We start from the raw sequence: 112,364 nt of genomic DNA on the forward strand, positions 1-112,364 counted from the left end.
GTCCAGATCCGCAAGGCCGACGGGCACACCCTCGTCGTGCCGGCCGACGCGGCACGGCTGATAGCCGACGGCAGACTCGACCAGCGGCTCTTCGACGTCACCGAGCTCAACAAGTCGGCCAACCGCAAGGCCCAGAAGCAGGGCCTCAAGCTGATCGTCGGCTACAGCGGCACGGCCGCCGCGGCGAAGGCGGACGTCCGGGAGGCCGGCGACACCAAGGTCCGCAGGACCCTGAAGTCGCTGAACGCGGACGCGGTGCTGACGCCCAAGGGCGACGCGCCCGACCTGTGGGCCGCGGTCACCGACACGCCGTCCGGCGGCGCGAGGACCGCCTCCGGCATCGCCCACGTGTGGCTCGACGGGGTCCGCAAGGCCAGCCTCGACAAGTCCGTTCCGCAGATCGGCGCCGACAAGGCGTGGGCCGCCGGGTACAACGGCAAGGGCGTCAAGATCGCCGTCCTCGACACCGGTGTCGACGCGACCCACCCGGACCTCAAGGAGCAGGTGGTCGGGGAGAAGAACTTCTCCACGTCCCCCGACGCGACCGACAAGTACGGCCACGGCACGCACGTCGCGTCCATCGCGGCCGGTACGGGAGCCAAGTCGGCGGGCAAGTACAAGGGCGTCGCACCGGGCGCCAAGCTGCTCAACGGCAAGGTGCTCGGCGACGACGGCTCCGGCGACGACTCCGGCATCCTCGCCGGCATGGAGTGGGCGGTCGAGCAGGGCGCCGACGTCGTGAACCTCAGCCTCGGCGGCGGGGACACCCCCGACATCGACCCGCTTGAGGCCCAGGTCAACAAGCTGTCCAAGGAGAAGGGCGTCCTCTTCGCCATCGCCGCGGGCAACGACGGCGACTCCGGCGAGCAGACGATCGGCTCCCCGGGCAGCGCGGAGGCCGCGCTCACCGTGGGCGCCGTCGACGACACCGACAAGCTGGCCTCGTTCTCCAGCACGGGCCCCGGCCTCGACGGGCAGATCAAGCCCGACGTGACCGCACCCGGCGTGGACACCACGGCCGCCTCGGCCCCGGGCAGCGTCATAGCCCAGGAGGTCGGCGAGAAGCCGCCCGGCTACGTGAGCATCTCGGGTACGTCGATGGCCACCCCGCATGTCGCGGGCGCCGCGGCGATCCTGAAGCAGCAGCACCCCGACTGGACGTACACCCAGCTCAAGGGTGCGCTGACCGGCTCCGCGAAGGGCGGCAAGTACACGCCGTTCCAGCAGGGTTCGGGCCGGATCCAGGTCGACAAGGCCATCAAGCAGACCGTGGTCGCCGACCCGACGTCGGTGAGCTTCGGCCTCCAGCAGTGGCCGCACACCGACGACAAGCCGGTCACCGACAAGGTCACGTACAAGAACCTCGGGAAGACCGATGTCACGCTGACCCTCGCGGTGACGGCCACCGACCCGAAGGGGCAGGCCGCACCGGCCGGCTTCTTCACGCTCGGCACCAAGACGCTGACCGTCCCGGCGGGCGGCTCGGCCTCCGCCGACCTCACGGTCAACACGAAGCAGGGCGGCACGCTCGACGGCGCCTACTCCGCGTACGTGACCGCCACCGGCGGCGGCCAGAGCGTACGCACGGCGGCGACGGTGCAGCGCGAGGTGGAGTCGTACGACGTCACGCTCAAGTTCATCGACCGTGACGGCAACCCGGCGAAGTACTACAACGCCGAACTGGACGGTGTCACCGGGCTCGCACAGGGCAAGTGGTACTCGCCCTACGACGAGTCCGGCACCGTCAAGGTCCGCTTTCCCAAGGGCGGTTACATCTTCAACTCGGCCGTCCACGTCGACCCGGATGACCCCGCCAAGGGCTTCGACTGGGTGACGCAGCCGAAGCTGAGCATCACCAAGAAGGCCACGATCACGGTGGACGCGCGGACCGCGAAGCCGGTGGACATCACCGTGCCCGACGCGGCGGCGAAGTCGGAGGTCGCTACGCCGTTGTACACCGTCGGCGTGCCGGACGGCAGCAACTCGTACGGCTGGTGGCTGGACTCGTACGCCAACTTCCGTACCGCGCACGCCGGCCCGCAGATCACCGACGGCAGCCTGTACCAGCAGTGGGGCGGTCACTGGGTCAAGCCCGCCGAGGAGTACGACACCCTCGCCGGCGGCAAGGTCAAGCAACTCGCCACCGGTTACACCAAGCGCTACAAGGCGAGTGAACTGGCCACGGTGAAGACCGGTCTGGGCGCCTCGTCGAGCGGTAAGAAGGGCGTGATCTACGCCTGGGGCGAGCTGCCCGGCAGTACAAGCACCTTTGCACCCGGGGTCCAGCAGAAACTGCCCGGCACGCGCACGCTGCGCCTGTCCACCGCGGGCGGGGCGAAGTGGAAACTCGACTTCGAGCAGCACGGCGGGGTCGACGAGTCCGGCTTCCCGATCGTCGAGGCCTTCTACACGCTCGGCACCCCGCAGACCCTGAAGGCGGGCAAGAGCTACGGGAAGACCTTCAACACGGCCGTCTTCGGCCCGCGTGTCGGCTCAAGTCTCGGTATCTACCGCGAGGGCAACGGCATTTACGGCTACCTGCCGGTGTTCACCGACGGCAAGACCCACTCCGGTTCCTCGCTCTACTCGTCGGTCACCACGACCCTCTATCGCAACGGCGCCAAGGTCGGCTCGAACAGCGACCCACTGGAAGGGGCGGGCATCTTCACGGTTCCGGCCGGTGACGCCGCTTACAAACTGACCACCTCGGTCAAGCGCAGCGTCAAGGTCGCCGCGGCCTCCACCCGCGTCGACGCCAGCTGGACCTTCCGCTCCAAGAAGGCCGACCTGGCCAAGCTGCCCGCGTCCTCGATCCGCTTCGACGCGGCCGTCGGCCTGGACAGCAGGGCTCCGGCCGACAAGAAGGTCTCCGTCCCGGTGACCGTCCAGGGCTCGGCAGCGGGCTCGAACCTGAAGTCCCTGTCGGTGTACGTGTCGTACGACTACGGCCAGACCTGGAAGAAGGTCACCGTCAAGAACGGCAAGATTGCGGTCACGAACCCGGCCAAGGGCAAGGGGATCTCGTTCCACGCCAAGATCGCCGACAAGAAGGGCAACAAGTCGACGATCTCGCTTTACAACGCGTACTACGGGAAGTGACCTGATCCGGTGGATCACCGACAGGTTCGCTGAACGCACTCATACACGGACGGCCCGCCGGAAGCTCTGCTTCCGGCGGGCCGTCCGTGTATGAGTGCGTTGCGGCAAAGGGAGTCTCTGTTCGATGAGCAGGGGCCTCTTCGTGTGCGGGGCGTGATCGCGACGGGGTAGGGGCCAGGGTCCCTTGCATGATCGCTTTCTGTCCGGGTTCATCCGGTGAGGCCGAGGGCGGTCAGGGGTCTGCGGCAGTCGCGGGCGGTGTGGCGTAGGGCGGCGGCGATGTTGGTGTGATCGCCCTGGCGGTGGACGCCGATGGCGAGGTTGCGCAGGCTGGCCATGGTACGCGGGAGACGGCCGATATGGATCTTGGAGTCGTCCTCGCGGAACGTTCGGTCGCGGACGTGGTGCAGAAGATTTTCGATCTTCCAATGTCCTCTGATCCAGGCGGCGAGCTGGACGTCGGTCGCCACGCCGGGCGGCAGGCTGGTGATCAGGTAGACCCGTTCGATGGTGAGTTTGCCGGTGGTGAAGTCCTTTCTCCAGCGGACGACTTGGAGGCCTGGCGGGCGTCGGGGTAGTCGAGGTGGGCGAAGGCGGTGGTCTTCAGACGCCGGATCTCCGTGCGGTGGTGGGCACGGGTGCGCTCGTGGTGGTCGAGCGTGATCTCCCGCCAGGGCAGGTGGCGGACGCGGTCGAACAGGCCGGGGTGGTTGGCCTTGACATGGGCGATGTAGTGGGCGCCGCGTTCACGGAGGTAGGCGCCGTGGGCGTGCTGGGTGTGCAGGGCGTCGGCGGTGATGACCGTGTCGGTCAGGTCGATGGTGTCCAGCAGGGGCTTGAAGGCGGGGATCTCGTTGCTCTTGTCGGCGACCTGCCGCTGGGCGAGGACGTGGCCGGTGTGGTCCATCGCGGCGAGCAGTCTGACGTGCGGGGTCGTGGCGGTGCGCGAGCCGCGCAGGGCCTTGCCGTCGACGGCGATCGCCCGCAGTCCGGCGGGCGAGGGAGTGGCGCGGGCGGTGAGGAAGGCTCCAATCGCTTGGTCCAGGGCGTCGCCGTCGAGCTGGACGAGAAGACGGCGCACGGTGTGGGGGTGCGGAACGGACACCGTGCCGGTCAGCGGGTCGACGGGGAAGCCGAGGGCCCGGCAGGCCCAGGATGGGGCGTCCGTGATCCATTCCGTGATCGCGGTGAGTGAGCGGGCGCCGGCCAGGACGCTCGCCGCAGCGGCGGCCACCAGCGCGGTCAGCCGATAGCGACGGCCCCGGACGCCGCGTGGGTCGGGGACCAGGTCCAGGAAGCCGGACAGGCAGACCGCGTCCGTCAGTGGGGCCGGCGCGGAAGTCTGGGCCAGTTGGCCCAGCGCGGTGAGCATGGGGGAAGATGCAGGAGCAGGCACGGACTCGCCAAGTGTTCATGGGACTTCGACACTCACATGATCACCGAGACCGTGCCTGCACTGCGTTCGACCCCTGCCCGAACCGGGACGTCCACCCCGACTCCGGACCAGCCCGGTCTTCCGGACAGATGGCGATCATGCAACAGCCCCTGCCACCAAGGCAGAGCCCGTTTGTTCGGCAGTGCCGTTGCTTCCCCAGACAACCCAGTGACTGCTTGAAGCTTGCTTCTTCGCTGGTCCGAGGACAGCCTGCGCCGACTAAGAACCCGGGATGAGCCGAGAGAGACCTCTAGACCTTAGGTGTGTGTTGCTATCCTGTGGGGCCGACGCGACAGTACGGCGGGGGCATGAATTCTGGAACCTGGACGACCGAGGCAGCGCGACAGGACCTGGATCGCAGGGGGGCTACTCACCGCGTTTGTGCTTTTTCTGGCTGCAGAGATTGGAGCTGGACTCCTACCGGATATCTACAAGGCTGTTTTCGGTGAAAAGCCTCGTAATCTGGCAGTGGGAGCTGGTGTCACCTTAATTCTGGCCGCACTTTTCATTTATATCCGGTACCTTCGTTCACAGGCGCCCCTCTCGCAGCCTGAGATCAGTCCAGAGCACCTTGAACGTGTCCGGTCCGCCCTCCTGCACCGCGTGCACCACGCATGGACCCGAGACATTGACCATCGATGGGAGGACGCCGTCCGGATTGAACTCGGTCTTGAGGATTCGCCAGCAGCGGTCCACGACCCGTGGGGTTCTCGACGGCTCACCTCAGCTTCGGATACCTCGCTGCCGCAAGGAACTAAGATGCGAGATGTTTTTGAGCAGCACGGTCGGCAGCTACTGGTTCTGGGTTCGCCGGGTGCACGTAAGACGGTGCATATGCTGGAATTGGCAGCAGCGTTGATCGATGAGGCGCAGGCAGATGAAGGCGCCCCTGTTCCCGTGTTCTTGCTGCTGACCAACTGGCGCGGTGAGACCATGAAAGATTGGATCATAGAGGAGGCCCAGCGGCGCTACCGAGTATCGCCCGATGCGACGGGTACGCTATTATCTCAAGCTGGCATCTACTTGATCCTCGACGCTCTGGATGAGGTGAACCCAGAACGCCATGAGGAGTGTGTTGCCCAGATCAACAGGTTCCTTTCTGTTGACGGATACCCTCAGTGCGGAATTGCCGTATCATGTCGAGCCGCAGATTACGATCGCCTTACTGAGCGGTTGACTGTTAACGGGGCGGTAACCGTCCAGTCCATTCCTGTTCGGGTGGTACATGCTTTCCTTGACGCGGCGGGGACCAGGTTGCAGGGACTGCGAGCTGCTGCCGCAGCAGATCCAGAGCTCGCCCGCCTGCTCACGACGCCCCTCATGATGGGGGTGGCCGCTATGGCATATTCCGGCGTGGGGGAGATGGATGTTTATAGCTCCGGCACGTTGGATGAACGTCGGGGGCTCATCTATGAGGCGTTTCTGGAAAAGATGATCAGTCGCGACCGCTCTCTTCGAGGCGATGGCATTCCTAGTCCATATAGCCTTGCTCAAGTTTCCGGTCGTCTGATCATGATGGCCCGCATGATGAATACGTTTCACGCCACAGTCCTTTATCCGGCAGATCCGACTCGTATGATGCGGCAAGCCCCATCTGAAGTCCTGGATGACGTGTACACCGGAATCAGTGGGAGGGTGCTAACTGTGCTCATTTCCCGTTGTAGTGCTCCGCGTACGTGGTAAGGACCATGCGCAGGTGTCGTTCGCCGGTGATGAGGAGGCGGTCGGTGCATTCGGCTCGGGCTGTGCGTATCCATCGTTCGGCGACTGCGTTTGAACGGGGGTTTTGCGGCGGGGTCGGGATGACGGCTGTGCCGTTGCTGGCGAAGACGGCGTCGAACGCGGTGGTGAACTTACTGTCCCGGTCCCGGATGAGGAACCGGAAGCACTCAGCCCTCTCCTCGAGATCCATCAGCAGGTTGCGGGCGAGCTGGGTGACCCATGCGCCGGTCGGGTGGGCGGTGACACCCAGGACGTGAACGCGCCGGGTGGCGATCTCCATGACGAAGAAGACATACAGACGTCTGAGGAAGACGGTCTCCACGTGCATGAAATCGCAAGCCAGCAGGTGTGGGCCTGTGAACGGAGGAAGGAACCCCAGGTCTGCTGGGATGCGCGCTGCGGTGCGGGCGGTAGACCGGAGCGGCGCAGAACGCGTCGGATAGTCGCAGCGGCGACCCGATGACCAAGCCGACGCAACTCACCTTGGATCCTGACGTACCCCCAGGTCGGGTTCTCTCTCGCCAGGCGCTGGATGAGCGCGACCGTCTCTTCCGGCAATGGTGGACGACCGGGTCTGACCGGTGCTTGGCGCCACTTCCAGCGCACCAGACGGCGGTGCCAGGTCAGCAGTGTGCCCGGGGTGACCAGTCGATGGCGACGTAAGACGGGTGGCAGATGCCGTGCGCGAGCGGAGAGCACGGCACGATCAGCCCATGAGAGCCGCGGCCGCTGGACCTGTCGGCGAAGCACGGCGACCTCGTGACGAAGGGCAAGGATCTCGGCGTTGTTCGCGGCGGTCGAGCGGCCCAGCAACAGGAAGCAGCCCAGTAGTCGACAGAAGATCAGGTAAAGCAGTCGCAGACCCACGATCACTGATCACGCCCACACGTGGGCGATCGCAAAGCTCCAGGTCAACCACCATACGGCAATAAAGACACCCTTCAGGCGCCTCGGGTAGGTCTGCGGGCACCTCGATGCCCGCGCGCCGGGCGACGTCCAAGCGGTGGTCGACCGGCCAGCTGAAGGGGCAGTCGGTCACGGGCAGCCGCTCGTGCAGGGCCCGGAGCGCGGTCCCCAGCGCACGGACGGCTGTGCCGGGGTCCGCCTTCCACCGTGGGCTGACGGCGCTCTCGCCGGGCGGCCCCCGGGTGACCATCCACGCCAGTGCAGGAGATCGTGGCCCCGCCGGTCTGTCCCGCGCTTAAGTCTCCCAGACGTGAAGGCGCCGGAAGACGGATCGCACCGACGGGTACGACGCGCTGACGTCACGCGACGCACAACCACTGTGCGAAGCCGAGAGCTGAAGACCAACTGCCGGATCCTTGGCGCCGGTGTGCGTTGCGATGTTCTTCAACTCCAAGTCCGGCCCGATGGACCGGAGTCCGCCGGGTAGGACTCAGCCGGCCGGTGCCGGTTTCCTCGGCCAGCTGGGGGTGGCGCCTTTCCGGGCCAGGCGCCTGGTCATGAGGGTGATCGCGGCCCAGGTGATCAGGGTATCGACCCCGACATTGCTCCCTGACCCAGCCGAACCTGCGGCGCTCATTCTCGTGACCTCAAGCCGGGGTCGCCGCCCGGCCGGACTCAGTGGGACATCCACTCCGAGCTGGGCAGGCAGTCCCACGAGTTCTCCAACCACTCGCCCAGCAGGACGAGCGGTCGGGTAAGCAGGATGTCGCCCGCCCGCTGCACGCGGAGGAGGAGGCCGAGTTCTGCTGAACCCGGGGTGCCCTCGTGGGTGTACCGCAGGTCCAGCCCGTGCTCCTCGACGTAGCCGCAGAGCCATGCCTCCGTCTCCGAGGGGACCCGTCCGGTCAGCGCAACGCCCGCCAGGACGATCTGCGGGCCGACCCGCGCGTCGACGGCGACGCACGCCAGCTTCCCGGAGGCGTAGTACACGCTCACGCCCACGTCGGAGAAGTTCTCCTGCCCTGGAGGGAACCCGTCGATCTGGGAACGGGGGTCATTGAGCGCGGCGGCAACCTCGGCCGGGCTCATTCCAAGCCGGAGCGGACCGATGCTCTCTGGCGGCGTGAACGTCCACCGCGTACGCGCTTCGTCCCTCTTCACGTCCCAGATCCCCCACGCCTACGTCCTCCCGCCTCCACGCCCGCCCTGAGACTGGCATCCCGCCCAGTCCACGTCAGGTCTGCCGCGGTGACTCTACGGGCAGGCTGGCGTGCCCGGCGTCACTGGGGCGAGTCGCTGGTATCGGCCGTCCTGTCGTGGCGGCCGGCGCGGGTGGCGGGTGATGTCCGGGGGCTGGCGGGGGTGGCTGCCAGGCTGGCGAGGAGCTTGAGTCGGTCTTCGTCGGGGGAGCCGGGTTCGGCGGAGTAGATGGTCAGGGAGTGGGCCTCGCGAGAGGAGAGGGGCAGGTCCAGCGGCTGGTAGGTGAGTTCCAGGGGGCCGGCGGCGGGGTGGTGGAAGGCTTTGACGCCGCCGTGGTGGATGCGGACATCGTGGGCGGCCCATCGGGTGCGGAACTCCGTGCTCACGGTGGACAGCTCTCCGATGAGTTCGCGCAGGGCCTTGTCGTTCGGGTAGCGGCCGGCTTCGGCGCGTAGCAGGGCGGCGGTAGTGGTGGCGGCCTGGTCCCAGTCGGCGACGAAGTGGTGTGAGCCGGGGTCGAGGAAGTAGTAGCGGGCGAAGCTGGGGCGGCCGCGGTCGTCCACGGTCTGGCTGTCGAACATGGGCGAGAAGAGGGCGCGGGCGAGTGCGTTGGTGGCGACGATGTCGAGGCGGCCGTTGGTGACGAGGGCTGCGGACAGGGTCATGGAGTCGAGCAGCCACTGGACGCGGGGCGGGACGTCGACGGCTTTGCGGCGGCGGGGTGTGCGGCTGGGCGGTTGGGCGGCTCGGGCGAGGTCGAAGAGGTAGGTGCGTTCGTCCTCGTCGAGGTGGAGTGCGCGGGCGACGGCGTCGAGGACGTCTTCGGAGACGCCGTTGATGTTGCCTTTCTCCAGCCGTGTGTACCACTCGGTGCTGACTCCGGCGAGGACGGCGACTTCCTCGCGCCGCAGGCCGGGGACGCGGCGTCGGCCGCTGGTGGGCAGCCCGGCCTGCTCCGGGGTGATCCTGGCGCGTCGGCCGGCGAGGAAGTCCCGGATGTCGGAGCGGTTGTCGGGTCGCTTGTCCATGTCCTCCACGGTAGGCGCGGTGCGTCAGGAAGGGAGGTGGAGCTTGTCCCCCCTATAAACGGGACCTTCCTGACCTGCGCGGATGCCAGTTCTCTGGAATCCACACCCCGCAGTCACGACTCTTGGAGCATCACGATGCGAGGAGCGACCCTCCACGCCCCCGGCGCCGTACGCGTCGAAGATCCACCGTCTTCGTCGTGCCGGCTTCCCTTCGTCGTCTATGTGCTGGCCCTGGGCACGTTCCTGATGGGCACGAGCGAGTTCGTGGTGGCGGGTCTGCTGCCGGAGATCGCGGGTGACCTTGAGGTGAGCGTGGCCCGGGCAGGGCTGGCGATCACGGTGTTCGCGGTCGGGATGATCGTCGGCGCGCCGCTGATGTCGATGCTGACGCTGCGGCTGCCCGCCCGGTGGACGCTGGTGCTGGCCTTGGGTGTCTTCGCCGCGGGGCACGTGATCGCCGCGGTCGGTGACAGCTTCGGGCTGCTGCTCGCGGCGCGGTTCCTCACCGCGCTGGCGACCGGGGCGTTCTGGGCGGTGGCCAACGTGGTGGCCACCCGCGCCGCCGGCCCGGCCGCGAGCTCGCGCGCCGTGGGGGTGGTCGGTTCCGGCGCCATGCTCGCCAACGTCGTCGGCGTTCCGCTCGGCGCGTTCGCCGGACAGCTGATGGGCTGGCGCGGACCCTTCTGGGCCCTGGCGAGTCTCGGAGCAGGCGCGGTGGCGCTGATCATCCGCTGGGTCCCGGATGAGACCCGCGGCGGGCAGGCGGTGTCGATCCGGTCCGAGCTGTCCGCGCTGCGGTCCGGCCGGCTCTGGCTGGTGCTGGCGGCCTGCGCCACCACGAACGCCGGCGTGCTGGGCACGTACACCTACATCGCCCCGCTGCTGACCGACCGGGCGGGCATCGCCGCCGGGCTTGTGCCGCTGGTGCTCGTCGGATTCGGCGCCGGTGCCCTGGCGGGCTTCCTCGTCGGCGGCCGTCTGGGCGACATCCGCCCGTACGCAACAACGATCATGGCGGCGGCGTCAGCCACGGTGGTCCTGCCGGCGCTCGGCCTGCTGTCGGGCTTCGCCGTGCCCACGGTGGTGCTGGTCGCCCTGCTCGGGCTCTTCGGGTTCACCGGTACCCCGGTCCTGATCGCCTTGGGCGTCCGCTTCGCGGGCCGGGCCCCCACGCTGGGCTCCGCTCTGACCGTGTCGGCGTTCAACCTCGGCACCGCGGCCGGTTCGTGGATCGCCGGGCTAGCCCTTGACTCCACCCTCCAGGCCGCCGGTCCCGCCACGGTCGGTGCCGCCGTCGCCGCGCTGACCCTCATCCCCACGATCACCATTGCACTCGTCCAGCGCCGCCGCATCAAGCCAGCCCTCGGCTAGGGCACCGGCGGCGGCCAGGACGCAGGCGTTGCCATGACGCCACAGCGGAGCATTTCCGCCCATGCCGCAGGAAGCCATGCTTCCTGATCACACACCGGCGCCCGAGGCGGCAGGAACACGAAACAAGGAGAACCACCATGCGTGGAGTAGTGATGCACACGGCCGGCGACGTCCGGGTCGAGGACCGCGAGGACCCGAAGATCATCGAGCCCACCGACGCGATCGTCCGCCTGACCGCGACCTGCATCTGCGGCTCCGACCTCTGGCCGTACCGTGGGATCGAGCCCGCAGACCACACGGCCATGGGCCACGAGTACATCGGCGTCGTGGAAGAGGTCGGCTCCGAGGTGAAGACCGTCAAGGTCGGCGACTTCATCGTCGGGTCATTCGTCATCTCCGACAACACCTGCGAGATCTGCCAGGCGGGCTACCAGTCCGGCTGCGTGCACCGCGAGTTCGTGGCAGGGACGATAGGAACCCAGGCCGAGAAGGCGCGCATCCCGTACGCGGACGGCACCCTCGTGGCCACCCCGGGACAGCCCGACCCCGAGCTGATCCCCTCGCTGCTGGCCGCCTCCGACGTGCTCGGCACCGGCTGGTACGGCGCCGTCGCCGCCGAAGCCGGCCCCGGCAAGACCGTCGCGGTCGTCGGCGACGGCGCGGTCGGCCTGATGGCGATCCTGGCCGCCAAGCAGCTCGGCGCCGAGCGGATCATCGCGATGTCCCGCCACCCCCAGCGGCAGAAGCTGGCCCGCTACTACGGCGCCACCGACATCGTTGAAGAGCGCGGCGAGGCGGGCGTGGCAAAGATCAAGGAGCTCACGGGCGGGCTGGGCGCGCACTCGGTCGTCGAGGCCGTCGGCACCCACGAGTCGACCATGCAGGCGATCGGCGCCACCCGCCCCGGCGGCCACATGGGCTTCGTCGGCGTCAACTACGACGTCCACATCCCCGGCTTCGAGCTGTTCCTCGCCGGCATCCACATGGAAGGAGGCCCAGCCCCCGTCCGCCGGTTCCTGCCCGAGCTGATCCAGCTCATCTGGGACCGCAAGATCGACCCCGGCAAGGTCTTCGACCTCACCCTGCCCCTGGAGCAGGCCGCCGAAGGCTACAAGGCCATGGACGAGCGACGCGCCACCAAGGTCCTCCTCACCCTCTGACACCTGCCTCCCCGCCCGTGCACGCGGGGCAGGCCGATCCGAGGGCGTGTGCGGCGGGTGTCCGGGAGCTGGTCCCGGCCACCCGCCGCGCCCTCATCTCCTGCAAGCTGTGGGTCCACCCTCGCCCTGGCGCTCGCCTCCTGGTGGGAGGGAACCTCCAGCCACGCGGTCGACCCCGGGTGGGTGCCCACCCGCATGGGCGGCGCCGGCGCCCCGGACGATCTGGTGGCCGGGCACCGGACACAGGTGTGGCTCGCCACCCACCACCACATCACCCCGCACACCGGCGGCTACTGGTACCACCGGGCATGGCTGTTCGGGCGGTGCGGACACGCTGCGGAGCGTGCCGTCACGGACGGACCAGTACGGCGTGAGGGCCCCAGGGTCGTCACGCCGAAGTGATCAGGGAGGATCACCGTCTCGGTGCCTGGGTCGGCGGGGCAAGGGCAGCGGTACGGTCGGTCCCAGGAAGCGCTCGCTGTATCCCTTGCGGTCCACCAGGGATTCGCTGCTCACGGTCTCGGAGTTCGGCAGGGGATCGGGATGAGTGGCCATACTCGGCGCCGCCGAGCGCATCACGGCATCGCAAGCGGCGGTGAATTTCGCGTCCCGGTCGCGGATGAGGTGAGTGAATTCCGAGGCTCGATCTCCGAGTTGCCTCAGAAACTGCCGGGCCTGCTGGGCGGCCCAGGCGGCGGTTGGGTGGGCGGTGACGCCGAGGATGTGGACGGTGTGGGTGCGTACCTCCATGACGAATAGCGCGTAGAGGCGCTGGAGGCTGATGGTGTGGGGGAGCAGTCGGGCCAGGGCGGCGAGCAGTGCACGGTCCGGCCAGCCGGGCTTGGGCGAGGCGACCTGCCGACGCAGAACCGCGAGCTCGTGCCGCAGGATCAGTATCTCCGCATTCTTGGCCGCAGAGGATCGAGTCATCAGGAACAGCCACGCGAAGATTCGCGTGACGATCAGGTAGACAAGTCGTACCAGCACGAGGACTGATCATGCTGGGCACTTGGCGGTCACGTACGGGTCCCACCACCAGCTCTGGACCAGATCAGAAACCGGCGGTGGGCGGTTGACTTCGAGACGCCGAAGCACGGCGGCAGGGCCCGCCAGGCGCACCCGCTGACCAGTACGTAGATGATGGCCGCGAACAGCGTCTCATCGGGTCCCACAAGCCGTCCGGTACGATCCAGCTCCACGTTCCCCGCCCCATACCGGATCAACGTCCGCCTCACCACGTAGGACACGGCCTAAAGAAGGCTGTCGTGTGGCGGTACCCATCGCCGTGAGCGTCCTCGCCGCGCACAACTACGGACTGCGCACCTGGCTGCGTTCGGGCGCCGACGGAGATGTCGCGTCCGCCGTGGACCACGCGCTTGACCTCGTGCGCCGCACTTGGGGTGAGACCGGTGAGACGCTCGTGGTCGTGGCCAGGACCACCACCCCGATGTGGCAGATCGTCCAACGCATCGAGAGCCTGCAGACCGAGCGCGGCCGGGCCGATACCGAGTGGCGGCCAAGAGGATACTCAGTGCCCTGGCGGGGGCCTCAGTCGCTATGGGCGACCGGCTCGGGATCGGCGTCGAGCGCATCGAGCACTGCGTCGCCGTTCACCCTCGCCCACTCGGTCAGCATGTGGATCGGATCGATCAGCGTCGCCCCGAGCGGGGTGAGCTCGTACTCGACGCGGGGCGGCGCCTCGGCGTAGGCGTGGCGGCGGATGAGTCCGTGCGCCTCGAGCCGTCGGAGCGTCTGGGTGAGCATCTTGCGGGAGATGCCGCCGATCAGCTCGATCAGCTCGCCATGGCGCACCGGGCCCTCGCTGAGGCCGTAGAGCACGACCACCGTCCACTTGTCGGCGATCAGCTCGACCGCCAGACGCGCCGGACAGTCGGCGAGAAAGGGATCACCGGGACCGAAACCGCTCATGGCGCCAAAGGTACCTGCGCCAAAGGTACCTGCTGGTTCCTATCGGAAACCTAGCCTGGGTTCTCTCCCCCTCCAAAGCCAGGAGAGTCATGCGAGTCATCACCCAGCAGACGCTCGGCGGTCCCGAGGTGCTCACCATCGTGGACGCGCCCGAGCCCCGGCCCCTCCCGACCGAGGTTCTCGTCCGCGTCAAGGCGATCGGGCTGAACCCGCTGGAGGCGCGCCTGCGCGCCGGCGAGTTCCCGCTGATCGGCCATCCGCCGTTCATCCTCGGCTGGGACATCAGCGGCGTGGTCGAGGAGGCGCCGGGGACGTGGCGGTTCAGGCCCGGCGACGAGGTGTTCGGGATGCCGCTGTTCCCGCGGGCGGCGAGCGCGTACGCCGAGGTCGTGTCGGCGCCGGCGTTGCACCTGGCACGCAAGCCGGCGTCGCTCTCGCACGTCGAGGCGTCGGCGCTGCCGGTCGTCGGGCTGACGGCGTGGCAGGGCCTCGTCGACCTCGGCGGCGTGAGCGAGGGCGACCGCGTCCTGGTCCACGGTGGTGGTGGCGGGGTCGGCCACGTTGCGATCCAGATCGCGAAAGCGCTCGGCGCGCATGTGATCGCGACCGCCGGCGGGAGCAAGCGGAAGTTCGTCGAGGGGTTTGGCGCCGACGAGGTGATCGACTACACGGCGGTCGACTTCACCGAGGCGGTCCGCGACATCGACGTCGTGCTCGACACGATCGGCGGCGACACCGTCGAGCGGTCGCTCGACGTGCTCCGCCCAGGCGGTCACCTGGTGACGGCGGTTGCCGAGGAGGATTCGGAGCTCGCCGCCAAGTACGAGGCGGCCGGTATGCGCTTCAGCGGCATTGCGGTCGACCCCGATCCGGTCGCCCTGCGAGGTCTCGTCGAACTCATCGAACAGGGCAGGCTCCGGGTCCACGTGCAGGAGACGTTCCCGTTCGAGCGCGTCGCCGACGCGCACCGGCTGCTCGACGCCGGTCACCTCCAGGGCAAGCTCGTCCTCACCGTCTGATCCCGTCGTGGGGCCTCGCGTGAGCGAGGCCCCACTGATGAACGGCTGGTAAGACCATGTCCTACGCGGTGAGGCGGACGTTGATCCGGCATGGGGCGGGGAACGTGGAGCTGGATCGTACCGGACGGCTTGTGGGAGATCGCCGAGCCGCTGATCCCGCAGCAACGGGCACGGCCGCAGGGTGGCGGAACAGCGAACACCGCTGATGAGACGCTGTTCGCGGCCTGAACGGTGTCTTTATTGCCATAGGGTGGTTGACCTGGGGTTTTGTGATCGCCCAAGTATGGGCACGATCGTTGATCGTGGGTCTGCGACTGGTCTACCTGATCTTCTGCCGACTACTGGGCTGCCTCCTCTTGCTGGGCTGATCGACCGCCGCGAACAACGTCGAGATCCTCGCTCTCCGCCATGAGGTCGCTGTGCTGCGTCGGCAGGTCGAGCGCCCGCGGCTCTCGTGGGCCGATCGTGCCGTGCTCTCCGCTCACGCACGGCAGCTGCCGTGCGCTTTGCGTCGTCATCGGCTGGTCACCCTGGGCACGCTGCTTGTCTAATCCCGGTGTTTCGCTCCCGAGCCCCAGGTGACCGGCAACGCGTGCACGCCGACGAGGTTTTCGTCGAACTTGAACGGCACCTTCGCGAAGTCGACGGCGAGCCGCAGATCGGGCAGGCGGCGGAACAGCGTGGTGTAGGCGACGTTCAGTTCGATGTCGGCCAGCGCATGGCCGGTGCAGTGGTGCGCGCCCAGCCCGAGCGCGACATGCCTGAAGGGTGTCTTTATTGCCGTACGGTCGTTGACCTGGGGCTTTGTGATCGTCCATGTATGGGAATGATCATTGATTGTGGGTCTGCGACTGCTCTACTTGATCTTCTGTCGGCTCCTGGGCTGTCTTCTTTTGCTGGGCCGGTCGACCGCCGCGAACAACGCCGAGATCCACGCGCTTCGTCATGAGGTCGCTGTGCTTCGCCGGCAAGTAGTGCGGCCGCGGCTTGGCCCAGATCTGGGCGGGTACGGACATCGGCAAGACGCACCACCATTGCGTGGTCCTGGACGCGGAGGGCAAACGGGTGCTGTCGCGCCGCGTCCCTTCCGGACGACCTTGCCAGCGTGGTCCTACTCAGCGATGTACGACGAGGTACTCGCGTCTCCTAATCAGCAGTCAGGCCGTCGTGAGACACCGGGCGGCCAGGTTGGCTGAACCATCGCGGGCAACCCTACGAAAGCCATACCCGGCGTCTCTGGGCCTCCAGACCCTACAAGTGGCCTTGATCATCCCGATCAAGAAGGTAGGGACGACTGACCGGGGGCGCCGCCCGGTAGGGGCAGCGTCGCTTCGGGGCCGGGCCCGGTTACGGGCCCGGCCCCTCGCTGGCAGTTGCCCCGCGGGTCTGTGCCGGTCAGCGCGCCTTGTACGCGGCGGTGACCTCGACCTCCACCATCCAGCCCTTGACGGCCAGCGACGCGACCTCCATCGTGGCGCGCGCGGGACGGGCCTTGTTGGCGACCAGCGGTGCCTTGGGGGCGGAGATGCCCATCGGGACCGGGACGACCTCCTTCGAGGTGAGGTCGATGTTGGCGAAGTACTGGCGGTACGCGCGGTTCCATCCCGCGTAGTCGGCGGTCTCGACGCCGGGCGGTTTCATCAGGTAGCACTTCATGGTGATGACGTCGGCCAGGGTCAGGCCCGCCGCTTCGAGGTTGGTCTTGATGTTGCGCAGGACGACCAGTGCCTGGGCCTCGGTGACCGTAACTCCCGTGGCGCCCTGAGTGAGGGCCGGGTCGGTGTAGAGCTCGGGTGAGCCGACCGGCGCGGACGGGTTGAGCGCGGTCGGGCCGAGGCCGCTGCTCTGGTAGATCGCTACCTCACCGCCGGTCGCCACTCCGGTGGCGATGGCCGGGTTGGACTGGCTCTCGGGCAGCATGACGCGGACCTCTTTGGGCCCGGGCCACCAGCCTTTGCCCTCGGCGAGCGCGGTGCCGCCGGTGAGGAGCGAGGCGGTCAGGGCTGTACCGATCACAACCTTCGTACGTCGCTTCATACGGCCATCACCCTTTCGTGGATGTCGGTCACGACCTTGCGGGCCGAGGTGAACGCGCCGTGCTGCCAGGCGATGACATGGCTGAGCCAGTCGCCAGCGAAGTAGACGTGCCCGGCGGGCTGGTTGAGCAGCTTGTACTCGGGACCGGTCTGCGAGGGCCAGCCCACCCAGCCGGCCTCGATATGAGGCGTGCGGTGCCAGGCCACGCTGAAGGAGTGATCGAGTTCGGTGCGGTACTTGTCGCCGTGGATCTTCACGCCCCGGCTCACCGCCCGCGCAAGGCGCTGGGCGTGAGGCAGATCGCTGTACGCGACGGCGTTGGCACCGAAGTTGTAGTAGCCGATGAGCGTGCCGCGGCGGCCTTGGTAGCCGTAGGAGGGGTACCAGATGGTGGCCAGGTCGGTGTCGGTCGGCGTGATGCCACCGTAGATGTGCTCGTCCGTCTCCCACCATCGGCTGCGGTATTCGAGCCCGATCTTGCCGACGGGGGTCGGGATGGCGTCCTTCAGCGCCGCGGTGATGTCGGTCCCCAGGTTGTGCTTGAGGCGGGCCATGACCATGGGCGGCATGGCCGCGACAACGAAGTCGGCGCGCTGGGTGCGGGTACGGCCGCCGACGCCCTTGTACGTGACCTCGGCACCGTCCGGCAGGTCCTTGACCTCCAGCACCTTGGCGCCATAGGTGATGCGGTTCTGGCCGATCGCCTTGGCCAGGGCGTACGGGATCGCGTCCATGCCGCCCACCGGCTGGAACATCAGCATGGCCTGGTCGTAGCCGAGTTCGAAGGCGAAGCGCTGCCCCACGCCGCTGGCGATGACGTCCGACAGCGTCGGCACCGGGCCAAGGACCGTGCCGTCCTCGAAGGCCGCGCCCGGCTCGATGGAGTAGCCTCGCCGGTCGGTGCCGGTGTAGGCGTATCCGTCGGCTTTGCCCTTGATGGCGCCGAAGCTCTGCAGAAACGCGATCAGTCGTTCCTTGTCCTGCGCGGTGAGCTGTGCGTCCAGGGCGCCTTGGTCGGTGGCCTTGGCGAGCAGCTCGGAGAGGTAGCCGTAGACGTCGGCCTTCGCCGTGCGCCAGCGCATGGGCTTGCCCGCGAGGGCGGCACTGCTCTCGTGGTAGATGTACGCGTTGGCGTTCTGGTTGGTGAACACCTGGAGTTCGACGCCGAGTTCGCGACAGTACTCAAGAGTGACGTGGGACTGCGGCAGCCGGGCCGGGCCCGCGTTCATGTACTGGCCCTTGGTGAACGACGCCGTCTGCGTACGCCCGTCGAGGTCGGTCAGCATCGTGCCGCCGCGGACCGTCCAGTTGCGGCCCCCGGGGCGGTCCTTCGCCTCCAGGATCCGGCAGTCGTAACCGGCTTTGCCCAGCTCGTACGCCGTCGCCAGGCCGGCTATGCCGCCGCCGAGCACGAGCACCTTCTTGCCGCCGCGCCCGGTGAGCGCGAAGTCGCTTCGCTGGGGCGCCCGGTACTCATCCGCCCGCACGTCTGGCACCGGGGCGAGCCCGAGTGCGCCCATCGCCGAGTACAGCACTCCGGCGCCACCCGCGACGCCGACGGATCTCAGGAAGTTACGGCGGGATGCCGGGGACTGCTCTGCAGCCATCAATTCCTCCTCATCCGCACCCCGGGGCGCGCGCCGGCCGGGGAGCGGTCGTTCGGTCAACCCGGTCACGTGGGGGGTGCGAGTTACTGAGGAGACCGGAGGTGCGCCATGAGCCTCCGCCGAGACTGTTACAACGCCATACCACTGACGTAACCGGTTTCGAGCCGTGTGCTACGAACCAGGAGGAAGGAGCGGGTGCGGTCCCGTCTTGGGTCGGGGGCAGCCCTCCCCGCTGGGCAAGGGGGATTAGCCCTTGATCGTGGACACCCTGATCATTGGATCGTGATGATCCATAGGACAGGAGTTCCCGTTGGGGGACGTCGAAGTATTCGCCTGAGTTCCGGGCCGATGCCGTCGCGTTGTACCGGGTCACCCCGGGCGGGACGTACGCGTCGGTAGCCAAGGACCTGGGTGTCAACCACGAGACGCTGCGCACGTGGGTGCGGGATGCCGAACAGGCTGCCCGGCCTGGGGCCGGTGAGGCCAGCGCGATGGAGAAAGGAGAATAGGCAGCTGCGGGCGCGGGTGAAGGAACTCGAGCTCGAGCGGGAGATCCTGCGGCGGGCCGCGAAGTATGGCGTGTGTGGGTGCCGGAAATCGTGTCACCCTATGCGACCTGCGTGTATTCGTGGATGAGGCCGCCGAGTCGATCGTGTCGATGGACGCGAGTGTTGTCGGTGGTGGTGGGTGGTCCGGGCTCGGTGAGTAGGTCCGGCGCCCGTTGTCCGAGGGATCGGTGTGGCCGGTGTTGGTTGTAGTGCTTCGCGTACTCACTGACGACGAGGCGTAGGTGGCGCTCTCCCGTGATCAGGATGCGGTCGGTCGCCTCGCGTCGGCATGATCCGATCCAGCGTTCCGCGATGGCGTTCATCCGCGGTACCCGGGGCAGTGTGGGGAGGACGTGCACGCCGATCGCCTGGAAGACAGCGTCGAAGCTGTCGGTGAAGTAGGCCCCGCGGTCCCGGATGAGGAACTTGATCGACTTGGCGTGGTCGCCGAGGTCCATGAGGTAGTTGCGGGTGCTGGGTGATCCAAAGGCTGGTCGGGTGTCGGGTGATGCCGGCGATGTGCACACGGCGGGTGCCGTGGTTGATGAAGAACAGCACGAACCAACGCCGCAGGAAGACCGTGTCGATGTGGAACAGATCGGTGGCTACGATCGCGGAGGACTGGGCTTTGAGGAAAGCGGCCCAGGAGCGGTCGACGCGCTGCGGCGACGGGTTGATCCCTGCTTGCTTCAGAATGGACCAGACGGTGGAGGCGGCGACGTTGTGCCCCAGGCCGAGGAGCTCTCCGTGGACGCGGCGGTATCCCCATCCAGGGTTCTCCCGCGCCAAGCGCACGACCAGTTGCCGCAGGGCCTCTGGTTTGGGTGGTCGGCCGGGGCGACGGGATGGGTAGGTCCACTTCTATGCGATGAGCCGTGCGTGCCAGCGAAGGACCGACCGCGGAGAGACCAGCAAGGCCTGCGCTTGCCGAAAATATCATCCGCCCTGGTGGGATGCGGTGCGCGCGGTGTACCGAAGGTCGACCGTTGAGGTCGCCCGAGCGCGCGCTCTCGCGAGGCTGGAGCTCACTGCGGCAAGATGATCGACCGCGCTGTTGCGACTGGCCTGCTTGGGCGTGGCGAATGCGTTCGCCATGCTGCGCCTGCTGCCGGTGGGCGATCGAGACAAGACTGTCGAGATACTCGCCTTGCGCCACCAGATCATGGTGCTGGAACGCCAACTCGGCAAGGAACGGGTGCGGTTCGCGCCGAGCGACCGGGCATTTCTGGCGGCGCTGCTGCACCGGCTCCCCATGGACGTGCTTCGCGGAGTGCGGCTGCTGGTGCGTCCCGACACGGTCCCTCAGGGGTGCACGTGGGGCCGACGGGCGGCCGCGGTCTGCGATCGACGGGGAACGCATCCGAAGGTCAGGTCACCAGGGCACGACCCCGTTGTCGTCGAAGAGCTGGCCGGTCGGACCGTCGTCCGGCAGGGTCGCCAGTCGGATGGCGATCGCCGCGCCCTGTTCGGGGGTCTGGGTCCCGCTGAATCCGTTGAGGTCGGTGGCCACGTAACCGGGGCAGGCGTTGTTGATCAGGATGTTGGTGCCGCTCAGCTCCTTGGCGTACTGGATGGTGACGGCGTTGAGGTAGGTCTTTGTCGGCGCGTAGGCCCCGCTGATCCCCCCGAGGTCGACGCCGGGTGTGGTCTGCAGTGTCAGGGAGCCGACGTGGCTGGACTGGTTGATGATCCGCGGGTGCGCCGAACGGCGCAGCAACGGCAGCATCGCGTTGGTGACCCTGATGACGCCGATGACGTTGGTCTCCACCAGTCGCCGTACGGTCTCGAGGTCGATGGTGGTGGGTTCCTCCGGCCAGCCGCCGGCAATGCCGGCGTTGTTGACCAGTACGTCGAGCCGTCCTGCACGCTCCTCGATCAGTTGGACTGAGGCGGTCACGCTCGCGCTGTCGGTCACGTCCAGGGGTACGCCGAACGCGTCGGCACCAGCCGCGCGCAACTTCGCCACGGCGTCCTCCAGGCGCTGCTCGTCCCGGGCGCCGACACCGACACTCCAGCCCCGCGCACCCAGCCCGGCCGCGATCTCATACCCGATTCCCTTGTTCGCGCCGGTGACCAGCGCGATCGTCTTCTCGCTCATGACAGCGAGCATGCCTGCGCCGCAGCCGGGCACCAACACCATCTCGGTAGTGCAGCCATACCCGAGCGATATCGATCAGCCGTCTGCCCGTCATTAGCCTGGGCTCATGGAAATACGCGAGCTGCGGTACTTCGTCGCCGTCGCCGAGGAGCTGCACTTCGGCAAGGCTGCCCAGCGCCTGGGGATAGCCCAGCCGCCGCTGTCGCGCACGATCACCCAGCTCGAACGGCGGCTCGGAATCGCACTGCTGGAACGCAACAGCCGCAACGTCACGCTCACCGAGGCCGGAGCCGTGCTGCTGGCCGAAGGACGAGCGATCCTCAGCGCAGTGACCGCAGCTGAGCGGCGTACCCAACGGGCCGCGACAGCACATCCCAGCCTCGTCCTCGCCGTCAAATCCGGCACCGTCGGCGAGCTGCTGACAAAGTTGCTCGACGCCTACGCCGCGGAACCCGGCGCAGCCACCGTCGATCTGCTGCTCTGCGAGGCACACCAGCACCAGCGGCTGCTGCAGGACGGGCAAGCCGACGTGGCTCTGCTCCACCTGCCCTTCGACTCAGCAGTCGGGCTCGACACCGAAACCCTGTACACCGAGGGGCAGGTCGCGATCCTGCCGGCCTCACACCCGCTCGCCAGCCGCTCCCAGGTCCGGATGGACGAGGTCACCACACTGCCAAAGCTCCCGATGGCCCGCTGGCCCGGCCCCGGCGGCAGCTACCCAGAAGGACCTGGCGCAGAGGTACGGAACCTGACACAGCTCTTCCAGCTGATCGCGCTCGGCCGCAGCACCGCGGTCATCCCCGAGTCAGCCGGCGCCGACCTGCGCCGAGACCTCGCCGCCGTGCCGGTCCTGGACGCTCCGCCCGTGACAACGGTGATCGCCTGGCCGCCGCACAGCCGCCTTCGTCCAGTTGCCGACCTCATCCGCGTTGCAACACGTCTCTGAACCCGGATGAGGAGTGCAGCCGCCCAACGACGGCCCCGACCAAGCAACTGGTAACTCAACGCTCCTGCATCAGCGAGGTAGTGTCCTTGGCCGTCTGGTCCTGGGCGGACATCAGCACCACGATCGCCCACCGCAGCCGCACCGGGTCCTTCGCCGTCCGGCTGATCCGCTGCAAGCGGCGGCCTTCCTCCATGCTGATCCGCGGGCGAACACATTCGATCGTGTGCCGTTCAGAAATCCATTGCTGGTGTTGCGCTTGCCGAGAATGTCATCCGCCCTGGTCGGAAGCCTGCACCTGGACTGGCGGTCGTCGGTCTCGTCGCTCGAGTAGGCGCTCTCGCGTAGCCGGTAGTCGACGCGTCATGATGATCGACCGTGCTGCTGCGACTGTGCGGGTGCCGATAAATCATCCACGCAGGTCGGGAGCCTGATCACGGATCTTCGGCTCTCCTTGTCATTCGCCCCATGCGCTTCACCCGCACGGGTCCCGGCGGCATCATGATCTGTCGTGCTCCTGCGCCTCACCTACCTCGCCACGACCAACGCCCTGGCGTTCCTACGCCTCCTGCCGATGAGCGACCGAGACAAGGACATCGAGATCCTCGTCCTCCGGCACCAACTGCTGGTCCTGCAGCGTCAGGTCGGCAAGCTGAGCTTCACCGACAGCGACCGTGCCATCCTTGTCGGCCTTCTACACCACCTGCCCAAAGACAGACTGCGGCACCTTCTGCTGCTGGTCCGCCCCGAGACGGTGTTGCGCTGGCATCGTGAGCTGCTGAGGCGGCGCCATGCCGCGACCTGCGTACCCAGGCGACGCGGACGCCCCCGCACCATCCGCTCGATCCGTGCCCTGGTCCTGCGTCTGGCCAGGGAGAATGCCTCGTGGGGGTATCGCAGGATCCACGGCGAACTCGCGGTGCTGGGGATCAAGGTCGCCGCCTCCACGGTCTGGGAGATACTCCGCGAGCACGGCATCTCACCCGTACCCGAACGGCAGAGCACCACCTGGGCCGACTTTCTCCGCAGCCAGGCCGAGGCTCTTCTCTCCTGCGATCTGTTCGAAGTCCGCACGCTGACGGGGGCGCGCCTGTACGTCTTCGCCGTCATCGAGCACACCACCAGGCGCATCCGGGTCCTCGGCGCCACGGCACACCCCACCGCGGACTGGATCGTGCAGCTCGGACGCAACCTCCTCATGGACCTCGAGGACACGGGCAGCAAGGTGAAGTTCCTCATCCGCGACCGCGATTCCAAGTTCACAGCCGCCTTCGACGCCCTGATGACCGATGCTGGTCTCACGGTCGTCACCACCGGCATTCGGATACCCCGGATGAACTCGCTCATGGAGCGCTGGATAAAGACCTGCCGCACCGAACTCCTGGACCGGACCCTGATCTGGAACCAGAGCCACCTCCTCCACGCCCTGCGCGAGTACGAATCCTTCTACAACGAGCACCGCCCGCACAGAGCCCTGGAGCAGGCCGCGCCCTGCCGCCCACTACCCGAACCCATCACCCAACAAGCCCAACTCGCCCACCTGGAAGTCAGCCGACGAGACCGACTCGGCGGGACCCTCCACGCATACCAGCACGCCGCCTGAGCTGCGCGGATGATGTATCGGCACCCGCAGTGTCCACATCCGGGGCGCGGGCTGCGACCGCGATCACGTGAGCGTCGTGGGCGTCGGCCTTGGCCTCGCCGGGGTAGAGGTCGGCGATCCGCCGCACCGTCAGCCCTGGCAGACAGGCCACCTGGCAGCGTGTGTCACGGGCGACCGCGAGGGGCAGGGCGCCGATGGAGGCGGGCTGGTCGACCACCACGAGCACGGTGCCGTGGTTGGACTGGAGCTTGTCGAAGAGCTCGCGGAGCTTGGGTTCGCTGTTGGGCAGTCGCTTGTCGAAGACTTTCCTTGCCTTATGAAGAGCCTGCCGACGAATCTGCGGTCCTGCCCTTATCAGCGGCTTACCGGTGCCTCCGGCGCCCGGTGACGCCACCCCTCAGATCATGATCAACAGAGGGGAGAAGCCATGCCGGGCCCGCAGGTCGGGGGCTGCATTGCGGAGCCGTGGAGAAGACAACGGGGCGCGGCTCTGCGGCCGGTGACACCAGCGCGCTCGCCGATGTGGCCCGAGCGCTGGCGGATGCCAGGGTCGGAGATCTGGCCGTGCGCGCACCCGTGCGGGCCAGTGGCCGTTGACGCCCAGGTGAGTCAGGCCTTCCACGGACGGTTTGCGCCAGAGCCTTGCCGCCCACCGACGTCTACCAGCGATTCGGCTGCTCCCGGCCGACCGGCTACCGCTCCGTCGGAGGGCACGTGTCGTGGCCGCGTTCACACTGTCCCGGAGGCTCGTGACGTTCGACCACTTCGGCGAGCCGACTGAGCATGCTGCGGTGGCGTAGTTGCATCAGAGCGTCCACCACCGCGTTGTGTAGCTTCCCGGCGATCCCGCGCAGCGGATGCTCGTCGCAGATCACCATGGTGTTCTCGCCCCACGGGCGCAGTTCGAGGGCGATCCTGGCAGTGCCGAGCCATCCGCTGATGGCCTCCAGTTCCAGGATGTGCGGTGGCTCGCTGCGCCGGGCGATGGTCTCTCCGCTGCCCTTCCACGGGCCGAGTTCCACTGTATAGGCGATGCGTGATCCGGTCCGGGGCCATGTTGCGTCGGTGGGATGGGTCTGCGAGGTACCGACGGCCCAGTCACCGTAGCGGGTACCGTCCGCCAGCACCGCCCACACCGCTTCGGGACTGCGGCGGATCAGCTGGTGCCGTACAGCCATGTGTCAACTCCCTGCCGGGTCCGGAAAGGGGGCAGTGCACATCCGCGCGGGCCCGGCATTCCCGCTCCCGCTCGTGCCGCAGCTGCCACCAGCGTCACCCGCAGCGGCGTCAAGTGCGTCAGATGGGGCAGAGACTCGACGGCCGCCCTGCCCGCCATTCGGCGAAAGATGCAGTGAGTCCCCTGCCCGGCTGTCCGGGTTGGCGTATCGACACAAGCTCAAGTCGCGGCAACACTTGGCTTTTTCCCGCGGCGGGGCACTCCCACAACGCTAGCGCCGTACCCAGCCGTACCGCGCGGCAGCGTGCCCGTTCGCCAGCCGGTCAAGGCAGCGCGTCCTTGTGAGTCCGAGGTCGCCGGTTCGAGTCGGCCACACATGGCGCCGCGGCGACCGGCCCCCTACCGCCTCGGTTTTGGTGTGGCCGAGGGGGCCTGCTACGCAGTGCCTGTCATCTGCTGCCTTCGCTCTCCATCCGTGTGAGCCTTCCCCATCAGCGAGCCTTCTTCCTGCTCGTAGTGTGACAGGGCGAGGCCGAGGCCGAAGAATGTGGGCGCCCACTCACCGACGTAGATGCCCCAGCGGTCGGCACGGTCGAGTCCTGCGCCGGGTTCGGCGCGCAGGGAGGCGGCCCAGGTGAGCACGGAGAGTCCGATGGAGGCGACGGCGGCGGTGTAGGCGTGCTCGCTGCGCAGGCCCACGTCGTGCAGCTTCTTGATCATGACGGTAGTTCCTCAGGGAGTTCCCCCCTCAGGGCTCATCTCCGGGTTCCCCCTCCGTGGCGAGTGACGCGGGGCGAGCGAGACGACCAGGGGCGCCCTCGAGAAGGAAACGAACGATTTCCCGGGTCGTGTGCCGGCCTAGGGGCAGGGCCGGGACGTCACGGGGATGCCCAGTTCTCAGTCGGAAACCCTTCCAGCAGGTCCCCGCTGCGGGAGCCCGCTAGCGCGCGAGCGGCGCCGGCCAGGGCTGACGTGCCCGCGGGTCGGTCTTCGTCGAGGACGGGGGGAGGAGCCGACTCATGCGGCGACTGGTCGCAACGATCCCTCGGCTTCATTACCAGCCTGGCCACCACGACCTCGCCTTGGGCCGTGCCCTGCGTTGGGCGCGCTTGCGCACTCGACGCACGGTTTCATGATCTGTCGTGTAGCGGTTGCTGTTCTCCCTGCTGACGGTTACACCCCACCACCGGAGCCGACAGCTCCAGTCAGCGAACGGGGCTTTGGCCGCGTGGGTGCGCGTCATATTTTCGAGGCCCCTCGACCGCCACTGTCCGACTCGTTGTCAGTCTGGTCGCGGAATGGGTCCTTTGGGGGCATGGTGGAAACGTTCATTGTTTCGCTGTGGCACGGATCTTGGTTCCCGTGCCGACGGCTTGCTTGCTGACAGACGTCGCCGCTTCCACTTCGCGGTGCGCCACGCGAACGTCAGCTGCCGGTAGCTGGCCCAGCCAGGGCGATGAGTTCGAGACCGAACTCATGCGGCCGACATCTTCCCGGTCACCCAGCACGATTGTGAGCGTGTGACCCAGTCATGAGGAGGCCGCGATCGTCGGCACGGTGCAATCACTCGGAATTGCTGCGGTGCCAGAGCTGTATGTGCCCTCCGGTCCCGAACTCCGCTGAGAGGCGTACTGCTGACGCTCCGGACGTAGCAACGCGGTGGTGCCGTCCTTGACGCTTGCGGCCTGAGCGTGACGGCCTCGGATCCGGCAGCGGCGTGGTGCATCCATAGCTCCCGAGGCATGGCCACATGACGCGATCGAGCGATATGCGCCATACTTACTTGTATGATCTGATTTACGGCTTCGTCTTTGTGGCGGGAGGAGGAGCGAGCATGAAGAAGGTCCAGGCCGCTCTGGTTTTCATCGGCGGTTATCTCGTCGGACGCACGCACAAGATGCGCTGGGCTATCACCCTCGCAGGACTGACGGCCGGGAGACGCCTCCTGTCCGGCGGCGATGTGGCCGATGGGGGGCAGGCGAATTCCCCTGGGCTCGGCCGACTCGGCCAGGAGCTTCGCAGCGAGTTGATGACTGCGGGGCGCTCGGCAGCCGTATCGACAATAAGCAATCGAATGAATTCCATGAGTGACGCCATGGGGGAGTGGGCCTTGGCGTTGCGTCCCGGCCCGAATGGTCAGGAGCCGGGTGAGCCGTCGTCACAGGGGGACCGCGCACGGGGGGATGAAGCTAAATCGCAGAAGGGACCCGGGGACGAGGAGCGGTCCCGAGCCGGCAAATCGAAGACGTCAGCTGACCGTCCGGCCGAGCACGAAAAGAAGACCGAGGCCGGAGGGTCCGGACGGAGCCGAGGGTGATGGGGCATGGCTGAGAAACCGGACAACCAGCACACGGGCGGGGTCGGCACCCTCGCCAAGCAGCTGCCCACTGACCGTCTGAAGCAGGAAGCACAGAATCTCCTCACCGCACTGGGTGAGAAAGCCCTGTCATCGGTGAGCAGTATCGGCGGGGACGGCAGCTCCGGAGGCGGGCTCGGTGCCGTGGTGAAACCCTTGGTGAAGGCCGGATTGGGCAAGGCCAAGGACAAGGTCATGGACAAAGCCAAGGAGGCTATACCGGGCCTCGGCGGCGGTGGTGGTGGCAAGGACAAGAAGCTGAAGGTTACCAACATCGTCGAACAGATTGACGTCGGTGCCCCCGTGTCCCTCACCTACGACCTGTGGACCCAGTTCGAGGACTTTCCCAGCTACATGAAGAAGGTCGAGGACGTCCAACAGGAGTCCGAAACAGAAATGGAGTGGAAGGCCCAGGTTTTCTGGTCCCATCGCAAGTGGCGCTCCGAGATCCTCGAACAGGTGCCGGACAAGCGGATCATCTGGAAGTCGCGGGCCGAGAAGGGCCATGTGAACGGGGCGGTCACCTTCCATGAGATAGCTCCAGATCTCACCCGGATCCTGCTGGTCCTCCAGTACTACCCCCAGGGCTTCTTCGAGCGCACCGGAAACATCTGGCGGGCCCAGGGCCGCCGCGCGCGTCTCGAACTCAAACACTTCCGTCGCCATCTCATGACCGAGGTGCTGCTTGAACCCGACGAGATCGAGGGCTGGCGGGGCACGGTGCACGAGGGTGAGGTCGTGGAGGAGGAAGAAGAGCCCGAAGGCGAGGAAGAAGAGGAGGATGAGGAGGAAGAGGGCGAGGACGAGGAAGAAGAAGCCGAGGAAGCCGAGGAGGAAGAGGAGCCTGAGGACGTGGAGGATGAGGACGAAGAGAAGGAGAAACCGCGGCGGCGCTCGCGCCGTTGACGGCCGCCTCCTCCTCAACAAGGATCGCAGGAAGCCGCAGGTACGGCATCGGGGCCCGTCGGGTCCGCCGGCCGCCACCGGGCCTGATTCCACCGCACGGGTGCGGACGCCGATTCCGCCACCGGCACCCCGTGAGTGGCTGCCCTCGGATGGCGGGGAACTTCCCGTCCCGGTCCCGGATCAGGAACCGTGCCCGGCAGCCCGCGTCCTCAAGGTCCATGACCAGGTTCTTAGCGGCTGCGCCACCCACGAGGTAGTCGGGTGCGCAGTCGCACCCAGGATCCGAACGCGTCGGCCGGCGTGCTCGATCACCGCCAATACGTACAGTCGCATCCCGGACAAGGTGGCTTCCGAAAAGTCGCAGGCCAGCAGGGCATCGGCCTGGGAGCGCAGGAAGTCGGCCCACGTGCTGCAGGCCCGCTCGGGTGCCGGGTCGATCCCGGCCTGACGGAGTGCGTGGCCTTCCCTGACGCTTGGGGCGGGAGGTGGCTGCGTGGCGGCGTGCGACCAGGCTGCGGTGCGGGCGCCATACTGTATCGGGACGGACGACCAGGCGCATTCCGCGCAGTACGTCCCGTGGCGGCCGGTGCAGCAGTGCGGCCAGGATCGCTCGGTCGCTCGGAGTGAACAGCGCCCTTGCCGAGTTGCCGCTCCAGCACCATCAGCTGGTGGCGCAGGGCCAGGATCTCGGCGTCCTTGTGGTGGTCGCTCGTCGGTAGCAGGCGCAGCAGTACGGTCGACCATCATTCCGCGACGATCGACAGCCGCGCGAGGGTACGGGTTCGAGCGACCTCCGACGAGGCTGCCTACACGACCGCACACCACCTCCCACCAGGGCGGATGGGTTCGGCAGACCAGGTCCCGCCGGCCGTGGACCCTGGTCGGGAACACGGTCGTCGCCATGACGCCGACGGTGCCCGCGACTGCGTTGTTCGTCACGTAGGCGCGAGCCCCATCCGGGGTGAGCGCGATACCGGTCGGGCCGTCTCCGAAGCCGATGTTCTCGACGATAGTGTGCGTGGCGGCGTCGATCACACCCACCGTGTCAGGGTCGGCGTTCGCCACATACGCATGGGAGCCGTCCGGGCTCACGGCCACGAAGCGCGAGTGGGCGCTGACGCCGATGGTGGCGGTGACGGCGCCGGCGGCGGTGTCGATCACACTTACCGTGTTCGAGCCACGGTTGACCACATACGCGCGGGCCCCATCGGGCGTGAGAGCGATTCCCTGGGGTGTGTTACCACGGAAATGATGGCTCCTGCCGCGAACGCGGCACTGGACATCGAGCCGCGCGCCAGGGCCGACCATGCGAAATTGGTGGCTCGGCGCCATCTCTGGGTACTCATGGCGCATGGTGCTGATGACCCCTCAAGGGGTGCACGCGCCGCAGCACGACACGTGGCTGCTGACCGAAGCGCTGCACCGGGAGAACATCACCGAGGACACCGCCGTCCTGGACGTCGGGACCGGTAGCGGTGCCCTGGCCATCGCTGCGGCCCGGCGCGGTGCTGGGCGGGTGACCGCGGTCGATGTCTCGGCCCTGGCCGTGGCGACGGCGTGGCTCCACTCCCGGGTGGAGGGGCTGCGGATCCAAGTGATGCGCGGGGATCTTTTGACCCCGGTGGCTGACCGCTGCTTCGATCTCATCGTCGCCAATCCCCCCTATGTGCCCTCTCCGGGCGCCTGCCGCGGCCGCGCTGTGGCGTGGAACGCCGGTGTCGACGGCCGGGCACTGGTCGACCGGATCTGCCGGGACGCGCCACCGCTGCTGCGCCCCGGAGGTGTGCTCCTTCTGGTTCACTCCGCGCTGTGCGGCATCGAAAGAACCGTGAGGCGGCTGGGGCAGGCGGCTATGCGGACGGCCGTGGTCGACCGCCGCCTCATCCCGTTCGGACCGGTGCTGCGCGAGCGGGCCGCGTGGCTGGAGGGCCGCGGGCTGATCGAACCGGGCGAAGAAACCGAAGAGCTGGTGGTGATCCGTGCCGAACGAGCGCAACGACAGCGACGGGACGCATCCGGAGCGGTGGAGGTACGACAGGCCTGAGTCTGTCGTGCGGGTGACGTTTGGGACGGACGGCCCGATGCTGATCGAAGGTCCCGTCGAGGTGGCCCTGCCGGACGGCCGCGTGGTCCGCTCCGATCGCTTCACGGCCGCGGTGTGTCTGTGCGGCCGCAGTGCGCGTTATCCGTGGTGCGACACCAGCCACCGCCGCCGTCCGCCGAGGTCACAGCGGAATACGCAGTGAGGAGCGGCCGTCGCGCCAAGCGCCCAGAAGCTGACTCTCGAGCCGGTCCTCCAGGAAGACGGTGGCGTCGACTCCGAAGGCGACATCGGGGGCCAGCCCTGGTTCGTCCCGCAGCAGGCCGTCGACCACGCCATGGCGCACGACCTGTTCGTGCACCGCGTCGGCCTCGACATGCTCGGTGTAGAAGAACGCGACCGCCTCCTCCGCTCCCATGCGGCGCAGCGCCTGGGCCAGCCGGTCGGAGGAGGGCGATGAGGTGATCTCGACCGTGGCGAAGTGCCCCACCAGGGCGCCGCGCAACGCGCGGTGCAGCCCCAGCAGCGACATCAAATTGACCACGGCCAGCATCTGCGCCGACGCGGCGTCCAGGTAGTCGTTGTACGTCGGGTCCAGACCCAGGCCCGCCATCAAGTCGGCGAACAGCTCCGCGTGCACGCGCTCCCCGCGTCCGGCGCCGAACTCGTCGTACTCCACCGCAGCCATGGCCGCCTTGGCCTCACCTCGCAGCCGCGGAATCACCCACACATGCGGATCAGCCTCCTTGAGCTGGTAGAGCGAACGCTGGGCGATGTACTCACGCAGCTGCCAGGGCTCCCCCTCGTCCCTGAGGTAGTGAGACACTCCCGCGCCATCGCCCGACTCCACCAGCAGCCCCTCCAGAGCGGTTGCCACCTCGTCGTGTTTGGTGGCGTCGGCGCGCAGCGCAGCGAGAAAACGCTGCTCCAGCGCTTGGCGCAGCCGTAGCAGGTCTGGATTCCACTCCCAGCCGTCGTCCACCCCGGCGAAACCCTGGTAGTGGAGCTCGTAGCAGAGATAGAGCCCGAGCTGCAGGTCGTCCCCGTACGGATCCGCCTCCCGCAGCGGGCGGCCCGCGGGCAGCGTCGCCTCCCCGGGCGCGCCCAGGAGGGCGTCGACGAGCGCGGTGGAGAGCTCTCCCCGCCCTGCTGGCAATGGCATCCGGTGCTCCTTTGGGCCTGTGGGCCGTCGAGGTGATGAGGGACCGGTCACCCGGATGGGTACCCCGGTGCCACGAGATCTCTCGGTTGCGCGCCGGGCGTGCTCCACGCAGGGTATGGCCCTGACACTCTGGGGCTGCAGTCGACCCTGCATATACGCGGACGTACACCTGAGACACGTTCGCCATGGGCGTCATGCGACTACGTAGCTGTGCGAGCCGAGGCCGGGGCGATCGCCGACGCGGCGGCGGGCCAAGGGGTCAGCGCGGGTGTGATGGTGCAGTAGCGAAGACCGCTGCACAACCGGCAAACCCTCCCCGGGGGCCGGTGGCCTTCACGCCTCGTCGGCAATCCACCGGGATCGTGCAGAAGCACTTCGTGGATGGTCCTGACCGGGCCGTGGGCGAGGCGGACCAGCTCGTGACCACGCTGATGGCGAGCGCGGCTACCCGACCGAGGGATACGAGCAACAGAAGCGCGATCTCTCGGTTGAACACGCCGAAACGCTGCAGCACTACCGCATTGCCCACGAGATCAACCGTCGCGCCGGAGGCAGGAACACCTCAACCGAGGAACTGCGGAGCGCCATGGTCCACTACCGCGCCTTGTTCGACGAACTGCTGAAAGATGACACCGCTCCGTCGGGCGGGAGCCGCTGAGCGCCCAGCGGACGGCCGCCACAGACCACACGCCGCCACAGACCACACAATGGAGGTGAAGAGACATTGGGCGAGAAAGCGGATTCGGACGCGGTGAGGAAGCGACGCCCGTCCAAGAGGGCCTGTCCACCGAGGACCTGCGCATAGCCCTCCAGCAATATCGGTCCTCCTTCGACCGCCTGCTCAACGCCTGACCGCCGGCCCCGCCGCGCACTCCGAAGTCGCAGCCCCGGGTACGCTGTGGCCGCCGCCCGCGCAGACTTCCAGCGCGAGCGGCGGCCACCAGCAGGCCCGCCGGGCCAGAGGCCGGTCCGGCATCCCCCTCCGGCAGACTCTGGCCGACCGGGGATCCGGAGTGCTCGGTCAGCGCTTGAAAGCGCCCTTGATGTTCTGCCCGGCCTGCTTGAGACCGCCCTTGGCCTGCTCACCCTTCCCCTTGGCCTCCAGGGAACGGTCGCCGGCGGCCTTTCCGGTCTTTTTCTTCAGCTTTCCTCTTTCCTTTTCCGCGGAATGCGCGGTCTTCTTGCCCAGCCTCATGACCAGTCCTCTCAGTGGCTCTCGCTGGCACCGTATCTAGCGTCTTTTGTTCATATATGTTCCCTCCTGGGTAGCGATCGAACCGTGTAAGGACCGAGCAGGGGCGCCAGGAGGTCAGCTGATCCGGGAGCGGTTGCCGTGGGGACAGCCGAGGGAAGAGGGCATTCGTGCGAGATCGGAGGACGCCATGATCGTCCTGGGGGTCATTCTTCTCGTCATTGGGTTCCTGGCCGGGATCTCCATTTTGTGGACCATTGGAATCGCATTGAGAGGTTTTCAACCTGAAGTTGCAGGTCGCGGGGCTGGCGTGGGTCGTGGGTGGGTGCTCGTGCAGGTGAGGGACGTGATCACTGGCAGGTGATCGTCCGTCAGCGGCTGACTTCCGCGTTCGTCAGCACGAGCAGGGCGCGCAGGAGTGTGGTGGCGTGGCGGGCCCTCATGCGGACCTTGGTGAGGATCCGCCAGTTCTTCAGGTCGGCGAAGCCGTGCTCGTTCGCCGCGCGTTCGCGGCTGATCAGTGGGTTCGCCTCCTTCTGGGCGGCGGTGAGCGGATGACCGTGGGTCGCCCGGCGGCCGGTGGTGATCACTGGGTCGTCGGGGTCGTCGTCCAGGCCGATGAAGCCGAGGTCGGCCAGGGCGCCCAGGCCGGCCTCCCGCAGGCGGGTGGTGATCTTGTTGTGGCGGGCGGTGGTGATCTCGCTGGAGCGTCCCGGCTTCGCCGCGGAGATCCACAGCAGGTTGCCACGCTCGTCGGTGAGGGCGAGGAACAGCAGGGCGTGGGCTTTGTGTTTGCCCGAATAGTTCGGCCGGTTCTCGTCCCCGGTGCGTCGGCGGGTGCGTACGAGGGTGCCGTCGATCAGCACAACGACGCCACCCTTGCGGGCGATTTTCTTCAGGGCGCGGTTCAGGCGCGGAGCACGCGCCGACAGCAGCTCGATCACTTCCAGCAGCCAGCGGCGCACGGTGGAAGCGGAGACGCCGTTGCCGCCCGCCATATCGGAAAGCCGCTGGTCGTGGCGGAGGACAGCGAGGGCGATCAGGGCAATCCGGCCGGGCGGGAGCTTGCGCCAGCGGGAGCGGATCTTCTTCAGGTGGCCGCGGACCAGGCCGGAGACGAGGTCCAGGGTGGCGCTCGACAGTGGCCGGCGGCACTGGTAGACAAGGCCGTCAGTGCCCTCGGCGGGGCTGGTGTTCTTTCGCATGGAATCCCCAACACCCGTCGGGGGCATGCGCGTTACGCCGACATTCGGCTGATGCCGGTCATGCAGGCGGCTGCGGCAGGGCGGTGAAGCGGCCGGCGGGGGTGCGGTGCAGCCAGCCCCGGTCGGCCAGGCGCCTGAGCTTGTCACGCACCGGCTCCACCTGCCCAGGCGCGGTGCCCTTGCCGAGCTGGACGCTGATGTCCTTGGCCGGACCGGATCCGAGGCCGTGGCCACAATCTTCATGATCGCCTGGTAGTCAGCGGGCAGCACGCTCTCATCCATGCCCGGCTTGCGGTGCGGGACCAGGAGCATCCCGCCTGCACCCGGAGCAGTCGTGACCCGCTCCAACTCGGCGGCCATGGCCGGCTCGTCGGCGTCACCAGCGCGTTCGGCCTCGATGAACTGCCCGATCACCACCTCTGCGGCCTCCAGCCGGGCCACCTCGGCATCGATCTCGGCGAGCTCCTCACGCAGCCGCTCGGCGCGATCGGCCAGCACCACCCGTCGCTGCATCACCCACACCAGTACATCCGCCACCAGCAGCCCTCCCGCGCCCGCTCCCTCGGGAGCCTACGAAGGAGCCAGAACCCAGCACCACAATTCCAGCGAATCACCAACGCGCCCGATGATCACCTGCTAGAGATCAGGCACCCGACCAGCAGGAGCACCCCATCCACGACCCACGCCAGCCCGGCGACCTGCAACTTCAGATTGAAAACCTCTCAATGGTGGCGCGTCCTGCAACGCTTCACCGGCCGCCGCGAACTCCTCCCCGAGACCATCAACGCCATCGCCGGCCTGGTCTCCGACAAGTCCGCCGGACTCACCTGGTAACCCCAGGTCACGCACCATCAACTACTGCGCACAAGGTCGTAAGGGTGGAGGGCTTTTCGTTGGCCTGTGGCGGCGGACCGTACGATCGCGTCAAGGAGTCGGTGGCGCTTGACGGCGTGGGTGAAGTCCGGGGCGACAGCCGTTCCGTGGACGAGGTCGTCCCGAATCGCGGCGTAGGCGTGCACCAGCGTGTGGATCACTGATCCGGCCAGGGCGGGGTAGTCGTCGTAGCCGCTGGGCAGCGTGACCTTCGTAGGCCGACCGCCGCTGCGTGTGCCACACACGGTGACCGGACCGACGTGCGGGAACTCGGCGGCGGTAATCTCGAGTCTCCCCTCCGTGCCGTCGATGATCAGAGAGAACCCTGCACCCGATGCCGCGCCTCCACGGTGGTGGACGGATAGGATCGCCCCGCCCGCCACGGTGCCCGAGATCGCGATCTGGTCCTCGGCGGTCATCGGAACGACCTGCCCGGTGCGCCCGAGGGGAACCTGGCGGCGCCGGGTCGTGGTCGTAGCAACCACTTCCTGAAGCTCGCCGACGACCATCGACACCAGGTCGATCGCGTGTCCGAACGCGATGGTCAGCATCGTGGCCCCGAGCTTGCGGTCGAGCGTGTAGACCATGTTCGGAGACACCGGAGTGCCCCATTCGGTCGAAGACGCCACGACGGTGGCGGAGAGCACTTCCCCCACGAATCCTTCGGACACGAGGTCGGCCAGCCAGCGGAAGGTAGGCGAGGAGCGTCCCTGAAGACCGACGAAGGTGCGCGTCGTCCCGGCGGCACGCTCCATCTCCTCGGCCTCGCGCAGGTCGACGGCGAGCGGCCACTCGGAGAGCACCGGCACTCCCGCCTTCAGCACGGGCAACACGAGTTCGCGATGCTGGGGCACTTTGACGGCGACAACAACGAGGTCGACGTTCTCGTCGCTGGCGAGCTGCTTGACCGACGTGTACGCGGGGACGCCATACGCCGCTCCCGCGGCCTGGGCCGAGGCTTCGGAGCTCGCCGCCAGCGCGCGAAGCTCGATCCCGTCGACGGCTCTCAGCGCGGGCAGGTGAGCCCCGGCCGCCCAGCCTCCCGTGGCGCTCAGGCCGACGATGCCGACGCCGATCGGCTTACGGGGGTCAGGCACCGAGCTGCCGCCTCAGGGTCTCGGCGTCGTGCAGGGCCGTCATGTGCACGAACCGCCCGTCACGAACCTGGTAGATGGCGTACTCGACGATCTCGAACGAGGCGCCGGTGGGAGCCACGCCGAGCCACTCCTTGGCGGGCGTGCCCGTGTTGGTCAGACGGGCGGCCAGGCGATCACCATCGACCGCGATCTCCCGGGGCTCCCAGTGGAAGTCCGGGACCGCGTCGATGTCGCCGTTCAGCACAGCGATGACCTGGTCCCGCGTGCCCGGCTCGCCGTTCAGGGTGGTCTCGTCGTTGATGAACTCGTCCATGCGGGAGATCTCGTGTGCGTTGAGCGCCCCGATGTAGCGCAGGTAGAACTCGCGCAGGTCGGTGTCGGACATGATCTCCTTCTTCGGCCCCCGGAGCGGAGGTCATGCTCGGTGTTTCGCGACGGCTCTCGACGGTTTCGTCGCGGTGATCGTCGGCAGGGGGAGGAACCACTGCTCGAAACTTCTGTCCCGGACGGTACCGAAGTTTTGCCGCACCGTCACGACCCTCATGCGAGGAGAATGTCTCACCGGGGCGAGCGAAGGGGTGCAGCCGCTATGCAGGCCAGCCGAGCAACGCCGTGTCGACGATCTCATCGAGCTCAGCAGGACCGAGGCCGTTGGCGGCCTGCACTGCGATGCCGAAACCCATCGTCATGATGAACCGGGCAAGACGCCGAGGGTCGGCGTTGCGCGGAAGATCACCCTCGTTGACGGCGCGCCGGAAGCGCTCCTCAAGGCGGCCCCCCGCGTCGTTGCGCCAGTCGACAAGCAGGTCGTGGACGGCCCGGCTCTCGTCGCTCGACGCCAGCGCACCCTGCACGGTCAGGCACCCGGAGGGGCCGCCGGGAGGGGTCGTGGTGCAGACCGCTCCGCGGAGGAACGCCAAGGCCACAGCCCGTGCGGTGGGCTCCTCCAGGGCACGCGTGGCGTAGGCGGCCGGCCCCGCGCCGTAGCGCTGGAGGGCCTTGCGGAACAACTGCTCCTTGTTGCCGAAGGCCGCATACATGCTCGTCTTGGTGATCCCCATGGCGCCGGTCAGTTCAGCGAGGCTTGCACCTTCGTAACCTCGCGCCCAGAACACCCGCATCGCGCGTTCCAGCGCCTGGTCGATGTCGAATCCTCGAGGCCGACCCATGACGGCCCTACGTGAGTCACCCATGCCACAAGCGTACCCCTCGGTACAGATCTACGCTGACCAGCAGTTTCATCCTACCCGGGCGGCGAACGCAGTTCAGTACCGGCCGGTCTTGATGTGCTACAGTTCTGCACCGACCGGTACTTAACTAATGGGAAGGGAAGTCCGCGCCATGAAAACCATTTCGCTCGGCAGCCTCAAGGTCTCGCGCATCGGTCTCGGAGCCATGGGAATGTCGGCGTTCTACACCGGCGCCGGCCAGCTCGACGACGAGTCGATCCGTACGATCCACCGCGCTCTGGACCTCGGGGTCACCCATATCGACACCGCTGAGGGGTACGGCCCCTTCATCAACGAGGAGCTGGTCGGCCGGGCCGTGCAGGGGCACCGAGACGAGGTCGTGCTGGCGACCAAGTTCGGACTGATCTCCCACACCGGTGGCTCGGCTCCGGACAGCACTCCGGCCAACATCCGCCTGGCCGTGGAGGGATCACTGAAGCGCCTGGGTACCGACTACATCGACCTCTACTACCAGCACCGGGTGGACCCCGGCACGCCCATCGAGGAGACCGTTGGCGCGCTGGCCGAACTGGTGGCCGAAGGCAAGATCCGCCACATCGGCCTGTCGGAGGCCGGCCCCGCCACGATCCGCCGCGCTCACGCCGTGCATCCGGTCACCGCGGTCCAGTCCGAATACTCGCTGTGGACCCGCGACCCGGAGGCCGAGATCCTGCCCGTCCTGCGCGAACTGGGTATCGGCTTCGTGCCGTACTCCCCGCTTGGCCGCGGCTTCCTGACCGGCAACATCCGCTCCCTGAACGATCTTGACGCCGACGACTGGCGCCGCACCAACCACCGCTTCGCCGACGGCAACCTGGAACGCAACCTGCGAATCGTCGACGAGGTCCGGGCCGTGGCCGCCGAGATCGACACCACGCCCGCACAGGTCGCCTTGGCCTGGCTGCTCGCCCAGGGTGACGACATCGCGCCCATCCCCGGCACCAAGCGAGTCGCCCGGCTGGAGGAGAACGCCGCCGCCGACCACATCGAGCTCACTGCCAGCCACGTCGCCCGCCTGAACGACCTGCCCCCGGCCTCCGGCGAGCGCTACGACGCGGACAACATGGCCGCCATCGACCGCTAATCGAAGACGTACCATCACGCACGCCGCGGGTCGGCATCCGGGCGAAGAGTGCCGCATTCCCAATGAGAGGTTTTCAACCTGAAGTCGCAGGTCGCCATCCGCTCCCGCTGGCGCAAGCTCCCGCCCGGCCGGATTGCCCTGATCGCCCTCGCTGTCCTCCGCCACGACCAGCGGCTTTCCGATATGGCGGGCGGCAACGGCGTCTCCGCTTCCACCGTGCGCCGCTGGCTGCTGGAAGTGATCGAGCTGCTGTCGGCGCGTGCTCCGCGCCTGAACCGCGCCCTGAAGAAAATCGCCCGCAAGGGTGGCGTCGTTGTGCTGATCGACGGCACCCTCGTACGCACCCGCCGACGCACCGGGGACGAGAACCGGCCGAACTATTCGGGCAAACACAAAGCCCACGGCCTGCTGTTCCTCGCCCTCACCGACGAGCGTGGCAACCTGCTGTGGATCTCCGCGGCGAAGCCGGGACGCTCCAGCGAGATCACCACCGCCCGCCACAACAAGATCACCACCCGCCTGCGGGAGGCCGGCCTGGGCGCCCTGGCCGACCTCGGCTTCATCGGCCTGGACGACGACCCCGACGACCCAGTGATCATCACCGGCCGCCGGGCGACCCACGGTCAGCCGCTCACCGCCGCCCAGAAGGAGGCGAACCGACTGATCACCGCGAACGCGCGGCGAACGAGCACGGCTTCGCCGACCTGAAGAACTGGCGGATCCTCACCAAGGTCCGCATGAGGGCCCGCCACGCCACCACACTCCTGCGCGCCCTGCTCGTGCTGACGAACGCGGAAGTCAGCCGCTGACGGACGATCACCTGCCAGTGATCACGTCCCTCACCTGCACGAGCACCCACCCACGACCCACGCCAGCCCTGCGACCTGCAACTTCAGGTTGAAAACCTCTCATTGGTCGTGATTGGAGCGATCTTGTGGGTCCTGGGCTCTGTGGGGCATGCGGTCGGCGGGCGACGGCACTACTGGTAGCCGAGAATGTGGCCAGGTGCCTCGCACGACCGTTGGGCACCCGCGTGGCTCCCGGCGGGCCCCGACCTGTTACCCGCCTCTCGCGGTTTTCGGGAGTTCGCCTCGTTCGCCCTGAGGCGACGGTGAAGGACGGTGCCAACGCTCGGGAACTGCCTCAGAGGTGGAGGACGGGCCGGTGGGCGGACATTCATTTCTGCGACTGACGGCAGCTCCGGCTCTCGTGGATGTCCTCACCGCGCTGTTCTCGCAGGCGCCGATGGTGCGGCATCGCGCCAAGGACATCCTGCGTGCGGCCCGACTGCAACTGCTTCCCGCAAATGACCCCGAGGTCGCAAAGGATCTGGAACATGCCAGGAAGGGCAAGCCACTCTCACCGATCCTCCTGGTACGCGGCGAGCTGAACCTCGACGGCGAGCGGCCTGGGTCATGCTGAAGGAGCCCATCCCGCTGGACACGTTGACGATGACGGGGTTCGGCGACTTGCGCAGCAGCGGGAGGAAGGCGTGCGTGACGCGCACGATCCCGACGACGTTCACGTCGAGTACGGCGCTCACGTCGGCCGCGGTGTACTCCTCGACGGGGCCGACCTTGCCGAGGACGCCGGCGCTGTTGACCAGGGCGTCGATCGTTCCCTCATGCGCGGCGACATCCGCGGCCGCGGCCTGGACCGAGGCGTCGTCGGTCACGTCGATCTGAACGAACCGGGCGCCGAGCGACTCGGCCGCGGCCCGACCGCGCTCACGGTGGCGGGCACCGAGGAGGACGGTGTGCCCCGCCTCGACGAGGCGACGAGCGGTTTCAAGACCGAGGGACTTGTTGGCCCCGGTGATGAATGTGGTGGTCATGCTGGCTCCTCCTGGTCCGAACAGCAGGTCGTGCGCTGTTCACGCACTCCATGCTGGGTCCCCGGGAGGGTTGGCGGGAGCTACGGGACTTCCTGGTACCGCGCGCACCACCCAGTAGCCTGGTCCACCGGATGAGGCAGAACGCGGGCCTTCATCCCTGAGGAGACATCCTCTGGACCCCAATGGCCGCAAGGAATTCGAGTTTGCTGCGGGCGTCGGTGCCTGGCTGCGGCGTGTACACCACGAGGCGGAGGTTCGTGTCCTGGGTGTTGAGGATGTCGGAGTTCATGGCGATGTCTCCGACATCCGGGTGCTGGACGAGTTTGTGCGCACTCTGGTGACCGCCCACCGCTCGGCGGCTCCACAACTCGCAGAACCGTGGGCTGAGGTTCAGCCTCGATACCAACGCCGCGAGGTCGGGATCGTCGGGGTACCGGCTCGTCGTCGCGCGCAGGTCGGCGACGAGGGATTCCTCGAACGCCACCCGCTCGGCCGCCGTCTGCCGGACCCGGGGCAGCTCACCCAGGAACTTCCAGACCAGGACGTTGCGGTCTCCCAGACCGCGGACCGTGGGATCGCCGAACGTGGCCGCGAACAGCGGATTCCAGTGCAGCAACTGCCAGGTGGCGTCGTAGATCGCCAACGGGTTGCCGGCGAGCTGGTCCGCGATGCGGTACAGGCTCCCTGGGATCATTCGTGGAACCCGACTCGGATCCGCTGCGTGACCGGCCATGCGCAAAAGGTGAGCATGCTCGTCGTCGGACAGGTGCAGGGCGCGAGCCAGGGCCGAGCAGACCTGCGCCGAGGGTGTCGCCACCCGTCCCTGCTCCAGCCGGACCACGTACTCGACCGAGATGCCGGCCAGCGTCGCCAGCTCCGCGCGTCGCAGACCGGGGACCCGACGGGGTGAGCCGTGTGCGAAGCCCACCGTCGATGGGTCCAGCCGGTCCCGCCACGCCCGCAGCGCGGCACCGAGTTGATCCATGCACACCATCCTCCCGCACACCCCGCCCCGCTGGGTGGTACGCGCTGTACCACGAAGTCCCGTAGCTCCCGCCAACGCTCCCCGGGGGCTCAGTGTCGAGTCGTGAACGGCGCACAACGATGCTGTTCGGAGTCAGGAGGAGCAAGCGTGACCACCACGTCGAACCACTACGTCACCGTGGTGTGGGAAGCCCGGGCCAAATCCGGGAAGGAAGCCGCGATGAAGGCGTTCATGACAGCCGCCGTCACCGCATCGCGCTACGACGCGGGCAACATCGACTACGAGGCTCACCAGGTCGAGGGACAACCGGGCGCGTTCGTCATCTTCGAGCGCTGGGAGAGCCGCGAGGCCCTCGAAGGCCACCTGCAGGCACCCCGCATGCAGGACCTGGTGCCCCAACTGCTGGAACTGATGGACGGCAGCGTCGAGGACGGGATGCGCTTCCTGCAGCCGTTCCGCCCGGCACAGTAGGCCGACCCGGAGCACGGCGGTCATGATCGTCGTCCTCCGACGCTGAGCGGTTTCGAGCAGCAAGACGGCAGCGCGGGCACGGCCGTCCTTCGTGATCACTGAGCGTAGAGACTCCATGATCACGAGGACCCGTGCCTGCTCTGCATCCTCCCCCACACCCGATGCCCATTGCCGGTCGTTCTTACCGCATCCAGCCCACCTGCGGCGATGACTTTTCGAGCGGCACAGGATGTCCAGGGGGATGCTCAAGCGGTTGGCGGAGTCGGCCGCGGCTTCTGCCCACGCGGCGCCTCCGGGATCGGACGCGTCGACGATCAGGACGAATCTGCCGCGTCCGGTGAGGTCGTAGGTGGACCGCTGCCGGTCGCCCCGGCTGATCCAGGCGTGCGGGATGCGGTGGCCCGGCCGGGTCTGGGAGTGGAAGTCCAGTACCGGATCGGCGTAGACATGCGGTGCCGTGCCGTCATGCACGATGGCCGACGAGGTGTAGGTGTAACCGATCTCGATGTTGTGAGCGCGGAACTCGTGGCGCTTGTCGGCGATCGCGGCCGCGACCCGCTCGCGCAGCGCGGCTGTTTCCGCCGTACCGGAGAACAGGTCGGTGAACCGGGCCCAGGCGTGCTCAGGGGACGTGTCCGGCGTCAGCGGGCTCCTGAGCGCGGGGCGTGGACGCGGTCATCAGGGCGGCGGGACCCTCGGGAGGGAGGAACGACGACGGGGCAGCGGCCCCCAGCTGTAGAGGCCCTTGGCTCTTCGAAGACGCTCGGTTCCCAGAGCCGGTCGTCCAGGATGCAGTCGAGCTCGCTGTGGTACTCGAAGAAGCCACCCGCCAGGTCCTTGAGGTACCAGAAGAAGTTCGAGCCGATGTGATGGCGGCCCACTCCCCTGATGTCGTCGCTGATCTTGAAGCGGAGCCCCTCGGTGAAGAACCGCTGAGTGGCGTCCGTGTCGACCGAGCCGATCACGTCGCAGCAGCCGTGGCGGCGGCAGACACGTCCGCGGTCGGCAGAGGAGCGCATGGTGATCGCTTCCTGAAGGTGGCGTGATGTATCGGTAAGCCCATTCTCCGTCCGGGCGGACACGCCGGGCGATCACCGAGGGGCGCGCTCTGCTGTGGCCTGGGCTTTTGCCTTGTCGTGGCGACAAGTGCAGGGGTGCGGTAGTCGGCGAATTATCCCAAGGCGACCGTCAGCGGTCGGCCGCGGACTCACCCGGCACACCTTACGTACTATCGTCGACATCAACGTTCTGGACCAGCAGTTGGAGGAGATCCGCCGCAGCGGCTTCTCAGCGACCGGACCTGTCGGCGGCCACCCTCAGTTGATCGCATCGCAGCTCACACAGAACGGTGACGGGCAAAGCGGCGTCGGACAGGGCCGCCAGGGCGCCTTGGCGACGATCTTTGATCTGCTGGAGCCGACCGGGACCGCCGACATGGGTGGTGGTCTCAGGCGGTTCGGGGAGATGACGTACTGCGGCGGATCACAAGGCGAGGGGTCATCGTGGTCTGCATGGCACGATCCCGCTGTCCTTCCACCCGCTCGATGAGCATCTTCGCGGCGGCGGCGCCCATGGTGTGGCCGGCCTGGTCGACACTGGTGAGCTGCACGGGGGTGAGGGCTGCGATGGCGGTGTTGTTGTAGCCGACGAGGGACAGTTCCTGCGGGACGCGCATGCCCAGCTCATGGGCCGCGCGGTAGACGCCGAGGGCGGCGACATCCGCACCGGTCATGATGGCTGTGGGAGGTTCCGTGCCGGTGAGCAGTTGCATCCCGGCCTTGTAGCCGCCGTCGTCGGAGTACCTGGCCTGGAAGACGCAGGCGTGGTCCTGTAGGCCGTGGCGCTCCATCGCTTCCAGGTATCCGCTGGTCAGCACGATTTCCGGTGTGCGTTTCCACATACTCGACTTGGTGCCGGGCGCCGACAGCAGGGCAATGTTGCGGTGGCCGAGGGATACAAGGTGGTCCACCACGAGCCCCGCTCCGGCGTCGTCCGCGTCCACGACCGAGTCATGGACGTCGGCGGGGTCGTGGTGGCCGATGACGACCGTGGGAGTGGTGGCGGCCGTGGCGAGGACTTCGGTGCGCGGCGTTCCGGGCGCGATCAGGATCAGCCCGTCCATCTGGCGGTCGACCATGGAGCGGATGGTCTTGGCCTGGTTCTCCGCGCCGAATCCGGCGGCCCCGATCAGGACGCTGTACTCACTGTCGAGCAGTTGGTCCCGGATCCCGTCCAGGATGTCGGCGAAGAAGGCGTTGCGGATGTTGTCCAGCAGGACACCGATCGTGTAGGTCCGTCCTCGCATGCCGCGCGCGGCCGCGTGTGGCCGGTAGTCGAGCTCGGCCATGGCGGCGCGGACCCGTTCCTGCATGGTGGCGCTCACTCCGTAGGCGTTGCGCAGCACCTTGGAGACCGCGGTGGTGGACACGCCGGCGTGCCGCGCCACGTCGGTGATCGTCACGCGCTTCTTCTGCTTCGGCGCCGAGTCCATGCGTGGCGCACCCCCGAGTCCTTGTGCTTTGGGCAACGATTTACATGACGGTCCGTGCAGAGGGAACTGGCGCGGACTGCTTTCCTCGATGTTACGGCCTGATGTCTTGACGCGACAGTGGACGGAGTGCACTGTAGTCCCACTTCGTCGTGGGTAACGTTACCCATTCTTCCGGTCCAGACCTCCATCTCGACCGCCCCCCCAATGTCTTCCCGCTGCAACGATGACAGGGAGCCAGCTGTGATCATCGACTTGTCCCGTGCCCGAAGGGCGCGGATCACCGGCCTGACGGCGAGCGCCGCCGCGGTGGTCGTTCTCGCGTCCGGCTGCGGAGGCTCGGGCTCGGGCTCCTCCTCCGCGCCGAAGGAGTTCAGCTACTTGACGAACGCGGAGAACACCACCGTCAAGACGGCGCTGGACACCCTGTCGAAGAACGCGTGCAAGGCACAGAACCAGGCGCTGCCGCTGAAGGTGGACACGGTGCCGCAGACCAGCCTGGACCAGAAGCTTCAGCTGCTCGGCGGGCAGAACGCGCTGCCCGTGCAGTTCGCAGCCGGCAACGCCCCTGCCTTGACCGACCAGCTCTACAAGTCCGGCAAGGTGGCCGACCTCGAGAAGAAGCTGAACGAGCTGGGTGTCTACGACCAGATCGAGCCGGCGGCGATCTCCACCATCAAGGCGCTGTACGGCGGCAAGGTCGAGGTCCTGCCGTACGAGTACAACATCGAGGGCATCTTCTACAACAAGAAGCTGTTCAGCGAGAACGGCCTGTCCGTGCCCACCACCTGGGACCAGCTGGTGTCGAACGCGGCGAAGCTGGAGGCGAAGGGGATACAGCCGTTCTCCGCCTCCGGGCAGCAGGGCTGGCCGATCACGCGGCTGGTCAGCGGCTACCTGTACCGCAGCCTGGGGCCGGACGCGCTGAAGGACGTGGCTGACGGCAAGGCCAAGCTGACCGACCCGAAGTACGTCGAGGCGGCCCAGAAGGTGGCCGACCTCGGCAAGAAGGGCTACTTCGGCAAGGGGGTCGGGTCGATCGACTACGATACCTCGTTCAACCAGTTCCTCACCGGCAAGGCCGCCATGTTCTACATGGGCAGCTGGGCGCTGACGAACATCGCCGACCCCAAGCAGAACAAGGTGGGCGCCGAGAACATCGGCTTCATGCCCTTCCCCGCGGTCGCCGGCGGCAAGGGCTCGATCGACCAGTACCCGTCCAACGTCGGCCTGGCGATGACGCTGGGGGCCAAGACCTTCGATCGCAAGGTCGGCGACTGGGTCACCTGCATCGCGAAGAACTACGGCAGCGCCGCGCTGAACGGCCAGGGCTCCATCTCGGGCTTCAAGACCAACACCCCCGTCAAGGACCCGAACGAGATCACCACACAGGTCAGGAAGACCATCGGCGAGTCGAAGCAGAACGTCCTGTGGTTCGAGGCCCTGTTCAGCACCAAGGCCACCACTGTCAGCCAGACGAACGCGGCTTCCCTGGCGACCGGGAGCATAAGCCCGCAGAAGTTCATGCAGACCGTTCAGGACGCGCTGTCCAGCAGCTGAGGTCCGGTGCTGACGGCTCAGGACCCGCCGCAGTGCCGCTCCTGAGCCGCACGTCCGGAACCCTCCCTCCACGGGCCCGCCCGCATCCCCTCCAACGAAGTGGACACCACCCATGCACCGTGTACTCGGTGACCGCAGGGCCATCCTGATCCTGGTAGGCCCCGCCCTGCTCGTCTACTCCCTCATCATGCTGGTCCCCATGGTGTGGTCACTGGGCTACTCGTTCACCAAGGGCAACACCATCGAGGGCTTCACCGGCAATGGCCTGGACAACTTCCAGCGCCTGTTCAGCGACCCGGCCGTCCGCCAGGCACTCTGGTTCACCCTCAAGTACGCCGTGGCCGTGACCGTCGGGCAGGTCCTCGCCGGCTACCTTCTCGCCCTGCTGTACGTCTTCTTCCTCAAGCGCGCCTCGGCGCTCATCCGCACACTGGTGTTCTTCCCGGTCGTCCTCCCCACGGTGGCGGTCGGCCTGCTCTTCCAGAAGCTCTTCCAGGTCGCCCCGCAGACCGGCCCCGTCAACTCGCTGCTCAACATGGTGGGCCTGGAGTCGGTCGACTGGTTCGGCAGCAGCGGCAATGCGTTCTGGGTCCTGATCCTCATGGACGTCTGGCGCTCCATGGGCTTCTACGCCGTCCTGCTGTTCGCGGGGCTGGTCGACATCCCCGACGAGGTGCTGGAGTCGGCCCGCCTGGACGGGGCCTCGGGCCTGCGGCTCGTACGCCACATCGTGCTGCCCCTGTCGTTCCCGGTCCTGATGTCGTCGCTGATCTTCAGCATCAACGGCACGCTGAAGGCCTTCGACTCCATCCTCGCCCTCACCAACGGCGGTCCCGGCAACGCCACCACACCGCTGACCCTCTACATGTTCCAGACGTCGTTCACCTACAGCGACTACGGCTACGGAAGCACCATCGCGCTGCTGCTGACCGTGGTGTGCCTGCTGGTGACCCTGGTCGTCTTCCGCCTCTCGCGGCGCGACCTCACGAAGGGCTGAAGCCATGGCAGTCGACACGCCCATCAAGACGAAGGCCCCGCGCATCAGCCACCGGCCCGGCACCATCCGCACCGCAGGGCGGCGCCGCCGCGCCGGACGACTCTGGGTGAAGGCGGTCGTCGGTCTGCTGCTGGTCGTCGAGGTCTATCCCTTGCTGTGGATGTTCCTGACCTCGCTGAAATCCAACAGCGACTACCTGAACAACTCCACCTGGAGTCTGCCGACGTCCTGGGAGTGGGGGAACTACAGCGAGGCATGGACCACCGGCCACATCGGCCTGTACGTCAAGAACAGTCTGCTGGCGGTTGTTCCGTCGCTCGCGCTGATCCTCCTGCTCGGCACCGCCGCCGGCTTCGCGCTGCAGATCATGGTGTGGAAGGGGCGCAGTCTGACCCTGCTGCTGTTCCTCGCGGGCATGATGGTCCCGTCCCAGATGATCCTGCTGCCGCTGTTCACGGTGTACTTCCAGACGGGCCTGTCGGGCACCTTGTGGCCGCTGATCCTCACCTACACCGGCACCGGTCTGCCGCTGACGGTGTTCATGATGGCCACGTACTACAAGGCCGTGCCCCGGGAGCTGTTCGAGGCGGCCACCATCGACGGGGCCGGGATCCTGCGGTCCTTTTGGACCATCAGTGTGCCCATGGTCCGCAACGCCGTCCTGACCGTCGGCCTGGTGCAGTTCTTCTTCCTCTGGAACGACCTGCTCATCGCGCTGACCTTCACCAACAACCAGGACCTGCGCACCATCCAGGTCGGCCTGCTCAACTTCAGCGGGGAGTTCGGCGCCACCCAGTACGGACCGCTGTTCGCGGCCATCTGCATCAACGTCTTCGGCACGCTGATGGTCTATCTCTTCCTCAACCAGAAGGTCATGAAGGGCCTGACCGGAGGAGCAGTCAAGGGCTGACGCCCGCTCCCACCTCCCCATCCCGGCGCAACACGGGTTGCCGCACCGCCCACTTCACGGAAGGTCCCCCCTTTGATGCTCCTCCAGCCTGCCCCGGTGTCGTTCGAGCACCTGCTTGACGGCCTCGGCACCGGCGTCGCCGCACCGCGCCTGTCGTGGTCGCTGCCGGCCGGCGCCGGTGCCCAGGATGGGTACGAGATCGAGCTCGACCGCGAGGACCATGTCCACCGCACCGGCCGCATCGACAGCACCGACCAGGTCCTCGTGTCGTGGCCGGGGGAGCCCCTCACCTCCCGGGAACGAGTCACCGTCCGGGTCCGGGTCTGGGCCGGCGGGAATACCCCGTCCGCCTGGAGCCCGCCCAGCGTTGTCGAGGCGGGCCTGCTGGAGGCATCGGACTGGAGCGCCGTCCCCGTCGGCGCCGACTGGCCTGAGGACCCCGACAGCGACCGGCGTCCGGCCCGTGTACGACGTGACTTCACCCTGCGCCGTCCGGTGGCGCGCGCCCGCCTGTACGTCACCGCGCACGGACTGTACGAAGCGGAGATCAACGGCAGGCGCGTAGGAGACGACGCCCTGTCACCCGGCTGGACGGTCTACCACGAGCGGCTGCGCTACCGCACCTACGACGTGACCGACCACCTCACCCAAGGCGCCAACACCATCGGCGCATGGCTCGGCGACGGCTGGTACCGCGGCCGCCTCGGCTTCGACGGCGGCACCCGCGACATCTACGGCACCGACCTGTCCCTGATCGCCCAGCTCGAAGTGGTCCACGACGATGGCACCACCACCGTCATCGCCACCGACCACTCCTGGACCGCGGCGCCGGGGCCGATCCTCGTGAGCGGCCTGTACGAGGGCGAGACCTTCGACGCCCGCCTGGACGACCCCCACTGGACAATGCCACATGCCAAGCGCACGGCCGAGTGGACACCTGTCGCCACCGGCGTCCGCGACATGCACACGCTCGTCGCTCCCCAGGGTCCGCCGGTGCGCTGTACCCAGGAGGTCAGTCCGGTCGCGGTGATCCGCAAGGAAGACGGCCGCTACCTGCTCGACTTCGGCCAGAACCTCGTCGGCCGGCTGCGCATCACCGCCGACGGACCGGCGGGGACCACGATCACCCTGCGCCATGCGGAAGTCCTGGAGGACGGCGAGCCGGCCACCCGCCCGCTGCGCGAAGCCCACGCCACCGACACCTACATCCTGGCCGACGACGGTCCCCGCACCTGGCAACCGCGGTTCACCCTGCACGGCTTCCGCTACGCCGAGATCGGCGGATGGCCCGGCGACCTGTCGGACGGCGCTGTCACCGCACTGGTGCACCACACCGACATGCGCCGCACCGGCTGGTTCGAGTGCAGCGACACGCTCGTCAACCGCCTCCACGAGAACGTCGTGTGGAGCATGCGCGGCAACTTCGTCGACATCCCCACCGACTGCCCGGCCCGCGACGAACGTCTCGGCTGGACCGGAGACCTGCAGATCTTCGCCCCCACGGCGAGCTTCCTGTACGACTGTGCGGGCCTGCTCGACTCCTGGCTCACCGACGTCGCCATCGAACAGCTCCCCGACGGCACCATCCCCTGGTATGTGCCCGTCATCCCCGGCGGCCCCATATGGACCCCCATCCAGCCGGGTGCCGCCTGGGGCGACGTCGCCGCCCTCACACCGTGGGTGCTCTACCAGCGGTTCGGCGACCTCGAGCTGCTCCGCCGTCACTTTCCCGCCGGTCGCGCCTGGGTCGATCTGATAGAACGGCTCGCCGGCCCGAGCCGACTGTGGGACACCGGCTTCCAGCTGGGCGACTGGCTCGACCCCATCGCACCGCCCGACGACCCGGCGGCCTCCCGCACCGACCGCTACCTCGTCGCCACCGCCTACTTCGCCTGGTCGGCCAGGCACCTGGCCTGGTCCGCCGAGGCACTCGGTGAGACGCACGCCGCCCGGCACTACGGCACACTGGCCGATGAGGTCACCCAGGCCTTCCGCGGCCGCTACGTGCTGCCGACCGGCCGCATGACCAGCGACAGCCCCACCGCGTACTCCATGGCCCTCGTCTTCGGCCTGCTCGACGATCCCGCGCAGCGCCAATACGCCGGAGACCGGCTCGCCGCCCTCGTCCTGGAGGACAACGCCCGCATCGCCACCGGCTTCGTCGGCACCCCGCTCATCTGCGACGCCCTCACCGACACCGGACACCTCGACGTCGCCTACCAGCTGCTGACGCAGACCGAATGCCCCTCCTGGCTCTACCCGGTCACCCAGGGAGCGACGACCATCTGGGAACGCTGGGACAGCCTGCGCCCCGACGGCAGCCTCAACCCCGGCGGCATGACCTCCTTCAACCACTACGCCCTCGGCGCTGTCGCCGACTGGCTGCACCGCGTCGTCGGCGGCATCGCCCCCACCGCACCCGGCTACCGCACCATCGCCTACAAGCCACGCCCCGGAGGAGGAATCACCTGGGCCAACACCCGCCATGAGACGCCATACGGCACGGCGGCCCTGTCCTGGGAGCTGACCGCGGACGGGTTGACCGCCCGCATCACCGTGCCCGAGGGGTGCCTCGGGACGGTGGAACTCCCCGGCTGCGAGCCGCTGACCCTCGGACCCGGCGACCACACCATCGACACCGCCGACCTCCGACGGGACGCCGCGTAAGCGACGCCACAACCCCAGGGAAAGCAGGTCACTTCGCCCGGGGCACCCGCTCCTCTCCGATTCGAGCGGCGGTCCAGGACGTCCTCCCCGGCCCTGGACGAGGCCCGTCCGGAGGGGTGAGTCCGGTGCCGGGCCGCCCTGACACGGCCCGGCACCGCTCCACAGTCCACCGCACCCCGGCGGTACGACCGCACCAGCCCGACGCCGGTGTGCACCTTCCGGGGCGAGTTCGCAAGGTAGCACCCCTGATCAGCATCACTTCCCGTCCGAAGGAGTACGGAAGAATGAATCGTTTCAGTGGTATGACCCGACGTCAGGCCGTGGCCGCGGCCGTGCTGGGCACCGCCGGTGCCGTGATCACCAGCCTTCCCGCCTCGGCCGCCACCCGGGCCGCGCAGGGCGCGCAGCCGTGGCGCGACACCGCCAAGCCCTCGTCCTGGCGGGCCGAGGCCCTGCTGAAGGCGATGACGCACGAGGAGAGGGTCACGCTCGTCACCGCTGTGGAGGTGGCGGACTTCAAGCCCTTGGAGTATCTGGGCATCCCGGCGATGACGCGGGTGGATGCCTCCGACGGGCTGCGAGGGGACACGGGCGTGACCGCCTTCCCCGCGCCGAACGCGCTCGCCGCCACGTTCGACACCGGGCTGGCGGAGAAGTACGGCCAGGCCATCGGCGCCGAGGCCCGCGCCAAGGGCTGGAACGTCCTGCTCGGTCCGACCGTCGACATCGACCGCAACCCGCGCGGCGGCCGGGAGGTCGAGTCGTACGGGGAGGACCCCCTGGTCAACGGGGCGATGGGCGCCGCCGTCACCAAGGGCTTCCAGAAGAACGACGTCATCGCCCAGGTCAAGCACTTCACTGTCTACAACCAGGAGGAGGGTCGTAACTCCCTGGACGTGAGGGTCTCCGAACGGGCGCTGCGCGAGCTGTACTACCCGGCCTTCGAGCACGCGATCCGCGAGGGTGGCGCGCTCTCGATCATGGGCTCGTACCCCAAGGTCAACGGCGTCTACGCCTGTCAGAACGAGCACATCATCACCGCGCTGAAGAAGGACCTCGGACTCAAGGGCTATCTGGGCACCGACTTCCAGCCGTCGGCGGACCCGGTCGAGATCTTCACGGCCGGTGTCGATTCCAGCGCGCTCGAGCCGGACACCCCCAAGGAGGCCTTCTCCGACGGGCGTATTCCGCGAGAGCGTACGAACGACGCGGCTCGCCGCATCCTGTTCGCGCTCTTCGACTCGGGCGCCTTCGACCATCCGCTGCCGGCCGCGCCCGCCGACGTCGTGACCACGCCCGAGCATCAGACCCTGGCCCGGGTCACGGGCGAGCAGGCCACCGTGCTGCTCAAGAACGCCGGCGGTGTCCTCCCGCTGTCCAAGAAGAAGACAATCGCCGTGATCGGCCCCGCGGGCAAGGACGCCATCACGGGTGTCGAGGGCTCCTCGTACGTCGATCCGGGCGACTTCACCACGGCCGCCGATGCGATCAAGGCGAAGGCGGGCACCGGTCGCGTGTTCGTCGCACAGGGCTCGTTCGGCGATGTGGCGCTGCCGGTCGTCCCAGCCGATGTCTTCGCCACCGCGGACGGGAAGCAGGGCCTGCACGCCGTGTTCTTCGGCAACGAGGAGTTCACGGGCGACCCGGTCGCCACCACGACCACCCCCAACGTCGACTTCCGCTGGGGCAACCCGGTCGGCGGCCTGCCGAGCAAGTGGTCCGCCCGCTGGACCGGCACGATCACCCCGCCCACCACCGGCTGGGTGCGCTTCTCGACCCTGCTGTCCGGCGCCGCCAAGGTCGTCGTCGACGGCGAGACGGTTTTCAACGACTCCCGCTTCGTCTGGGACTTCTTCCACGCGCCGCAGGAATACACCCTCGGCGGCGTTACCCGGCTCACGGCCGGCAAGCCCGTCGAGATCACCGTCGAGTACTCCACGAAGGACGTCGGCTTCAACGGCCCCAGCATGAAGCTGTGCTGGCAGCCCGACTCCCTCATCCCCGAGGCCGTCGAGACGGCGAAGAAGGCCGACATCGCCGTGGTGTTCGTCAACAACTTCACCGGCGAGGCGATGGACCGCGACGACCTGAGTCTGCCCGGCGACCAGAACCAGCTCATCGAAGCCGTGGCCGCCGCCAACCCCAACACCGTGGTGGTCCTCAACACCTCCGGCCCGATGCTGATGCCGTGGCTGGACGACGTGAGGGGAGTCCTTCAGGCTTGGTACCAAGGCGCCGCGACCGGCACCAGCATCGCCAACGTGCTGTACGGCGACGCCGAGCCCGGCGGCCGCCTCCCGGTCACTTTCCCCGCCCGCGAGGACCAGGGTCCGTCCACGTACACGGGAGGCAAGAACGACACGGCCAACGGCATCATCTCCTACGATGAGGGCATCTACGTCGGCTACAAGTGGTACGACAAGAACCGCCAGAAGCCGCTCTTCCCCTTCGGCCACGGCCTGTCGTACACCTCCTTCGCCTACGACAGGCTGCGTGTCCAGGACCTCGACCTGGGCAGCGCGCGAGACACCGCCACCGTCCGGGTCGAGGTGAGGAACACCGGCCGACGCGCAGGCTCGGACGTGGTTCAGATCTATATCGGTCACCTGCCGACCAGGACGGACACACCGGAGAAGCAGCTGGCCGGGTTCGCCAGGGTGTCGCTGAAGCCGGGTGAGCGGGAGACCGTCACGGTCGAGATCGACCGCCGCAAGCTCTCGTACTGGGACGAGTCCAGGAACCGCTGGGTGACCCCCACCGGCAAGGTCCCCGTCTACGTCGGCCGGTCCGCCGCCGACATCAAGCTCGCGGGCAGCATCCCGGTCACGTAGCTCCGTATCCCCCACATACCGGGGTCGGCCCGCGTCCGCCGCCGTGTACGGCGGAGCGGGCCGTCCCGAATCCCCCTCACTCAAGGGAGACCAATGAACCCCCAGCGCCGCACATGAGTGAAGCTCAAGCGCCGTACTGTCATGACCGCTTCACTTCTCGGTGTCGCCGGCATCGCTCTGCCGACCGCGGCCGCGACGACCGTCTCCAGGAAGGCTCGAAACTCCAAGGAAAACCCGCGCTCGAACACCTCCGTCGCGATCAACGCCAACGAGAAGCTGGCCACCGTGACGATGGCCCAGGCTGCGGGCGCCCGGCCGGTCATTACCGTCAACTACGGCTCCGGCACCGCCCAGGAGGCCGCCGACTGGGTCCGCTACGCCAACATCACCAAGGGCTATGGCATCACCCACTGGGAGATCGGCAACGAGGTCTTCGACAATGGCCACTACGGGACCGGATGGGAGTACGACACCCAAGAGCCCGCACGCCTACGCGAACGCCGCCATGGAGTACATCACCGCGATGAAGGCGGTCGACCCGTCGATCAGGGTCGGCGTCGTGCTCACCACCCCCGGCTTCTGGCCGGACGGCGAAGTCGGCTCCGAGGACTCCGGCGACTGGAACGACGTGGTCCTGTCGACCGTCGGCGGCCGCGCGGACTTCGGCATCTTTCACTGGTACCCGTACACGGACAGCACCACGGAAGCCGAGATGCTCACCAGACCGCCTACCGCTGCCTCGGTCGTCGAGGCGTTCCGCGCCGACCTCGACCGCCACGACGCGACCAACACCGAGATCTTCGTGACCGAGCTGAACGGCGGCAAGCCCCGCAACACCCAGGCGCAGGCGCTGTGGGCCGCCGACGCGTACCTGTCCCTGGCAGCCGCCGGAGTACACAACGCGACCTGGTGGAACGTGCACAACGGATCCGGCGGCACCGCCACCGATGTCACCGGCGCCACCGATTACAACGACGAGGGCCTCCTGTCCAACGGCAGTGGCAACGAACCGGCCGCACAGACTCCGTTCCGCGCCTACTACGGCATCCAGATGCTCTCTCGTGTCGCCCAGGCCGGAGACATCTTGGTCCGCGCCTCCTCCAGCACCACAACGGTCAGCGCGCACGCAGCGCGCCGGGCGAACGGCGCACTGAGCGTCCTGCTCGTCAACAAGGACCCGGCCAACTCCGTCACGGTGACCCTCTCCTACACCGGCTACCGGCGCACGGCGCGGCGCCGCCCCGGTGTCGAAGTGGAAGAAGTCTGCGGCGATGATGCCCTCGGCCTGGGCCCACTCGGTTCCCTCGGGCGTAGCAGTCGGCAACGGACGTGTTGCGGCTGCCGTCGCCATGCGGGGTGGCCCCCCATCGCCACAGCGAGGCTGTGGCGCAGCAGCACGGCAGACCATAATGGCGCGCGACCGGCGGGCACGTGAACTGCGCACGTGCGGGGCGGGGATCAGGGCGGGCCCCCCAGCGGGCGAAGGCCGTCGGCTGCTGTGGATCCTGGCCCCGGCGCGCGCGGGCCCGGCACGGTGGAGCGGCCCCTCCCTCCCGTGCCTGGCCCCTGCCCCGTCCGTCAGCCGTTGACCGGCTGCGGGACGGAGCCGTGGAGGGTACCGGTGTCCGCACCGAGCCGAGGTGCCGGAGCGGCCGCCGGCGCCGGGTCATCGGAGAACATCAGCGGTGAACCGTGCAGCAATAAAGACACCCTTCAGGCGTGCGTGTGCGGAGCGTGTACCGGCCCGGTGCCGCCCGCCGTCGCGGCCGCGGTGAGCGTCGCGGCCACCGCCACCAGCCCCGCCGCGGCCCGCGGCGGCCGGCCGCGGCCGGGCCCGGCTCATTCGCAGCAGTGGTCCGGCGCCCCGGACCCGTGGCCGGCCGCCGCGGGCCGCGGCGCATGGCAGGAGACGGGTGGGGGCACGTCGAGGGCCGGATTGCGGTCGAAGAACCCGTCGGGCTCCAGCCGCAGCCGCGCCCTGGCCACCGGCATCACCGGCCACTCCTCGGGGCGCGGGAAGTGGTGCGAGCCGACGGTGGCCCACAGCACCAAATCCGTGCCGTCCAGCGAGCGGTCCTCCTCCTGCCACTTGTGCACGCCGTCCGCGCCCGGCTCGGCCTGGTTGGGGTACTCACCGGCGACGAACCGTCGGTCCGGGTCGTAGGCGGTCGCCCACAGCTGCCGGCCCACGAACGGAGCGCGGCGGGCGCACACACTGTCCTCCCGCACCGGCAGGACCGCGGTGTTCTCCAGGTGCACCCGGTACGCCGTCGGTTCGCCCATCCGGTTGCGGGCCTCGGCGCTCTCCACCCGCCAGTGCAGCGCACGCGACGGATCGGTGCGCCGGGCTCCCTCCGCCTCGCTGAGGATGGGGCGCAGCACGGTCCGGGCGGCGTTGCCGTACGGGTCCAGCTCCGGGTCGGTCTCGTGCTCGGCGGTGACCTCCACCAGCCGGTTGCGGGGGCCGTCCACGGCCATGTCGAGGCGGACGCTGAAGAAGTGCTGGTGGTTGGTGACCGCGACGTTCGGGGCGACCCGCCGGGCGTAGGGGGTCTCTTCGCTCTCCGCCACGCCGGTGGCGGAGAGGATGCCGGTCATCTTGATCTCCAGCATCACCGAGCCGTCCTGGTACAGCGACCAGTAGAAGCCGTAGTCGTAATTGGCCACCGTGGCGAACGCGGAGATGATCAGACGGCGGGACCGGCGCACCTCCGTGCGGCCGCTGCGGCCGTCGTGGTGCTTCCACAGGATGCCATCGTCCTCCTCATGCAGGCAGACGGCGTTGGGAATGACCCGGGGGACGCCGTCGCCGCCGAGCACCGCGGCGTCGAAGTAGTGGATGACGCCCAGGCAGTCGCAGCCCAGGGCCAGGGAGTTGGTGAGCGGGCCCGCGCCGTACTCGCCCCAGTCGAAGAAGTTCTTGCGGTACTGGGTGGAGGCGGTGTCGAAGTAGGGGACGTACATCTCGTTGACGGCCGCGCGCCGGATCACCTGCCGCGGGCCCTTGCCACCCGCGTCGAAGGTCAGGTCGTGCAGCACCAGGCCCTCGCGGTGGGTGAAGCCGACCCGTACCGACCAACCCTGCCAGTCGATCCGCTGACCGGTGACGGTGAAACTGGGGCCTTCGGGCTGGACCACCTCCAGGGGCCGCAGGCCCGGCCGGGGCGGCACCACTCCGGTGGAGAACACCCCGGACTCCTGTGACAGCGGAACCACACCGTGGTCCTCGATGTGAAGGATCTCCATGGACTCCATGTCGATGATCGGCACCACGCCCTGCACGGGGCGCGCGTAGCCGTTGTCGTCCTCGGAGGTGCGGTGCCACACGCTGCCCCAGGTCAGCCGGCGGCCCTTGTACTCGGGCGGTTCGAAGCCGCCGATCGACTCCGGGTCCACCATCACCAGCGACACGTCGTGGATGCCGCGCAGCGCCAGCGCCCGCTGGAAGCGCGGGTCCGCCCGGCAAGCGGCAGCGGCCTGCCGCGCCTCCTCGGAGGAACAGCCCGGACTGCGCACATCCAGCTCCCGCCAGGCGGTGCTCCGCGGCGCGTCGCCGAGTTCGAGGCCGACCTCGTACGCGAGGTGCGCGGAGGGGCAGATCACGACCGCGCGGGCTCTCCGCGTCTCGCCGGGGGCGGCACGGCGGGCGTGGTCCTCGTCCAGTGTCACGCCCCAGAAGCGCGCGTCCTCGGTGACCCGGGCGTCGCCCCGCAGGACCTTGGCGGCGGTGGCCAGTTCGGCCGCGGTGAGGGGGTCCAGCGGATGTGGCGCGTCCGCCGGTACGGGCTCGGGGGCGAGGGTGCTCATCGGGGGTTTCCTTCCAAAAATCCGGCGAGGTCTGCCGCGGCGCCGCCGTGGGGCGGGCCGTGGAACACGGTTGCGCCGTCGGCGCGTGGATCGGAGGCGCCGTCCAGTCGGCCGTCGGCGGCCAGCCGCACCACTTGGGTGTGACCGGCCAGGTCGGTGCGGCCGGGAGCGGCGACGACCGGTACGTCCGACGGGAAGCCGGGCGTGGCGGCGGGGACGGACCCGGGCTCGGCCAGCAGGGTCTGTGTTGCGTGGCCGATGTCGCGGGCGCCGACCACCCAGCGCGGCCGGTCCAGCACGGCGGCCGGGTCGGTGGCCGGGTCCATAAGATCCGGCGCCGTCTGGGCGAGGATCTGCGGCTGGGCCCGGCCGCCCTGGCAGCCGGCCGCCAGCAGCAAGTCGGCGGACCGGCCGAGCACGGGGCACAGGGTGTGCGGGGGCCGCAGCCCGGGTCCGATGAGGGCCGGGTGGCCGGGCAGCAGACTGAAAGCCGAGCCGCGGTTGTGCAGCACGATGCCGGTGTCCGGCTCGCAGATGCCGGAGCCGAAGGTCTGGTAGACGCTCTGGATCAGGGAGACCGCCAGCCCCGAGGAGTCCACGGCGGTGACCGCGACCGTGTCCCCGGCGGGCCGGAACGGCGGCTTCGGCGGCTGCGCACCGGCGAGCGGCGCCGGCCGCAGCAGTCCGTCCAGATCCACCTCCGTGCCGCGTGGATCGCCCAGCAGCCGGTCACGGGCCGCCGAGGCGTCCTGGCAGCGGGCCGCCAGGAGGCCGGTCCGCCGTGGCTCGGGGAGTGTCGCGGCCGCGGCGGCGGCCTCCAGGACGGCCAGCAGGCTCGCGCCCTGACTCGGTGGCGGCGCGGTCCACCAGCGGGTGCCGGACACGTCCAGCGCCAGTGCCTCGACGCTCTCCGCGCGGTGGGCCGCGAGGTCGCTCGCGGTCAGTGGGCTGCCGGCCCGGCGCAGCCCGTCCGCCAGTGCCTCGGCAACCGCCCCCCGGTAGAAGGACGACGGATCGTCCGCCAGCGCACGCAGTACGGCGGCCAGCCGCGGCTGCGGCAGTGGGTCGCCCTCGTCGAGCGGCGCCCCGCCGGGCCCGGCCAGCAGCGCGCTGAGCCCGGGATCCGCGGCGATCCGCGCGGACTGTTCGCGCACGGCGCGCGCCAGCCCCGCCGATACGGTGGCACCCTCCTCCGCCAGCGCGGCGGCGTTCCGCAGGGTGGCGGCCAGGGTCCCCGGTGTGCCATGGGTTTCGGCGAGCTCGGCCCAGCCGGCCACCGCGCCGGGTACGGTCACGGTCAGCGGCCCCTGCGCGGGCATCCGCGGGTCCGCGGCGCGCAGCGTGTCGACATCGACGTCGTGTGCGGCCGCGCCGGCCGACAGCACCGCGCGCACCGTGCCGTCGGGGGAGTGGACGAGTGCGATCAAGTCGCCGCCGAGAGAGCATTGGTGGGGGTAGACGACGGTGAGGACGACCGCCGCCGCCAGTGCGGCGTCCACCGCGTTGCCGCCCCGCTCCGCCGCCTGCCGGGCGGCCGCCAGCGCCGCCGGGTGCGGCGCGGCCAGGATCAGCGGGGACGCGGCGGTCACGCCTCGTCCCGCGGCAGGAGCACGGTGCGCGAGGGGGCAGCCTCGGCACCCTGCAACGGCACCGGGAGGGAGAGCATGTCGTACACCCCGGCCGGCGTGTGCAGCAGGTCGACCACCTCAAGAATCAACACGTCTGCGGCGCACAGCAGTTGGTGGGTCGGCCAGTCGGTGGTGTGGGCGACGGCCTCGATGCTCAGGTAATCGATGCCCGCGGTGCGTACCCCGGCCTCGATGAGGCGTTCCGCGCCGTCCGGGGCCAGTCCGACCCACTGCCGGGCCTTCCACGGGCTGCGCAGTACGCCCTCCGAGTTGCTGGTGCGCAGCAGCACGCGCTCTTCGGAGCCGAGGCCGGCCGCGTCGAGGTCGGCGGCGGTGATCTGCTCTTTCACATGCGTCAGGTCCAGTACCCGCGCGGCGCCGTTGAGAGCGGACAAGTCGAGCCGGTCGACCGTCTTTCCGCCGTCGATGAAGTGGGCGGGAGCGTCGATGTGCGTGCCGGTGTGGGTACCGATGCGCCAGCGGCTCACATTGGAGGCGTCGCCGGCGGTGCGGGATTCGACGATCTCCACCTCGGGGCGGCGGCCCCAGTGCAGCATTCCGGGGTGGATCGGCACCGACACGTCGATGGCCTTGCCGAAATCCAGATTCATGCACTTACCCCTTATTGGATTCGAATATGATGGAAGTGGATCCAAAAGATCTACCGACCACGAGAAGGGCTTGACCGACTCCGATGACGCCCCAGACTGATGAGGGCCCCCTCGTCGACGACATCGCGGCCCGCATTCGCGCGCGGATCATGAACGGCGAGCTGGCGATCGGCAAACCGTTGCGCCAAGCGGCGCTGGCCGCCGAGTTCGGGGTCAGCCGCACACCGGTACGCGAGGCGCTGCGCCAGTTGCAGAACGGCGGGCTGATCGAGGTGCAGCCCAACCGCGGCGCGGTGGTCCGAGTGCCCACGCCCTGGGAGGTGCGCCAGGCCTACGAGGTGCGCGCCGAGCTGGAGGGGCTGGCCGCCCGGCGTGCCGCCTCGCGTATCACGGAGCGTCAGCTCACCGCACTGCGGGAGCACAACGCCGTCCTGCGCGAGGCCGCGGAGCGGGCCGCCGGTGAGGAGGCGGCCGCCGGCAGCCCCGCGACCACGGCGGCCAACGACTGCTTCCACACCGTCGTCTGCGAGGCGGCCGACAACCCTTGGCTGAGCCGGATGATCGACCGGATCAACGAGAGCTTCCCGCGCAACGTCTCCTCGCTCGCCCTCGCCGGTGACGAGCGCCACCGGCAGCAGAACATCCGGCAGCACGAGCTCATCGTCGGAGCGCTGACCGCCCGGGACGCGGACCGCGCCGACGAGGTCATGCGCGACCACGTCATCAGCTCCGGCGAGCTTCTGACCGCCTGGTACGAGCGCCGCTCCCAGACCGTCTTCCACGGCTGAGACGGCCCCCGGCCATTCGGGCCGCCCGGTGGCGCCCCTCACCCGGCACCACCGGGAAACAGCCGGGACGGGGACAGGAAGTCCAGGTCCGGGCGGGCGGTCCCGCACACGAGATCGGCCAGTGCCTCGCCGATCGCCGGGCCGAACTTGAAACCGTGTCCCGAGCACGCCGACGCCACCAGCGCCCGCTCCACTCCCGGTACCTCGCCGACCACGAAACGCCGGTCGGCCGTCATGGTGTAGAGGCAGGTCAGGCTCTCGGTCACCGGGCCGGCACCGGGCAGCACCTGGGCCACCGCCTCGGCGAGCAGGGCGAGTTCCGCCGCGGTCGCCGCGGGGCGGGGCGCGTCCGGATCCCAGGCCGGGCCGCTGTCAAGACCCACTTTGAGGCCGCGGCCACCGGTCGCGGGGAACCCGTACAGCAGCCCCTGCGGCAGATCCACGGAGAAGCTGCCCAGGCCGGACGGGCCCAGCGGTCCCGCCGGGTCGGCGGCGAAGTAGGCGTTGACGATGCGGGTGACCGTCAGCCGCCCCGCCAGCGAGGGGACCTGGGCCGCCGTCCAGGGACCGGTGCACAGCACCAGGTGCCGGGTGCGCAGTACGCTGTCTGCGGTGCGCACCACGACCTGGTCGCCGTCCGGTTCCCAGCCGATGACCGGGGTACGGTCCGCGACGGCCGCGCCCGACCGTTCGGCCAGCGTCAGCTGGGCCCGCAACGTCTCCTCCGCGTCGATGATCCCGGCCCGCGGGTCGTGTACGGCGCCGAACCCGGCGGGCAGCCGGAGCCCCGGGAAGATCCGCGCCGCCTCCTCGGGGCCGACCTGCCGGCAGCCGGGGCCGCGCAGCGGATCCGGCCGGTCCACCGGCGCCGCGTACAGCCCGCCGGTGATGTCGACCAGACGGGTCTTCGCGGCGTCCTCCAGCTCCTCCCAGGCCCGGTAGGCGGTGTCCACCAGACCGTCCCAGTCGGGATGGGGATAGGCGCGCCGGATCATCCGGGTCGCACCGTGCGAGGACCCGAGGTCATGGCCCAGGGCGTACTGCTCCAGGCCCAGGACGTCGAGTCCGCGCGCGGCCAGCCGGCGCAGGGCGGCACTGCCGTGCACGCCGAGGCCGACCACGATCGCGTCCCGGCACCGGGTGCCACGGCGGGCCGCAGCGGGCGCGGGTGCGGGTGCGGGGGCAGCGGCGCCGGACCGACGTGCCGGCTCCCGCGGCGGTGTGGGCGTGCCGTGCGGGCTGACGATCTCCCGCACCGCCTCGACCAGGGCGTCCAGGTCGGCCCGGTCGTTGTAGACGTGCACCGAGGCCCGCACCACCTTGGTCAGGCCCCGGGGATCCATGTCCCAGCGGCCGTGCCCCGCCGGCACCGCGATCAGATGGATCCGGCGGCGGGCGAGTTCTCGCTGCACCGCGCCGGCGTCCAGTCCGTCGACCACGAAGGTGACGATGGCGCCGCCCGCGGCCGGCGGGTCGGTGACGCGTACGCCCGGCAGTTCGGCGAGGTGTTCCCGCAGTGTGGTGGCGAGCGTCGCCAGATGCCGGGAGACGGTGTCCACGCCCAGGGCGGTCAGGTCCGCCAGCGCGGCACCCAGACCGAGGCGCAGGGCGTGTGCGGCCTCCCACAGCTCGAACCGCTTGGCGTCCGGCACCAGTTCCCAGCTCCGCTCGGCGGTCCAATGGGCACCCCGGACATCGGGCGCCTCGGGGGCCAGTCGGTCCAGGAGGGGGCGGCGGACCGCGAGCAGCCCGGTGCCGCGCGGCCCGCGCAGGAACTTGCGGCCGGTCCCGATGAGCAGGTCGCAGCCGATGGCGCCGATGTCGACCGGGAGCTGGCCGAGCGACTGTGTGGCGTCCAACAGGAAGGGAACCCGGTGCGCCTGGGTCAACGCGCCGATATCGGCGGCGGGTTCGACCAGACCCGAGGAGGTCGGCACATGCGCCGCGGTGACCAGGGCGGCGGGACCGGTGCGCAGCGCCGTCTCCAGTGCCTCCAGCGCCACCGCCCCGTCGGGGCCGTTGGGCAGCAGCTCGACCCGGACACCGTGGTCGCGTTCGGCCGACAGCAGGTGCAGGGCGCTGCTGACGTAACTGGAACGAGCGGCCAGCACACGGTCGCCGGGGCGCAGCCGCAGCGCCGACACGGCGCGATGCCAGCCGGCCGTCGCGCTCTCGACGAGGGCGACTTCCTCCGGCCGGGCGCCGAGGAGCTCAGCGGTACGTGCGTAGACGGCCTCCAGCGCGGGGGCGGCGTCCTTGGCGGCCTCGTAGCCGCCGGAAAGGCTCTCGGCGCGCAAGTGGCCGATGACCGTGTCCACGGTGACGGAGGCGGGCAGGGCCGCACCGGCGGCGTTGAAGTGGTGGCCGGTGGCGGAGCCCGGCGTGCGGGCGCGCTCGGCCGCGACCTCCAGCGCGCGGGCGGCGGGGAGCAGGGGTGGCGATGCCGGGTGCGAGGCGGCGGTCCCGGTCGTGGTGGGGGCGCTCACAGGGCGATCGTGACGCTCTTGAGCTCGGTGAACCCGTCGACGGCGGCGTCGCCGAGGTCCCTGCCGAGGCCGGACTGCTTCATCCCGCCGAAGGCCACGGCGGGGTCGAACTCGTTGTAGGTGTTGACCCACACGGTGCCGGCCTCCAGCGCCGCGACCGTGCGGTGGGCGCGTGCCAGACTGCCGGTCCACACACCGGCGGCAAGCCCGTAGTCGCTGTCGTTGGCCAGGGCGATCGCCTCATCCTCCGTGTCGAACGGGATGACCGTGGCGACCGGGCCGAAGATCTCCTCCCTGGCGATCCGCATGCCGGGGCTGACGCCGGTGAACACCGTCGGCCGCACGAACCAGCCCGGTCCGGGCAGCGGTTCGCCGCCCGCTGCCACCTCGGCGCCCTCGGCGCGGCCCAGGTCGAGGTAGCCGCTGACGCGGTCGTACTGCTCCTGGGACACCAGGGGACCGATGTTGATGCCGCCCGCCAGCCCGGGGCCGATCCGCAGCGCCTCCACCGCCGGCAGCAGCCGATCGAGCAGCTCCTTGACGACCGGTCTCTCCACCAGCAGCCTGCTTCCGGCGGTGCACATCTGTCCGGAGTGGCCGAACACCGCACGCACGGCGGCCGGGGCCGCAGCGTCCAGATCGGCGTCCGCGAAGACGATGTTGGGCGACTTGCCGCCCAGTTCGAGGGTGAGCCGCTTGACCGAGGGTGCCGCCGCGGCCATGATCAGCCGCCCCACCTCGGTGGACCCGGTGAAGGACACCTTGGCGACATCGGGATGGCCGACCAGTTCCGCACCCGTACGCCCGTCACCGGTCACCACGTTGACCACGCCCTCCGGTACGCCCGCCTCCAGGCAGAGCGCGGCCAGCCGCAGCGCGGTGAGCGGGGTCTGCTCGGCCGGCTTGACCACGACCGTGCAGCCGGCGGCCAGAGCGGGGGCGATCTTCCACGCCGCGATCATGAAGGGGAAGTTCCACGGCAGTACGGCGGCGACCACGCCGACCGGCTCGCGCACGCTGTAGACATGCCGGTCGGGGCCGGACGCGTGCACGGTGCCCGACAGCCGGGTCGGGGCGCCCGCGAAGTGGCGGATGGCCTGCAGGCCGAGGTCCACATCGCCGCGCGCCCGCTCGATGGCCTTGCCGTTGTCCAGGGTGTCCAGCACCGCCAGCTCCTCGGCGTCGCGTGCCACCAGCTCGGCGAGGCGCAGCAGCACGTCGCGGCGGAGTCGGGGCGGCAGTCCGCGCCACCGCCGGTCACGGTGTGCGTCGGCGGCGGCCGCCACCGCGGCGGACACCTCCTTGGGACCGGCCTGGGCGATGGTGGTGAGCTGCTCCTGAGTGGCGGGGTCGAGCACCGGGATCCGCTCCCGCGCGGTGCCCGTGGTCCACTCCCCGCCGATGAGCATGGGCTCGCGGTCCGGCAGCCGGGGGAGCACGATGCTGGGGTCCAAGGTGTTCTCCTTCTGGGTCGGGCCGCCGCCCCGCGGTCCGTTGTCCTGGGTTCCCGATCCCGGCGTCACGCGCGTCGTCCGGGGCGGTGGGTCGGATCGGGCCAGGGCTCGCGGACCGCGGCGGAGACCGCCCGGGCGGTGGTCGCGACGCAGCGGTCGAACTCCGCCGCGCCGTGGGTCGGGTCCGCGTCGGTCACGTCCCTGCCCCACACCCCCGTCTCGCTGACCTGGTCCATGCGGTAGTCCCAGAAGGAGTCGAGGTCGACATGGGAGGTGGCCAGTTCCATCCGGACCAGCTCCGGCGCCAGATGCAGCATGACGGAGGTCTCGAAGAAGTTGGCGTGCATCAGCGCCCGGCCGTAGGTGACATGTCCGTCGACCTCGGGTCCCGGGTACATCGTCACGTATCCCAATGCCCGCACCCGGGCGTCACGATGGCGGACCCTCAGCTTCTCGGCGGACACATCGAGCGCGCCGTTGTTCCAGATGTGCCCGTTGAGCAGGATGAACTGCCGTATCCCGGAGGCGTACAACGAGTCGATGACATCCTCGACCACGGCGATCATGGTCTCCGGCCGCAGCGCCACCGTCCCGGCGAAGTCGCCGTGGGACGCGGACACCCCGAAGCTCAGGGGCGGCAGGACGGGCACACCGGTCAGGGCGGAGACCCCCAGGGCGACTGCCTCGCAGATCCGGGTGTCCACCGCGAGCGGGAGATGGGGGCCGTGCTGCTCGGTGGCACCGACGGGGATGATGACGGCGTTCTGGCCCGCGGCGGTGGACTTCGCGTCCGGCCAGGTCAGCTCCTCCCACAGGACCGGCGCGCCGGTCCCGCCCAACCGCGCGGCGAGTTCCGGGACGTCCAGGCCGGTGGGTACGGTCCGTCCGGACGGCTCGGTGATGAAGACGGACATGTCTCCTCCCCTCTTGGGGCCGGTGGCGCTCACCACCGGCGTCGGCTCTTCTCGGGCAGCAGGTCCAGGGCGCGCAGGGGGACGGGCTCGTCCCCGTCGACCGTGGTGACCCACACGGTGGCGTCCGGGCAGTAGTCGCTGATCAGTTCGCGGCACACCCCGCACGGGGCGATGATCCGGAACCGGCCCGCCGGTTTGATCTGCACCGAGACCACCGACACGATGGCGAGCGGCGCCTCGGGGGGCAGGGCGCCCCGGGCGGTTCCCATGGCCACTCCCTCGGCGCAGATCGAACTGCGTCGGCAGGAACCCTCCACATGGACGCCGGTGTGGACGCGGCCGTCCGCGGTACGCAGCGCCGTCGCCACCTCGTGGCGGCCCGGCTGCCAGGCCCGGGCCAGCAAGGCCTGGGCCGCCGTGAGGAGTTCGGTGTCGCCCGCGCTCATCGACGGCGGGGCGGGCACGGGGCTGACGTCCGCCGCGCTCATGACGTCAGGCCCAGCAGCCGGGCCATGTTGCCGCCCTCGACCAGCGCCCGGTCCTTCTCGTCCTCGACCGCCTTTGCGATCTTCATGCGTTCCAGGTCGAAGTCCGAGCCGGGCCACTCGCTGCCCATCAGGATCTTCTCGGGCCCCAACCGCGTGTAGGCGCGCTTCACATCGCTCAGCAGTGTCGCCGATGTCTCCAGGTACACATGCGGCTGGCGTTCGGCCACGATGATCGCCTCCGGCACGTTCCACACCGCCCCCATGTGCGCGATGATCGTCGGCACCCCCGGATGGTCGCGGGCGATCTCCTCGATGGCCAGCGGCGCGCAGAACGCGTCATCGAGAGCGTTGATCAGGACCAGCAGCCCGCGCCGGGCACACGCTTCGAACACCGGGTCCAGCAGTCCGTGGTCGGCGACGTGGTAGCCGTGCAGACTGGGGTGCAGCTTCAGACCCACCAGGCCCGCGTCGGCCATCCGGTCGATCTCGTCGATCGCGTCGTCGGCCTGTGGCAGCACCTGCCCGAAACCGAAGAAACGGTCCGGGTGCGCGGCCACCAGGGAGCTGATGAAGTCGTTCTCGATGCGCTGCGCGAGCGAGCACACCATCGCCATGTCCACCCCGGCGGCGTCCATCCTGTCGAGGATGCGCCGGGGCTCGAAGGGCGTGTACGGCGGCGGAGCCTGACCCTTGCGTGCTCCGGTCAGATAGTCCGACCGGCCGCGGACGTCCTGAGTGGTGTTGTACGCGTCGATGATCAATACGTTCGTCCTTACTCGCTGGACACCAGGGGCAGGTGACAGCGCACCCTGCGCCCCGGTGCGATCTCGTGCAGGTCGGGCCTGGTGGTGCGGCACCGGTCCATGGCGATGGGGCACCGGGTGCGGAACAGACAGCCCTCGGGCGGATTCGCGGGGTCGGGCAACTCGCCTTCCAGGACCTGCTGTTCGCGGGGTTCCCCGGCCCGCAGCACGGGCACGGAGGACAGCAGCGCGCTGCTGTAGGGGTGCGCGGGACCGGAGAAGAAGTCCTCGCGGGTGGCGATCTCGATGATCTGGCCCAGATACATGACGGCGATCCGGTCGGCGATGTGCCGTACGACCCCCAGGTCGTGCGAGATGAACAGCATCGTCAGACCCCGGTCGCGGACGAGATCCGACAGCAGGTTCAGCACCTGGGCCTGGATCGACACGTCCAGCGCCGAGACGGCCTCATCCGCCACCACGAACCGCGGCGACGAGGCGAGCGCCCGCGCGATGCCGATGCGCTGGCGCTGACCGCCGGAGAACTCATGCGGTCTGCGCCCGCCAGCCTCCGCGCCGAGCCCGACCAGGTCGAGAAGGTCGGCCACCGCCTCCGCGGCCTCGGCGCGGGTGGCGCCGCGCGCCCGCAGCAGCGGTTCGGCGACGATGTCGGCGATCCTGCGCCGTGGATTGAGCGAGCCGAACGGATCCTGGAAGACCATCTGCAGCTCGGCCCGCATCCGGCGCAGCCGCTGTCCGCGCAGCCGGGTGAGGTCGGAGCCGAGGAACTCGATCCGGCCCGAGGCCGGCTCGATCACCCGCAGCAGGGCCCGGCCGAGCGTGGACTTGCCGCACCCCGACTCCCCGACCAGTCCGAGGGTCTCGCCCTGGAGGATGTCGAGGTCGATGTCTCGCAGCGCCTGGACCCGGCCGCCGGCCCGTCCCGGGTACTCCACCCGCAGCCCGCGGACCTCGATGAGCGCGGCGGTCATGCGTTGCCTCCCTGGGAGCGGGCCGTGGCACGTGCGGGTCCGGGCAGCACACAGGCGTCGAGGTGCCCGTCGTGGCCGTACCGCTGCCGGAGCGCGGGGCGCTCGGCGCACGCGGCGTGGGCGAAGGGACACCGGGGTGCGAAAGCGCAGCCGGGCGGGCGGCCCACCCCGGTCAGCGGGGTGCCGGAGATGGTGGGCAGCCGCCGTAGGACCGGACCGTCGATCGGCGGCACCGAGCCGAGCAGCCCCATCGTGTACGGGTGCTGGGGGCGGAACAATACCTCCTCCCGCAGGCCCTGCTCCACGATCCGCCCCGCGTACATGACGGCCACCCGGTCGGCGACCTCGGCCACGACCCCCAGATCATGGGTGATCAGCAGCACGGAGGTGTCGTGGTCGCGCTGGATCCGCTTGAGGACCGCGAGGACCTGGGCCTGGATGGTGACGTCCAGAGCCGTGGTGGGCTCGTCCGCGATCAGCAGGGCCGGGTCGTTGGCCAGGCCCATGGCGATCATCACGCGCTGGCGCATCCCGCCGGACAGCTGGTGCGGGTAGGCACGCGCCGCGCGGTCCGGGCCGGCGATGCCGACCTCCGAGAGCAGTTCCACGGCACGGCTCATCGCCTGCTCGCGCTCCACGTCGCGGTGGGCGCGGATCATCTCGGAGACCTGGGCGCCCGCCCGGTGCAGCGGGTTGAGCGCGGCCAGCGCGTCCTGGAAGACGACCGCGATGTCCTTGCCCCGGACGCCGCGCAGTTCCCGTTCGGACGCGGCGACGAGGTCGCGGCCGCCGAAGGACACTTCGCCGCTGATGTGGGTGCGCGGGCCGCGGTTCAGCCCGACCAGGCTCATCGACAGGGCGGACTTGCCGGACCCCGACTCGCCGACCAGTGCCAGGACTTCGCCTTTCCGCAGCGTCAGATCCACCCCGTCCACGGCCGGCAGGCGGCCGGCCGGAACGTCGAACCGCACGCGCAGATCGCGGATCTCCAGCACGGGGGCGGGCGTGGAGGTCATGAGGCGGCGCTCACGGCCAGCGCCGCCGCGTGGATCATGTCGGCGACGCGACGCGGCCACACGAGCGTCGTGTAGTGGCTGCCCGGCACGTGTTCGACGGTCGCCTTCATACGTGTCGCCATGTCCTGCTGGGCCTGCGGGCGCAGCGTGCGGTCGTCGTCGGCGACCAGGTACCAGCTGGGCAGACGGCGCCAGGCGGGGATACCGGTCGGCTGGGTGAAAATGAGGTTTTCCGACTTCCGCCCCTCGGTCTCGACGATGACGCGCTGGTCGGGGGAGAGGTCGGGCCCGATCTCGTCCCAGAACTCCGGACTCGGCTCCGACTTCCATTCGCCATTCGGTCCGCGCCGCATGTACTTGGAGATCTCGGCCGGTTCGTAACGCTCGACGATCTCGTTGACGGTCTCGCCCTCATCGGGGCCGAACGCGGCGATGTACACGAGGCCTTTGACCCGCGGATGGCGGCCGGCATTGCTGATGACCGCGCCGCCGTAGGAGTGCCCGGCCAGGACCACCGGGCCCGTCGTCTCCGCCACGGCGGCCGTGGTGTGGGCGACGTCGTCCTCCAGCGAGGTCAGCGGGTTGGTGACGATGAACACCCGGTGGCCGAGGGCGGTCAGCAGGGGCTCCACCGCCGCCCAGGTCGTCGGCCGTCCGCCGGCACCGTGGACCAGCACGATGTCCATGCGGGTCATCCTTTCCGTATGCGCGGGTCGAGGACCGTGTAGAGCAGGTCCACCGCGTGGTTGACCAGGGTGAACAGAAGGGCTATGGCGAGGGCGGCTCCCTGGACGACGGGGTAGTCCCGCTGGAGGACGCCCTGCACCAGCAGGTGGCCGACGCCGGCGTACGAGAAGACCGTCTCGGTGATGACCGAGCCGCCCAGCAGGGACCCGAACTGGAGCCCGAGGACGGTCACGATGGGCAGCCAGGCGTTGCGCAGCACATGGTGGCGGATCACCACGCTCTCGCTCAGGCCCTTCATACGGGCGGTCCTGACGAAGTCGTCACCGAGGACCTCCAGCACCGAGGCGCGGACGATGCGGGTGATGAACCCGGCCATCGACAGCGCCAAGGTGACCGAGGGCAGGATGAGGTGCTCGATCCAGGGCCACACCAGTTCGGGGCGGTTCTGAAGGATCGCGTCGAGCAGCACGAAGTTGGTCGTCGGGTGGTAGTTCAGCGAGCTGGGCAGCCGGCCCAGGACCGGCAGCCAGCGCAGCCACACGCCGAACACGATGATGCCGAGCACACCGAGCGCGAACCAGGGCAGCGAGAAGCTCACCGTGGCCACGCCCCGGATCACGGTGTCGATCCAACGGCCCTTGCGCAGCGCGGCGACGACACCGCTTGAGACACCGAGCAGGACCGCGACGGTCATCGCCGCGAGCGTCAGCTCGATGGTGGCGGGGAGGGCGTCGGCGAGCAGCCCCAGGACGCTGTTGGACCCGTAGAACGAGCTGCCCAGGCGCAGATGCACCAGGTCGTCGAGGAAGGTGCCGTACTGGGTGAGCAGCGGCTGGTCCAGCCCGAGTGCCCTGCTGACGCGCTCTTCGTTGGCGGACACCTCGGCCGCGGACAGGCTGTTGCCACCTGCCGCGAGCGAGGTCGCCGGTGAGCCGGGCAGCAGGCGTATCGCCAGGAATACCAGGCTGGCCAGCGCGAACAACACGAGGGGGATGACCGCCAGCCGCCGTAGGACCAACGGGACGGTGCCGGTGGCCCACTTCGGCCGGCGCAGCGGGCGGGACACGCGGGCGGCGCCGGCGGAGCCACTCACGCGGTCCCCCGGGGGTCGAGCGCGTCGCGCAGGTCGTCGCCCACGAAGTTGCACGCGACGACGAACAGCAGGGTGAGCGTCGCGGGCAGGACGACCAGTCGGGGCGCGGAGAAGAGGAACTCCTGGCCGGCCTGGACCATGTACCCCCAGTCGGGTTGCGGCGGCTGGATCCCCAGGCCGAGATAGGACAGGCCGGCGGCGAAGCCGGCCGCGATCGAGAGTGTCATGACGATCTGGGCGAGCATCGGTCCGGCGATGTTCGGCAGCAGTTCCCGCACCAGGATGCGCGGGGTGCGGGTGCCGCCGAGCCGGCAGGCCACGATGTAGTCGCGGGCGGCCTCGCGCGCCGTCAGCGCGCGGGCCAGCCGGGCCAGACCGGGCGCGAGGGAGATGCCGATGCCGAAGATCAGGCTGCTGGTGCCGGCCCCGGCCGCCGCCACCAACAGGATGACGAGCAGGATGGAGGGGAAGGCGAGGGCGAGGTCGACGAGGCGCATCAGGATCTGCTCGACGACGCCGCCGGCGTATCCGGCGACGAGTCCGATCGCGGTGCCGACGGCGGCGGCCAGCGCGGTCGCCGCGAACGACACCAGCAGCAGCGGGCCGGCCCCGTGCACGAGTCGGGCCAGCTCGTCGCGGCCCAGGTCGTCCGTGCCGAGCGGGTGACCCGCGGAGCCGGGGGGCAACAGCGCCGACGGGGTCTGACGCAGCGGGTCGGCCTGGACCAGGAGCGGGCCGACGGCCGCCACGAGGATCACGGCGATCAGAACGAGCCAGGACAGCGCCGCCGGCCAGGACCGCGCCACCCGGCGATGGCGCAGCAAGGCGAGAGTGGACCGCCGTTCGGTCGAGGGTGAGGGCGCGGGCGAGGGAGAGGGGGACGAGGGCGGCCGGTCGGCCGCTACGGGCGGTGCGCCGGTGGCCGCGGCATCCGCCGCGGCCGTGGTGTCAGACACGGGCCTTCTCCATGTAGCAGCGGTGGTTGGCCAGCGCACTGGTGTTCATGTTCTTCACCTGCGAGCCGCTGACGACCAGGTTGCTGAAGCAGGCCAGCATCGACAGCACCATGTACTCCTCCGCCCAGCGGCGCTGGATCTTGGTGTAGGCGGCGGTGCGCCGCCCTCCGTCGGGGAGGTTCTTGGCCTCGACCAGGTCTTTCGCGAGCGTGTCGACGCCGTCGAGGCCACTCATGCCGGAGAGCGCGGAGCCGTAGATGCCCGCGGGGTTGGCCATGGCGCCGACCATGTCGTCGGCGTCCGGGATGTAGGTGTTGCGTTCCCAGATCATCAGGTCGTGGTACTCGTCGTTCTTGTCGAGGAGACGACTGAAGTACGTGGCCGGGTCCACCGAGGTGGTGGACACCCTGAACCCGACGTCGCTGAGGTTCTGGGCGATGATCTGGGCGGCCTTCGGGTGCCAGGAGTCGCTGGCCGCCATGATGCGGACGCGGCGGCCTTGGGCGCGGGCCTCGGCGATGAGTTTCCTCGCCTCAGTGGTGTTCTGGGTGCTCAGGTCGGCCAGGCTGGTGTCGTAGGAGCTCTGGGCGGGCGGGATGGCGTATCCCTTGGGTTCGCTGCCGATGCCGAAGAACGCCTGGGCGAGGATGGCCTTGCGGTCGATGGCGAGGTTGATGGCCTTGCGTACCTTGAGTTCGGGGATGCGCCGAGCATCGATCATCATGATGGCGTTGGCGCTGTAAGGGGTCTTGTAGACCTTGACCGAGTCGTCCTTGCGCAGCCGGGCGACCGCGGAGTACGGGGTGAACTGAGTGGCCGAGATGTCGCCGCTGAGCAGTGAACTGACGATGGTCGACGGGTCCTGCACCTGGCGCAGCACCAGTCGGTCGACGGGAGGTCTGCCGAGCCGGAAGCCGTCGAAGGCCTCAAGGGTGATGGACTGGCCGGAGGTGGCGGAGGAGAACTTGAAGGGGCCGGTGCCGACGAGGTGCTTGCCGATGTCGGCACCGTACTTCTTGAGCGCCGCCTTGGAGATGATGCGACCGCCGATGTCGGACAGCTTGCCGAGGACGGTTCGGTCCGGCTCCTTGAGGACCATCTTGACGGTGAGGTTGTCCTCGGCGGTCAGTGAGGCGACGTTCGAGCCGAGGCGGGCGAGTGGCCGGGTGGCGCCCTTGGGGAGGGTTTTGTCGTCGGGGTCGAACTGCCGGTTGAGGCTGGCCAGGACGTCGGCGGAGGTCAGGGTGGTGCCGTCGTGGAAGGTGACGCCGTCCCGCAGGGTGAAGGTGTAGGTGAGCTGGTCATCGGAGATCTTCCAGCTCTTGGCCAGGTCGGGGGTGGGTTCGTTGGTCTCGAAGGAGATGAAGGTCAGGCCGCGGCAGACACAGTCGACGGCCATCCAGTCGCCCAGCGAGGTGTAGAAGGCCGGGTCGACGACGGCGCTGGTGGCGTCGATGGCGAGGGTCAGAGTGCCGCCTTTGCCGCTTCCCCCGGCGTCGTCAGCCGCCACACCACAGGCGCTCAGCAACGCGGGGAGCCCGAAACCGACTCCCACTCCGAGGAGCCCCGCGCCCCGGAGCATGGTGCGGCGCGACACCGCCGCCGCGGCAGAGCCGGGCGAGGGCGATCCGTGTGGCTGGTCCGGCATGTGGGCCTCCTTGGGCACCGATCCGAAGAATGGATCTAATGTGCGCTGACTTGGATCCAATTATTCGGTGAGTGGAGTCCTCCTTGTCTCCAGAACGTTAAAGGCGTGTGAAGCGGGCCTGTGAGGACGCCCGCAACCGCGGCCAGACCACGGGGTCATGACCGGGGATGAGCTCGTAGCCACGCTCGGCCGCGATGCTCTTGAGCCGGCGGATCGGCTCCACGGTCTGCGCCGGATCGACCCCGATGGAGGCGCCGATGGGAAGCTCGCGCTCGATGTTCTCGGTGAGATCGGCGGCGTCGAAGGCGAACACGAAGCCGCCGCCGTCCGCGAGGTCCACCACGAAGCTCTGGTGTCCCGGCGTATGCCCGGCGGTCAGCACGGCTGTCACCCCGGGGGCGATCTCCACCTCGCCGTCGGCCTGTCGCCAGTCGATGCGGGGGTCGTCGAAGTCGACCCGGAAGATCGAGTTGCGCTCGACCTCCGGCTGCCCCGAGAGACCGTAGGCCAACTCCGCGCGTTGCACATGCACCGGCACACGGCCCGCGAAGTGCTTCAATCCGCCCGCATGGTCGGCGTGCAGATGGCTGACCGCCACCGCGTGGATCGAGTCCATCGCGACTCCGGCCGTATCGAGGGCCTCCTCCAGCGGCTCGCCAGGGCCCGGCAGGATGGGCTGGTAGGCGGGGGAGCCATAGAAGCGACGCCGCAGTGCCGGGTCCCGGATCAGCGCCGTGTTGAAGCCGGTGTCCAGCAGCAGCCAGCCGCCGTCGCACTCCAGGAGAACGGCGGGTACCGGTTCGCGCAGCCGCTCCTCGTACGGCGCGCCATGCACCGAAACCGACTTGGGGAGTTCCTCCCAACCGAGCAGCAGCGGCACGATCCGCCGCACGCCGCGCCGCATCACGGCCGTCCGGCCGCGAGGTAGGACCGCCAGCCGCCGTACGGCGTGATGTCCTTCGCGTTCTCGAGTCCGGACGGCTCACACAGGAAGCCGGGCACCTGCGTGCCGTCGGCAAGCTCGACGCTGCCGATCGCCATGGGGCGGGGGAGTGTCGCGACCAGCGTGCCGAGTCCTTCCGGCGGCAGCTCCCATACCTCTGCCTCGATGGCCGCGCCGCCGTCCGCGACCCGTACCAGGCCCGGCTTGGCGGGCTCGGTGGTGAGGGCGTACAGCCGGTAGTGGGGTGCGGTGACGGTCGTGTGGTCATGGCGGGCGCCCAGCGCGAGGAGCTGGGGGTTCAGTGGCTGCCCGGTCAGATGGGCTCCGATGACCGCGACGCGGGTGGGCGGGGTGAGCCGGGCCGCGATCCGGGCCAGCCGCTCGTCGGTGTGGGCCGGGCCGATCAGCATCACACCGAAGGGGAGTCCGCCGACGGTGCCGGCCGGGACGGCGACCGCGGCCAGGCCGAAGAGGTTGGTGGAGTTGGTGAACCGGCCGAGGCGGGCGTTGCTGCCGAGGGGATCGGCGGCGACCTCGGAGAGGGTGGGGTGGCCGGGAGTGGTGGGCAGGAGCACGGCGTCCGCGTCACCGAGGGCGGCCAGCGCCTGGGCGCGCAGCGCGGCGAGCTTCTCCTGGTCGGCGAAGAGGCGGTGGGCGGGGATGGCGCGGGCGCCGCGGATGATGGAGGCCACGGTGGGGTCGAGGTCGGGGGTGTCCTTCTCGATGAACTCGCCGACGGCGGTGTAGCGCTCGGCGACGAACGCGCCCTCGTACAGCATCGCGGCCGCCTCGGTGAACGGTGCCAGGTCGAGGGGCTGGAGACGGACTCCGGCGGCTTCCAGGCGGGCGGCGGCCGCCTCGTACGCCTCCGCCCAGCCGGGGTCCAGCTCGCCCAGCCGGCCGGTGGAGGGGACGGCGACCCGCCAGGGGCCGGGGGCCCGCTCGGGGAGGCGCGAGGGCGCTGTGCTCATGTACGACAGCGCCTGCTCGGCCTCGGGGAGGGTGCGGGCGAAGACGGTGACGCAGTCCAGGCTCGCGCAGGCGGGGACGGTGCCCTCGGCGGGCACCAGGCCGTAGGTCGGCTTCAGCCCGTATACGCCATTGAAGGCGGCCGGGACGCGGCCGGATCCGGCGGTGTCGGTGCCCAGGGCGAGGTCCACGAGGCCGAGCGACACGGCGACGGCGGAGCCGGAGCTGGATCCACCGCTGATCCGGGCGGGGTCGACGGCGTTCCGTACGGCGCCGAAGGGAGAACGCGTGCCGACCAGGCCGGTCGCGAACTGATCGAGATTCGTGGTGCCGAGGACGAGCGCGCCGGCGGCCCGGAGGCGGGCGACGACGGGGGCGTCGGCGGTGGGTTCGTACGCGTACGAGGGGCAGCCGGCGGTCGTCGGCAACCCCGCCACGTCGATGTTGCCTTTGACGGCGAGCAGCCGTCCGGCCAGCGGCAGGCGCTCCCCGGCGGCCACGCGGGCGTCGATGGCCCCGGCCTCGGCCTCGACCTCCGCCCGGGGGCGGAGGTCGATCCAGATCTCGGGGCGGTCCACCTGGTCGATGCGGGCGTAGGCGGCGCGGACGCGCCGGAGGGCAGAGGGCGGCATGTGATGCTCCTTGGGGGCACGGAAAGCCACGGGGGGGCCAAGGGAGGGGGCGGGCGGGTGCCGGGGTCCGGGGCCGCTCAGGCCGCCGGGCCCAGGATGAGCAAGGGAGAGCCCGGTTCGACCTGGTCACCGGGTTTGGCGAGGACCCGCGCCACCACGCCGCCCCGCGGCGCGTGCACGAAGGACTCCATCTTCATCGCTTCCAGGGCGAGCAGCCGCTGTCCGGCCGTGACCGTGTCCCCCGCCGCCACCGCGACCTGCCAGACGGAGGCGGCGAATTCCGCCTCCACCAGGTGGCCGCCGGCCGGGACCGCGAGATCGGCCGGCGGCGGGGCGGACCCGGCCGCCCGCTCCGCGCGGGCGAACTCACCGGCCGCCTCCCACGCGTCGCGCTCCGCCGCGAAGGCCGCTGCCTGCCGGGATCGGAACGCGCCGATGGAATCGGCGTGGGCGGACAGGAAACGCTGATGGTCGGCGAGGGCGAAGGTGCCCTCCTCGATCCTCGGCGCGAAGCGGCCCGCCGCCATGTCGGCCCGCAGTTCGAGCAGTTCGTCCGCTTCGACGGGGTACCACTTGATGCGGTCGAAGAAGCGCAGCAGCCAGGGCGAGCCCGGCTGGAAGGCACCCCGCTGCTGCCACCCGGACCACACCTGCGTGGTCCGGCCGACGAATTGGTAGCCGCCCGGCCCCTCCATGCCATAAATGCACAGATAGGCGCCCCCGATGCCGACGGAGTTCTCCGCGGTCCAGGTCCGTGCCGGGTTGTACTTCGTGGTGACGAGGCGGTGGCGCGGGTCCAGCGGAGTCGCCACGGGGGCGCCCAGATACACATCACCCAGGCCCAGCACCAGGTACTCGGCGTCGAAGACCGTACGGAACACGTCGTCGACCGAGTCGAGACCGTTGACCCGGCGGATGAACTCGATGTTCCACGGGCACCAGGGGGCGTCGTCCCGCACCCCCGCCATGTAGCGTTCGATCGCCTCCCTGGTCGCCGGGTCGTCCCAGGACAGCGGCAGGTGGACGGTGCGGGAGGGCACCACCAGTTCCTCGGTAGGCGGGAGCTTCGACTCGATCCGGCGCAGCACGGACAGCAGCTCCGGCTGCGGCAGGACGTCGGGGTCCGTCTGGACCTGGAGCGAGCGGATGCCGGGGGTGAGGTCGGTGACACCGGGGAGACGCTCGGCAGCCACCGCCTCCAACATCGCCTGCACCCGCATCCGCAGACCCAGGTCCAGCTGCATCGGCCCGAACTCGACCAGCACATTGTCATCGCCGCTGCGGCGGTAGGTGACGGCTTCCCCCTGGTGTTCCCCCAGGCGTTCCGCCCGGTGGAGCACGCCGCCGTCCACGATGACCGCCCGGTCCGCGACGGGGTCGGCCTGCGGCGTACGGCGCAGGGCGGACGCGGCGCGGTCGGTGAGCGGGACGAACCGGACCGTGTCACCGGGCCGGACCTGGCCCAGCTTCCAGCGCTGCCCCTTCACGACGGTCGCGGGGCAGACGAAGCCGCCGAGCGAGGGCCCGTCGGGCCCCAGCAGCACCGGCATGTCCCCGGTGTAGTCGACGGCGCCCACCGAGTAGGGGGTGTCGTGGATGTTGGACGGGTGCAGGCCCGCCTCGCCGCCGTCCGTACGCGACCAGCGGGGTTTGGGCCCGACCAGGCGGACCCCGGTCCGGGCCGAGTTGAAGTGGACCTTCCAGTCGGCGTCGTAGAAGTCGCGGATGTCGTCCTCGGTGAAGAACTCGGGCGCGGCGTGCGGGCCTTCCACGGCTCCGATCCGCCAGGAGGCGCCGAAGGCCGGGCGGTCGGCGGTCGGCACCGGGGCGCCTGAGCGGGTCTCGGTGCCACCGTGCAGGACGTCGCCGGTCCGCAGGGCCCGGCCGCCGTGCCCGCCGAACCGGCCCAGGGTGAAGGTCGCCGCACTGCCCAGAAACGCGGGAGTCTCCAGGCCGCCCGCGAACAGGACGTATGTCCGAAGGCCGTGCCGGCCGGGGGCGCCGACGGTGAGGACCGCCCCCGCGGGGACGGTCACCGGCTCCCACTGGGGCACCGGTTCGCCGTTCACGGCCACCGGGGCCGGGGCGCCGGTCACGCACAGCGTCGTGGCGTGGCTGAAGCGCAGCGTGGGGCCTTGGAGGGTGCACTCCAGGCCGGGCGCGCCCTCGTCGTTGCCGAGGGCCCGGTTGCCGAGGCGGAACGACAGGTCGTCCATCGGGCCGCTCGGTGGGACGCCGACCTGCCAGTAGCCGGTGCGGCCGGGCCAGTCCTGGACGGTGGTGAGGGTGCCCGAGGCGGTGACCTCGATGCGCGGGGTCGGGTCGGTGATCCGCGCCAGGGTGGCGGTGGAGTGTCCGGCGGTCCGGAACTCCGCGTCGGCCAGGGCCGCGCGCACCAGCCCGAGGTTGGTCTCGATCCCGTCCACCCGGGTCGCGGTCAGCGCGGCGTCCAGGCGGCGGAGTGCCTCCGTCCGGTCGGCGCCATACGCGACGATCTTGGCCAGCATCGGATCGTACGACGTCGTCACCTCGGCACCGGTCTCCACCCAGGTGTCCACGCGGACGTCCGGGGGGAACGCGACGTTCGTCAGCAGTCCGGCGCTGGGCCGGTGCTCGCGGGTCGGATCCTCGGCGTACATGCGGGCCTCGATGGCATGGCCGCGCGGAGTTCCCGGATCGCGCACCACCGTGGTGTCTCCCTGGGCGAGCCGCAGCATCCACTCCACGAGGTCGATGCCGTAGATCTCCTCGGTGACCGGGTGCTCCACCTGGAGGCGGGTGTTCACCTCCAGGAAGTACGCCTCCTGGCGGGCCGCGTCGTACACGAACTCGACGGTTCCGGCCGAGCGGTAGCCGACCGAGGCGCACAGATTTCGGGCGGACGCGGCGAGCGAGGCCCGGACGGCATCCGGCAGGCCGGGAGCCGGGGCCTCTTCCAGCACCTTCTGGTTACGGCGTTGGAGGGAGCAGTCCCGGTCCCCCAGGGCGACGACCCGGCCGAGACCGTCACCGAAGACCTGCACCTCGACGTGGCGGGCCTGCTCCACCAGCCGCTCCAGGAAGACTCCGTGGGAGGAGAAGGACGCCGAGGCGACGCGCTGCACCCGCTCCCAGGCGTCGGCGAGTTCGTCGGGGCCGTGGCAGGCCCCCATGCCGATGCCGCCTCCGCCGCCGGTCGCCTTCAGCATCACCGGGTAGCCGATCCGCTCCGCCGCGGCGTGGGCGGCGGGGAGATCGGGGAGCAGGCCGGTGCCCGGGGCGAGCGGGACTCCGGCGCGCTCGGCGGCGGCGCGCGCGGTGTGCTTCGCGCCGAACAGCTCAAGCTGCTCGGGCGAGGGACCGACGAAGACGATCCCCGCCGCCTCGCAGCGGCGGGCGAACTCCGCGTCCTCGGAGAGGAATCCGTACCCCGGGTGGATCGCTCCCGCGCCCGTATCCTTGGCGGCCCGGAGCACCAGATCGGCGTTCAGATACGAGTCCTTGGCGAGGGCGGGGCCCAGCCGCACCGCCGTGTCGGCGAGCCTGACGTGCGGGCTCGACCGGTCGGGGTCGGAGAAGACGGCGACGGTGCGCAGGCCCAGGCGGCGGGCCGTGCGGATGATACGCGCGGCGATCTCGCCCCGGTTGGCCACCAGCAGGGTGTCGAAGCGGTCGAGGTTCACGGGGCGGCCCCGGTGATCGTCATCTCCACCGCCGTGGGCTCGAAGCCGTTGCAGGGGTTGTTGATCTGCGGGCAGTTGGAGACGAGGACGAGCACATCGGCCTCGGCGCGCAGGGTGACCCGCAGCCCGGGCGCCGAGATGCCGTCCACGATGCCGAGCGTGCCGTCCTTCTCGACCGGCACGTTCATATACCAGTTGATGTTGGACACCAGGTCACGCTTGCCGAGGCCGTGCCGGGCCCCCTCGGCCAGGAAGTTGTCCACGCACGCGTGCTGGGACCAGGTGTGGTGGCCGTACCGGAGGCTGTTGGACTCCTTGGAGCAGGCGCCGCCGACCGTGTCGTGCCGCCCGCATGTGTCCTCGACCACCGTCATCAGCGGGGTGTGCTCGTTCGACAGCAGCACGGAGCCCGTGGTGAGGAAGATGTTGCCCTGGGCGTGGATGGTGTCGGGCGCGCTGTAGCGCACGGTGGTGTCGTGGGCGTCGTAGACCAGGAAGTCGACCGCCTGGTTGCCGTGCAGATCGGTGATGGTGAGCAGGTCACCGGCGGGGACGACGGCCGACCAGGCCGCCCGCGCGGGGACGACGGTGACCGTGCGCTCGGACTCGTCCGTCCGCGCGGGCCGCGAGGCGGGCGCGGGGTGTGCGGTGGTCATGCGAGCCCCCTGGCGGTGAGGAATTCAGCGGTGTTGAGGAAGGCGCGGCGGCCTTCGGGGGTGGCGTCCCACAGCGGGTCGCCGGGCGCGGTCGGCGCGGCCCGCCAGGCCAGTACTTCCAGCGGGGTGCTGGTGTACTCGGCGCGGGGGTCGGCGGGGTGGGGAACGTTGGCGATCAGCACGGTCAGGTCCTGCTCGGCGCGCAGGGTCACCCGGGCGCCGGGGCCGGCGGAGCCGGTGAAGTTCACGGAGCCGTCGTCGGCCGCCCGCACGCCCTGGAAGAAGGAGATCGACGGCGGCAGGTCTCGCGGCTCCAGCCCGTTCTTGAGCGCGGCCAGCTTGAACAGCTCACGGCCCGCGGGCGAGGCGGACTGCGGGGTGCCGTTGCCATAGCGCTCGGTGTTCCGCACGAGGGTGGAGGTGCCGCACAGCGCGTCGTGTCGGCCCGAGTCGTCCACGACGACGGAGGCGAGCACACGGCCCTGGTCGGAGAGGAGCAGGCTGCCCTCGCCCAGGTAGGCGTTCCACTGCACCTTGACGGTGTCGGCCGCGTTGAGCCGCTCCCAGGGTCGGTCCGCGACGTAGAGCAGCAGATGGGCACAGGCGTCGCCGCGCAGGTCCGTGAGCCGGAGTTCGGTGCCGCGGGCGAGGACCCGGTGGCTGTAGTTGCCGCCCGCCACGGTCTCCGCCCACACGAGATGGCCGGCCTCGCACGGTGGGGAGGGCCAGTCGGTGGCGGGCACCACGGGCATGGCCTCGGCGCGGGTGCCCTCCTGAGCGCGGGCGTGGTCCCGGGCTTCGTACGTCGTCGCTGTCGCCATCGGTCGCCTCCATTTCTGTCGCTTGACAGAAATTAGGGGGAGGGTGCGTCGGCCGCGTTGCCCGCCTGTTGCGGCCCGGTTACCCGGCCCTCACCGTGGTCGGCGGACGGGGCGCGGGCGCGGATGTGCGACGATCGCCCCATGAGCACTCCAGGAAAGCGGGTGGGCCGGCCGCGCGCCGCGGGGCGGCTCGACAGCGGTCTGTCGCCGCGCGACGAACTGCTCGCCGCCGCGGCCGAGTTGTTCACCACCCGTGGATACGCGGCGACGACGACACGGGCCGTCGCCGAGCGGGCCGGCATGCGGCAGGCCACGATGTACCACTACTTCGCGGGCAAGGAGGACCTCCTCGCCGAGCTCCTGGAGTCCACGGTCACCCCCTCGCTGGCGCTGGCGCACCGGCTGCTCGCGGCCGACGAGGCCGCGCCGCCCGAGGCCCGTCTGTGGTTTCTGTGCAGCTCCGATGTGCGCCTGCTGTGCGGCGGACCGCACAACCTCGGAGGCCTCTACCTCCTGCCCGAAGTGCGCAGCGAAGGCTTCGCCGGCTTCCACCACGTGCGGCTGGAACTCAAGGAGGCGTACGGCCGGCTGCTCGCCGCGACGGAGAGCTGCGGGTCGCTCGACAAGGGCGAGCTGGCGCTCCGCACGGATCTGGTCTTCGGGCTCATCGAAGGGGTCATCCTGATCCACCGCTCGGACCCCGACCGGCCCACCGACGCGTTCGCGGCCGCGACGGCGGATGCGGCGCTGCGAGTCGCGGGCGTGGCGGAGGGGGCACTGGCCGGGGTCCGGGAGCAGGCGGTGGGGCTGGCGTCGGTATGACCGCCGGCCCTGAGAGCAGGCCCGCTACGGGCGGGGGGAGGCGGGCGAGAGCCGCGCGGCGGTCTCGGCCGGTGCCGGCGACGAGGAAGCCGAGTCCGTGGCGCGGGCCCGCCGCTTCCGGTAGGCCGCGCCGAGCAGTACCGAGCCGCCCAGGAACAGCGCGGTGAACCACTGGAAGTACCAGTGACCGCCCGACGGGTCGTAGACGGCGACGCGCGGCCAGGCCAGGTTGACGGTCATGAACAGGCCATAGACCAGGGCGAGGGCGTTGATCGGCAGCCCCCAGCGCCCGAGTGAGAACAGCGGCTTGCCCGTCTCGTCCACGCCTCCCGCCATGTCTCCTGCCGCGGGCAGGCCGCCGCGCAGCCGCCGCACCAGCATGGGGCCCGTCACCATCGCGTACGCCAGATACAGCATGGCGATGCAGGTCGTGCCGATCGCCAGGAACGCCTCCGGCGAGGCCAGGTTGAGCAGGCACAGGCCCGCCGCGCCCACGCCGACCACCAGGGCCGGTCCCTTCGGCATGCCGGTGGACGGAGACACCTTCGCCAGCGTCCGCGAGGCCGGCAGCACCCCGTCCCGCGCCATCGAGAAGAGCATCCGGGTCGCGGAGGTCTGGATCGCGAGCGTCGCCACGGCGATGGCCACCACCACGTCGGCCAGCAGGGCCTTGCCCACCCCGTCGCCGAGGCTGCTGGTGAGGACGTACGACAGCCCGTCCGAGGCCAGCCGCCCGTCGGTCAGGCTGGGCGCGGCGAGCAACCCCCCGAGCACCAGCAGGGTGGCCAGCACCCCGGCGGAGACGAGAGCGGTGAGGATCGTGCGCGGCGCGGTGCGACGGGGATTGTGGGTCTCCTCGCTCATCTCTCCCGCGCTGTCGAAACCGATCAGGACGTAGGCCGCGGCGAACGAGCCGACCAGCACGGCCGTGACCGCCCCGCCCTCGCCGCCGGTGTGCAGGGTGACTCCCGTGCCCCGCTCGGCGTGGGTGAACAGCAGCACGATGATCAGGACGGCGCCGACGATCTCGGCGGTGACCCCGATTCGGTTGACCACCGAGAGCACCTTGTTGTCGAGGACGTTCACGACGGTGGTGAGCGCGAGGAGCGCGACGGCGAGAACGGCGGCATTGGCCGCGCCCGAGGCGGAGAAGGGCGCCGGATCGCCCCCGAGGATCTGGAAGCCCGACCAGATCGCGGGCAGAACCATCTGCAGGGCGAGCGCGGCGGCCGCCACCACGACGATCTGGCCGATCACCATGATCCAGCCGGCGTACCAGCCGAAGGCGGGCGTGCTGAGCCGCGTCGACCACTGGTAGATCGCCCCCGAGATCGGGTAGCGGGCGGCGAGCTCGGCGAAGCACGCCGCGACCAGGAGCTGCCCGAGCAGCACGGCGGGCCAGGTCCAGAAGAAGGCCGCGCCACCGAAGGAGTAGCCGAACGCGAAGAACTGGAAGACGGTGGTCACGACGGAGATGAAGGAGAAGCCGGCAGCGAAAGAGGCGTACCGGCCCAGGGTGCGGTGCAGTTCCTGGCGGTATCCGAACCCGGCGAGCGCGGCTGCGTCGGCGGAGGCCGCCGCTTCCTCAGCTTCGGAGTGTGGTGCGGTGGCGGTCATGGCGAGCCCCAGTCACTGGTTCCTGTCGGATGACAGAAATTAGGGAGAGGGTGTTTCGCTGGCGTGTCGCGGCCGTGTCCATGTGGTCCCCAGGTGCTCACCTCAACCGTGCCGCGGCGCGCGGGCAGAGCCGCGTACCGGTTCAAAATGTCTGCATATCCGCTGAGCTGCTGTTTTGCCGAGTGATCAGCTTGCGCGGCGGTACTGACGCTCGGGTCGTCCAGGGGCGCGAGCTGATCCCGGGCTTGGTGAGGCCGATGTCCGTTGAAGTGGCGGGCATAGTCGTGCAGGACTCCCTCTGCGTGGCCGCGGTCGAAGATCAGCAGGCGGTCGGTGCACTCACCCCGTACGGAGCGTGCGAAGCGTTCCGCGTGCCGGTTGCAGTTGGGGCTGCGTGGAGGGATCTTGTCCACAGTGATGCCCTCACTGGAGAAGACGGCGTCGAACGCGGCGGTGAACTTCCCTTGTGTCCGAGGTGGCGCAGTTCGGCGTGGACGCGCCGGAAGCTCCATCGGGGATTCTCGGTGGCGAGCCGGATGACGAGTTCGCGCAGTTCCTCGGACAGCGGTGGGCGTCCTGGGGCGGCGATCAGGGTGCGGTCTGGCCGGCTTGGCTTGGGAGTGGTGATCTGCAGGCGCAGGACCGCGACCTCGTGTCGCAAGATCAGTATTTCGGCGTTCTCGGCGGCGGAGGAACGGGAGAGCAGGACCAGCCTCGCGAAGATCCGCGTGGCGATCAGGCAGAGCAGTCGCACGAGCGTAAGCGTTTGACCTGGGGCTTTGCGGCGGACCTGATCCGCCTGAATGCCTGGTGGAACGACTACCCCTTGGACCGCACCCGCACCAGCCACCTCACCCGACTCGAGCACACCCTCACCGCATAGCCACAATGGGCAACAGGGTCGGGCAGATCTCGTGCTCCCCATGCGACAGGGGGAAGGTGTGGGCTGAGGGCCTCGGTCGGCGTGTTTCCGCAGGTAGCCGGTGCTCGGGTGTCCCGGCTGCAAGGTGCCTGCCGCGTCAAGACGAGGTAATGCCCCTTGGCGTCCGCCGGCAGACGGGGCACTCCCAGGGCGTGAGCGCCCTATCGGGCTCGTACTCGCGCAGGGCGTGGAGGAGGTGGCTCTGGTGCCAGATCAGGGTCCGGCCCAGGAGTTCGGTGCGGCAGGTCTGTATCCAGCGCTCGATGAGGGAGTTCATCCGGGGTATCCGAATGCCGGTGGTGAGGATCTTGAGACCGGGGTAGGTCATCAGGGCGTCGAAGGCGGTTGTGAACTTCGAGTCGCGGTCGCGGATCAGGAACCGCGTCCGAGCTGCACGATCCAGTCCCCGGTCGGATGCGCGCTGGCACCCAGAATCCTGATGCGACGGGTGATGTGCTCGATGACGGCGAAGACGTACAGGCGCGCCCCTGTCAGCGTGCGGACTTCGAAGAGATCGCAGGAGAGGAGGGCCTCGGCCTGGCTGCGGAGGAAGTCGGCCCAGGTGGTGCTCTGCCGTTCGGGGGCGGGTGGGATGCCGTGCTCGCGGAGGATCTCCCGGACTGTGGAGGCGGCGACCTTGATCCCCAGGGCTGCGAGTTCGCCGTGGATCTGGCGATCTCCCCACGAGGCATTCTCCCTGGCCAGGCGCAGGACGAGGGCGCGGATCGAGCGGATGGTGCGGGGGTGTCCGCGCCGCTTGGGCATGCGGGTCGCGGCATGGCGCTGCCTGAGCAGCTCACGATGCCGGCGCAAGACCGTCTCGGGGCGGACCAGCAGCAGAAGGTGCCGCAGTCTGTCTTTGGGCAGGTGGTGCAGAAGGCCGGAGAGGACAGCGCGATCACTGTCATTGAAGGCAGGCTTGCCGACCTGGCGCTGCAGGACCAGCAGTTGGTGCCGGAGCACCAGGATCTCGATGTCCTTGACTCTGTCGCTCATCGGCAGGAGACGTAGGAACGCCAGGGTGTTGGTCGCGGTGAGGTAGCAGCGCGAGAGGTCATGATGCCGTCGGGGCCTTGTACAGGTGAAGATGCCGGGGTGAGCGTCGGCCAAAGTCGAAGATCTCTGAACAAGCTCTCACCTGCGTGGATGATTTACCGACACCCGCAGTGTCTTTATTGCCGTGCGGTGGTTGACCTGGGACTTTTCGATCGCCCAAGTATGGGCATGATCACTGATCGTGGGTCTGCGACTGCTCTATCTGATCTTCTGCCGACTGCTGGGCTGCTTCCTTGTGCTGGGCCGATCGGCCGCCGCGAACAACGCCGAGATCCTCGCGCTTCGTCATGAGGTCGCCGTGCTTCGCCGGCAGATCGAGCGCCCGTAGCTCTCATGGGCCGATCGTGCCGTGCTCTCCGCTCTGGCACGGCACCTTCCAACCGCCTTACGCCGCCACCGGCTGGTCACCCCAGGCACACTGCTGACCTGGCACCGCCATCTCGTGCGCTGGAAATGGCGCGCCAAACCCCAACCGGACCCGGCCGACCACCGCTGGCGGAGGGGACGGTCGCGCTCATCCAGCGCCTGGCGCGAGAGCACCCGACCTGGGGATACGTCAGGATCCAAGGCGAGCTCCGACGGCTCGGTCGTAGGGTTGCCGCCGCCACGATCCGGAGCGTTCTGCGCCGCTCCGGTCTGCCGCCCGCACCGCAGCGCGCCTCCCAGCAGACCTGGCGGTCCTTCCTGCGCTCCCAGGCCCACACGCTGCTCGCCTGCGACTTCATGCACGTGGAGACCGTCTTCCTCAAACGTCTCTACGTCTTCTTCGTCATGGAGATCGCCACCGGGCGCGTCCATGTCCTGGGCGTCACCGCCCACCCTACGGGCGCATGGGTCACTCAGCTCGCCCGCAACCTGCTCATGGACCTCGGCGACAGGGCGGGGTGCTTCCGGTTCCTCATCCGTGACCGGGACAGCAAGTTCACCGCCGCGTTCGAGTCTTCACCGGCAACGGCACAGCCGTCATCCCGACGCCGCCGCAAAGCCCGCGGTCGAACGCGTTCGCCGAACGATGGATACGCACGGCCCGCGCCGAATGCACCGACAGAATCCTCATCACCGGCGAACGACACCTCCGTGCCGTCCTCACCACGTATGCCGAGCACTACAACACCGGACGGGCCCGCCGCAGCCTCGACCTACGAGCACCCGACGACCACCCGAGCGTCACCCCCTGCCCGCTGCCGTAGTCCGACGGCGACAGCTACTCGGCGGCCTGCTCAACGAGTACCACACCACGCCACCCCAACGACTTCTCCATCCACAAGAAACACCCAGCTCAGCAGCCTGATCGGGATATTGACACCCTTCAGCTTCAGGCATCCTCCACAAATACCAACATGCGGCGTGACCTGCATGGATGAGGTTTCCGGCAAGGGCAATGCCATCCGGCCTGCGGCACATGTATGCCCTCGGCCCCGCGCCCGCCCCCCGCTGCCGTCCGGCTCCGCTGCCGGACAGCCGACCACCTTGGGCTGTGCGACGATGGCTTCGGTAGCCCTATCCGATTCGATACCTCATCCGCGATGTCGGCCTCGACATCCCCGCAGTCAAACGCCTACCCGGGCAGAGGACTGGCACACCGCCGACGCACTCCGGAATGCGAGGCGGTGCGGCGCATGGCACATTGGTCGTGAGGGCCGCGCAGTGCCAGGCAAGCGCTGGGCCGGCCGCGTGCAGCCTGTCCCTCCGTGGCCGCCGGTGCCCGAGGATTGCGGATGACATAGCGCAGCAGGTCATCACTCCTCCCGTAAGCCAGTGTCGCGGTCACGTCCCGGCTGACGAACTGTGGGGTAGGCGTATGCACCGAATACACTCGATTCGTTACTCGGCTGCTGCCGCGGTCGGCATCTCCTTTGCCATGTCCGCACTCGTCCCCACGCACGCCGACGCTACGGGCCCGTCGGCGACACCCTCCCCAACCGCCTCCAAACCCACCATCGTGCTGGTCCACGGTGCCTGGGCCGACGCCTCCAGCTGGAACGGCGAAGTCAAGATCCTCCGGAGCGCGGGGTACCAGGTACGTGCCATCGCCAATCCTCTGCAGAACCTGACCACCGACTCGCAGACGGTTGCCGACTTCCTCAAGACGGTGCACGGCCCGGTGGTGCTCGTCGGACACTCCTACGGGGGCAGTGTCATCACCAACGCCGCTGCGGAGACCAAGAACGTCAAGGCCCTGGTCTACGTGGACGCGGCCGCGCCCGCCGTCGGAGAGACCACCGGATCCGTGAGCGGCTCCACCTCGGCACTGAATGCGCCGGCCAGCAAGCTGTACGACACCGCGGCATACCCCCAGGCCCCGTCCGGCGGGCAGAACCTATATCTGAAGAAGGACATATTCGTCAAGGACTTCGCAAGTGACCTGCCCACCAACCAGGCCGAAAACCTGTGGGCGACGCAGCGCGCCGCCTCGACGATCGCGTTCAACACGCCGTCGCGGCACGCAGCCTGGAAGACCATCCCGTCCTGGTACTTCATCAGTTCAGGCGACCGGATCATCACCCAGCAGTCAGAAGAACACATGGCTCGTCGCGCCCACGCGAAGACGACAGTCTTCCAAGGCGGGTCACATCTGACCCTGATCTCGCACCCTGACGCGGTAGCCAAGGTCATCAGCGCAGCGGCCGGCTCCGTTGGCTGACACCCGTAACGGCGACCGCTCGGGCCTCCTCCGATGCGTCGGAGGAGACTCAGAGGCGCTCGCGGACCTGGGGGCGGGGCGCTCGTACTTCGATCCGCGCCTCAGGTGCCGGGCGAGTACGCCTGCCCTCTGGGTGTGTGGGCGATCAGGCGTGCCCGGCGCGGGGTGATGATGTCGCGGAAGGCGGGGTCGGTGAGGAGTTGACCGGGGCGATGCTGTGAGGATGGTCGGAGTACCAGCAGGTGAGGGCTTGGCGTAGCGTGCCCCAGGCCCCCTCGGGGTCGCCGACGGCGACAAGCTCACGGGCGCGATCGAGAGCCTGTTGAAAGGCGGGGGGCTGGGGGAGGACGGGCGGGACGAAGGCCTCGCGGCGTGCGCGCCAGTACTCCTCGCGGTCCGGGCCCTCGGGGGAGCCGACGCCCGTTTCCGATAGGTAGTCCGCCACCTTCCAGGCGTACTGGTCCGGCCTGGCGTTCGAGGCGTCCCCGGCGGCACGCAGGTAGAGCGGGACCACTTCGGCACGAATCCGCTCTTGGCCCACGGCTGCCACGACGTGGGCGTTACACAGCACGTCGCTCCCCAACGTGAAGTGCGCTGTCCCGAGGTTCAGGAACGCGTCAAGAATTGGCCGCAGGTACCGTCCGGTGCCCGCCCCCTTGTCGGCGGCCCGGCCGAACACGACCAGCGCGGCGTCGGCCTCGCCGCGCAGCGCCAGGGCCCGTCCCTCGGCGACCAACTCATCCACCCCTTCGGGGCGCACCGGGCGGCCGGCACGGCCGCACCTCCTGCCAGGTGCGGGCCCGGGCGTACTTGCGGACCGTGCGGCGGTCCAGGCCGAGTTCGCGGGCTACTGCGCTGTAGGGCCGGCCCGTGTCGGTGAGGGTGTGTACGGCTTCGAAGAGCCTTCTGGCGTGACGCCCGGCCCGGGTGTCCGCCGCGGCGTCCTCGACGGTCTCCCTGGCCGGAGACGGGATGAATTCCGCAGTCGGTGGCAGTGCCGTGGGCAGGCAGCCACGGTGCGCGGCAGCGATGTCCTGGACGCGGCGGGACAGCCCCTGCCAGAGGTGAAAGCGGCCGCTGACCTGCACGGCCTCGGGGGCGCCGTCCGTGATGCCCTGCCGGTAGGTGAGGGAGCCGTCACGACAGACGATCTCGACACCTGGATGCTCGTGCAGCCAGCGGCTGAGCTGTTCGGCATCCCGTCCCTCCCAGAGTGTGAGGGGCAGCCGGGTGGTGGCGTCGACCAGGAGGGTTCCGAAGGTGTCACCGTAGAGAGCGAAGTCGTCCACGCCCAGCACCCGGGGCGTGGGAAGGGCTGGCAGTGACATGCGCATCAGCTGTGACAGGACGGTGCAGCGCGAGAGCGTGATGTTCAGGATCCGCAGCATCCGGGCTCCGCCTCGGCCCGCCAGCTGCACGCCCACTGCCTCGACCAGGTGCTGCAGCAGCGGCGTGCGCCGCTGGTAGCGCACGGTCAGACCCGGCACCTGCTCGGCGAGTGTGGTCTTTCCGCACGTGGCGTTCTCGCAGTACAGACGTCGCACACTCAGCTCGATCAACACGGCACGGCCGCCCAGCGACGCATCGGCCAGTCGCCTGACGTAGCGGCTGTGACACCACCCGCTCTACGTTCCGCAGCCCGTGCACTCTGCTGGCACACCGGATCTCGTATGGGCCTGGATCACGACGACAGGGCCAGAAACATCGACCGAGGCCACCAGCACATCCGCCAACTGCGGTAACAGCGAGTCCAGTTCAACAGAGCACACCCACAGGCTGCCCGCTATGCGGACGGGCCGACCGCCACCCCGAGATGATCTCCGGCTACGAAAATCTTGCCAGAGCCGTCAACGTGCACAAGCGTGTACGGGGAAACGTGCACAGCTCTAACGGTCTCGCGCCGTGGCGACCGTCAGATTGCGACCGTGGTGTTGAGATCTCCGGTACTCGCGGAGCAACGGCCGCATTTTCGTGAGCGATGTAGCAGAGAGTAACGAATTCGAGGAGACCGACACCCGATCGATTACGGACTTCGAGCGGTCAGCAGCAGATCAGGATGGCGTCCAACAGGCGGCCGTAGTCGTCACGGCGTGCTGACCGGACTACCTCCGCGACTGCTGGCGGTACCGACCGGGGGCCAAGCCGTACTCTCGTTTGAACGCTTTGGCGAAGGCGAATTCGGAGGTGTATCCGGTGCGCTGGGCGACGGTCTGTACCGGCTTGTCGCTGTCGCGCAACAGTCGCGCCGCCAGGGTCATCCGCCACCAGGTCAGGTAACCCAGCGGCGGTTTGCCGACCAGCGAGGTGAACCGGCGGGAAAAGGCCGCGCGCGACAGTCCGGCTTTCGCACCCAGCGCTTCGACCGTCCACTGCCCGGCGGGTTCCTGGTGGATATGGCGCAGCGCTGCGGTGATCGCCGGATCGCGCAGCGTCGCGGCCCACCCGGTGGCCGGGCCGTCGTCGGTTTGCTCCTCGAGCCAGGCCCGCAGGATGTACAGCAGCATGATGTCCAGCAAGGCCGACACGACCGCTTCGGTTCCGTGGCTGGGGTTGGCGATCTCGTCACCGAGCAGATTGACGGCAGCATGTAGCGGGGTGCGGTGGCCGAGACGTGCCGGAAGGTGGATGACCTCGGGCAGTTCCTCGAACAGCGGATGTGGCCGGGTCTGGTCGAGCGTGTATGCGCCGCACAGCAGGACCGTCGTGGCTCCCTCGCCGTCGTCGGCGCTCGGCGCTATCTCCCGCAGGGATCCCGAGGGTGCGCCCGTCAGGGACGTCAACGGGCTGTCGGCCAGAGCGTGCCCGCAGCCGTGCGGAAGGCACACCACATCGCCCACGCTCAGGGCGATCGCGGCGCCCGCTGGCGGGATCAGCCAGCATGTCCCTTCCAGCACCACATGGAAGCCGGCCCCGGAGAACGGCTCGGCCCGCACTCCCCACGGAGCGTGCTTGCGGATTTCACTGGAATGCGGGCGCCCCGTACGCATGACGCCGATCGCATCGCTGAGCACGTCCATCGCCAGATCGTATCGCGAGGCCGCTGCGCACAAGACGATCAGATATGAAATGGAGACGGCAAGCCATGGGGAGCGGCTCCCGACCTCCATACGCTGAGTGCGCCAAACAGATTGACCGATCGGTCTACCAGAAGGGCAGGACATGAGCCTGTACACCGCCGTCGCGACCGCGACCGGCCGCGACGGCCGCGCCTTCAGCTCAGACGGCAAGTTGGACGTCGAGCTGGCCCTCCAGAAGGAGTTGGGCGGCACCGGCGACGGCACCAACCCCGAGCAGCTCTTCGCGGCGGGCTATGCGGCCTGCTTCGCCACCTCCATGCAGTTGGTGGCGCAGAAGAAGAAGATCGACGTCACGGGCATGTCGGTCGCCGCCGAAGTCGGCCTCGTCCCCAACGGGCAGGGCGGCTTCCAGCTCGAAGTCAGCCTGCGGACGAAGCTACCGGACAGCCTGCCCCGGGAAGTCGGTCGCGAGCTCATCGAGGCCACCCACCAGGTTTGCCCGTACTCCAACGCCACGCGCGGCAATATCCCGGTCGAGTTGCTCACCGAGTAACCATCGCCCGCTGAACGCCACCCGGACATCTGCTCTGGCCTCCGCTGGAAGAACAGGCGGACCGGTTCCGCAGACCGCTTCGACGGACCGGGTCACCTGGTGGGGCAGCAGGGGCTGCAGGACGGAGTACTCGAACGTGCCGACCTTGATGCGGGCGGTCGGGTTGCGGAAGACGATGCCGTTCTTCTTCGCCCAGCCGAACAGCGACCGCAGGGCGACGAGGGTCTGGCGCCGTTCGTGCCCGTGGAGAGTCTTGACGTGGGCGAGGACGTCGTCGCGGGTGATTTCGCGCGGGTGGTCGTAGCGCTCGGACCATTCCAGCAGGGCGGGACGTACGGCGTTGAGGTAGGCCCAGACGGTGGCCTGGTGGCGGGGGCGGGTGCGTGGTCCGCCGTCGCGCAGGGTGCGGTTCCAGCTCTCGGCTTCCCGGCGGATCCCGGCAGCAAGGCCGTTGAGCCGCTTCTCCAACCAGTCCTCGTAGGACGGCCTGCGGTCGTCGACCAGGATGTTCATCGCTTCCAGGACCTCGGCGGTTCGCTCGATGCTGCTGTCCAGGGCCCGCAGCGGCGCGATGATCTCCGAGTAGCGGATGACGTCGCCCTCGGTGTGCGGGGACAGCAGCACGACCAGGGCCCGGTCTACGTCGAGACGGACGCGGCGGCTCCAGCCGCGGGCCTCGGCCAGGCCGTGCGCGAGGTGGCGTCCCCAGGCCAGCCAGGGACTGGCGGGATCGGGGTGCGCATCGCGGTCGAAGCGGTGGTAGTCGCGGGGGACGCCGTCGAACAGAACCGGCTGGCACCAGTGGCTGACCGGCCGGACAGCAGCGGGCGGTGGCGGTTTGCGTGGGCGCCCCCGTCGGCCGTGGCCTCGGGGTCGCGGCGTGGTGGAGGAGCCGCGGTGGTGGTGCATACCGATGAAGAAGAGCTGAAGGTCAGCGACCTGACGAAGCCAGGGTGCCATCACGTGCCCGGCCGAGGTCGGCTTGCCAGTGGCTATGCGGATGTTCCGGCGGGCCTGGCACCAGCACAGTCGGCAGTAGCCGGACTTCAGCGGCTGTCGCCGGCGGCAGGCCCCGCACTCGCCGGCGGCGTGCTGACGAGCGAACTGCCAGCAGGCCGGGCAGAGCCTGCCCGTGAACACGCCCCAGGCCAGGCAGCCGTCACAGCTGGTAGCGGGCTTGCGGTAGCCCTTGCGCGGACTCACTGCGTCACATCGGCGGCAGGGACCGGCTGTCCCGCCGACGCGGGACCACCGCCGGGGCCGGACCGGATGCGGCGGCCTGCTGGCCGGCCTCCTCGCCGGGGCGGCGGACCTTGTCCGGTTCGGGGATCAGCAGGTCGCCGATCTCGCAGCCGAGGACGACGCAGATGACGTCCAGGTCCTCCAGCTTGAGGGAGACCGGCTGGCCGGACCACAGCCCGGACATCTTCCCCGCCGAGATCACCAACCCGTGTTCTGCCAGGCCTCGTTGGAGCTCGGACGCCTTCCAGATACCCTTGTTCGCGGCCGTCAGCCGCAGGTTCCACCTCATCGGATGAGCCCTTCCAGCCGTTTCGCGGCTCGCTCGGTCCCGGCGACCCAAGCGTCCTCGACCCGGGTCTGCTGGACGTGGACGTATCGCATCGTTGTGGCGATCCAGGAATGTCCCAAAACCTCCTGAATCGCGAGCAAGCCCAGTCCGTTCTCATAGAGTTGGGACGCTCAGAAATGCCGCAGGACATGCGGCGTCAGCCTCTCGCCCCACCCCGGCAGATGCGCCTTGGCTGCCTCCTTGAGCCCGCCGCGCAAGGCGTCGTCGCCCACCCGACGCAAAGAGCCGTCGGCGTTCTTGCGCTTCGAAGGGAACAGCGGGGCGCCCGGGCGGGTGTGGTCGTCGTCGAACTGGCCCCAGACGTCCTCGATGAACCACCGCAGCGTGCGGTCAGCCCCGTTGATCAGCGGCACCATCCGCTCGCGCGGCCCGGAGCCGCGGGTGCCCTTGCCGTGGCGGACGTGGAGCTTGCCGAAGCGGCCCAGCTCCCACTTGATGTCGGCCAGGTCCAGCTTGCACGCCTCGCTCACCCGCAGGCCGACCCGGGACATCAGCTTCGACGCGGTGTAGTTCCGGGCGGTCGGGGCGAACTTGCGGCAAGTGGCCAGCTCGCCGCCCCAGCCGGTGAACAGCGTCCCGACCTCCGGCTTGGTCGGCGGGATCCGCAGCTGGGCATCCTTGGCCCCGCGCGGCCGGTTCATCTCGTCGATCGGGCACTCGACCACCCGGCCGGTCAACCGGTGGAGCTCGACCTTGTGCCGCAGCTCCAGGAACATGAAGTACGTCGTCAGCGCCTGCGACCGGGCCAGCCGGGTACCGCTGGGTGACTGCCGCAGCACCTTCCCGAAGTACGTGTCGGCGTCTGCGGGCTCCATGTCCCACAGCGGCCGGCCGAACCATGTGCGCATCTGGTCCAGGTGCCCGACGTCCCCGCGGATGGTGCCGTCCGCCAGACCCGCCGAGGCCCGCGCGAGGACGAATCCGGACAGCACGTCGGTCTCGAACCGCTCCAGCTCCTCCGCCGACGCGGGAGCCCAGTGTTCACGCAGGTCCCGTACGACTGCCAGCGCCGCCAACCCGAGCCCCCTCACCTTCGGTCCGACTGTGGATCGGTCGGACGAGGTGAGAACGCTTCAAGAATCCCGAAGTTACGTCACAAGGCCACAGAGCACCCGAAGGAGGAAGAACCCCCTGGCCACAGGGCCGGGGACTCAGCGGGGCTCAGGAGAACTCACGGGATGTCGCACACATCCGCGAGTGCCTGGTCGCGACCTCGCAGTCCGCCCAGATCACCGTGGCCGGCGACCCGCTCGAATGGCGCCCCCACGACTTCAGAAGGATCTTCGTGACCGACGCCATCCGCTCCGGACTGCCCCCACACATCGCCGCGAAGATCTGCGGACACGCCGCTTTGGACACGACCATGGGCTATGCCGCGATCTACCCGGAGGACGTGATCTCCCATCACCGGGCCTTCATCGCCCGCCGCAGAACCGAGCGGCCCAGCGAGGAGTACCGCGAGCTCACCGCCACCGAGTGGGACGAATTCCTGGCCCACTTCGAACTCCGCAAGGTCGCCCTGGGGACCTGCGGCCGCGACTACGCAACCCCGTGCCAGCATGAAAACGCCTGTGTCAGATGTCCCCTACTGCTCGTGGACCCAGCCCAGATGCCACGCCTCCAAGAGATCCACACCAACCTCATCGACCGCCTCCAGGAGGCCAAGGTCCAGGGCTGGCTCGGCGAGGTCGCCGCCATCGAGACCACCCTGGCTGCCGCCGCCCAGAAACTTCAGGCCATGCGTGAGCGTGCAACTCAGCCGTCCACTGTCCACCTCGGCATGCCCGACTTCCGCCGCGACACCGGACGAAGCAGCGCCAAGCCTGGGGAGTGAGCGCTGGCGTGTTCCGAATCATCGGCCGGCGAAATTCCGGGCCACTCATGGAGCCGACTCGGCAGGATGCCCGGATGGAGATCCGAGCACCTGTACTCTCACGACAGCGCCCACCCCGTGCTACACGGAGCGAAGAACAGGGTCGATCTCGGCCAGGATTTCGTGCAGCTGACGAGCCCCCAGGGAAACGCGGTCGTCAGTGTCCCGCAACATCTCCTCGCACAACTGCAGCGCGTTGTCCCGGTCCTCGGAGGAGATGCCGAACACATCGAGGATTGCGGTGTGGATCCAATCGCTGTGATTGGAGTCGGCGACTGCCAGTGCGGAGGCGACCACCGCCAACCCGATCCTGTCCTTTCGCCGAAGCACGGCTTCCGCGGTCACCCGGGTGACAAAGGTGTCACCCGGGTCGAGCACGAGCTCCAGCAATGGCCCAAGGGCCTCCTGCATCTCGGCGAAGCCTGCCAGGCCGTGACCGGCATCCGCCCGGTCACGGTAGTCGTGGCTTCGCCCGAGCTCACCGAGCGCCATGACAGCTGCATGCCGCCGATCACTGTCCACCTGGCTGCCCACCCCTCCCGCGATTTCCGGTCAAAGTACCACCGAGACACCCTCCAGATGATCGCCGGGACAGGCCCAAGGTTCGTTCCGACGGGTCAAGGCGCCATAGGCTCCAGGACATGCACAGCACCTTGACGGAGCACGCCCGGTGCCTCTACGGAGACGAGTTCGGACCGACGCCTGAGTGCGACCTCGACCACCGGGAGCACTACTTCGTCGAGGAACTGACGTTCGCTGACGCGGATTCCATCCTCGCCATGCTCCGTGAGCTCTGCCCGCACGTGGTCGATGGTCGTCTGCCGGTCTGGGTTCGCAACCTGTCCTACCGGTTGGCGCTCCTGCAGCGACCTGATGAGCCGGCGCTGATGCGCGAGGCTGCCGAGAACTTGTGGCTGCACGGACCGGACTGGGATGGCGTCGCGGCGGACCTGACGAGGCGGGCGGATGCCCTTGAGGCCAGCTGAGTTGGGCTGCGTTGTGCGAGCCGGAGGCTGATCGACACCACGGTGACGGTGCGACACACCCGGATACGCCCGGACGCCGAGACTGTTGCCCACTACTTTTAGTAACTCGCTCGCGGTTGGCCCCGTCGGTCCGTGAGCTGGGCAGTTCGGATAAGCAAGCATCAGATGCCCCGTCTTGCGGCCAGATCCCGAGCAGATGCCCCGCCTGAAGGAGATCCACGCGAACCTGCTCGACCGGCTCCAGGAAGCCAAGGAACAAGGCTGGCTCGGCGAGGTCGCCGCGATCGAGGCCAGTCTCGCCGCCGCCGAGCAGAAGCTCGCCGCGATGCGCGAGGTCGCGGCCCGGCACACCGCCGTCCACCTCGGCATGCCCGACTTCCGTGCCACCGCCGGCAGACACACCGCCGACTCAGCAGAGTGACACCTCGCCGAGGTCCGCGACACGCCCGACGACGTCCTGCTCCCTAACTTCTCCACCACTACTTTCCGTGGTGGAGACGGGCTGGAAAACCAACTGAGGTCCGAGCTGGGCTAGTTCGGATAAGAGCAGTTGGGCTCGCTGGGTCTCGTTTTGAATGCCCAAGTATGGGCATGATCAGTGATCGTGGGTCTGCGACTGCTCTACCTGATCTTCTGCCGACTGCTGGGCTGCCTCCTCCGTCTTCGTCGGCAACGGTACAGCCGTCATCCCAACGCCGCCGCAAAGCCCACGGTCCAACACATTCGCCGAACGATGGATACGGAGCGGCGCAAGCATTCCGCCCACCGGCATCCTCGGCAGCCTCGTCGATGGCGCTGGAAGGAGAGCAACGTCATCCGTACCAGGTGATGTTGCAGACATAGATGCAGTGGTGGCGTGGTACTGAGAGGAAGCTGATGAAGCCGCGTCCGCCGAGAATGTCGAATTCTCGGAGTCCGCCTTCTCGGTCGAAGGGTCGACCTACCTTTGCCGCGTCGACTCCCAGCGCGGCGAGTTCGGTCGCCAGCCGTTCGACCTCTGCCACGACGCCTGGTGCAAGTCCGTCGGCGACGTGCTCCTCGCTTGGGCTGTACTCCCAGGTCCAGTCGGTCACAGCCCGGCCTCGGCCTCCGCCGCCTTGCGGATCTGCTGAATTTCGTGGATGGCCGCCGTCGGGTCCTGTTCGGCCATATCGACAATCTGCTCGAGTTCACGGAGGTGGGCGGCGCGTTCCGGATGCCGCTCGATGGCGACGAATACGGCCCATGAGTGGACGAAGGCCCGCAGGGGTGCGAGGCTCTGTGTCTGCTGTGCGTTTGTGGTCGCCTCGAACAGGTGCTGAGTGAGCGCAGGGATTCTGCTGGGAGCGATCCGAGCGACAGCTGCGCGGAGGGCGTCAGGGGTGAGGTCAGGCATGGGGATAAGGGGTCCATACGGGCCGTCTGGCTGCGCGCTCACGATGACCTCCGGTACGTGGTTTGCTCGTCGCACCATACCGTGGGGGCGCGGCAGCCGTGGGTGACTCCAGTCTGCTCCGCACGCCGTCGCATGGCCTATCTGTCGCGGTCGGGGAGTAGCTGATTGCCGCGTTCTCCGTAGCGCGCAAGAGCGCAGTTCGGATCCGAAACGAGCGCTACGGTGCGGTACGAATGGTTGCGGAGAGTGGTCACTGGGCTGGGGGTCAAGGGGTTGCAGGTTCAAATCCTGTCGTCCCGACCAGCATCATCGCAGGTCGGAGGCCGTTTCCGCGGGTAGCGGAAGCGGCCTTAACCATGTCCGGGCTGGGAGCAAGTGGGAGCCCTCTGGGAGCCCTCGTGCTCCCAACTCGCAGATGTGTCAACCGTGTCCGATTCGTCCGTCACCCGATCCGGTAGACCTACAACGCCGTACCGCGCCCTTGTGCGCCGTCGTCAACCGTAGGCCCCCGACGTCACCCGATCGATGCGGATGCATTCTGCATCGAGAGGCATAAGAACCCCTTGTCGGCTCTCGACCCCCTTTCGGGGTGGGAGCACGGTCTCGTGCTCCCCATGCGACAAGGGGAGGGTGAACCGCTGGTGATCTCTTCGGGCCGGTTTTCGCAGGCAGCTGGCACGTGGGGTTTCTGGCTGCCGGGGTGCGCCCCGCGTCAAGGCAGGGCAAAGCCCCTTGTCGTCCGCCGGCAGATGGGGCACTCCCAGGGCGTGAGCGCCGTATCCGGCTCTGTGGCGCCGTAGCGAGACAGCCGGCAGGTGCCCTCGCGCGTTAAATAGTGTGCCAAGCGACTGCTGGGCTGGCCGCAGAGGGTCTCCGCAAGGGGGCGAGGCTCCGGCCCGGTCGTCCTTGGGATGGAGGGCCAGCGGGATGGCCGGGCCGTGCCTGGACGGTGGCGCGCGAAGTGACGAGCTGCTGGCCAGGGGATCGCGACAAATCTGGTGCTGCCGTTACGCGGTGACGGTCGGTTGAGCCTCTCAACTTGTGCCGGGTCGCGGTGCCCGGCCCTTCGCGAGGGGAACTGGATGGATACGGCAACCGTGATCCTGGCCATCGACGCGGTTTCGAAGCCGAAGGCATCGAAACCCTGAAGCCCGCCTCACGGCCTCGCGGATGAACGCGATCTGCGAGAGAGCCATCGGGACACCGCGGCCTGAACTTCTCGATCAGGTGCTGCTTCGGAACGAGACCCACGATCGGCAAGTCCTCCACGTCTACGCCCGGCCAGCGAGTAACAGGTATGTGGCCTGATCTGCCGCGACGGGTTTCTGAACGGCACACGCTGAGCGCCCGCCTCGCGCGGCAGCAGGAGGCTTACCGTGAGGAGGTGGCGAGGCTGCGCAAGGCCCTCGAAATCGCGCAGGGCGAGAGCCTCGACCTGCGCAGGCGCCTGGCCCGCTACGAGGCAGGCTGAGTCCGCAAAAGGGCATGTCCCTCCGATTGCCGACAGTCATCAAATTCCCCACCCCAAGTGGGTTCGGCGCCAGGCAATTCCCCACCCTCGCGGTCTCGTTTCTCCATGGCAGGGACAAGGCATGCTCATGTAGAGGGCTTGAAGCAGCAGGTCCTCGCCGATCCGAAGCGTTCCGCGCGATGGTCGTCTCGTGCGGCCCGGCCTCCATCCAGGGCTCGAAGCAGGACCATGGGGCCGCGGTGGCGCCACACCGGGGCCTTGGCCAGTGTGAGAGTCAGGGGGCTCTACGTTCTTGATTGGGTTGATCGAGCCATTCGTAAGGTTGGGTCGCCCAGGGGTGCTGGGTGTGGCTATCAGGCGGCTGCCGTCTCGTGGCTCCCCCCGCTTCGCCGCTCGGCACCCCACGACGACTCGGCCGCCGATTAGGAAGTGCGAACAAGTCGCTGCGTAGAGCAATGCCGGCGAGGTCGTCCGTGGCGCGAAGAGTACGAACGAGCACGTCAGGAGCACGATGAGCCGGATATGGGCGGGGATCGACAGCGGCAAGGGGCACCATCACGGCCTCGCCCTGGACGCGGACGGCAAGACGCTGTTGTCGCGACGTGTGGCCAACGATGAGCCCGAGCTGCTGAAGCTGATCGGGGATGTCCTGGACCTGGCCGACGGACGGCAGGTCACCTGGGCCATCGACATGACCGGCGGGGAACCCGCGCTGCTGCCGGCCCTGCTCCTCGGCCACGGCCAGGAAGTCCTCTACATGCCCGGCCGGCTGGTGAACCGGGCATCCGACGGCTACCGCGGCGAGGGCAAGACCGATGCCCGCGACGCCTACGTCATCGCCGACCAGGCCAGGATGCGCCGCGACCTGCGACCCATCCGCCACGGCGACGAAGCCGCCATCGAGCTGAAGCTGCTGACCGGCCGCCGGGCCGACCTGGTCGAGGACCGCACCCGCCTGGTCAACCGCCTGCGCGGCACCCTGCTGAGCATGTTCCCCGCCCTGGAGCGGGCCCTGGAGGTCACCAACACGGGCCCGCTCAGGCTGCTGACGGGCTACCAGACCCCGGCCGCGATCCGCCGGGCCGGCGTCACGCGGCTGGCGAAGTGGCTGGCCAACCGCAAGGTCCGCAGCGCGTGAGCCCTGGCCGAAGCGGCCGTTGAGGCCGCCGAGCGGCAGAACACCGCCGTCCCCGGGGAGAAGATCACCGCGAAGCTGGTCCACACCCTGGCCGAGGAGGTGATGACCCTCAACGAGCAGATCTCCGAGATGGACAAGCTCATCGAGGGCCGGTTTCGCGAGCACGAGTTCGCCGACATCGTCCTGAGCGTCCCCGGCATCGGCGCGACCCTCGGAGCCGAGTTCCTCGCTGCCGTCGGCGGCAGCCTCGACGAGTTCGACTCCCCGGACGCTCTGGCGGCCTTCGCCGGCGTCGCCCCAGCACCGAGGGATTCGGGCAAGGTCAGCGGCAACCTGCACCGGCCGGTCATCTACCACCGAAGACTCCAGCGCGTCTTCTACACCTCCGCGCTGGTCAGCGTCCGCTGCGACCCGAACTCGCGGAAGTTCTACGACCGCAAACGCGCCGAAGGCAAGAAGCACGTCCAAGCCGTGCTCGCGCTCGCCCGCCGACGCGTCAACGTCATCTGGGCTCTGATCCGTGACCGACGGTGCTACCAAGTCACACCTCCAGTGACTACGGCCGCTTGACAACAGCATTAGTGGTCAGCTCCGGAAGTCCTTCGGGGGTTGATCAGGCTGCCAGGCCGACGGAGGATTCTTCTTGTCGGTCAGCAGGTGTGTGTCGCTCGAGCAGGGCCAGCAGATCGTCCAGGTCGGAGGTGGTGAACCTCCACTGGAACGGCTGTGCGGTGGTGTTGTAGCGGTCTTCGTGCTCGGAGCCGGTCCCGGTCTGTTGGGCCGGCGCCTGCGGCAGCTAGGGTGCCGCCATGGCCACCACCCGCGCCCCTCGACCCTCCCTGGTGCAACCCAGGGGGGCGTGCTTCACGTTGTTCACCTCCCTGTTCGCTGCGGTCCTGGCGCTCGGCTCGGGGGGCGCGGCGGTGTTCTGCGCGGTGTCGGTGGCCACAGTCGACGGTGCGACCCCCGCAGTGGCGATTCCGGTGGTTCTGGCGCTGGTTGCAGCGGCCGTCGCGCTGGCCATGGTCAAGGTAGTTTTCCTTCTTTGGGACAACCGGCGCGCGACTGTGGAACTGGCCGCTGTCGGCGTCGACGCGACGGCCCTGGTCCTCTCGGCGGTCTTTTCGCCGCTGGGGGGCGAAGAGCGCCCCGACGTCCGGCTCCTTGTGCGGATCAGCGGACCCGGGTTCGAGCCGTTCGAGACCGACAACACGGTGGAGGTCCATCTATATCCCGGTGTTGCCGAGGGCGCGGTACTGCCAGCCCGGGTCAACCCGGCCAACCTCAACTTCTCGATGTAGCCGGCGCTGCCCTGACCGGCACGGATCCGTTCGGGCCGACGGCGCAGCATAGTGGTCAGCTCCGGAAGCCCTTCGGGGGTTGATCAGGCTGCCAGGGCGACGGAGGATTTTCTTGTCGGTCGGCAGGTGTGTGCCGGTCGAGCCGGGCCAGCAGATCGTCCAGGTCGGAGGTGGTGAACCTCCACTGGAACGGCTGTGCGGTGCTGTTGTAGCGGTCTTCGAATGCTCGGAGCCGGTCCCGGACCTTGCTGAGGTCAGAGAAGTTGTTGGGCGTGACAACCTTGCGCTGGACGATCGAGAAGAAGATCTCGATCTGGTTCGTCCAGGACGCGTGCACGGGGGTATGGACCATGACCGTGTTCGGAAACGCCGTGGTCAGACGGTCGATGGCCTTCTCTCCTCGGTGGGAGGAGCCGTTGTCGACGATCCAGAAGACGCATCTGGCACGCGCGTAGGGCTCTGTGGTCATGACCTGGTTGACCAGGGCCATGAAGGGCACGATGCCGGTCTTCGGTTCGCAGCGGCCGAAGACCTTCGCGCGATGGACGTCATAGGCGGCCAGGTAAGCCAGCGCACCGCCGCGGTCGTATTCGTGGTTGACACGCATCGCCCGGGCCTGCCCTGGCGCCAGGGTCGGGTGGCAACGGCAGCGCGCCTGGGTGGAGGTCTTCTCGTCCGCGGAGATCACATACTCGCCCTCGCCCAGCGGGACGCCGTCGAAGATGCGGGCGTGCAGGTCCAGCACGCGCGCGGCCTTCGGCCGGAAATCCGGGTCGCGCACGAAGATCCAGGACCGGTACTGCCAGGGCTTGATCGCGTCGTCCTTGAGCCAACGCCGCACGGTGGAGGGGGAGATCGACCCGGCAACGGACCGGGCAACCACCTCGCGAGCCAGTTCCGGACACGACCAGCGCGACAGAGGCGCGCCCGTCTCGGCGGGTAACTGGCGAGCCAGCACCTTGACTTCGGCAACCTGTAGCGGTGTGAACGAGACCGGCCGGCCAGACCGCCTACGGTCGGCGAGGGCCGACAGGCCGCCGGCGGCGAACCGGCCCCGCCACGTGCGCACCGTGTCCACGTGCATCCGGGTCTGCGCGGCTATCCGGGCGTTGGAGCGCCCCCGGGCCGCCAGCAGCACGATGGTTGCCCGCTGCCGGGCCTGATGCGGGGTCTTGCGGCCGTAGGCCATCTTCTTCAGCCGGTGGCGCTCGGCCGCGGTCAGCGCGACGGGCACGGCGGGGGCGGGGGGCACGGGATGAAGGCGGCCGATTCTTCGGGGGCGGCAGGGATCGGGCCGACACCAGGCCGTACCCGTCCCCATATCTTGCAACGGCACGCCAACGCCCCAGGCACCGTCTCGCACGTCCCGCAGGCTTTACCTCTCCGTCAACCCCCGAAGGACTTCGAGCGTCGACTAATTAGGAAGCGGGGGACGAGGGCCCGAGGATGACGATCGGCGCCTCGGCCTCGGCCGGGCGACGAGGCTTTGCTCCGAGTTGCGGCTGGTTCTTCCTCGACCGGACCTCCGCAGCAGCAGTCGCCGCTGGTGCAACTCGGGCGACTGCAGCAACCGCGAGCGCGCTCGCCCCACTACGCACGCACCAAGCACCCGCGGTGACGCGAAAAACGCCGCTCCCAAGGGATGATCAGGGCTGGCTTGCGGGCACGGTGTCCTTTGCCACCAGCGTGTTGTGGGACCAGCAGAGCCGGTAAAGGTCGACCTCGTGGAACAGGTCGCGGCTGGAACGGTAGAACTCGCAACGGGCGCCGGGCGGCCGGGGTGCGGAACGGGCGTGGTCGGGCGGGTAGGGGTAGGCACGGGCCGGCAGCAGCGGGGCGAGTTCGGTGCGCGGCCGGCCGGTGGTCAGCTCGTCGAACCGGGATGGTGGCAGCACGCTCGTCGTCAGTTGCCAGGCCAGGTAGACGGCGGCGGGCACGAAGAAGGCGGCTGCGACGACAGGCGCCGCGAAGGCGGCGGCGGAGCGGCGGCGGGCGGCGCTCCGTACGGAGACGAGCCGCTTGGCGGACTCGGAGACGGTGTCCGTGTCCGGAGCTGGGTGGAGAGCAGTCTCGGACGGCAACGCGGACCCGGTGCGACGCCCGTGGGTCCTGGCCTGTGTTCCGGGCGCCGTCCCGGGTCCCGGTGCCGGTGTTCTCGGACGGGCCGTGGCCTGGTGCGGGAGGACGGCGGTGACGCGGAACCCGCCCTGATACGGGCCGCTCCACAAGGAGCCCCCGAGAACCGTCACCCGCTCCCGAAGCCCCATCAGGCCCCGGCGGCCAACGCCAGATGTCGGGCCTTCGGCCGCCTGCGCCGGCCCGTCAGCCGGTGGAGCGGCGTTCACGACGCTCACGCGGGTACGGTCGGCCTCGTGTGTGATCCGCACCCGGATCGCACCGTCCGGCGCGTGCTTCATAGCGTTGGTGAGGGCCTCCTGCACCACCCGGTACATCCCCCGTTCGGCCAGGGGGGACAGCGTGGGCCCCGCCCCGCTCCGCTCCCAGCGCACCGGCACCCCAGAGGCGACTGCCCGTCCGAGGAGGTCCTCGATGGTGTCGTTGAAAGGCAAGCCCGCACCCGTTTCCGTCCTGGGCGGGTCGTGCAGGACTGCGACGGTCTCCCGCAGTTGCTCCACAGCGTCCGCGATCGTCCCGCGCAGCTCGGCGAGGTCGGCGCGGTCGCGGTAGGTGAGGTCGGGGGAGAGTTCCAGGGCCCCGGCGCGCAGGGCGACCAGGCTCAGGGCGTGGCCGAGGGAGTCGTGCATGTCGGCCGCGATGTCCGCGCGTTCGGTCAGCCGCGCCCGCTCGGCGACCAGGTGTTGCCGCTCTTCCAGGCTCCGGGCCAGCCGCCAGCCCTCCCGCACGAGTTCGCGTCGGCCACGCCAGTGGCGTCCGGCCAGCCAAGGCAGCAGGAGGGCGGCGGGCAGCACGGTCAGCGCGTAGAACCACCACACGGCCGGCGTCCGCAGCACCGCGCACGTCGCGAGATCGGCCGCGAGACACCCTGCGAGCACCAAGAGCGGGCGCCGTGCCGCGGTGACCCGGGCGCCCAGCAGACAACTGAGGGCGGCCAGCGACAGGACGTGGGCGTTGGCGGGGGTCGCGGAGTCAGCCATGCCCAGCGCGCACAGCCCGTTGACCAGGACGACCGCGGCCCCCGGCCGGCGGCGGGACAGCGGCACGGCCACCGCCAGGACGGCCAACGGGAGGAGCAGGTCCAGGGCCGGCGAGGCCGCGCTCGCGTCCTGGAATCCGTAGCCGGTGGCGGCGGCGAGCACGCCCCACAGGGCCACGTCGCCGCAAACGGACCTGACGGGGGGTATGCGAGTGTGCAGCATGGCGCGTCGACCGTCCTTCCGATGGCTGTCCTCACCTGCCCGTGTCGATTCTGTGGGACGGGCTGGGAGACCCGACGAGGGGGTGGGCGCGGTGAGGGCGTCCGGGCCGGTTCCGACACAGGGTCAGGCGTCCCGGCGGCGTAGCACGTACAGGCCGATCAGGTGCGCGGCCGCGGCCCACGCCGCCACGATCAGGACCGCCGTGACCGGCGTGAACGGGGCCGCGGCGCCGATGCGCATGAAGTGGTCTCCGGCTCCGTGCGGCAGATGGTCGTTGACGTCGGCGAGCGTCGGGCCTCCGAGCCCCAGGAGCACGCTCGGCAGTGCCCACAGGAGTGGGACGAGGATCGAGAGCGTGCCGGCCGGGTGGCGCGTGGCGAACGCCACCCCGACGGTCAGCACGGCGACCAACGCCTGGTAGAGACCGATCGCGAGGACCTGTCGGAGGCTCTGGCCGACCTCGAAAGAGGCCCGTCCGTCGAACGCCACCCAGGCCACCATCGTGCCCAGGACAGCGAACGTGGTGCCGACGACGAACGCGACCACGGCCGCCACCAGTGCCTTCGCCGCCTGGAACCGGTACCGCAGGGGCACCCACAGCAGAGAGGCCCGCACGCTCCCCGTCGAGTATTCGGAGGTCACCGCGACCGTGGCCAGGACGACGACGGCGAACTGGACGAGGACGGCGGAGGAGGCCGCCGCGTTCCCGACTGGCTGGACCGGATCGTCGTTGATGCGGGCGATCGAGGCGTAGTAGTAGGTGAAGACGCCAGTGATCGCGAGGCCCGCCAGAAGGCAGAAGTACGGGGATCGGACGGACCACAGTTTGGTCCACTCGGAGGCGACCGCCCCGGCGAAGCCACCGGGTGCGCCCCGGCCAGGAGTGTCGGGCACGGCCCGGGGCGGGTCCGTCCGCCTGCCGGGTGTCGTCGTCGTGGTCACTGTCGTCCCCCTTCGTTCGGCGCCGCGGCCGCGTCGGTCGTGTCCGCGCCGCTGCCGACCGTCGTGTACTCGACGCTGCGCGCGGTCAGGTCCATGTACGCCTGCTCCAGCGAGACCCGGACGTCGCTCAGCTGGTGCAGACGGACCCGGCATTGGTGGGCCAGGTCGCCGATCTCGGCGGCGGTGCGGCCCTCGACGGTGAGTTCACCGGACGCGGACGTCTCGACGCTCACCCCGTCGGCCGTCATCAGGCGGCGGACCAGCGTCGCCCGCTCCTCAGGGTCGGGCGCCAGGGCGCGCGCCGACGCGGGCGAGGCTGCGGCGAGGAACTCCGTCATGGAGGTGTCGCTCAGCAGTCGGCCCCGTCCGATGACGACGAGGTGGTCGGCCGTCAGCTGCATCTCGCTCATCAGGTGGCTGGAGAGGAACACGGTGCGTCCTTCCGCCGCCCGTTCACGCACGAGTTGGCGGATCCACCGCACGCCGTCCGGGTCGAGGCCGTTGACCGGCTCGTCCAGGACGAGCACGGGCGGGTCGCCGAGCAGGGCGCCCGCCACCCCGAGTCGCCCGCTCATGCCGAGCGAGTAGGTGCCCGCCGGCCGGCGGGCCGCCTTGGTCAGGCCGACCGTCTCCAGCACCTCGTCCACGCGGCGTACCGGAATGCCGTTGGCCCGTGCCTGGGCGACGAGGTGCGTGCGGCCGGAGCGGGCCGGGTGGACGGCACGGGCGTCCAGCATCGCCCCCACCGCGCACAGCGGCCGTCGCAGGTCCGCGTAGGGCCGGCCGGCGATCAGGGCCCGCCCACGGGTGGGGTGGTCCAGGCCCAGGATCATGCGCATCGTGGTGGACTTTCCGGCCCCGTTGGGTCCGAGGAAGCCGGTCACACGGCCGGCCTGGACGTCGAATGTCAGCTCGTCCACGGCGAGGGTGTCGCCATAGCGTTTGGTAAGTCCTTGGAGGGTTATCACGGAGTTCCTTCGTGTCGGTCGCGGACTGCGGGATGCGGCACGGGGGAGTCGGCGGTGGCGCACACCGGCCGAAGCGTGGCGGGGGCGGCCACCGCGTTGCCCGTACGGAAGCGACGCTAGGAGTCCGCGGCGCGGGCGCCCATTGGTCGAACGGCAGCAGCGTCCTGCCCTTCGTCAGGGGTGTGCCCCGCCCCGGGGTGGATCTGTGGGGCTTGCCGTTCGCACGGTGGTGCCTCGGCCGTAGGCTCGCCGTGTGGAAGAGCCGACACCGAGCAGCCGACCGGTCCGGGTCCTGGTGGCCGACGACGAGGCAATGGTCCGGGCGGGTGTGCGGGCCATTCTCGCCAGGGACCCGCAGGTCGAGGTGGTCGCCGAGGCGGGGGACGGGCACGAGGCCATCGCGCTCACCCGCCAACACCGGCCCGACGTGGTCCTGTTGGACATCCGGATGCCCGGACTGGACGGGCTGACCGCGGCGGCGCGGCTCCACCGGGAGCCGACGCCGGTCGGTGTGATCATGCTGACGACCTTCGGCCAGGACGAGTACGTCGCCCGGGCCCTGGAGGAGGGCGCCGACGGTTTCCTGCTGAAAGCGGACGACCCGAGGGAACTTCTCAACGGGGTACGGGCGGTGGGAGCGGGCGGGGCCTACCTGTCCCCGCGGGCCGCCGGCCGGGTCATTGCCAGGCTGCGCGCCCACCGGGCGGCACATCCCCACCGCTCGCTGGAGCGGCTCACGGAACGGGAGCGCAAGGTGCTGGCCGGACTCGGGGCGGGGTTGTCCAACGCGGAGATCGCGAGCCGACTGCACCTGGTCGAGGGCACGGTGAAGGCGCACGTCAGCGCGGTACTCGCTAAGCTGGGCGCGCGCAACCGGGTGGAGGCGGCCATCGCCGCGTACGAAGCCGGCCTGGTTCTGCCACGCAGTGGCTGACCCGGTGCCGGCGTTCCGCCACGTGCCGATCAGTCCTCGGCCACAGAAACCCCCGAGTATCTGGGGGTGGCGCGGCGGCGCCCGCCAGCTTGTCTCTGCCCTTGCCGGAAACTTCATTCGTGCAGGTCAAGCCGAGTTCCGGTACTCGTGGAGGATGCCGCCGAGGCGATCGCGTCGACGTATGTTGAGGCGGGCTCATGTGTCCGGGGCGTCGATCGGCGGGGGCAAGGGGTGCAGCAGTCTGGCGTTGGCGATGCCCTGGTGTGGTCGATGTCCGTTGTAGAACTGCTCGAACTCGCGCAGGGAGTGGAGGAGGTGTCGTTGGTTCCAGATCAACGTCCGGTCCAGGAGCTCGCGGCGACGGGTCTGTATCCACCTTTCCGTGATCGAGTTCATTCTTGGGATCTGGATGCCGCTGAGGACGACGTCGATCCCTGCGTCCTTGAGGACGGCATCGAAGAGGGCGGGGAACTTCCCGTCCCGGTCCCGGATCATGAACCGTGCGCGGCAGTCGAGGTCCTCGAGGTCCATGACCAGGTTCTTCGCCGCTTGTGCTACCCACGTTGCGGTCGGATATGTGGTGGCGCCCAGGACGCGGATGCGGCGACCGCCGTGTTCGATCACCACGAGCACGTACATCCGTACCCCGAAAGGGCGACTGTTTCCATGAAGTCGCAGGCCAGCAGGGCATAGCCTGATGGCGAAGAAAGGTGGCCCAGGTGCTGGAGTTCCGCTCGGGTGCTGGGTCGATGCCGGCCTCCTTCAAGATCTCCCAGACGGTGGACGCGCCCACCTTCACCCCCAGCACAAGCAGCTCACCGTGCAGACGCCTGTACCCCCAGCTCGGGTTCTCCTTCGCCGGCCGCAGCACCAGGACGCGGATCAAGCGCACCGTGCGCGGCCGTCCCGGGCGCTTGGGCTGGCAGGAGGAGGCATGGCGGCGCGCGACGAGGGTGCGGTGCCAACGCAGTACCGTGTCGGGGGCGTACGAGCAGCAGTAACCGTCGCAGGACGTGCAGTGGCAGCCGGTGCAGCAGCGCCGCCAGGAATGCCCGATCGCTGGGCGTGAACCGGACCTTGACCTTGCCGAGTTGGCGTTCCAGCACGGTGACCTGGTGGCGCAGGGCGAGGATCTCCGCGTCCTTGTCCCGGTCGGTCATCGGCAGCAGACGAAGCATCGCGAACGCGTTCGTCACACCGAGATAAGCCAGTCACAGCAGCACGGTCGATCATCTTGCCGCGGGTCAGCGCCGGCCTCGCGAGAGCGCCTGTTCTGGCGACCTCGCCGGTCGACCTCCGGTACACCGCGCGCACCACCTCCCACCAGGGCGGATGACATTTCCGGCAACCGCAGGGGCATCCGCCGTTGCGCACAGAGCATCCACGGCCGGCCGATTACTCGTGAGGAGCACGCGCGGAGGGTGCCCCCTCCACAGAGTGATCGCCCTCCGCTCCGCGTCGCCCAGTCGCTGCCTGCACCGGTGCGCCGGCCGTCGGTCAGGAGAGGTAGTCCTCCACCTCCGAGGCCGACCGCACTCCCGCCTCTTCCGGGTCCTGACCTGCGGCGACCCGAGCCCGCCGCTGCCGCAGCAGATCCCAGCACTGGTCGAGTTCGGTCTCCAGCCGGGCCAGGCGCGCGTGTTCGGTCGACTGGTCGATGCTGTCCTGCGCCAGGCGGTCACGCAGGTCCTTCTCCTGGCTGATCATTTCCGTTATGCGGCCGAGGATCTGCTTTTCGGCCTCGGCTTCGGATCCCGTCATGGCTCTCTCCCTGGACGGCGTGGCCGTTCCCGGCGACCTGGCAGCCTACCGGTCCCGCCACGGAGACTCTCGGGCGCTGAACTGCGGCGCCGCATCTTCAGACTACTGTGACCACGTCCATCAGCACGGCGCCGGATCAGTCGGTCCAGGCGTTGAACGGCATGTTCAAGCCCTCCGCCCCGGTGAGGTGGACGATGATCGAGCCCCCCTGTACCGGCTCGGGCCCCGGTGTCTCGGTCAGCCGGCCCTCTTCGCCGCCGTGCCGTCTCCCGCTGGCCGCCCGGTTCGTGCCGGTCACGCTCGACGGATCGACTCGCGAACGGCCGGCCCGGCCCCGCCGCAAACCTCGCCGCAGGGCCACGGCCGCCGACCTCTCGGCCCCCTTTCCCGCCCGGCTTCCGTGCCGAAACCGGTCGCTCCCCGCTTACCGGGACTTTCCCACGAAAGCATTTGCCACGCCCCCGGCGCGCACCAAAGTCGCGCTGGACTACTGACCAGCCGTTCCCGGAAACCAGGAGCCGTCCTGCGCGGCCACGATTCGAATCGAGGCCTACGCCACGCAGCGCAACACACTCCTGAAACTCTCGCTGCATGCAAGAATTGATGCTTGATGGACAAAGGGACGGCAGATTGACTCAACCATGACGGAATCCTGCCCGGAACAGCCGCGAGGTCCGGGCCCGAATGAACCACTGCGGCTCAGTGCCGCCGGCGCGGCCGCATCAGCCTGGATCACTGTGTTGACCACCGAGCACTACAACATGCAGACGCAACGGGCCGCCACGATCAGCGAAGCCAACGGACGGGCCAGCATTTTCCTCGGCGCCCTGTCGGCCGGCCTCATTGCTCTTGGGTTCTATGGTCGCGCCGGGCACGGTGCAGGGACGACCACCTTTTACATCCTGGTGCTGTCGTCGCTGGCGTTCTTGGGTGTGGTCACCTTTGTTCGCTGCCTGGAGATCTCTATTGACGACTGGGAGTTCAATGTCCGTATCACCAGACTTCGCGCCACGTACGCGGAACTGGTTCCCGAACTGGCCGACCTGCTCGTCGCTGTGGCCGGTCACGAGCAGGCCGTGGCCATGTTGACGCCGCGCCGACAGCCGTTTCAGCGGATGCTCAGCGTTGCGGGCAGTATTGGTGTGATCACGAGTGTCGTCATCGGTGCCGACGTTGGCGTCCTGGCCTACGGACTGCATGCCCCGCTCGCCACAGCTCTTCCCGTGGGAGTAGCGGCCGGACTCGTTATGCTCGTCGCGAGCATCCGCTTTCAAAGCTCGCACTGGAAAGGGGCTTCTGCCACCGACCCTTCTCACGGCAGCATTTAGAGCACACCCGATGCAAAGATGAGCCCGAGTTGACTTTTACCAGCCTTCGGCAGTGGCGTGCATTTCCCAGACGAGGATTTCGGCGGGTTCGTCGGCGGTGATCCGCTGGCCTCCGGTTGCGGTGAAGCGCACGGAATCCCCGGCTTCGAGTTTTCCGGATGCCTCCAGCGTGACGGCACCGCGGGGAACGAAGAGGTGAAGGAACGGCGCCTCGGGAAGGAGCACCGAGTCGCCCGGGTTCAGTCGTGCCGCGTGCAGTCCGGCGTACTTGTTCTTGATGCGGATCGCCGATGCGTCGGCATGCCGGTCCATTCCCGAGGCCACGGTGACCAGGCCGCCGTGCAACAGTGCATCGTCGATCTCCAACTGTTCGTAGCCGGGAGTGATGCCCTCCTCATCGGGCACAACCCACATCTGCACGAAATGCACCGGGTCGGTGTGGGGGCTGACGCCCTTGAGTCGCCAGGAGTCGTTCTTCTCCGAATGCAGGATGCCCGTCCCGGCGCTCATGCGCTGGGCGAGCCCGGGGTAGATCAGCCCGCTGTGGCCGGTGGAGTCCTGGTGGACCAGTGATCCCTGCAGCACCCACGTGACGATCTCCATGTCCTGGTGTGGATGCGTTTCGAAGCCGGTGCCGGCGGTGACGATGTCGTCGTTGTTGACCAGCAGCAGTCCATGGTGGGTGTTCTGAGGGTCGTAATGGTGCGAGAAGGAGAAGGAGTGCTTGGAGTCAAGCCAGGAGAGCTGTGTTTTGTACCGTTCGTGGCTGCGGCGGATGTCCACCGTCGGTTGCAGAGCAGCGGCCATCGCATGAGTCCTTTCCGCCCCCGGCGAGCCGCCGCGCTCACGGCCGTCCCCGGGCGCCGGGCGGAACTGTCACCGCCGGCACAACGTTGGGGGGTCCCCGGTCGGCGACGTGCAGCTGTGTGCAGTGCTGGTTGGCGATCTCGGCGCAGATGTCGGCCGCCTGCTCGCAGAGGGGGTTGCCGAAGTCCGCGGCGGTCAATGCCATGATCATCTTGTAGCGGAGGTCATCCATGTCCGCCTCCGGAAGTTCTGGGGGTCGGCAGCCTCCAGGCTAGGCGCACCCGCGTGCCGCCGCCATCCGTACGTGTTCTCGACGGCCTGGCGGCGATCAGCAGTCGCGCCACTCGGTGGGGGAGAGCAGCGGAGCCACAGCTGTCTCTGTTTCCGACGTTCGGCTCAGGCGGGGGGCGCGCCGAAGAGGTACTGGTTGCCGATGTCGATCAGGACCGTGCCGTGCCAGGCAGGGTAGCGAGCCACGATCGCCTGCTTGTACGCCTCCCCGTCGTCGCCGAGCAGCTCGCTCGCGTCCGCGAGATAGCGGCGCATCTCGTCGAAAACCTCGGGCCCGGCGGGCAGGCCGTGCCCGCCCAAGACGGTGTCGTACGCGGGCTGGGCGGCCAGGTCGTCCACTGCCTTGGCCCAGCCGGTGATGTCGTTGTTGCCCAAGAAGAGGTGCATGGCGTGGTAGACGAGGTCCTGCGCGACCAGGACGCCCTGCTCAGGCAGCTTGATCACCAGCTGGTCGGCGGCCTCGCCACCGTGGTGGGCCTCGAAGACGAACGGGATGCCGTCAATGACCTCGGCGCCCGGGACGATCTCGGCGGTGGGAGTGATGTCCGCGGACGGGATGACGGCGCCGGTGGGATCCTGGCCGTCGCCCTGGGCGGCGATCTGGCCGCGCACCGCGGCGAGTGCGTGCACGGGTGCGCCGAAGCGGGCGGCACCGTTGAAGTGGTCGGGGTGGGCGTGGGAGACGATGAGCCGGTCCAGCGGCTTGCTCAGCCCCTTCACGTAGGCCACCACCTCGTCCGCATACGCCAGGGAGTACTGGGCGTCGACGGCGATCACCCGCGCCGGGCTCTCGATGAGCTGAGTCGTGACGTTCAGGCTGTCGTCGGGAGCCATGTAGCTGTGGATGCGCACCGCTCCCTTGTCGATGACCGTGACCGTGCCGTCCATGAGGGTTCTCCCGCTGGTCGAGGGGTGGGTGGCTTTTGACCGCCTCACCTTCCAGCTTACGAAGGCGTTGTCCGTGTCGAACGGATCGCCGTCGACGTGGCCACCGGTCACGTGGTGCAGATTCCCAAGTTCGAGTCAGCGATGGCCGGCCACCTGAACAGCGACCTCGACTCCTTCAACCGATGCGTCGCGGCCGTGATCCCACGCTCTCGTCGCGGCTTGCCGCCGCATTGGTGTGCTGGAACTGGCGGGCGCCGCCGGCGTCGCGCTCGGGCCGGCCGTATCGCTGCTGGGCGGCCTCGTCGGCACCGGGCTTCTCTGGGCTCCTTCGGTCCGCTCCTGGAGGTGCTTGGTAGCCGCCTTGCAGCCGGGCAGGACAGCCAAGACGATCAGAGCGCCGGCGGCCATGATGATGCCACCGATGAGGCTGGTGTGCGCCACGCCGTGGGTGAAGGACTCGTGCACCGCGTCCACCAGGGCCTGGGTCTACTGGGGCATGGGCTGGGGCATGGCGCCGGGGGTCTTGGCGACCTGCTCGGCGACCGCGAGGCCCGCGCCCACCGACTCCTTGGCGGTGTCGAGGGCGTCGTGCGGGAGCTGACTGCCCACCAGGTCGGCCAGCTTGTCCTTGTAGGTGGTGCCGAGCAGCGAGCCCAGGACGGCGATGCCCAGGGAGCCGCCCAGTTCCAGTGAGGTGTCGTTGGCGCCACCGCCGACGCCCAGTTCGGACTCGGGGAAGGAGTCCATGATGGCTGTCGGTGGCGGGGGAGACGCTCAGGCCGATCGCGAAGCCGAGCAGCAGCAGCGACGGCAGGAAGTCGGTGTAGGTCGAGCCCTTGTCGATCTGGGTGAGCAGGAACACGCCCACGGTGCCTAGGTGTTCCCGGGACGTTGGTGACACGCGTGCTGGGTGCTTGAACAGGTGAGGGCCTTCTGGTTTCGGTGGAGATTGCGACACCTACCGCCGATGCCCAGAA

General features: G+C 69.0%; 99 protein-coding genes and 16 pseudogenes (1 of these 115 cut by a window edge). 43 read left to right on the top strand and 72 right to left on the bottom strand.

Features of this window, described 5'->3' with window-relative positions; genetic code table 11:
* Nucleotides 1–3,099, top strand: the 3' portion of a protein-coding gene (locus ACH4S9_RS15065) for a S8 family peptidase (protein WP_398372109.1). It extends 225 nt beyond the left edge of the window; 3,099 of the gene's 3,324 nt are visible here — the last part of the coding sequence; its start codon lies beyond the left edge, outside the window; its stop codon occupies nt 3,097–3,099.
* Nucleotides 3,100–3,308: 209 nt separating this feature from the next.
* Here ACH4S9_RS15065 and ACH4S9_RS15070 read toward each other — a convergent pair whose 3' ends face one another.
* Both ACH4S9_RS15070 and ACH4S9_RS15075 read right to left on the bottom strand, forming a co-directional pair.
* On the bottom strand, nt 3,309–3,569 hold the full coding sequence (locus ACH4S9_RS15070; protein WP_385346890.1) for a hypothetical protein: 261 nt from the start codon (nt 3,567–3,569) through the stop codon (nt 3,309–3,311).
* 20 nt (nt 3,570–3,589) lie between these two features.
* A complete protein-coding gene (locus ACH4S9_RS15075) occupies nt 3,590–4,471 on the bottom strand; it encodes an ISAs1 family transposase (protein ID WP_398372112.1) in 882 nt (293 codons plus the stop codon).
* An 822-nt stretch (nt 4,472–5,293) separates the two neighbouring features.
* Here ACH4S9_RS15075 and ACH4S9_RS15080 point away from each other — a divergent pair.
* On the top strand, nt 5,294–6,217 hold the full coding sequence (locus tag ACH4S9_RS15080; RefSeq protein WP_398372114.1) for an NACHT domain-containing protein: 924 nt from the start codon (nt 5,294–5,296) through the stop codon (nt 6,215–6,217).
* On the opposite strand, the gene ACH4S9_RS15085 is transcribed toward ACH4S9_RS15080, so the two are convergent.
* The 4 genes and pseudogenes from ACH4S9_RS15085 to ACH4S9_RS15100 all read right to left on the bottom strand — a co-directional run bounded on the left by ACH4S9_RS15085 (nt 6,183) and on the right by ACH4S9_RS15100 (nt 9,390).
* On the bottom strand, nt 6,183–6,584 hold the full coding sequence (locus ACH4S9_RS15085) for an integrase core domain-containing protein (protein WP_398372116.1): 402 nt from the start codon (nt 6,582–6,584) through the stop codon (nt 6,183–6,185). The two genes, ACH4S9_RS15080 and ACH4S9_RS15085, sit on opposite strands and share 35 nt — an antisense overlap.
* A gap of 140 nt (nt 6,585–6,724) precedes the next feature.
* Nucleotides 6,725–7,129: pseudogene (locus ACH4S9_RS15090) on the bottom strand (integrase); the annotation flags it as partial.
* Nucleotides 7,130–7,837: 708 nt separating this feature from the next.
* Nucleotides 7,838–8,251, bottom strand: coding sequence for a hypothetical protein (locus ACH4S9_RS15095; protein ID WP_398372118.1), 414 nt, complete (start codon nt 8,249–8,251; stop codon nt 7,838–7,840).
* A 191-nt stretch (nt 8,252–8,442) separates the two neighbouring features.
* A complete protein-coding gene (locus ACH4S9_RS15100; protein WP_385346882.1) occupies nt 8,443–9,390 on the bottom strand; it encodes a helix-turn-helix domain-containing protein in 948 nt (315 codons plus the stop codon).
* 135 nt (nt 9,391–9,525) lie between these two features.
* Between ACH4S9_RS15100 and ACH4S9_RS15105 the strand changes: the two genes are divergently transcribed.
* From ACH4S9_RS15105 to ACH4S9_RS15115, 3 genes are all read left to right on the top strand, one after another.
* The gene (locus ACH4S9_RS15105) at nt 9,526–10,761 is read left to right on the top strand and encodes an MFS transporter (RefSeq protein ID WP_385346880.1); all 1,236 of its coding nucleotides are present in this window, start codon (nt 9,526–9,528) and stop codon (nt 10,759–10,761) included.
* Between the two features lie 137 nt (nt 10,762–10,898).
* Nucleotides 10,899–11,921: a zinc-dependent alcohol dehydrogenase family protein gene (locus ACH4S9_RS15110; protein WP_385346878.1), complete on the top strand. Its 1,023-nt coding sequence runs from the start codon at nt 10,899–10,901 to the stop codon at nt 11,919–11,921.
* Nucleotides 11,922–12,104: 183 nt separating this feature from the next.
* Entirely contained in the window at nt 12,105–12,323 is a 219-nt protein-coding gene (locus ACH4S9_RS15115; protein ID WP_385346876.1) for a hypothetical protein, read from the top strand.
* Here ACH4S9_RS15115 and ACH4S9_RS15120 read toward each other — a convergent pair whose 3' ends face one another.
* From ACH4S9_RS15120 to ACH4S9_RS15130, 3 genes and pseudogenes are all read right to left on the bottom strand, one after another.
* Entirely contained in the window at nt 12,324–12,908 is a 585-nt protein-coding gene (locus ACH4S9_RS15120; RefSeq protein WP_385346874.1) for a hypothetical protein, read from the bottom strand.
* Nucleotides 12,909–12,955: 47 nt separating this feature from the next.
* Nucleotides 12,956–13,134, bottom strand: a pseudogene (locus ACH4S9_RS15125) (transposase); the annotation flags it as partial.
* A 335-nt stretch (nt 13,135–13,469) separates the two neighbouring features.
* Nucleotides 13,470–13,850 carry a winged helix-turn-helix transcriptional regulator gene (locus ACH4S9_RS15130; RefSeq protein WP_385346872.1) on the bottom strand — a complete coding sequence of 127 codons (381 nt, stop codon included), beginning with the start codon at nt 13,848–13,850 and terminating at the stop codon, nt 13,470–13,472.
* An 89-nt stretch (nt 13,851–13,939) separates the two neighbouring features.
* Between ACH4S9_RS15130 and ACH4S9_RS15135 the strand changes: the two genes are divergently transcribed.
* The 3 genes and pseudogenes from ACH4S9_RS15135 to ACH4S9_RS15145 all read left to right on the top strand — a co-directional run bounded on the left by ACH4S9_RS15135 (nt 13,940) and on the right by ACH4S9_RS15145 (nt 15,818).
* On the top strand, nt 13,940–14,869 hold the full coding sequence (locus ACH4S9_RS15135) for an NADP-dependent oxidoreductase (protein ID WP_385346870.1): 930 nt from the start codon (nt 13,940–13,942) through the stop codon (nt 14,867–14,869).
* A 90-nt stretch (nt 14,870–14,959) separates the two neighbouring features.
* A pseudogene (locus ACH4S9_RS15140) lies at nt 14,960–15,094 on the top strand (IS5/IS1182 family transposase); the annotation flags it as partial.
* A 367-nt stretch (nt 15,095–15,461) separates the two neighbouring features.
* Nucleotides 15,462–15,818, top strand: a complete 357-nt coding sequence (locus tag ACH4S9_RS15145) for a hypothetical protein (protein WP_385346868.1) — start codon at nt 15,462–15,464, stop codon at nt 15,816–15,818.
* A 446-nt stretch (nt 15,819–16,264) separates the two neighbouring features.
* Here ACH4S9_RS15145 and ACH4S9_RS15150 read toward each other — a convergent pair whose 3' ends face one another.
* Entirely contained in the window at nt 16,265–16,906 is a 642-nt protein-coding gene (locus tag ACH4S9_RS15150; protein WP_385346866.1) for a Rid family hydrolase, read from the bottom strand.
* Nucleotides 16,903–18,513, bottom strand: coding sequence for a flavin monoamine oxidase family protein (locus tag ACH4S9_RS15155; protein WP_398372123.1), 1,611 nt, complete (start codon nt 18,511–18,513; stop codon nt 16,903–16,905). Before ACH4S9_RS15155 ends, ACH4S9_RS15150 begins: the two co-directional genes overlap by 4 nt.
* Before the next feature lie 359 nt (nt 18,514–18,872).
* On the opposite strand from ACH4S9_RS15155, the pseudogene ACH4S9_RS15160 reads away from it, so the two are divergent.
* Nucleotides 18,873–19,089 (top strand): annotated as a pseudogene (locus tag ACH4S9_RS15160) (transposase); the annotation flags it as partial.
* A 31-nt stretch (nt 19,090–19,120) separates the two neighbouring features.
* On the opposite strand, the gene ACH4S9_RS15165 reads toward ACH4S9_RS15160, so the two are convergent.
* Nucleotides 19,121–19,519 carry an integrase core domain-containing protein gene (locus ACH4S9_RS15165; protein WP_398372125.1) on the bottom strand — a complete coding sequence of 133 codons (399 nt, stop codon included), beginning with the start codon at nt 19,517–19,519 and terminating at the stop codon, nt 19,121–19,123.
* Nucleotides 19,520–20,154: 635 nt separating this feature from the next.
* On the opposite strand from ACH4S9_RS15165, the pseudogene ACH4S9_RS15170 reads away from it, so the two are divergent.
* Nucleotides 20,155–20,361: pseudogene (locus ACH4S9_RS15170) on the top strand (integrase); the annotation flags it as partial.
* Between the two features lie 72 nt (nt 20,362–20,433).
* On the opposite strand, the gene ACH4S9_RS15175 reads toward ACH4S9_RS15170, so the two are convergent.
* Nucleotides 20,434–21,171, bottom strand: coding sequence for an SDR family oxidoreductase (locus ACH4S9_RS15175; RefSeq protein ID WP_398372984.1), 738 nt, complete (start codon nt 21,169–21,171; stop codon nt 20,434–20,436).
* Nucleotides 21,172–21,265: 94 nt separating this feature from the next.
* Between ACH4S9_RS15175 and ACH4S9_RS15180 the strand changes: the two genes are divergently transcribed.
* On the top strand, nt 21,266–22,105 hold the full coding sequence (locus ACH4S9_RS15180) for a LysR family transcriptional regulator (RefSeq protein WP_398372127.1): 840 nt from the start codon (nt 21,266–21,268) through the stop codon (nt 22,103–22,105).
* A gap of 508 nt (nt 22,106–22,613) precedes the next feature.
* A complete protein-coding gene (locus ACH4S9_RS15185; RefSeq protein ID WP_398372129.1) occupies nt 22,614–23,705 on the top strand; it encodes an integrase core domain-containing protein in 1,092 nt (363 codons plus the stop codon).
* A 28-nt stretch (nt 23,706–23,733) separates the two neighbouring features.
* Here the strand turns inward: ACH4S9_RS15185 and ACH4S9_RS15190 are convergent.
* The 3 genes and pseudogenes from ACH4S9_RS15190 to ACH4S9_RS15200 form a co-directional block, all read right to left on the bottom strand.
* Nucleotides 23,734–24,015: pseudogene (locus tag ACH4S9_RS15190) on the bottom strand (transposase); the annotation flags it as partial.
* Nucleotides 24,016–24,397: 382 nt separating this feature from the next.
* A complete protein-coding gene (locus ACH4S9_RS15195; RefSeq protein ID WP_385346854.1) occupies nt 24,398–24,883 on the bottom strand; it encodes an SRPBCC family protein in 486 nt (161 codons plus the stop codon).
* Between the two features lie 434 nt (nt 24,884–25,317).
* Nucleotides 25,318–25,602 carry a hypothetical protein gene (locus ACH4S9_RS15200; protein ID WP_311729316.1) on the bottom strand — a complete coding sequence of 95 codons (285 nt, stop codon included), beginning with the start codon at nt 25,600–25,602 and terminating at the stop codon, nt 25,318–25,320.
* A 1,114-nt stretch (nt 25,603–26,716) separates the two neighbouring features.
* Between ACH4S9_RS15200 and ACH4S9_RS15205 the strand changes: the two genes are divergently transcribed.
* Nucleotides 26,717–27,199, top strand: a complete 483-nt coding sequence (locus ACH4S9_RS15205; protein WP_398372132.1) for a hypothetical protein — start codon at nt 26,717–26,719, stop codon at nt 27,197–27,199.
* 6 nt (nt 27,200–27,205) lie between these two features.
* Nucleotides 27,206–28,144: an SRPBCC family protein gene (locus tag ACH4S9_RS15210; RefSeq protein ID WP_398372134.1), complete on the top strand. Its 939-nt coding sequence runs from the start codon at nt 27,206–27,208 to the stop codon at nt 28,142–28,144.
* Nucleotides 28,145–28,292: 148 nt separating this feature from the next.
* On the opposite strand, the pseudogene ACH4S9_RS15215 reads toward ACH4S9_RS15210, so the two are convergent.
* Nucleotides 28,293–28,821 (bottom strand): annotated as a pseudogene (locus ACH4S9_RS15215) (integrase); the annotation flags it as partial.
* A gap of 343 nt (nt 28,822–29,164) precedes the next feature.
* Nucleotides 29,165–29,497: pseudogene (locus ACH4S9_RS15220) on the bottom strand (YncE family protein); the annotation flags it as partial.
* Here ACH4S9_RS15220 and ACH4S9_RS15225 point away from each other — a divergent pair.
* Complete coding sequence (locus ACH4S9_RS15225) at nt 29,496–30,188, top strand: HemK2/MTQ2 family protein methyltransferase (protein WP_398372136.1); 693 nt, start codon at nt 29,496–29,498, stop codon at nt 30,186–30,188. The pseudogene ACH4S9_RS15220 and the gene ACH4S9_RS15225 overlap by 2 nt on opposite strands.
* 37 nt (nt 30,189–30,225) lie before the next feature.
* On the top strand, nt 30,226–30,390 hold the full coding sequence (locus ACH4S9_RS15230; protein WP_311729312.1) for a CDGSH iron-sulfur domain-containing protein: 165 nt from the start codon (nt 30,226–30,228) through the stop codon (nt 30,388–30,390).
* On the opposite strand, the gene ACH4S9_RS15235 is transcribed toward ACH4S9_RS15230, so the two are convergent.
* Entirely contained in the window at nt 30,370–31,347 is a 978-nt protein-coding gene (locus ACH4S9_RS15235) for an iron-containing redox enzyme family protein (RefSeq protein ID WP_311729311.1), read from the bottom strand. The two genes, ACH4S9_RS15230 and ACH4S9_RS15235, sit on opposite strands and share 21 nt — an antisense overlap.
* 362 nt (nt 31,348–31,709) lie before the next feature.
* Between ACH4S9_RS15235 and ACH4S9_RS15240 the strand changes: the two are divergent.
* A pseudogene (locus ACH4S9_RS15240) lies at nt 31,710–32,005 on the top strand (hypothetical protein); the annotation flags it as partial.
* A gap of 363 nt (nt 32,006–32,368) precedes the next feature.
* Here the strand turns inward: ACH4S9_RS15240 and ACH4S9_RS15245 are convergent.
* Together ACH4S9_RS15245 and ACH4S9_RS15250 are read right to left on the bottom strand one after the other, a co-directional pair.
* Complete coding sequence (locus ACH4S9_RS15245) at nt 32,369–32,542, bottom strand: CsbD family protein (protein ID WP_398372139.1); 174 nt, start codon at nt 32,540–32,542, stop codon at nt 32,369–32,371.
* Between the two features lie 368 nt (nt 32,543–32,910).
* Entirely contained in the window at nt 32,911–33,744 is an 834-nt protein-coding gene (locus ACH4S9_RS15250; protein ID WP_398372141.1) for a transposase family protein, read from the bottom strand.
* Between the two features lie 294 nt (nt 33,745–34,038).
* On the opposite strand from ACH4S9_RS15250, the gene ACH4S9_RS15255 reads away from it, so the two are divergent.
* Complete coding sequence (locus ACH4S9_RS15255) at nt 34,039–34,578, top strand: hypothetical protein (protein ID WP_398372143.1); 540 nt, start codon at nt 34,039–34,041, stop codon at nt 34,576–34,578.
* Nucleotides 34,579–34,595: 17 nt separating this feature from the next.
* On the opposite strand, the gene ACH4S9_RS15260 is transcribed toward ACH4S9_RS15255, so the two are convergent.
* The 3 genes from ACH4S9_RS15260 to ACH4S9_RS15270 all read right to left on the bottom strand — a co-directional run bounded on the left by ACH4S9_RS15260 (nt 34,596) and on the right by ACH4S9_RS15270 (nt 36,907).
* Complete coding sequence (locus tag ACH4S9_RS15260) at nt 34,596–35,714, bottom strand: Gfo/Idh/MocA family protein (RefSeq protein ID WP_398372145.1); 1,119 nt, start codon at nt 35,712–35,714, stop codon at nt 34,596–34,598.
* On the bottom strand, nt 35,707–36,099 hold the full coding sequence (locus ACH4S9_RS15265) for an ester cyclase (RefSeq protein WP_311729306.1): 393 nt from the start codon (nt 36,097–36,099) through the stop codon (nt 35,707–35,709). Before ACH4S9_RS15265 ends, ACH4S9_RS15260 begins: the two co-directional genes overlap by 8 nt.
* Before the next feature lie 202 nt (nt 36,100–36,301).
* On the bottom strand, nt 36,302–36,907 hold the full coding sequence (locus tag ACH4S9_RS15270) for a TetR/AcrR family transcriptional regulator (protein WP_311729307.1): 606 nt from the start codon (nt 36,905–36,907) through the stop codon (nt 36,302–36,304).
* Between the two features lie 148 nt (nt 36,908–37,055).
* Here ACH4S9_RS15270 and ACH4S9_RS15275 point away from each other — a divergent pair, with 148 nt between their 5' ends.
* From ACH4S9_RS15275 to ACH4S9_RS15285, 3 genes and pseudogenes are all read left to right on the top strand, one after another.
* Nucleotides 37,056–38,027 (top strand): aldo/keto reductase, encoded by a 972-nt coding sequence (locus ACH4S9_RS15275; protein ID WP_398372148.1) that lies wholly within the window; start codon nt 37,056–37,058, stop codon nt 38,025–38,027.
* Nucleotides 38,028–38,210: 183 nt separating this feature from the next.
* On the top strand, nt 38,211–38,735 hold the full coding sequence (locus ACH4S9_RS15280) for a transposase family protein (RefSeq protein WP_398372150.1): 525 nt from the start codon (nt 38,211–38,213) through the stop codon (nt 38,733–38,735).
* Between the two features lie 203 nt (nt 38,736–38,938).
* Nucleotides 38,939–39,016: pseudogene (locus tag ACH4S9_RS15285) on the top strand (DUF6131 family protein); the annotation flags it as partial.
* 230 nt (nt 39,017–39,246) lie between these two features.
* On the opposite strand, the gene ACH4S9_RS15290 reads toward ACH4S9_RS15285, so the two are convergent.
* Both ACH4S9_RS15290 and ACH4S9_RS15295 read right to left on the bottom strand, forming a co-directional pair.
* Nucleotides 39,247–39,861, bottom strand: a complete 615-nt coding sequence (locus ACH4S9_RS15290; protein WP_398372152.1) for an SDR family NAD(P)-dependent oxidoreductase — start codon at nt 39,859–39,861, stop codon at nt 39,247–39,249.
* A 151-nt stretch (nt 39,862–40,012) separates the two neighbouring features.
* Nucleotides 40,013–40,855 (bottom strand): helix-turn-helix transcriptional regulator, encoded by an 843-nt coding sequence (locus ACH4S9_RS15295; RefSeq protein WP_398372154.1) that lies wholly within the window; start codon nt 40,853–40,855, stop codon nt 40,013–40,015.
* Between the two features lie 138 nt (nt 40,856–40,993).
* Between ACH4S9_RS15295 and ACH4S9_RS15300 the strand changes: the two genes are divergently transcribed.
* On the top strand, nt 40,994–41,317 hold the full coding sequence (locus tag ACH4S9_RS15300) for a putative quinol monooxygenase (protein WP_398372156.1): 324 nt from the start codon (nt 40,994–40,996) through the stop codon (nt 41,315–41,317).
* 255 nt (nt 41,318–41,572) lie between these two features.
* On the opposite strand, the pseudogene ACH4S9_RS15305 reads toward ACH4S9_RS15300, so the two are convergent.
* From ACH4S9_RS15305 to ACH4S9_RS15315, 3 genes and pseudogenes are all read right to left on the bottom strand, one after another.
* Nucleotides 41,573–41,788 (bottom strand): annotated as a pseudogene (locus tag ACH4S9_RS15305) (aromatic ring hydroxylase); the annotation flags it as partial.
* A gap of 170 nt (nt 41,789–41,958) precedes the next feature.
* Nucleotides 41,959–42,336 carry a hypothetical protein gene (locus ACH4S9_RS15310; protein ID WP_398372158.1) on the bottom strand — a complete coding sequence of 126 codons (378 nt, stop codon included), beginning with the start codon at nt 42,334–42,336 and terminating at the stop codon, nt 41,959–41,961.
* Between the two features lie 428 nt (nt 42,337–42,764).
* Complete coding sequence (locus ACH4S9_RS15315; protein WP_385346832.1) at nt 42,765–43,808, bottom strand: LacI family DNA-binding transcriptional regulator; 1,044 nt, start codon at nt 43,806–43,808, stop codon at nt 42,765–42,767.
* A gap of 240 nt (nt 43,809–44,048) precedes the next feature.
* Here ACH4S9_RS15315 and ACH4S9_RS15320 point away from each other — a divergent pair, with 240 nt between their 5' ends.
* The 5 genes from ACH4S9_RS15320 (at nt 44,049) to ACH4S9_RS15340 (ending at nt 52,770) form a co-directional block, all read left to right on the top strand.
* Entirely contained in the window at nt 44,049–45,365 is a 1,317-nt protein-coding gene (locus ACH4S9_RS15320; RefSeq protein ID WP_311729302.1) for an extracellular solute-binding protein, read from the top strand.
* Between the two features lie 112 nt (nt 45,366–45,477).
* Nucleotides 45,478–46,362: a sugar ABC transporter permease gene (locus tag ACH4S9_RS15325; RefSeq protein WP_311729301.1), complete on the top strand. Its 885-nt coding sequence runs from the start codon at nt 45,478–45,480 to the stop codon at nt 46,360–46,362.
* Nucleotides 46,363–46,366: 4 nt separating this feature from the next.
* The gene (locus ACH4S9_RS15330; protein ID WP_398372161.1) at nt 46,367–47,272 is read left to right on the top strand and encodes a carbohydrate ABC transporter permease; all 906 of its coding nucleotides are present in this window, start codon (nt 46,367–46,369) and stop codon (nt 47,270–47,272) included.
* A 96-nt stretch (nt 47,273–47,368) separates the two neighbouring features.
* The gene (locus tag ACH4S9_RS15335; protein ID WP_398372163.1) at nt 47,369–49,939 is read left to right on the top strand and encodes a family 78 glycoside hydrolase catalytic domain; all 2,571 of its coding nucleotides are present in this window, start codon (nt 47,369–47,371) and stop codon (nt 49,937–49,939) included.
* 302 nt (nt 49,940–50,241) lie between these two features.
* On the top strand, nt 50,242–52,770 hold the full coding sequence (locus tag ACH4S9_RS15340) for a beta-glucosidase H (protein ID WP_398372165.1): 2,529 nt from the start codon (nt 50,242–50,244) through the stop codon (nt 52,768–52,770).
* Nucleotides 52,771–52,850: 80 nt separating this feature from the next.
* On the opposite strand, the gene ACH4S9_RS15345 is transcribed toward ACH4S9_RS15340, so the two are convergent.
* A complete protein-coding gene (locus ACH4S9_RS15345; protein ID WP_398372167.1) occupies nt 52,851–53,102 on the bottom strand; it encodes a hypothetical protein in 252 nt (83 codons plus the stop codon).
* Nucleotides 53,103–53,209: 107 nt separating this feature from the next.
* Between ACH4S9_RS15345 and ACH4S9_RS15350 the strand changes: the two genes are divergently transcribed.
* Nucleotides 53,210–54,205, top strand: a complete 996-nt coding sequence (locus ACH4S9_RS15350; RefSeq protein ID WP_398372169.1) for a hypothetical protein — start codon at nt 53,210–53,212, stop codon at nt 54,203–54,205.
* Nucleotides 54,206–54,609: 404 nt separating this feature from the next.
* On the opposite strand, the gene ACH4S9_RS15355 is transcribed toward ACH4S9_RS15350, so the two are convergent.
* Genes ACH4S9_RS15355 through ACH4S9_RS15365 form a run of 3 tightly spaced genes read right to left on the bottom strand, consistent with a single transcriptional unit; the run spans nt 54,610 to nt 58,816 of the window.
* The gene (locus ACH4S9_RS15355) at nt 54,610–56,577 is read right to left on the bottom strand and encodes a primary-amine oxidase (RefSeq protein ID WP_398372171.1); all 1,968 of its coding nucleotides are present in this window, start codon (nt 56,575–56,577) and stop codon (nt 54,610–54,612) included.
* Nucleotides 56,574–58,166, bottom strand: coding sequence for a gamma-glutamyltransferase (locus ACH4S9_RS15360; protein ID WP_398372173.1), 1,593 nt, complete (start codon nt 58,164–58,166; stop codon nt 56,574–56,576). Before ACH4S9_RS15360 ends, ACH4S9_RS15355 begins: the two co-directional genes overlap by 4 nt.
* Nucleotides 58,163–58,816, bottom strand: coding sequence for a cyclase family protein (locus tag ACH4S9_RS15365; protein WP_311729294.1), 654 nt, complete (start codon nt 58,814–58,816; stop codon nt 58,163–58,165). Before ACH4S9_RS15365 ends, ACH4S9_RS15360 begins: the two co-directional genes overlap by 4 nt.
* Before the next feature lie 83 nt (nt 58,817–58,899).
* Here ACH4S9_RS15365 and ACH4S9_RS15370 point away from each other — a divergent pair, with 83 nt between their 5' ends.
* Complete coding sequence (locus ACH4S9_RS15370) at nt 58,900–59,604, top strand: GntR family transcriptional regulator (RefSeq protein ID WP_311729293.1); 705 nt, start codon at nt 58,900–58,902, stop codon at nt 59,602–59,604.
* Between the two features lie 38 nt (nt 59,605–59,642).
* Here ACH4S9_RS15370 and solA read toward each other — a convergent pair whose 3' ends face one another.
* From solA to ACH4S9_RS15450, 16 genes are all read right to left on the bottom strand, one after another.
* Nucleotides 59,643–62,090: an N-methyl-L-tryptophan oxidase gene (gene solA, locus ACH4S9_RS15375; RefSeq protein WP_398372176.1), complete on the bottom strand. Its 2,448-nt coding sequence runs from the start codon at nt 62,088–62,090 to the stop codon at nt 59,643–59,645.
* Nucleotides 62,087–63,544 carry an aldehyde dehydrogenase family protein gene (locus ACH4S9_RS15380; protein WP_398372178.1) on the bottom strand — a complete coding sequence of 486 codons (1,458 nt, stop codon included), beginning with the start codon at nt 63,542–63,544 and terminating at the stop codon, nt 62,087–62,089. Before ACH4S9_RS15380 ends, solA begins: the two co-directional genes overlap by 4 nt.
* A gap of 65 nt (nt 63,545–63,609) precedes the next feature.
* The gene (locus ACH4S9_RS15385; protein WP_311729290.1) at nt 63,610–64,458 is read right to left on the bottom strand and encodes a creatininase family protein; all 849 of its coding nucleotides are present in this window, start codon (nt 64,456–64,458) and stop codon (nt 63,610–63,612) included.
* A gap of 29 nt (nt 64,459–64,487) precedes the next feature.
* A complete protein-coding gene (locus ACH4S9_RS15390) occupies nt 64,488–64,946 on the bottom strand; it encodes a cytidine deaminase (RefSeq protein WP_311729289.1) in 459 nt (152 codons plus the stop codon).
* Complete coding sequence (locus tag ACH4S9_RS15395; RefSeq protein ID WP_358644637.1) at nt 64,943–65,707, bottom strand: amidohydrolase family protein; 765 nt, start codon at nt 65,705–65,707, stop codon at nt 64,943–64,945. Before ACH4S9_RS15395 ends, ACH4S9_RS15390 begins: the two co-directional genes overlap by 4 nt.
* An 11-nt stretch (nt 65,708–65,718) precedes the next feature.
* On the bottom strand, nt 65,719–66,681 hold the full coding sequence (locus ACH4S9_RS15400; protein ID WP_398372182.1) for an ABC transporter ATP-binding protein: 963 nt from the start codon (nt 66,679–66,681) through the stop codon (nt 65,719–65,721).
* A complete protein-coding gene (locus tag ACH4S9_RS15405; protein WP_311729287.1) occupies nt 66,678–67,697 on the bottom strand; it encodes an ABC transporter ATP-binding protein in 1,020 nt (339 codons plus the stop codon). The genes ACH4S9_RS15400 and ACH4S9_RS15405 overlap by 4 nt, the downstream gene beginning before the upstream one ends.
* Nucleotides 67,694–68,383 carry an alpha/beta hydrolase gene (locus tag ACH4S9_RS15410; RefSeq protein WP_311729286.1) on the bottom strand — a complete coding sequence of 230 codons (690 nt, stop codon included), beginning with the start codon at nt 68,381–68,383 and terminating at the stop codon, nt 67,694–67,696. Before ACH4S9_RS15410 ends, ACH4S9_RS15405 begins: the two co-directional genes overlap by 4 nt.
* A 5-nt stretch (nt 68,384–68,388) precedes the next feature.
* Entirely contained in the window at nt 68,389–69,477 is a 1,089-nt protein-coding gene (locus ACH4S9_RS15415) for an ABC transporter permease (RefSeq protein WP_398372185.1), read from the bottom strand.
* Nucleotides 69,474–70,433 (bottom strand): ABC transporter permease, encoded by a 960-nt coding sequence (locus ACH4S9_RS15420; RefSeq protein WP_311729284.1) that lies wholly within the window; start codon nt 70,431–70,433, stop codon nt 69,474–69,476. The genes ACH4S9_RS15415 and ACH4S9_RS15420 overlap by 4 nt, the downstream gene beginning before the upstream one ends.
* Nucleotides 70,426–72,081 (bottom strand): ABC transporter substrate-binding protein, encoded by a 1,656-nt coding sequence (locus ACH4S9_RS15425; protein ID WP_398372187.1) that lies wholly within the window; start codon nt 72,079–72,081, stop codon nt 70,426–70,428. Before ACH4S9_RS15425 ends, ACH4S9_RS15420 begins: the two co-directional genes overlap by 8 nt.
* 97 nt (nt 72,082–72,178) lie before the next feature.
* Nucleotides 72,179–72,985: an N-acyl homoserine lactonase family protein gene (locus ACH4S9_RS15430; protein WP_398372189.1), complete on the bottom strand. Its 807-nt coding sequence runs from the start codon at nt 72,983–72,985 to the stop codon at nt 72,179–72,181.
* Complete coding sequence (atzF, locus tag ACH4S9_RS15435) at nt 72,985–74,625, bottom strand: allophanate hydrolase (RefSeq protein WP_398372191.1); 1,641 nt, start codon at nt 74,623–74,625, stop codon at nt 72,985–72,987. Before atzF ends, ACH4S9_RS15430 begins: the two co-directional genes overlap by 1 nt.
* 77 nt (nt 74,626–74,702) lie before the next feature.
* Nucleotides 74,703–78,287, bottom strand: coding sequence for an urea carboxylase (uca, locus tag ACH4S9_RS15440; protein ID WP_398372193.1), 3,585 nt, complete (start codon nt 78,285–78,287; stop codon nt 74,703–74,705).
* Nucleotides 78,284–78,943 (bottom strand): urea amidolyase associated protein UAAP2, encoded by a 660-nt coding sequence (locus ACH4S9_RS15445; RefSeq protein ID WP_398372195.1) that lies wholly within the window; start codon nt 78,941–78,943, stop codon nt 78,284–78,286. The genes uca and ACH4S9_RS15445 overlap by 4 nt, the downstream gene beginning before the upstream one ends.
* The gene (locus tag ACH4S9_RS15450; RefSeq protein ID WP_311729278.1) at nt 78,940–79,764 is read right to left on the bottom strand and encodes an urea amidolyase associated protein UAAP1; all 825 of its coding nucleotides are present in this window, start codon (nt 79,762–79,764) and stop codon (nt 78,940–78,942) included. The genes ACH4S9_RS15445 and ACH4S9_RS15450 overlap by 4 nt, the downstream gene beginning before the upstream one ends.
* Nucleotides 79,765–79,905: 141 nt before the next feature.
* Between ACH4S9_RS15450 and ACH4S9_RS15455 the strand changes: the two genes are divergently transcribed.
* Nucleotides 79,906–80,586 (top strand): TetR/AcrR family transcriptional regulator, encoded by a 681-nt coding sequence (locus ACH4S9_RS15455; protein ID WP_398372198.1) that lies wholly within the window; start codon nt 79,906–79,908, stop codon nt 80,584–80,586.
* A gap of 24 nt (nt 80,587–80,610) precedes the next feature.
* Here the strand turns inward: ACH4S9_RS15455 and ACH4S9_RS15460 are convergent, their stop codons facing one another.
* Both ACH4S9_RS15460 and ACH4S9_RS15465 read right to left on the bottom strand, forming a co-directional pair.
* Entirely contained in the window at nt 80,611–82,203 is a 1,593-nt protein-coding gene (locus ACH4S9_RS15460; RefSeq protein WP_311729276.1) for an amino acid permease, read from the bottom strand.
* Nucleotides 82,200–82,715 carry an integrase core domain-containing protein gene (locus tag ACH4S9_RS15465; RefSeq protein WP_385346794.1) on the bottom strand — a complete coding sequence of 172 codons (516 nt, stop codon included), beginning with the start codon at nt 82,713–82,715 and terminating at the stop codon, nt 82,200–82,202. The genes ACH4S9_RS15460 and ACH4S9_RS15465 overlap by 4 nt, the downstream gene beginning before the upstream one ends.
* On the opposite strand from ACH4S9_RS15465, the gene ACH4S9_RS15470 reads away from it, so the two are divergent.
* The gene (locus ACH4S9_RS15470; protein ID WP_385346902.1) at nt 82,670–83,086 is read left to right on the top strand and encodes a hypothetical protein; all 417 of its coding nucleotides are present in this window, start codon (nt 82,670–82,672) and stop codon (nt 83,084–83,086) included. The genes ACH4S9_RS15465 and ACH4S9_RS15470 overlap by 46 nt on opposite strands.
* A gap of 136 nt (nt 83,087–83,222) precedes the next feature.
* Here the strand turns inward: ACH4S9_RS15470 and ACH4S9_RS15475 are convergent.
* Nucleotides 83,223–84,121: pseudogene (locus tag ACH4S9_RS15475) on the bottom strand (integrase).
* A 241-nt stretch (nt 84,122–84,362) separates the two neighbouring features.
* On the opposite strand from ACH4S9_RS15475, the gene ACH4S9_RS15480 reads away from it, so the two are divergent.
* The 3 genes from ACH4S9_RS15480 (at nt 84,363) to ACH4S9_RS15490 (ending at nt 86,825) form a co-directional block, all read left to right on the top strand.
* On the top strand, nt 84,363–84,509 hold the full coding sequence (locus ACH4S9_RS15480) for a hypothetical protein (protein WP_311729272.1): 147 nt from the start codon (nt 84,363–84,365) through the stop codon (nt 84,507–84,509).
* 688 nt (nt 84,510–85,197) lie between these two features.
* A complete protein-coding gene (locus tag ACH4S9_RS15485) occupies nt 85,198–85,371 on the top strand; it encodes a hypothetical protein (protein ID WP_398372986.1) in 174 nt (57 codons plus the stop codon).
* Between the two features lie 671 nt (nt 85,372–86,042).
* On the top strand, nt 86,043–86,825 hold the full coding sequence (locus tag ACH4S9_RS15490) for an alpha/beta hydrolase (protein WP_311729271.1): 783 nt from the start codon (nt 86,043–86,045) through the stop codon (nt 86,823–86,825).
* A 145-nt stretch (nt 86,826–86,970) separates the two neighbouring features.
* Here ACH4S9_RS15490 and ACH4S9_RS15495 read toward each other — a convergent pair whose 3' ends face one another.
* From ACH4S9_RS15495 to ACH4S9_RS15505, 3 genes are all read right to left on the bottom strand, one after another.
* Nucleotides 86,971–87,570 carry a hypothetical protein gene (locus ACH4S9_RS15495; RefSeq protein WP_398372201.1) on the bottom strand — a complete coding sequence of 200 codons (600 nt, stop codon included), beginning with the start codon at nt 87,568–87,570 and terminating at the stop codon, nt 86,971–86,973.
* Nucleotides 87,563–88,369: a transposase gene (locus ACH4S9_RS15500; RefSeq protein ID WP_398372203.1), complete on the bottom strand. Its 807-nt coding sequence runs from the start codon at nt 88,367–88,369 to the stop codon at nt 87,563–87,565. Before ACH4S9_RS15500 ends, ACH4S9_RS15495 begins: the two co-directional genes overlap by 8 nt.
* A 558-nt stretch (nt 88,370–88,927) precedes the next feature.
* Nucleotides 88,928–89,842 carry an AraC family transcriptional regulator gene (locus tag ACH4S9_RS15505; protein ID WP_385349397.1) on the bottom strand — a complete coding sequence of 305 codons (915 nt, stop codon included), beginning with the start codon at nt 89,840–89,842 and terminating at the stop codon, nt 88,928–88,930.
* A 142-nt stretch (nt 89,843–89,984) separates the two neighbouring features.
* Here ACH4S9_RS15505 and ACH4S9_RS15510 point away from each other — a divergent pair, with 142 nt between their 5' ends.
* On the top strand, nt 89,985–90,395 hold the full coding sequence (locus ACH4S9_RS15510; RefSeq protein ID WP_385349394.1) for an organic hydroperoxide resistance protein: 411 nt from the start codon (nt 89,985–89,987) through the stop codon (nt 90,393–90,395).
* Here the strand turns inward: ACH4S9_RS15510 and ACH4S9_RS15515 are convergent.
* The 3 genes and pseudogenes from ACH4S9_RS15515 to ACH4S9_RS15525 all read right to left on the bottom strand — a co-directional run bounded on the left by ACH4S9_RS15515 (nt 90,279) and on the right by ACH4S9_RS15525 (nt 92,834).
* Entirely contained in the window at nt 90,279–91,598 is a 1,320-nt protein-coding gene (locus ACH4S9_RS15515) for a hypothetical protein (RefSeq protein ID WP_398372206.1), read from the bottom strand. The two genes, ACH4S9_RS15510 and ACH4S9_RS15515, sit on opposite strands and share 117 nt — an antisense overlap.
* A 4-nt stretch (nt 91,599–91,602) precedes the next feature.
* Entirely contained in the window at nt 91,603–91,926 is a 324-nt protein-coding gene (locus ACH4S9_RS15520; RefSeq protein ID WP_398372208.1) for a helix-turn-helix domain-containing protein, read from the bottom strand.
* Nucleotides 91,923–92,834, bottom strand: a pseudogene (locus ACH4S9_RS15525) (tyrosine-type recombinase/integrase). Before ACH4S9_RS15525 ends, ACH4S9_RS15520 begins: the two are co-directional and overlap by 4 nt.
* 386 nt (nt 92,835–93,220) lie before the next feature.
* Here ACH4S9_RS15525 and ACH4S9_RS15530 point away from each other — a divergent pair.
* A complete protein-coding gene (locus ACH4S9_RS15530; RefSeq protein ID WP_311728183.1) occupies nt 93,221–93,820 on the top strand; it encodes a site-specific integrase in 600 nt (199 codons plus the stop codon).
* 120 nt (nt 93,821–93,940) lie between these two features.
* Here the strand turns inward: ACH4S9_RS15530 and ACH4S9_RS15535 are convergent, their stop codons facing one another.
* Nucleotides 93,941–94,351, bottom strand: a complete 411-nt coding sequence (locus ACH4S9_RS15535; RefSeq protein ID WP_358848210.1) for a hypothetical protein — start codon at nt 94,349–94,351, stop codon at nt 93,941–93,943.
* Nucleotides 94,352–94,500: 149 nt separating this feature from the next.
* Here ACH4S9_RS15535 and ACH4S9_RS15540 point away from each other — a divergent pair, with 149 nt between their 5' ends.
* Both ACH4S9_RS15540 and ACH4S9_RS15545 read left to right on the top strand, forming a co-directional pair.
* On the top strand, nt 94,501–94,845 hold the full coding sequence (locus ACH4S9_RS15540) for a hypothetical protein (protein WP_224284706.1): 345 nt from the start codon (nt 94,501–94,503) through the stop codon (nt 94,843–94,845).
* Between the two features lie 196 nt (nt 94,846–95,041).
* A complete protein-coding gene (locus tag ACH4S9_RS15545) occupies nt 95,042–95,266 on the top strand; it encodes a hypothetical protein (RefSeq protein WP_311728185.1) in 225 nt (74 codons plus the stop codon).
* A gap of 391 nt (nt 95,267–95,657) precedes the next feature.
* Here ACH4S9_RS15545 and ACH4S9_RS15550 read toward each other — a convergent pair whose 3' ends face one another.
* On the bottom strand, nt 95,658–95,918 hold the full coding sequence (locus ACH4S9_RS15550; protein WP_311728187.1) for a hypothetical protein: 261 nt from the start codon (nt 95,916–95,918) through the stop codon (nt 95,658–95,660).
* Nucleotides 95,915–96,220: a hypothetical protein gene (locus ACH4S9_RS15555; protein WP_385349380.1), complete on the bottom strand. Its 306-nt coding sequence runs from the start codon at nt 96,218–96,220 to the stop codon at nt 95,915–95,917. Before ACH4S9_RS15555 ends, ACH4S9_RS15550 begins: the two co-directional genes overlap by 4 nt.
* A 1,297-nt stretch (nt 96,221–97,517) precedes the next feature.
* On the opposite strand from ACH4S9_RS15555, the gene ACH4S9_RS15560 reads away from it, so the two are divergent.
* The 3 genes and pseudogenes from ACH4S9_RS15560 to ACH4S9_RS15570 all read left to right on the top strand — a co-directional run bounded on the left by ACH4S9_RS15560 (nt 97,518) and on the right by ACH4S9_RS15570 (nt 100,130).
* Nucleotides 97,518–97,691, top strand: coding sequence for a hypothetical protein (locus ACH4S9_RS15560; RefSeq protein ID WP_311729265.1), 174 nt, complete (start codon nt 97,518–97,520; stop codon nt 97,689–97,691).
* 511 nt (nt 97,692–98,202) lie between these two features.
* Nucleotides 98,203–99,399: pseudogene (locus ACH4S9_RS15565) on the top strand (IS110 family transposase).
* Nucleotides 99,400–99,638: 239 nt separating this feature from the next.
* The gene (locus ACH4S9_RS15570; protein WP_398372213.1) at nt 99,639–100,130 is read left to right on the top strand and encodes a hypothetical protein; all 492 of its coding nucleotides are present in this window, start codon (nt 99,639–99,641) and stop codon (nt 100,128–100,130) included.
* A 55-nt stretch (nt 100,131–100,185) separates the two neighbouring features.
* Here the strand turns inward: ACH4S9_RS15570 and ACH4S9_RS15575 are convergent, their stop codons facing one another.
* From ACH4S9_RS15575 to ACH4S9_RS15590, 4 genes are all read right to left on the bottom strand, one after another.
* Nucleotides 100,186–101,364: an IS630 family transposase gene (locus ACH4S9_RS15575; protein WP_398372215.1), complete on the bottom strand. Its 1,179-nt coding sequence runs from the start codon at nt 101,362–101,364 to the stop codon at nt 100,186–100,188.
* A gap of 412 nt (nt 101,365–101,776) precedes the next feature.
* The gene (locus tag ACH4S9_RS15580) at nt 101,777–103,468 is read right to left on the bottom strand and encodes a histidine kinase (protein WP_311729263.1); all 1,692 of its coding nucleotides are present in this window, start codon (nt 103,466–103,468) and stop codon (nt 101,777–101,779) included.
* Nucleotides 103,469–103,591: 123 nt separating this feature from the next.
* The gene (locus ACH4S9_RS15585) at nt 103,592–104,410 is read right to left on the bottom strand and encodes an ABC transporter permease (RefSeq protein ID WP_398372218.1); all 819 of its coding nucleotides are present in this window, start codon (nt 104,408–104,410) and stop codon (nt 103,592–103,594) included.
* Nucleotides 104,407–105,378: an ABC transporter ATP-binding protein gene (locus ACH4S9_RS15590; protein WP_385349361.1), complete on the bottom strand. Its 972-nt coding sequence runs from the start codon at nt 105,376–105,378 to the stop codon at nt 104,407–104,409. Before ACH4S9_RS15590 ends, ACH4S9_RS15585 begins: the two co-directional genes overlap by 4 nt.
* Before the next feature lie 253 nt (nt 105,379–105,631).
* Between ACH4S9_RS15590 and ACH4S9_RS15595 the strand changes: the two genes are divergently transcribed.
* Entirely contained in the window at nt 105,632–106,312 is a 681-nt protein-coding gene (locus ACH4S9_RS15595) for a response regulator transcription factor (RefSeq protein WP_311729260.1), read from the top strand.
* 126 nt (nt 106,313–106,438) lie between these two features.
* Here ACH4S9_RS15595 and ACH4S9_RS15600 read toward each other — a convergent pair.
* From ACH4S9_RS15600 to ACH4S9_RS15610, 3 genes and pseudogenes are all read right to left on the bottom strand, one after another.
* Nucleotides 106,439–107,490: pseudogene (locus tag ACH4S9_RS15600) on the bottom strand (integrase core domain-containing protein).
* 319 nt (nt 107,491–107,809) lie between these two features.
* Nucleotides 107,810–108,073, bottom strand: a complete 264-nt coding sequence (locus tag ACH4S9_RS15605) for a DUF2630 family protein (protein WP_385349358.1) — start codon at nt 108,071–108,073, stop codon at nt 107,810–107,812.
* A gap of 136 nt (nt 108,074–108,209) precedes the next feature.
* Entirely contained in the window at nt 108,210–108,371 is a 162-nt protein-coding gene (locus ACH4S9_RS15610; RefSeq protein WP_385349355.1) for a hypothetical protein, read from the bottom strand.
* Between the two features lie 439 nt (nt 108,372–108,810).
* On the opposite strand from ACH4S9_RS15610, the gene ACH4S9_RS15615 reads away from it, so the two are divergent.
* A complete protein-coding gene (locus tag ACH4S9_RS15615; RefSeq protein WP_398372222.1) occupies nt 108,811–109,401 on the top strand; it encodes a hypothetical protein in 591 nt (196 codons plus the stop codon).
* A 36-nt stretch (nt 109,402–109,437) separates the two neighbouring features.
* Here the strand turns inward: ACH4S9_RS15615 and ACH4S9_RS15620 are convergent, their stop codons facing one another.
* From ACH4S9_RS15620 to ACH4S9_RS15635, 4 genes and pseudogenes are all read right to left on the bottom strand, one after another.
* Nucleotides 109,438–110,208, bottom strand: coding sequence for a pirin family protein (locus tag ACH4S9_RS15620; protein ID WP_398372224.1), 771 nt, complete (start codon nt 110,206–110,208; stop codon nt 109,438–109,440).
* 37 nt (nt 110,209–110,245) lie between these two features.
* Nucleotides 110,246–110,440, bottom strand: coding sequence for a hypothetical protein (locus tag ACH4S9_RS15625; protein WP_398372226.1), 195 nt, complete (start codon nt 110,438–110,440; stop codon nt 110,246–110,248).
* 164 nt (nt 110,441–110,604) lie between these two features.
* The gene (locus ACH4S9_RS15630; RefSeq protein ID WP_398372228.1) at nt 110,605–111,387 is read right to left on the bottom strand and encodes an MBL fold metallo-hydrolase; all 783 of its coding nucleotides are present in this window, start codon (nt 111,385–111,387) and stop codon (nt 110,605–110,607) included.
* Nucleotides 111,388–111,714: 327 nt separating this feature from the next.
* Nucleotides 111,715–112,264: pseudogene (locus ACH4S9_RS15635) on the bottom strand (MFS transporter); the annotation flags it as partial.
* Nucleotides 112,265–112,364: the final 100 nt, after the last annotated feature.

The organism is Streptomyces sp. NPDC021225 (assembly GCF_044332865.1).
Taxonomy (GTDB): domain Bacteria; phylum Actinomycetota; class Actinomycetes; order Streptomycetales; family Streptomycetaceae; genus Streptomyces.

Excerpts from the sequence above, each read along its gene's own strand:
- ACH4S9_RS15075 (WP_398372112.1), bottom strand. The coding sequence starts at position 4,471 with ATGCTCACCGCGCTGGGCCAACTGGCCCAGACTTCCGCGCCGGCCCCA.
- ACH4S9_RS15080 (WP_398372114.1), top strand. The coding sequence starts at position 5,294 with ATGCGAGATGTTTTTGAGCAGCACGGTCGGCAGCTACTGGTTCTGGGT.
- ACH4S9_RS15085 (WP_398372116.1), bottom strand. The coding sequence starts at position 6,584 with ATGCACGTGGAGACCGTCTTCCTCAGACGTCTGTATGTCTTCTTCGTC.
- ACH4S9_RS15095 (WP_398372118.1), bottom strand. The coding sequence starts at position 8,251 with ATGAGCCCGGCCGAGGTTGCCGCCGCGCTCAATGACCCCCGTTCCCAG.
- ACH4S9_RS15100 (WP_385346882.1), bottom strand. The coding sequence starts at position 9,390 with ATGGACAAGCGACCCGACAACCGCTCCGACATCCGGGACTTCCTCGCC.
- ACH4S9_RS15105 (WP_385346880.1), top strand. The coding sequence starts at position 9,526 with ATGCGAGGAGCGACCCTCCACGCCCCCGGCGCCGTACGCGTCGAAGAT.
- ACH4S9_RS15110 (WP_385346878.1), top strand. The coding sequence starts at position 10,899 with ATGCGTGGAGTAGTGATGCACACGGCCGGCGACGTCCGGGTCGAGGAC.
- ACH4S9_RS15130 (WP_385346872.1), bottom strand. The coding sequence starts at position 13,850 with ATGAGCGGTTTCGGTCCCGGTGATCCCTTTCTCGCCGACTGTCCGGCG.
- ACH4S9_RS15135 (WP_385346870.1), top strand. The coding sequence starts at position 13,940 with ATGCGAGTCATCACCCAGCAGACGCTCGGCGGTCCCGAGGTGCTCACC.
- ACH4S9_RS15150 (WP_385346866.1), bottom strand. The coding sequence starts at position 16,906 with ATGAAGCGACGTACGAAGGTTGTGATCGGTACAGCCCTGACCGCCTCG.
- ACH4S9_RS15155 (WP_398372123.1), bottom strand. The coding sequence starts at position 18,513 with ATGGCTGCAGAGCAGTCCCCGGCATCCCGCCGTAACTTCCTGAGATCC.
- ACH4S9_RS15165 (WP_398372125.1), bottom strand. The coding sequence starts at position 19,519 with ATGGACCTCGGCGACCACGCCAAGTCGATCAAGTTCCTCATCCGGGAC.
- ACH4S9_RS15175 (WP_398372984.1), bottom strand. The coding sequence starts at position 21,171 with ATGCTCGCTGTCATGAGCGAGAAGACGATCGCGCTGGTCACCGGCGCG.
- ACH4S9_RS15180 (WP_398372127.1), top strand. The coding sequence starts at position 21,266 with ATGGAAATACGCGAGCTGCGGTACTTCGTCGCCGTCGCCGAGGAGCTG.
- ACH4S9_RS15195 (WP_385346854.1), bottom strand. The coding sequence starts at position 24,883 with ATGGCTGTACGGCACCAGCTGATCCGCCGCAGTCCCGAAGCGGTGTGG.
- ACH4S9_RS15200 (WP_311729316.1), bottom strand. The coding sequence starts at position 25,602 with ATGATCAAGAAGCTGCACGACGTGGGCCTGCGCAGCGAGCACGCCTAC.
- ACH4S9_RS15205 (WP_398372132.1), top strand. The coding sequence starts at position 26,717 with ATGAAGAAGGTCCAGGCCGCTCTGGTTTTCATCGGCGGTTATCTCGTC.
- ACH4S9_RS15210 (WP_398372134.1), top strand. The coding sequence starts at position 27,206 with ATGGCTGAGAAACCGGACAACCAGCACACGGGCGGGGTCGGCACCCTC.
- ACH4S9_RS15225 (WP_398372136.1), top strand. The coding sequence starts at position 29,496 with ATGGTGCTGATGACCCCTCAAGGGGTGCACGCGCCGCAGCACGACACG.
- ACH4S9_RS15230 (WP_311729312.1), top strand. The coding sequence starts at position 30,226 with ATGCTGATCGAAGGTCCCGTCGAGGTGGCCCTGCCGGACGGCCGCGTG.
- ACH4S9_RS15235 (WP_311729311.1), bottom strand. The coding sequence starts at position 31,347 with ATGCCATTGCCAGCAGGGCGGGGAGAGCTCTCCACCGCGCTCGTCGAC.
- ACH4S9_RS15245 (WP_398372139.1), bottom strand. The coding sequence starts at position 32,542 with ATGAGGCTGGGCAAGAAGACCGCGCATTCCGCGGAAAAGGAAAGAGGA.
- ACH4S9_RS15250 (WP_398372141.1), bottom strand. The coding sequence starts at position 33,744 with ATGCGAAAGAACACCAGCCCCGCCGAGGGCACTGACGGCCTTGTCTAC.
- ACH4S9_RS15265 (WP_311729306.1), bottom strand. The coding sequence starts at position 36,099 with ATGTCCGACACCGACCTGCGCGAGTTCTACCTGCGCTACATCGGGGCG.
- ACH4S9_RS15270 (WP_311729307.1), bottom strand. The coding sequence starts at position 36,907 with ATGGGTGACTCACGTAGGGCCGTCATGGGTCGGCCTCGAGGATTCGAC.
- ACH4S9_RS15275 (WP_398372148.1), top strand. The coding sequence starts at position 37,056 with ATGAAAACCATTTCGCTCGGCAGCCTCAAGGTCTCGCGCATCGGTCTC.
- ACH4S9_RS15280 (WP_398372150.1), top strand. The coding sequence starts at position 38,211 with ATGGCGGGCGGCAACGGCGTCTCCGCTTCCACCGTGCGCCGCTGGCTG.
- ACH4S9_RS15290 (WP_398372152.1), bottom strand. The coding sequence starts at position 39,861 with ATGACCACCACATTCATCACCGGGGCCAACAAGTCCCTCGGTCTTGAA.
- ACH4S9_RS15295 (WP_398372154.1), bottom strand. The coding sequence starts at position 40,855 with ATGGTGTGCATGGATCAACTCGGTGCCGCGCTGCGGGCGTGGCGGGAC.
- ACH4S9_RS15310 (WP_398372158.1), bottom strand. The coding sequence starts at position 42,336 with ATGCGCTCCTCTGCCGACCGCGGACGTGTCTGCCGCCGCCACGGCTGC.
- ACH4S9_RS15315 (WP_385346832.1), bottom strand. The coding sequence starts at position 43,808 with ATGGACTCGGCGCCGAAGCAGAAGAAGCGCGTGACGATCACCGACGTG.
- ACH4S9_RS15325 (WP_311729301.1), top strand. The coding sequence starts at position 45,478 with ATGCACCGTGTACTCGGTGACCGCAGGGCCATCCTGATCCTGGTAGGC.
- ACH4S9_RS15330 (WP_398372161.1), top strand. The coding sequence starts at position 46,367 with ATGGCAGTCGACACGCCCATCAAGACGAAGGCCCCGCGCATCAGCCAC.
- ACH4S9_RS15340 (WP_398372165.1), top strand. The coding sequence starts at position 50,242 with ATGACCCGACGTCAGGCCGTGGCCGCGGCCGTGCTGGGCACCGCCGGT.
- ACH4S9_RS15350 (WP_398372169.1), top strand. The coding sequence starts at position 53,210 with ATGGCCACTACGGGACCGGATGGGAGTACGACACCCAAGAGCCCGCAC.
- ACH4S9_RS15355 (WP_398372171.1), bottom strand. The coding sequence starts at position 56,577 with ATGAGCACCCTCGCCCCCGAGCCCGTACCGGCGGACGCGCCACATCCG.
- ACH4S9_RS15365 (WP_311729294.1), bottom strand. The coding sequence starts at position 58,816 with ATGAATCTGGATTTCGGCAAGGCCATCGACGTGTCGGTGCCGATCCAC.
- ACH4S9_RS15370 (WP_311729293.1), top strand. The coding sequence starts at position 58,900 with ATGACGCCCCAGACTGATGAGGGCCCCCTCGTCGACGACATCGCGGCC.
- ACH4S9_RS15385 (WP_311729290.1), bottom strand. The coding sequence starts at position 64,458 with ATGTCCGTCTTCATCACCGAGCCGTCCGGACGGACCGTACCCACCGGC.
- ACH4S9_RS15390 (WP_311729289.1), bottom strand. The coding sequence starts at position 64,946 with ATGAGCGCGGCGGACGTCAGCCCCGTGCCCGCCCCGCCGTCGATGAGC.
- ACH4S9_RS15400 (WP_398372182.1), bottom strand. The coding sequence starts at position 66,681 with ATGACCGCCGCGCTCATCGAGGTCCGCGGGCTGCGGGTGGAGTACCCG.
- ACH4S9_RS15405 (WP_311729287.1), bottom strand. The coding sequence starts at position 67,697 with ATGACCTCCACGCCCGCCCCCGTGCTGGAGATCCGCGATCTGCGCGTG.
- ACH4S9_RS15410 (WP_311729286.1), bottom strand. The coding sequence starts at position 68,383 with ATGGACATCGTGCTGGTCCACGGTGCCGGCGGACGGCCGACGACCTGG.
- ACH4S9_RS15425 (WP_398372187.1), bottom strand. The coding sequence starts at position 72,081 with ATGCCGGACCAGCCACACGGATCGCCCTCGCCCGGCTCTGCCGCGGCG.
- ACH4S9_RS15430 (WP_398372189.1), bottom strand. The coding sequence starts at position 72,985 with ATGCGGCGCGGCGTGCGGCGGATCGTGCCGCTGCTGCTCGGTTGGGAG.
- atzF (WP_398372191.1), bottom strand. The coding sequence starts at position 74,625 with ATGCCGCCCTCTGCCCTCCGGCGCGTCCGCGCCGCCTACGCCCGCATC.
- ACH4S9_RS15445 (WP_398372195.1), bottom strand. The coding sequence starts at position 78,943 with ATGACCACCGCACACCCCGCGCCCGCCTCGCGGCCCGCGCGGACGGAC.
- ACH4S9_RS15450 (WP_311729278.1), bottom strand. The coding sequence starts at position 79,764 with ATGGCGACAGCGACGACGTACGAAGCCCGGGACCACGCCCGCGCTCAG.
- ACH4S9_RS15455 (WP_398372198.1), top strand. The coding sequence starts at position 79,906 with ATGAGCACTCCAGGAAAGCGGGTGGGCCGGCCGCGCGCCGCGGGGCGG.
- ACH4S9_RS15460 (WP_311729276.1), bottom strand. The coding sequence starts at position 82,203 with ATGACCGCCACCGCACCACACTCCGAAGCTGAGGAAGCGGCGGCCTCC.
- ACH4S9_RS15465 (WP_385346794.1), bottom strand. The coding sequence starts at position 82,715 with ATGGAGCTTCCGGCGCGTCCACGCCGAACTGCGCCACCTCGGACACAA.
- ACH4S9_RS15490 (WP_311729271.1), top strand. The coding sequence starts at position 86,043 with ATGTCCGCACTCGTCCCCACGCACGCCGACGCTACGGGCCCGTCGGCG.
- ACH4S9_RS15505 (WP_385349397.1), bottom strand. The coding sequence starts at position 89,842 with ATGGACGTGCTCAGCGATGCGATCGGCGTCATGCGTACGGGGCGCCCG.
- ACH4S9_RS15510 (WP_385349394.1), top strand. The coding sequence starts at position 89,985 with ATGAGCCTGTACACCGCCGTCGCGACCGCGACCGGCCGCGACGGCCGC.
- ACH4S9_RS15520 (WP_398372208.1), bottom strand. The coding sequence starts at position 91,926 with ATGAGGTGGAACCTGCGGCTGACGGCCGCGAACAAGGGTATCTGGAAG.
- ACH4S9_RS15535 (WP_358848210.1), bottom strand. The coding sequence starts at position 94,351 with ATGGCGCTCGGTGAGCTCGGGCGAAGCCACGACTACCGTGACCGGGCG.
- ACH4S9_RS15540 (WP_224284706.1), top strand. The coding sequence starts at position 94,501 with ATGCACAGCACCTTGACGGAGCACGCCCGGTGCCTCTACGGAGACGAG.
- ACH4S9_RS15545 (WP_311728185.1), top strand. The coding sequence starts at position 95,042 with ATGCCCCGCCTGAAGGAGATCCACGCGAACCTGCTCGACCGGCTCCAG.
- ACH4S9_RS15555 (WP_385349380.1), bottom strand. The coding sequence starts at position 96,220 with ATGCCTGACCTCACCCCTGACGCCCTCCGCGCAGCTGTCGCTCGGATC.
- ACH4S9_RS15560 (WP_311729265.1), top strand. The coding sequence starts at position 97,518 with ATGTGGCCTGATCTGCCGCGACGGGTTTCTGAACGGCACACGCTGAGC.
- ACH4S9_RS15570 (WP_398372213.1), top strand. The coding sequence starts at position 99,639 with ATGGCCACCACCCGCGCCCCTCGACCCTCCCTGGTGCAACCCAGGGGG.
- ACH4S9_RS15580 (WP_311729263.1), bottom strand. The coding sequence starts at position 103,468 with ATGCTGCACACTCGCATACCCCCCGTCAGGTCCGTTTGCGGCGACGTG.
- ACH4S9_RS15605 (WP_385349358.1), bottom strand. The coding sequence starts at position 108,073 with ATGACGGGATCCGAAGCCGAGGCCGAAAAGCAGATCCTCGGCCGCATA.
- ACH4S9_RS15620 (WP_398372224.1), bottom strand. The coding sequence starts at position 110,208 with ATGGCCGCTGCTCTGCAACCGACGGTGGACATCCGCCGCAGCCACGAA.
- ACH4S9_RS15625 (WP_398372226.1), bottom strand. The coding sequence starts at position 110,440 with ATGGATGACCTCCGCTACAAGATGATCATGGCATTGACCGCCGCGGAC.
- ACH4S9_RS15630 (WP_398372228.1), bottom strand. The coding sequence starts at position 111,387 with ATGGACGGCACGGTCACGGTCATCGACAAGGGAGCGGTGCGCATCCAC.